At 64.4% G+C, this 115,343-nt stretch carries 95 protein-coding genes and 1 pseudogene (1 of these 96 running past the window's edge); 42 read left to right on the top strand and 54 right to left on the bottom strand.

Going from position 1 to position 115,343, the window contains the following annotated elements; genetic code table 11:
- Window positions 1-1,090, top strand: partial view of an ABC transporter substrate-binding protein gene (locus tag VGO12_RS04900; protein ID WP_327511598.1) — the 3' portion only. Its footprint begins 14 nt before the window's first position; the window shows 1,090 of its 1,104 coding nt (coding positions 15-1,104); its start codon lies off the left edge, out of view; the stop codon is at window positions 1,088-1,090.
- A gap of 42 nt (window positions 1,091-1,132) precedes the next feature.
- On the opposite strand, the gene VGO12_RS04895 is transcribed toward VGO12_RS04900, so the two are convergent.
- From VGO12_RS04895 to VGO12_RS04880, 4 genes are all read right to left on the bottom strand, one after another.
- A complete protein-coding gene (locus VGO12_RS04895) occupies window positions 1,133-1,648 on the bottom strand; it encodes a DoxX family protein (RefSeq protein ID WP_327511597.1) in 516 nt (171 codons plus the stop codon).
- Between the two features lie 3 nt (window positions 1,649-1,651).
- Window positions 1,652-2,437: a DNA-binding domain-containing protein gene (locus VGO12_RS04890; RefSeq protein ID WP_327511604.1), complete on the bottom strand. Its 786-nt coding sequence runs from the start codon at window positions 2,435-2,437 to the stop codon at window positions 1,652-1,654.
- Window positions 2,438-2,441: 4 nt separating this feature from the next.
- Window positions 2,442-3,368, bottom strand: coding sequence for a DUF692 domain-containing protein (locus VGO12_RS04885; protein ID WP_327511596.1), 927 nt, complete (start codon window positions 3,366-3,368; stop codon window positions 2,442-2,444).
- 124 nt (window positions 3,369-3,492) lie between these two features.
- Entirely contained in the window at window positions 3,493-3,816 is a 324-nt protein-coding gene (locus VGO12_RS04880) for a DUF2282 domain-containing protein (RefSeq protein WP_327511595.1), read from the bottom strand.
- Between the two features lie 222 nt (window positions 3,817-4,038).
- Between VGO12_RS04880 and VGO12_RS04875 the strand changes: the two genes are divergently transcribed.
- Both VGO12_RS04875 and VGO12_RS04870 read left to right on the top strand, forming a co-directional pair.
- Window positions 4,039-4,575: a sigma-70 family RNA polymerase sigma factor gene (locus VGO12_RS04875; RefSeq protein WP_327511594.1), complete on the top strand. Its 537-nt coding sequence runs from the start codon at window positions 4,039-4,041 to the stop codon at window positions 4,573-4,575.
- A gap of 2 nt (window positions 4,576-4,577) precedes the next feature.
- Entirely contained in the window at window positions 4,578-5,216 is a 639-nt protein-coding gene (locus tag VGO12_RS04870; RefSeq protein ID WP_327511593.1) for an NrsF family protein, read from the top strand.
- Between the two features lie 241 nt (window positions 5,217-5,457).
- Here the strand turns inward: VGO12_RS04870 and VGO12_RS04865 are convergent, their stop codons facing one another.
- Entirely contained in the window at window positions 5,458-6,240 is a 783-nt protein-coding gene (locus tag VGO12_RS04865; protein WP_327511591.1) for a DeoR/GlpR family DNA-binding transcription regulator, read from the bottom strand.
- 246 nt (window positions 6,241-6,486) lie between these two features.
- Here VGO12_RS04865 and VGO12_RS04860 point away from each other — a divergent pair, with 246 nt between their 5' ends.
- Window positions 6,487-9,786, top strand: coding sequence for an autotransporter domain-containing protein (locus tag VGO12_RS04860; RefSeq protein WP_327511590.1), 3,300 nt, complete (start codon window positions 6,487-6,489; stop codon window positions 9,784-9,786).
- Between the two features lie 93 nt (window positions 9,787-9,879).
- Here the strand turns inward: VGO12_RS04860 and VGO12_RS04855 are convergent, their stop codons facing one another.
- The 7 genes from VGO12_RS04855 to VGO12_RS04825 form a co-directional block, all read right to left on the bottom strand.
- The gene (locus VGO12_RS04855; protein WP_327511589.1) at window positions 9,880-10,539 is read right to left on the bottom strand and encodes a histidine phosphatase family protein; all 660 of its coding nucleotides are present in this window, start codon (window positions 10,537-10,539) and stop codon (window positions 9,880-9,882) included.
- 73 nt (window positions 10,540-10,612) lie between these two features.
- Window positions 10,613-11,713 (bottom strand): ABC transporter ATP-binding protein, encoded by a 1,101-nt coding sequence (locus tag VGO12_RS04850; protein ID WP_327511588.1) that lies wholly within the window; start codon window positions 11,711-11,713, stop codon window positions 10,613-10,615.
- 14 nt (window positions 11,714-11,727) lie between these two features.
- Window positions 11,728-13,437: an iron ABC transporter permease gene (locus VGO12_RS04845; RefSeq protein WP_327511587.1), complete on the bottom strand. Its 1,710-nt coding sequence runs from the start codon at window positions 13,435-13,437 to the stop codon at window positions 11,728-11,730.
- 121 nt (window positions 13,438-13,558) lie between these two features.
- Complete coding sequence (locus VGO12_RS04840; RefSeq protein ID WP_414650675.1) at window positions 13,559-14,878, bottom strand: ABC transporter substrate-binding protein; 1,320 nt, start codon at window positions 14,876-14,878, stop codon at window positions 13,559-13,561.
- Between the two features lie 158 nt (window positions 14,879-15,036).
- The gene (locus tag VGO12_RS04835) at window positions 15,037-16,377 is read right to left on the bottom strand and encodes a sigma-54 dependent transcriptional regulator (protein ID WP_327511586.1); all 1,341 of its coding nucleotides are present in this window, start codon (window positions 16,375-16,377) and stop codon (window positions 15,037-15,039) included.
- Entirely contained in the window at window positions 16,374-18,278 is a 1,905-nt protein-coding gene (locus tag VGO12_RS04830) for an ATP-binding protein (RefSeq protein ID WP_327511585.1), read from the bottom strand. Before VGO12_RS04830 ends, VGO12_RS04835 begins: the two co-directional genes overlap by 4 nt.
- Complete coding sequence (locus tag VGO12_RS04825) at window positions 18,278-19,615, bottom strand: ABC transporter substrate-binding protein (protein ID WP_327511584.1); 1,338 nt, start codon at window positions 19,613-19,615, stop codon at window positions 18,278-18,280. The genes VGO12_RS04830 and VGO12_RS04825 overlap by 1 nt, the downstream gene beginning before the upstream one ends.
- Window positions 19,616-20,148: 533 nt before the next feature.
- Here VGO12_RS04825 and VGO12_RS04820 point away from each other — a divergent pair.
- The gene (locus VGO12_RS04820; protein WP_327511583.1) at window positions 20,149-21,963 is read left to right on the top strand and encodes an ABC transporter ATP-binding protein; all 1,815 of its coding nucleotides are present in this window, start codon (window positions 20,149-20,151) and stop codon (window positions 21,961-21,963) included.
- A gap of 64 nt (window positions 21,964-22,027) precedes the next feature.
- Here VGO12_RS04820 and VGO12_RS04815 read toward each other — a convergent pair whose 3' ends face one another.
- The 4 genes from VGO12_RS04815 to VGO12_RS04800 form a co-directional block, all read right to left on the bottom strand.
- On the bottom strand, window positions 22,028-23,236 hold the full coding sequence (locus VGO12_RS04815; protein WP_327511582.1) for a TIGR03862 family flavoprotein: 1,209 nt from the start codon (window positions 23,234-23,236) through the stop codon (window positions 22,028-22,030).
- Window positions 23,237-23,305: 69 nt separating this feature from the next.
- The gene (locus VGO12_RS04810; protein ID WP_327511581.1) at window positions 23,306-24,379 is read right to left on the bottom strand and encodes an amino acid ABC transporter permease; all 1,074 of its coding nucleotides are present in this window, start codon (window positions 24,377-24,379) and stop codon (window positions 23,306-23,308) included.
- Window positions 24,376-25,566, bottom strand: coding sequence for an ABC transporter permease subunit (locus VGO12_RS04805; RefSeq protein WP_327511580.1), 1,191 nt, complete (start codon window positions 25,564-25,566; stop codon window positions 24,376-24,378). The genes VGO12_RS04810 and VGO12_RS04805 overlap by 4 nt, the downstream gene beginning before the upstream one ends.
- A gap of 20 nt (window positions 25,567-25,586) precedes the next feature.
- Complete coding sequence (locus VGO12_RS04800) at window positions 25,587-26,630, bottom strand: amino acid ABC transporter substrate-binding protein (RefSeq protein WP_327511579.1); 1,044 nt, start codon at window positions 26,628-26,630, stop codon at window positions 25,587-25,589.
- 342 nt (window positions 26,631-26,972) lie between these two features.
- Here VGO12_RS04800 and VGO12_RS04795 point away from each other — a divergent pair, with 342 nt between their 5' ends.
- Window positions 26,973-28,118, top strand: a complete 1,146-nt coding sequence (locus VGO12_RS04795; protein ID WP_327511602.1) for a DUF930 domain-containing protein — start codon at window positions 26,973-26,975, stop codon at window positions 28,116-28,118.
- Between the two features lie 130 nt (window positions 28,119-28,248).
- Here the strand turns inward: VGO12_RS04795 and VGO12_RS04790 are convergent, their stop codons facing one another.
- Window positions 28,249-29,451, bottom strand: a complete 1,203-nt coding sequence (locus VGO12_RS04790; RefSeq protein ID WP_327511578.1) for an MFS transporter — start codon at window positions 29,449-29,451, stop codon at window positions 28,249-28,251.
- 109 nt (window positions 29,452-29,560) lie between these two features.
- Here VGO12_RS04790 and VGO12_RS04785 point away from each other — a divergent pair, with 109 nt between their 5' ends.
- Window positions 29,561-30,499 (top strand): AraC family transcriptional regulator, encoded by a 939-nt coding sequence (locus tag VGO12_RS04785; protein WP_327511577.1) that lies wholly within the window; start codon window positions 29,561-29,563, stop codon window positions 30,497-30,499.
- A gap of 19 nt (window positions 30,500-30,518) precedes the next feature.
- Here the strand turns inward: VGO12_RS04785 and VGO12_RS04780 are convergent, their stop codons facing one another.
- The 4 genes from VGO12_RS04780 to VGO12_RS04765 form a co-directional block, all read right to left on the bottom strand.
- Window positions 30,519-33,314: an autotransporter domain-containing protein gene (locus VGO12_RS04780; RefSeq protein ID WP_327511576.1), complete on the bottom strand. Its 2,796-nt coding sequence runs from the start codon at window positions 33,312-33,314 to the stop codon at window positions 30,519-30,521.
- Between the two features lie 355 nt (window positions 33,315-33,669).
- The gene (gene adiC / locus VGO12_RS04775) at window positions 33,670-35,235 is read right to left on the bottom strand and encodes an arginine/agmatine antiporter (protein ID WP_327511575.1); all 1,566 of its coding nucleotides are present in this window, start codon (window positions 35,233-35,235) and stop codon (window positions 33,670-33,672) included.
- Window positions 35,236-35,254: 19 nt separating this feature from the next.
- Window positions 35,255-37,555, bottom strand: a complete 2,301-nt coding sequence (locus VGO12_RS04770; protein ID WP_327511574.1) for an Orn/Lys/Arg decarboxylase N-terminal domain-containing protein — start codon at window positions 37,553-37,555, stop codon at window positions 35,255-35,257.
- A gap of 55 nt (window positions 37,556-37,610) precedes the next feature.
- Complete coding sequence (locus tag VGO12_RS04765; RefSeq protein ID WP_327511573.1) at window positions 37,611-38,993, bottom strand: amino acid permease; 1,383 nt, start codon at window positions 38,991-38,993, stop codon at window positions 37,611-37,613.
- Between the two features lie 289 nt (window positions 38,994-39,282).
- On the opposite strand from VGO12_RS04765, the gene VGO12_RS04760 reads away from it, so the two are divergent.
- The gene (locus tag VGO12_RS04760; RefSeq protein WP_327511572.1) at window positions 39,283-40,341 is read left to right on the top strand and encodes a P1 family peptidase; all 1,059 of its coding nucleotides are present in this window, start codon (window positions 39,283-39,285) and stop codon (window positions 40,339-40,341) included.
- Window positions 40,342-40,399: 58 nt separating this feature from the next.
- Window positions 40,400-41,266 (top strand): D-amino-acid transaminase, encoded by an 867-nt coding sequence (locus VGO12_RS04755; RefSeq protein WP_327511571.1) that lies wholly within the window; start codon window positions 40,400-40,402, stop codon window positions 41,264-41,266.
- On the opposite strand, the gene VGO12_RS04750 is transcribed toward VGO12_RS04755, so the two are convergent.
- Window positions 41,263-42,162 (bottom strand): LysR family transcriptional regulator, encoded by a 900-nt coding sequence (locus VGO12_RS04750; RefSeq protein WP_327511570.1) that lies wholly within the window; start codon window positions 42,160-42,162, stop codon window positions 41,263-41,265. The two genes, VGO12_RS04755 and VGO12_RS04750, sit on opposite strands and share 4 nt — an antisense overlap.
- An 88-nt stretch (window positions 42,163-42,250) precedes the next feature.
- Window positions 42,251-43,768, bottom strand: coding sequence for a serine hydrolase domain-containing protein (locus VGO12_RS04745; protein WP_327511569.1), 1,518 nt, complete (start codon window positions 43,766-43,768; stop codon window positions 42,251-42,253).
- A 246-nt stretch (window positions 43,769-44,014) separates the two neighbouring features.
- Here VGO12_RS04745 and VGO12_RS04740 point away from each other — a divergent pair, with 246 nt between their 5' ends.
- On the top strand, window positions 44,015-45,055 hold the full coding sequence (locus VGO12_RS04740; protein WP_327511568.1) for a dipeptidase: 1,041 nt from the start codon (window positions 44,015-44,017) through the stop codon (window positions 45,053-45,055).
- A gap of 72 nt (window positions 45,056-45,127) precedes the next feature.
- Here VGO12_RS04740 and VGO12_RS04735 read toward each other — a convergent pair whose 3' ends face one another.
- Window positions 45,128-45,997, bottom strand: a complete 870-nt coding sequence (locus VGO12_RS04735; RefSeq protein WP_327511567.1) for a LysR substrate-binding domain-containing protein — start codon at window positions 45,995-45,997, stop codon at window positions 45,128-45,130.
- A gap of 140 nt (window positions 45,998-46,137) precedes the next feature.
- Here VGO12_RS04735 and VGO12_RS04730 point away from each other — a divergent pair, with 140 nt between their 5' ends.
- Window positions 46,138-47,109 (top strand): quinone oxidoreductase, encoded by a 972-nt coding sequence (locus VGO12_RS04730; RefSeq protein ID WP_327511566.1) that lies wholly within the window; start codon window positions 46,138-46,140, stop codon window positions 47,107-47,109.
- A gap of 24 nt (window positions 47,110-47,133) precedes the next feature.
- On the opposite strand, the gene VGO12_RS04725 is transcribed toward VGO12_RS04730, so the two are convergent.
- The 9 genes and pseudogenes from VGO12_RS04725 to VGO12_RS04685 all read right to left on the bottom strand — a co-directional run bounded on the left by VGO12_RS04725 (window position 47,134) and on the right by VGO12_RS04685 (window position 55,882).
- The gene (locus tag VGO12_RS04725; protein ID WP_327511565.1) at window positions 47,134-48,201 is read right to left on the bottom strand and encodes an ABC transporter ATP-binding protein; all 1,068 of its coding nucleotides are present in this window, start codon (window positions 48,199-48,201) and stop codon (window positions 47,134-47,136) included.
- 18 nt (window positions 48,202-48,219) lie between these two features.
- Window positions 48,220-49,041, bottom strand: a complete 822-nt coding sequence (locus VGO12_RS04720) for a carbohydrate ABC transporter permease (protein WP_327511564.1) — start codon at window positions 49,039-49,041, stop codon at window positions 48,220-48,222.
- On the bottom strand, window positions 49,038-49,925 hold the full coding sequence (locus VGO12_RS04715; protein WP_327511563.1) for a sugar ABC transporter permease: 888 nt from the start codon (window positions 49,923-49,925) through the stop codon (window positions 49,038-49,040). The genes VGO12_RS04720 and VGO12_RS04715 overlap by 4 nt, the downstream gene beginning before the upstream one ends.
- A gap of 121 nt (window positions 49,926-50,046) precedes the next feature.
- Window positions 50,047-51,378: an extracellular solute-binding protein gene (locus VGO12_RS04710; RefSeq protein WP_414650674.1), complete on the bottom strand. Its 1,332-nt coding sequence runs from the start codon at window positions 51,376-51,378 to the stop codon at window positions 50,047-50,049.
- A 12-nt stretch (window positions 51,379-51,390) separates the two neighbouring features.
- Window positions 51,391-52,867: pseudogene (locus VGO12_RS04705) on the bottom strand (putative N-acetylmannosamine-6-phosphate 2-epimerase).
- Between the two features lie 138 nt (window positions 52,868-53,005).
- Window positions 53,006-53,752 carry a GntR family transcriptional regulator gene (locus VGO12_RS04700; RefSeq protein WP_327511562.1) on the bottom strand — a complete coding sequence of 249 codons (747 nt, stop codon included), beginning with the start codon at window positions 53,750-53,752 and terminating at the stop codon, window positions 53,006-53,008.
- A 114-nt stretch (window positions 53,753-53,866) separates the two neighbouring features.
- Window positions 53,867-54,559: an XRE family transcriptional regulator gene (locus tag VGO12_RS04695; protein WP_327511561.1), complete on the bottom strand. Its 693-nt coding sequence runs from the start codon at window positions 54,557-54,559 to the stop codon at window positions 53,867-53,869.
- 136 nt (window positions 54,560-54,695) lie between these two features.
- Complete coding sequence (locus tag VGO12_RS04690) at window positions 54,696-54,944, bottom strand: DUF2798 domain-containing protein (protein WP_327511560.1); 249 nt, start codon at window positions 54,942-54,944, stop codon at window positions 54,696-54,698.
- Between the two features lie 68 nt (window positions 54,945-55,012).
- Complete coding sequence (locus VGO12_RS04685) at window positions 55,013-55,882, bottom strand: NmrA family NAD(P)-binding protein (protein WP_327511559.1); 870 nt, start codon at window positions 55,880-55,882, stop codon at window positions 55,013-55,015.
- Between the two features lie 111 nt (window positions 55,883-55,993).
- On the opposite strand from VGO12_RS04685, the gene VGO12_RS04680 reads away from it, so the two are divergent.
- Window positions 55,994-56,887, top strand: coding sequence for a LysR family transcriptional regulator (locus VGO12_RS04680; protein WP_327511558.1), 894 nt, complete (start codon window positions 55,994-55,996; stop codon window positions 56,885-56,887).
- Between the two features lie 34 nt (window positions 56,888-56,921).
- Here VGO12_RS04680 and VGO12_RS04675 read toward each other — a convergent pair whose 3' ends face one another.
- Window positions 56,922-57,785, bottom strand: coding sequence for a DMT family transporter (locus VGO12_RS04675; RefSeq protein ID WP_327511557.1), 864 nt, complete (start codon window positions 57,783-57,785; stop codon window positions 56,922-56,924).
- A gap of 81 nt (window positions 57,786-57,866) precedes the next feature.
- On the opposite strand from VGO12_RS04675, the gene VGO12_RS04670 reads away from it, so the two are divergent.
- The gene (locus tag VGO12_RS04670) at window positions 57,867-59,309 is read left to right on the top strand and encodes a PLP-dependent aminotransferase family protein (RefSeq protein ID WP_327511556.1); all 1,443 of its coding nucleotides are present in this window, start codon (window positions 57,867-57,869) and stop codon (window positions 59,307-59,309) included.
- A gap of 332 nt (window positions 59,310-59,641) precedes the next feature.
- A complete protein-coding gene (locus VGO12_RS04665; protein ID WP_327511555.1) occupies window positions 59,642-60,682 on the top strand; it encodes a glutamine synthetase beta-grasp domain-containing protein in 1,041 nt (346 codons plus the stop codon).
- Between the two features lie 117 nt (window positions 60,683-60,799).
- Here VGO12_RS04665 and VGO12_RS04660 read toward each other — a convergent pair whose 3' ends face one another.
- The 9 genes from VGO12_RS04660 to VGO12_RS04620 all read right to left on the bottom strand — a co-directional run bounded on the left by VGO12_RS04660 (window position 60,800) and on the right by VGO12_RS04620 (window position 69,303).
- Window positions 60,800-61,708 carry an ABC transporter ATP-binding protein gene (locus VGO12_RS04660; RefSeq protein WP_327511554.1) on the bottom strand — a complete coding sequence of 303 codons (909 nt, stop codon included), beginning with the start codon at window positions 61,706-61,708 and terminating at the stop codon, window positions 60,800-60,802.
- Window positions 61,705-62,508: an ABC transporter ATP-binding protein gene (locus tag VGO12_RS04655; RefSeq protein ID WP_327511553.1), complete on the bottom strand. Its 804-nt coding sequence runs from the start codon at window positions 62,506-62,508 to the stop codon at window positions 61,705-61,707. The genes VGO12_RS04660 and VGO12_RS04655 overlap by 4 nt, the downstream gene beginning before the upstream one ends.
- Window positions 62,505-63,395, bottom strand: a complete 891-nt coding sequence (locus VGO12_RS04650; RefSeq protein ID WP_327511552.1) for an ABC transporter permease — start codon at window positions 63,393-63,395, stop codon at window positions 62,505-62,507. The genes VGO12_RS04655 and VGO12_RS04650 overlap by 4 nt, the downstream gene beginning before the upstream one ends.
- Window position 63,396: 1 nt before the next feature.
- Window positions 63,397-64,374, bottom strand: coding sequence for an ABC transporter permease (locus VGO12_RS04645; protein ID WP_327511551.1), 978 nt, complete (start codon window positions 64,372-64,374; stop codon window positions 63,397-63,399).
- Between the two features lie 192 nt (window positions 64,375-64,566).
- Window positions 64,567-66,216, bottom strand: a complete 1,650-nt coding sequence (locus VGO12_RS04640; protein WP_327511550.1) for an ABC transporter substrate-binding protein — start codon at window positions 66,214-66,216, stop codon at window positions 64,567-64,569.
- 39 nt (window positions 66,217-66,255) lie between these two features.
- The gene (locus VGO12_RS04635) at window positions 66,256-67,278 is read right to left on the bottom strand and encodes a glycoside hydrolase family 3 N-terminal domain-containing protein (protein WP_327511549.1); all 1,023 of its coding nucleotides are present in this window, start codon (window positions 67,276-67,278) and stop codon (window positions 66,256-66,258) included.
- A gap of 23 nt (window positions 67,279-67,301) precedes the next feature.
- Window positions 67,302-67,781 (bottom strand): GNAT family N-acetyltransferase, encoded by a 480-nt coding sequence (locus VGO12_RS04630; RefSeq protein ID WP_327511548.1) that lies wholly within the window; start codon window positions 67,779-67,781, stop codon window positions 67,302-67,304.
- A 444-nt stretch (window positions 67,782-68,225) separates the two neighbouring features.
- Window positions 68,226-68,594, bottom strand: coding sequence for a YbaN family protein (locus tag VGO12_RS04625; protein WP_327511547.1), 369 nt, complete (start codon window positions 68,592-68,594; stop codon window positions 68,226-68,228).
- A 19-nt stretch (window positions 68,595-68,613) separates the two neighbouring features.
- Window positions 68,614-69,303: a DUF2161 domain-containing phosphodiesterase gene (locus tag VGO12_RS04620; RefSeq protein ID WP_327511546.1), complete on the bottom strand. Its 690-nt coding sequence runs from the start codon at window positions 69,301-69,303 to the stop codon at window positions 68,614-68,616.
- A gap of 232 nt (window positions 69,304-69,535) precedes the next feature.
- Between VGO12_RS04620 and VGO12_RS04615 the strand changes: the two genes are divergently transcribed.
- A complete protein-coding gene (locus VGO12_RS04615) occupies window positions 69,536-70,876 on the top strand; it encodes an NfeD family protein (protein ID WP_414650676.1) in 1,341 nt (446 codons plus the stop codon).
- A 64-nt stretch (window positions 70,877-70,940) separates the two neighbouring features.
- Window positions 70,941-71,720: a slipin family protein gene (locus VGO12_RS04610; RefSeq protein WP_327511544.1), complete on the top strand. Its 780-nt coding sequence runs from the start codon at window positions 70,941-70,943 to the stop codon at window positions 71,718-71,720.
- Window positions 71,721-71,735: 15 nt separating this feature from the next.
- On the opposite strand, the gene VGO12_RS04605 is transcribed toward VGO12_RS04610, so the two are convergent.
- The 5 genes from VGO12_RS04605 to VGO12_RS04585 all read right to left on the bottom strand — a co-directional run bounded on the left by VGO12_RS04605 (window position 71,736) and on the right by VGO12_RS04585 (window position 78,194).
- Window positions 71,736-72,548: an inositol monophosphatase family protein gene (locus tag VGO12_RS04605; RefSeq protein ID WP_327511543.1), complete on the bottom strand. Its 813-nt coding sequence runs from the start codon at window positions 72,546-72,548 to the stop codon at window positions 71,736-71,738.
- A gap of 33 nt (window positions 72,549-72,581) precedes the next feature.
- Window positions 72,582-73,655, bottom strand: a complete 1,074-nt coding sequence (locus VGO12_RS04600) for an ABC transporter ATP-binding protein (protein ID WP_327511542.1) — start codon at window positions 73,653-73,655, stop codon at window positions 72,582-72,584.
- A complete protein-coding gene (locus VGO12_RS04595) occupies window positions 73,652-75,886 on the bottom strand; it encodes an iron ABC transporter permease (RefSeq protein WP_327511541.1) in 2,235 nt (744 codons plus the stop codon). Before VGO12_RS04595 ends, VGO12_RS04600 begins: the two co-directional genes overlap by 4 nt.
- Window positions 75,887-76,019: 133 nt before the next feature.
- Window positions 76,020-77,045, bottom strand: a complete 1,026-nt coding sequence (locus tag VGO12_RS04590) for an ABC transporter substrate-binding protein (protein ID WP_327511540.1) — start codon at window positions 77,043-77,045, stop codon at window positions 76,020-76,022.
- Window positions 77,046-77,171: 126 nt separating this feature from the next.
- Entirely contained in the window at window positions 77,172-78,194 is a 1,023-nt protein-coding gene (locus VGO12_RS04585) for an ABC transporter substrate-binding protein (protein WP_327511539.1), read from the bottom strand.
- A gap of 216 nt (window positions 78,195-78,410) precedes the next feature.
- Here VGO12_RS04585 and VGO12_RS04580 point away from each other — a divergent pair, with 216 nt between their 5' ends.
- Window positions 78,411-79,145 (top strand): response regulator transcription factor, encoded by a 735-nt coding sequence (locus VGO12_RS04580; protein ID WP_327511538.1) that lies wholly within the window; start codon window positions 78,411-78,413, stop codon window positions 79,143-79,145.
- A 3-nt stretch (window positions 79,146-79,148) separates the two neighbouring features.
- Window positions 79,149-81,242 (top strand): ATP-binding protein, encoded by a 2,094-nt coding sequence (locus VGO12_RS04575; protein WP_327511537.1) that lies wholly within the window; start codon window positions 79,149-79,151, stop codon window positions 81,240-81,242.
- Window positions 81,243-81,260: 18 nt separating this feature from the next.
- On the opposite strand, the gene VGO12_RS04570 is transcribed toward VGO12_RS04575, so the two are convergent.
- Window positions 81,261-81,956: a phosphatase PAP2 family protein gene (locus tag VGO12_RS04570; RefSeq protein ID WP_327511536.1), complete on the bottom strand. Its 696-nt coding sequence runs from the start codon at window positions 81,954-81,956 to the stop codon at window positions 81,261-81,263.
- A 451-nt stretch (window positions 81,957-82,407) separates the two neighbouring features.
- Here VGO12_RS04570 and VGO12_RS04565 point away from each other — a divergent pair, with 451 nt between their 5' ends.
- From VGO12_RS04565 to VGO12_RS04550, 4 genes are all read left to right on the top strand, one after another.
- On the top strand, window positions 82,408-83,103 hold the full coding sequence (locus tag VGO12_RS04565; RefSeq protein WP_327511535.1) for a response regulator: 696 nt from the start codon (window positions 82,408-82,410) through the stop codon (window positions 83,101-83,103).
- Complete coding sequence (locus VGO12_RS04560) at window positions 83,100-84,272, top strand: ATP-binding protein (RefSeq protein ID WP_327511534.1); 1,173 nt, start codon at window positions 83,100-83,102, stop codon at window positions 84,270-84,272. Before VGO12_RS04565 ends, VGO12_RS04560 begins: the two co-directional genes overlap by 4 nt.
- A gap of 185 nt (window positions 84,273-84,457) precedes the next feature.
- Window positions 84,458-85,456: a DUF535 family protein gene (locus VGO12_RS04555; RefSeq protein ID WP_327511533.1), complete on the top strand. Its 999-nt coding sequence runs from the start codon at window positions 84,458-84,460 to the stop codon at window positions 85,454-85,456.
- Window positions 85,457-85,592: 136 nt separating this feature from the next.
- Entirely contained in the window at window positions 85,593-86,006 is a 414-nt protein-coding gene (locus VGO12_RS04550) for a GFA family protein (protein WP_327511532.1), read from the top strand.
- A gap of 56 nt (window positions 86,007-86,062) precedes the next feature.
- Here the strand turns inward: VGO12_RS04550 and VGO12_RS04545 are convergent, their stop codons facing one another.
- From VGO12_RS04545 to VGO12_RS04535, 3 genes are all read right to left on the bottom strand, one after another.
- Window positions 86,063-86,689, bottom strand: coding sequence for a LysE family translocator (locus VGO12_RS04545; RefSeq protein WP_327511531.1), 627 nt, complete (start codon window positions 86,687-86,689; stop codon window positions 86,063-86,065).
- Window positions 86,690-86,785: 96 nt separating this feature from the next.
- Window positions 86,786-87,238 (bottom strand): Lrp/AsnC family transcriptional regulator, encoded by a 453-nt coding sequence (locus VGO12_RS04540; RefSeq protein WP_327511530.1) that lies wholly within the window; start codon window positions 87,236-87,238, stop codon window positions 86,786-86,788.
- An 88-nt stretch (window positions 87,239-87,326) separates the two neighbouring features.
- A complete protein-coding gene (locus VGO12_RS04535; RefSeq protein ID WP_327511529.1) occupies window positions 87,327-88,385 on the bottom strand; it encodes a LacI family DNA-binding transcriptional regulator in 1,059 nt (352 codons plus the stop codon).
- Between the two features lie 244 nt (window positions 88,386-88,629).
- On the opposite strand from VGO12_RS04535, the gene VGO12_RS04530 reads away from it, so the two are divergent.
- From VGO12_RS04530 to VGO12_RS04435, 20 genes are all read left to right on the top strand, one after another.
- Window positions 88,630-89,622, top strand: a complete 993-nt coding sequence (locus tag VGO12_RS04530; protein WP_327511528.1) for an autoinducer 2 ABC transporter substrate-binding protein — start codon at window positions 88,630-88,632, stop codon at window positions 89,620-89,622.
- A 239-nt stretch (window positions 89,623-89,861) separates the two neighbouring features.
- Window positions 89,862-91,376, top strand: a complete 1,515-nt coding sequence (locus VGO12_RS04525) for a sugar ABC transporter ATP-binding protein (RefSeq protein ID WP_327511527.1) — start codon at window positions 89,862-89,864, stop codon at window positions 91,374-91,376.
- Window positions 91,369-92,370 carry an ABC transporter permease gene (locus tag VGO12_RS04520; RefSeq protein WP_327511526.1) on the top strand — a complete coding sequence of 334 codons (1,002 nt, stop codon included), beginning with the start codon at window positions 91,369-91,371 and terminating at the stop codon, window positions 92,368-92,370. Before VGO12_RS04525 ends, VGO12_RS04520 begins: the two co-directional genes overlap by 8 nt.
- On the top strand, window positions 92,367-93,365 hold the full coding sequence (locus tag VGO12_RS04515) for an ABC transporter permease (protein ID WP_327511525.1): 999 nt from the start codon (window positions 92,367-92,369) through the stop codon (window positions 93,363-93,365). Before VGO12_RS04520 ends, VGO12_RS04515 begins: the two co-directional genes overlap by 4 nt.
- A gap of 2 nt (window positions 93,366-93,367) precedes the next feature.
- Window positions 93,368-94,216 carry a sugar phosphate isomerase/epimerase gene (locus VGO12_RS04510; RefSeq protein WP_327511600.1) on the top strand — a complete coding sequence of 283 codons (849 nt, stop codon included), beginning with the start codon at window positions 93,368-93,370 and terminating at the stop codon, window positions 94,214-94,216.
- A gap of 47 nt (window positions 94,217-94,263) precedes the next feature.
- Window positions 94,264-95,733 carry an FGGY family carbohydrate kinase gene (locus VGO12_RS04505; RefSeq protein ID WP_327511524.1) on the top strand — a complete coding sequence of 490 codons (1,470 nt, stop codon included), beginning with the start codon at window positions 94,264-94,266 and terminating at the stop codon, window positions 95,731-95,733.
- On the top strand, window positions 95,730-96,425 hold the full coding sequence (locus VGO12_RS04500) for a class II aldolase/adducin family protein (RefSeq protein ID WP_414650673.1): 696 nt from the start codon (window positions 95,730-95,732) through the stop codon (window positions 96,423-96,425). The genes VGO12_RS04505 and VGO12_RS04500 overlap by 4 nt, the downstream gene beginning before the upstream one ends.
- A gap of 131 nt (window positions 96,426-96,556) precedes the next feature.
- Window positions 96,557-97,546: a cellulose biosynthesis protein BcsN gene (gene bcsN, locus VGO12_RS04495; RefSeq protein ID WP_327511522.1), complete on the top strand. Its 990-nt coding sequence runs from the start codon at window positions 96,557-96,559 to the stop codon at window positions 97,544-97,546.
- A gap of 109 nt (window positions 97,547-97,655) precedes the next feature.
- Window positions 97,656-99,833, top strand: a complete 2,178-nt coding sequence (bcsA, locus tag VGO12_RS04490; RefSeq protein WP_327511521.1) for a UDP-forming cellulose synthase catalytic subunit — start codon at window positions 97,656-97,658, stop codon at window positions 99,831-99,833.
- Window positions 99,833-102,163, top strand: coding sequence for a cellulose biosynthesis cyclic di-GMP-binding regulatory protein BcsB (locus tag VGO12_RS04485; protein ID WP_327511520.1), 2,331 nt, complete (start codon window positions 99,833-99,835; stop codon window positions 102,161-102,163). The genes bcsA and VGO12_RS04485 overlap by 1 nt, the downstream gene beginning before the upstream one ends.
- Window positions 102,160-103,209 carry a glycosyl hydrolase family 8 gene (locus tag VGO12_RS04480; protein WP_327511519.1) on the top strand — a complete coding sequence of 350 codons (1,050 nt, stop codon included), beginning with the start codon at window positions 102,160-102,162 and terminating at the stop codon, window positions 103,207-103,209. The genes VGO12_RS04485 and VGO12_RS04480 overlap by 4 nt, the downstream gene beginning before the upstream one ends.
- Window positions 103,206-105,377 carry a cellulose synthase gene (locus VGO12_RS04475; protein WP_327511518.1) on the top strand — a complete coding sequence of 724 codons (2,172 nt, stop codon included), beginning with the start codon at window positions 103,206-103,208 and terminating at the stop codon, window positions 105,375-105,377. Before VGO12_RS04480 ends, VGO12_RS04475 begins: the two co-directional genes overlap by 4 nt.
- Window positions 105,378-105,678: 301 nt before the next feature.
- Window positions 105,679-106,842, top strand: a complete 1,164-nt coding sequence (locus VGO12_RS04470) for an isovaleryl-CoA dehydrogenase (RefSeq protein WP_327511517.1) — start codon at window positions 105,679-105,681, stop codon at window positions 106,840-106,842.
- Between the two features lie 45 nt (window positions 106,843-106,887).
- Entirely contained in the window at window positions 106,888-108,495 is a 1,608-nt protein-coding gene (locus VGO12_RS04465) for a carboxyl transferase domain-containing protein (protein ID WP_327511516.1), read from the top strand.
- Window positions 108,496-108,504: 9 nt separating this feature from the next.
- A complete protein-coding gene (locus VGO12_RS04460) occupies window positions 108,505-108,888 on the top strand; it encodes a RidA family protein (protein ID WP_327511515.1) in 384 nt (127 codons plus the stop codon).
- 14 nt (window positions 108,889-108,902) lie between these two features.
- Window positions 108,903-110,891, top strand: coding sequence for an acetyl/propionyl/methylcrotonyl-CoA carboxylase subunit alpha (locus tag VGO12_RS04455; protein WP_327511514.1), 1,989 nt, complete (start codon window positions 108,903-108,905; stop codon window positions 110,889-110,891).
- A complete protein-coding gene (locus VGO12_RS04450) occupies window positions 110,888-111,757 on the top strand; it encodes a hydroxymethylglutaryl-CoA lyase (protein WP_327511513.1) in 870 nt (289 codons plus the stop codon). The genes VGO12_RS04455 and VGO12_RS04450 overlap by 4 nt, the downstream gene beginning before the upstream one ends.
- Window positions 111,754-112,539, top strand: a complete 786-nt coding sequence (locus VGO12_RS04445) for a crotonase/enoyl-CoA hydratase family protein (protein ID WP_327511512.1) — start codon at window positions 111,754-111,756, stop codon at window positions 112,537-112,539. The genes VGO12_RS04450 and VGO12_RS04445 overlap by 4 nt, the downstream gene beginning before the upstream one ends.
- Before the next feature lie 71 nt (window positions 112,540-112,610).
- Entirely contained in the window at window positions 112,611-112,982 is a 372-nt protein-coding gene (locus VGO12_RS04440; protein ID WP_327511511.1) for an antitoxin Xre/MbcA/ParS toxin-binding domain-containing protein, read from the top strand.
- Window positions 112,982-113,491: an RES family NAD+ phosphorylase gene (locus tag VGO12_RS04435; protein ID WP_327511510.1), complete on the top strand. Its 510-nt coding sequence runs from the start codon at window positions 112,982-112,984 to the stop codon at window positions 113,489-113,491. Before VGO12_RS04440 ends, VGO12_RS04435 begins: the two co-directional genes overlap by 1 nt.
- Window positions 113,492-113,536: 45 nt before the next feature.
- Here VGO12_RS04435 and VGO12_RS04430 read toward each other — a convergent pair whose 3' ends face one another.
- Both VGO12_RS04430 and VGO12_RS04425 read right to left on the bottom strand, forming a co-directional pair.
- On the bottom strand, window positions 113,537-114,904 hold the full coding sequence (locus VGO12_RS04430; RefSeq protein ID WP_327511509.1) for an FAD-binding oxidoreductase: 1,368 nt from the start codon (window positions 114,902-114,904) through the stop codon (window positions 113,537-113,539).
- Between the two features lie 189 nt (window positions 114,905-115,093).
- Window positions 115,094-115,343: TOBE-like domain-containing protein (locus VGO12_RS04425; RefSeq protein WP_327511508.1), on the bottom strand; the 250-nt coding region annotated here is incomplete at its 5' end.

The following is a 115,343-nucleotide window of genomic DNA, read 5'->3' as shown; positions in this document are numbered from 1 at the left end:
ACTCGCGCCTCTGGTTTTTTGCGCCGTCATTGCCTGTGTCGCGCCGGCCGGTGCGGTCGAGGGGACACGCGCGTTCTTTCCGGCGCTCGAGGCGGAGCGCGGCCGGTTGGTCATCAACGGCGCGACCGATATCGAGGCGATGGAGCCGCTGATCCGCGATTTCCAGGAGACGGCGCGGGATGTGGCGATCGACTACACCGACTATGTGACCAACGACCTTTACCGCGACGCCGACATCGCCTGTCGCCTGCGTCAATCGTTCGGCGAGATCCTGCTCTCGTCCTCGGTCGACCAGCTGGTCAAGCTTGCCAATGACGGCTGCGCGCTTTCCCATGTCTCGCCGGAAACCGGTGACGTGCCGGATTGGGCGAACTGGCGCGACGAGGTCTTCGGCTTCACCTTCGAGCCCTCGGTCATGGTCTATCACAGGGACTTCGTGCCGCCCGAGGACGTGCCACACACCCATGGCGAGCTGACAGACCTGCTGCGCTTCAAGCCGGACTATTACCGCGGCCGCATCGGCACCTACGATCTCCGGCAATCCGGCATCGGCTACCTGCTCGCCTTCCTCGATGCGCAGCAGGCCTCGACCACCTATGGCCGCCTGCTGGAAAGCCTCAGCCGCGCCGAGGCCGTGCTGCGCTGCTGCAACAATGCGGTGTTGTCCGAACTCGACAGCGGCAATGTCTTCATCGGCTACAACATCCTCGGTTCCTACGCCTATGCCGCCTCGCGCCGCAACGACAAGCTCAGGATTGTGTTGCCGCGCGACTACACACTGATCCTCAGCCGTGGCGCGCTGATCCCGATGGGCGCAAAACGCCGGGATCTCGCCGGCCGCTTTCTCGATTATCTGCTGTCGGCGAGGGGGCAGGAGGTGGCACGGGCGAAAGCCTTCTTCTTTTCGCGCGATGGCGCCGTGCCTGCCGAGGTGGACGGGCCGGCCAAGCTGGTCGAATCCGGCATCGGCCGGCCGATCCGCATTGGCCCGGCGCTGCTCGCCGCGCAGGACCGGCTGCAGCGCTCCCGCTTCATCGACGACTGGACCAATCTCATCGTCAACACGCCGGTGAGGCTCCGGCCCAACTGACGTCACCGGCGCCTGCCCAGGCGGCAAGCGCCGGACGCGTCCTCACTGCGAGCGCGGCCCGCCGCTCCAGGCGCAGAGCATGCGGTCGAGCGACAGCTTGCCGGGGCCGAAGGCCATAATGCCGAGTGCCATCGCGGCCCAGGTGATGTGGATCGGCCAGCCGTCCGGCACGGTCAATTGCACGACCATGGTCATCACCAGCAGTCCTAGGGCGGCAAAGCGTGTGGCGAGGCCGAACACCAGGAGGATCGGCAGCAGGACCTCGGCCGAGCCGGCGGCAAAGGCCATGATCCCGGGCGCGGGATAGGGATAGGGGCCACCGGGCAGATGCAGCTTGAACTCCGAACTGAAAAGCAGCACGGCGACGTCGTTCAATTGCAGGAAGCCGTCCCACTTGCTCATGCCGGACCGGAAGAACGGTACGGCGAGGCCGAAACGCAGGACGAACTGGGCGAGCCAGAGCGGTGCAAGCGCGCCAACGGCCCGGTTGGCCCGGCGTGTCCAGTGCGACAGGTCTGTGGAATTGACGCTTTCTTGGGAGCTGGATGCGGACATCATGGTTTATCCTCCGTGATGGATGGCGGTGAAGGCGCCGGCGTCAAGCGCGGTCGCGATGACGGCGGCAAGGTCAAGCGTCGGGTCGGCGGCTGCAGCTGCCGTCGCCGCCATTGCCAGCGGCGCGCCAGCCAGGAGCTGTGACAGGAGAACGTCGGCTCCCGGCGAGAGCTGGCGGACGGTCACGTCCAATTGGGGGCGGGCGATCAGCGCGCTTTCGGGTGCCGATGTCTCGATGGGTCCGACAGGACCGCTCGCCCGGTTGACGGCAAAGATCGTTGCGGCGGGATAGGCGGAACGCACAATTCTGGCGGCCGGGTGACACTCGAAGACGGCGTCGCCGAGCCGCTCCGGCGGCACGGACGCGAGAGCATCGGGTGCCAGCGCCGGCGCGTCGGCCGCGTGATAGGCGTCGAGCCAGGCGCGCTCGATCCGGGCCACGTCGGCAAGCCAGGGCATGGACTGCGCATAGTCGTAGCGGGCGATGAAATCCGGAAAGTCCCGACCGTACTCGAACAAAAGCGGTGAGGTCGGCGGTGTTTCCCTGACGTGAAAACGCGCCATGGCCCGAAAGAATGTCTCGCCGGTGATGCGCATCGTTGCCGGAAAGGTCGCCGCCAGCGCCTCGATCAGGCTGACGGTGACATTGTTGCGGTAGACATTGAAGCGCTTGACGGCCGCCTTGCCGTTCGGACCGGAAACAAGTGAAGGCGTCCGGCGTTCCGGATCGAGAAGCGACGGCACGAAGCCCGCGGCATAACTGCCGGAGATGTCGATCGGCGCGGCGGGCATTTCGCTAGGCGCGTGCACGGATCTTCTCCTGCGGTGTTGCTGGCGCATGACGATCGAGGATCGCCTGAGCGGCCGTCGCCTCGCGCTTCAGCACCGGCCAGTCGGGAATGGCGCTGTCCCATTCAATCAGTGTCGGGATCGGGCCCGCACGTGCAATGACCAGCTCATAGAGCTTCCACACGGCATCGGCGACGGGCCCGTCATGGCTGTCGATCAGGAGCAGTTCGCCCTCGTCGTCCTGCTGTTCCGCATGGCCTGCAAGGTGGATCTCGCCGACATCGGCCAGAGGAAAGTCGCTGAGATAGGCGAGCGCCGAGTAGCCCTGATTGGTGGCGGAAACGAAGACGTTGTTGACGTCGAGAAGCAGCCCGCAGCCGGTGCGCTTGACCAATTCGCGGATGAACGCCGTTTCGCTCATGGTCGAAGAGGGGAACGCGACGTAGGTCGAAGGGTTTTCGAGTAGCAGCCGGCGGCCGATCGTGTCCTGGACCTCGTCGATGTGGCCGGCGACACGGGCGACCGTCGCCTCGGTGTAGGGCAGCGGCAGGAGGTCGTTGTAGAAGGTGGTTTCATGGGTCGACCAGGCGAGATGCTCGGAGACAAGCGCCGGTTCGTAGCGTTCGACCAGGCCTTTGAACCGGGCGAGATGGCTCTTGTCGAGCGGCTGGGGTCCGCCGATCGACATGCAGACGCCATGCAGCGAGACCGGAAAATCCTCGCGGATCCGGGCAAGGGCTGCGTGCGGCATGCCGCCGGCGCCCATGTAGTTTTCCGCATGCACCTCGAAGAACCCGCCGGGTGCGTCGTCGGCGAGGATGGCCGGCAGGTGCTGGTGCTTGAAGCTGGTACCGGCCAGTCCGGCGATTTCGTGTTTCGGCAGGCGAGGGTTCGCCATGGCGAGCCGGTTGTCATGTCCAGTTAAAATGCTCATCGCCAATCCCGTTCCATTCGTGTGTCCGGTGACGGGCCGGAGTATCTCTGGTCCCGCCACCGCCCGCAGGTGTGAAGGCGGAACGAGAGGTCTTTGCCCGACGTCGGTTCCGCACTATTGCCGGTTAGGACGGCATGTCGCGGGTGAGCGGCTCGGGCGAGCCCATGCGGCCGTCGGGCAGCTTCATCGTCGTGCAGGTGCCGCCGTCGACGAATTTCCAGGCGTTGCCCTGATAGTCGACGGTGGACGTGGCCTGGCACGTCGTGCCTGGGCCGGCCGCGCAATCGTTGTGGCCCTTGAGAGCGACGCCGAAGCATTTTTCCTTGCCCGCATCCATCGCGGTCTTGACCTGCGCTTCGGTGAGCGGGCCTGCAACGGCGAGCGACGACAGGGCGGCAGCCACCGCGCTTGCCAGCATTGCGCTGCTGATCGTGGACTTCATGGACATCATTCTATCTCCGTGTTGAACTGTTCCCGTGCGTCCCGTCTTGGGCGCACATCGGGTCTTTCGTCACTGAGACGGCAAGCGTTACATAACGTTGGCAACACGCTTTCGTGATGAACACGCGAGCGGTCACGACCATGCCGGCGGGCTGACAGCGGCCGCGAATTTTGGGATGAGCGGTGTAACAAACGCCTTCGAATCGGCGAATGAGGAGGAAAGGCGCGGGTGAGCGGCGCGGACGACGAACATCTCGCAGGTCTTCTCGCGCGGGCGATCGCCGGTGACGAGAAGGCCTATGGCGATTTCCTGCGTGATGCAGCCCTGATGATCCGCGGCTGGGCGCGGCGCTGGACAGTCGGCGGCGGCGTCGACGCGGAAGACATCGTGCAGGAGGCCTTGCTGGCGGTGCACGTCAAGCGCCACACCTGGCGGCACGATGCGCCCGTCGCCCCTTGGCTCCATGCGATCGCCAGGCACAAGTATGTCGACGCGGTCAGACGGCAGGCGCGCCGCCCGACGGTCGGCATCGAAGAGTTCGAAGAGACGCTCGCAAGCGCCGAGACCGAAACGGTCCGCGATTGGGAGATTGGCCGGGCGCTGGAAGGGCTGGCGCCTGGGCAACGATCGGTCGTCAACGCCATCTCGATCGACGGCTGCTCGGTGGCCGAGACGGCAAAGAGACTGGATATGAACGAGACGGCAGTCCGCGTGGCGCTTCACCGCGGTCTTGCGGCAATCGCACGCCGGTTTGGACGAGACTGAAGATGGATACAAACGATCTGATCAAGGCACTTGCTGCAGACAACCGGCGACCCGGATTGTCGATGAATGCGGCCTGGAAGGGCGCAGCGGCCGGGGCGATCCTGCTTGCCGGTGCTGTCTTCTTCGCGATGCTCGGGCCGCGGCCTGACTTCGCGACGGCGGTCGAGACCGTGCGTTTCCTGTTCAAGTTCGTGGTCACCATCGCTCTGGCTCTGACCGCATTTGCCGCCATGCGCGTCGCCTCCTGGCCAGAGGGCGAGCTGCGCCGGTTGCTGCCCTATCTCTGCATAGCGCCTTTGCTGGTGCTTGCCGGCGTCATTCTGGAGTTGATTGTTCTGCCGTCCGGGACGTGGGAGGCCAGACTGATCGGGACAAACAGCGTGCTTTGCCTCACCTTCATCCCGCTGATCGGTCTTTCGCCGCTTGGGCTCTTCCTGCTGGCGCTGCGCCACGGCGCGCCATCGCGGCCCGCATTGTCCGGCGCGCTCGCGGGTCTTGCCGCCGGCGGCATCGCTGCGACCTTCTATGCGGCGCATTGCCCCGACGATTCACCGCTGTTTATCGCGACCTGGTACACGATTGCGATACTCGGCCTGTCGCTCATCGGTTCCGTCGCTGGCCGATGGGTGGCCCGCTGGTAGAACCAAGGGCGAGTCTGCCGGCCAAAACGGCGTGAAAAACAAAAAAGGCCGGCGATGCCGACCTTTTCCCGTTCGCTGCGTCACGCTGCCAGTACATCCGTGGTCAGGGTTTCGCGCGAGCCGTGCCCGGAGCCTTCGGTTATCCCTTTGGCTCCACGGGCAATCCGTTGATGTCTATGTGTGGTGTCGCGTGGCGGGTTTCAAGGCCCGTCTCCCAAATCCTGCCGACCTTGCCCGGATTTCAGCAATGAATGCTGACGCCATGTTGGTGGAGCAGGCCGACGAGGTGTTCGTCCGGCAATTCGTCGGTGACCAGCGCATCGATGTCGGCGAGAGAGGCAAGGCGCACGAGGGCGCGCCGGCCGAACTTGCTGCTGTCAACCGCGAGGATCACCCGTTCGGCCTGCTGCATGGCGGCCGAGACGGCTGCGACTTCGGCATGGTCGTCGTCACCGACGTCGCCATCCTGGTCGATGCCGCTGACGGAAATGATGGCGACGTCGAACTTGAACTTGCGGATATAGTCGGCGGTCTCCTCGCGGAACACGCCGCCATCCACCTGCCGCACGAAGCCACCTGGCACGGCAACGGCGAAATTGCTGCTTTCGCTGAGCGTGGTTGCGACACGCAGGCTATAGGTGACGACGCGCAGATCGCGGCGCTTCAACAGTCCGCGGGCGACGGCCTCGCAGGTCGTGCCGGTGTCGATGAAGACGGCAGCGCCATCGGCAACGAGGTCGGCCGTCAGTTGGCCGATGCGTTCTTTCATCGCGGCGTTGTCGACGCGCCGCTGCCGGTAGATGTTGGGGTCCACCGGACTTGCGATCGTCGCTCCGCCATGCAGGCGGCGCACCTTGCCGTCCTGCTCGAGCGCCATGATGTCGCGGCGCGCCGTCTGCGTCGTCACGCCGAAGAGCTCGGTGATCTCTTCGATCGAGATATAGTGGTTCTTTTCGAGATGGCTGAGCAGCTGTGCCTGTCGGCGCGTCTTCTTGTCACCACCTTCAATTTCCCGGTCGTTCATCACCCTCATCCCGCTCCCCAGCGCACGCCTTGGTATCATAGGGCCCGCGCCGATCTCCAAGAAAATCGCCAGAGCCACTGACGCCGCGAGTATTTTTTCGGCGCCCGACAAAATGTTGTAAAACTGACATTTGACTCGCTTAATGTCTGTAATCGTACATTTTATCGAACTCTTCCGCCCATCAACACCATCGCGATGAAGGTCTTGTGACGGAGTGTGTTCGCATCGCGACATTGGAGCAACATCATGAGACTACGTGGACACAGCTTCCGCGGGGTGCGGACATTTGCGCGCCTCACGCAACCGCTTCGGCTGGCAACGGCGATCCTTCTCTGCGGCACGAGCCTGACGCTTTCGGCAGCCGAGGCGCGGGCTGCCGACGACAGCATGAAGATCCTGACGCTCAACACCTGGCTCGACCGGTTCAAGGCCAATCCGAGCGTGATGTCGGACTTCTTCATCAAGGGGAACTACGACATCCTGACCTTCCAGGAGTTCCGCGCCAATAGCACCTACGCCCGTGACATCCCGGGCATCCTGAAGAATGCGGGCCTTGGAACCTACTTGACGCGCCAGGACAGCGATACCGGGGTGTTTTCGCGCCTGCCCGGCACCTTCGGCGCCAGCACGCTCGGCGACACCGTGACCTACACGGTGGTCGATCCGACGGTCAGCAAGCCGCAGGTGGTCGTCGGCACCACCCACCTCAACTATTACGACCCGCCGACGACCCGCATCAGCGAGGCCAAAGGCATCAATCAGTGGGCGAAATCCGAGACTCGGCCGATCATCCTCACCGGCGACTTCAATGCCGGTGACGTCTCCGAGCGTGGGCTGCATTCGGTCAGCCAGCAGGAACTGCTGCTGAAGACCTACGTCAAGAGCCCGAGCAACAGCTTCTACATGAGCCTCTTGCGCGACTACGCCAAGGACCAGCAGAAGCTCGATGCCTATATCGCCGAGTGGAAGGGCAAGAGTTCAGCTGCGATCAACGCTTCGACGGTGCCCTCGGGCCTCTTTGCCGACGAGATGTATCCGGTTGCCGGCAACCTGCCGCAAACGATGAACATCCTGAAGAAGCAGTTCCAGCTCTTGCAGCTTCCGAACGAGCGCGAGCAGTTTTCGCCCCATGCCTTGAACGACGGCAGCGTCACCTGGCCGTCGCACGGCGAAGACGCAACCAATACCTGGGCAAGCTGGCACCGGGTCAAGATCGATCATTTCCTGGCGTCCCGCCCCTTCGGCAAGTGGTGGTCGCTAAATGACGATCCGAAGGATCCATATTCCGGTGTCATCACCGACGCCAGCTACGTGACCAACCCGGACGGATCGAAGACGCCGCTTTCGGACCACGAGCCGGTGGCGCACACGGTGCGCTGGGTCGGCCCGGTGCTGCAGAGCTACACCGATCCTGCGACGTCTGCGGCCAAGACCCGGATCGTCTGGGGCGACGATGCCTCGACATTTGCCGAGAAGGGCGGGGTGTTCAACCTCAGCCGCAACAACATGCGCAACGACGTCTATCTCGGCCAGATCTCCGACGAGAACGGCCTGCCGATCCTTGCCGGTCTTACGGATCAGGAAAAGAAGACGCTGCTTGACTGCAAGAGCAGCGACCCGCGCTTCCAGCAGGCGATACGCGATTACTGCATCGACGATCACTCCTTCATCGGCGAGACGCTGGTGACCGACAACGGCACCGTGGTCGTCGAGGAGGACGCGGCCCTTGGCAATGCTGCCGCGAAGCTCAGGCTCGATGGCGGCGCTCTCAGGATCGCCGGCCGTGACATGCATCAGATCAACCGCGACATCGTGCTCGAGACGGGCGGCGGTTCGCTCGACGTGGCCGATGCGGCAAACGTCGTCGCCGTCAACAAGGCGATCAGCGGCAACGGCGGGCTGACGAAGCTCGGTGCCGGCGCGCTCGTGCTCAACGGCGAGAACACCTATACCGGCGCGACCGCGGTCAAATCCGGTCTGCTCTCTGTCCAGGGCTCGATCGCCTCGTCCTCGGGCCTGACCGTCGAAAAGGGCGGCGCGATCGGTGGCATCGGCAAGTTCGGCAGTGTGACGGTTGCCGACGGCGGCGTGATTGCGCCCGGCAATTCGATCGGCACGCTCAACGTCGCCGGCGACATCACCTTCGCCAAGGGCTCGACCTATCAGGTCGAGGCCAATGCCAAGGGCGAGAGCGACAAGATCGTCGCGTCAGGCAAGGCAACGCTCAACGGCGGCTCGGTTCTTGCGCTTGCAGCCAACGGCAGCTACGCGCCGCAGACCCGCTACATGATCCTGACGGCCACAGGCGGCGTGACCGGAACCTTTGCCGACGTCGCATCGAGCCTGGTCTTCCTCGACCCGACGCTCGGCTACGACGCCAACAGCGTGACCCTGACGCTCAGCCGAAACGATATCCGCTTTGCGGATGTCGCAACGACCGCCAACCAGCGGGCGGCGGCAACCGGCGCTGAAAGCCTCGGCTTCTCCAATGCCGCCTATACGGCGCTCACCAATCTCGACCGCAGCCAGGCAAGCTTTGCCTTCGACCAGCTTTCGGGCGAAATCCACGCCTCGACCAAGGGCATGCTCATCCAGGATGGTCTGCTCCTGAACGCTGCGGTGACGAACCGCATTCGCGCCGCCTTCGGCGACGATAGCGGCAAGGCGGTGCCGGTGCTCGCCTATGGCGAGGGCGGCATCGAAAGCGTTAAGGCCGATACCGATCGCTTCGCCTTCTGGAGCCAGGCCTTCGGCACCTGGGGCGATACGGACGGCGATGGCAATGCGGCGGGCTTCCAGCGCAATGTCGGCGGTTTCCTTGTCGGCGGCGACGGCCTCGTCAGCGACAACTGGCGCGCCGGTCTCTTCGGCGGCTACAGCCGCTCGTCCTTCGACGTTGTCGACCGGCGCTCGTCCGGTGAGAGCGACAACTACCATGTCGGCGGCTATGCGGGCGGCGACTTCGGCGTGCTGTCGCTGACGGCGGGCGCGACGTACAGCTGGTCTCGCATCGAGACCACGCGTGGCGTTTCGTTCCCGGGTTTCGAAGACAGCCTGTCGGCGGCCTATGGTGCCCGCACCGCCCAGATCTTCGGCGAGGCGAGCTATGGCGCGAGCGCCGGCCGCTTCAACTTCGAGGGCTTCGCCAACCTCGCCTATCTCAACCTCGACACCGACGGTTTCCGCGAGAAAGGCGGGGCGGCGGCGCTCTCCGGTCGCTCTGACAACACCGACACGACGTTTACGACGATCGGCGTGCGCACCTCGACCGACGTTTCCTTCGGCGAAACGGCGGCGGTCCTGAGCGGCACCGTCGGCTGGCGCCATGCCTTTGGCGACGTCGTGCCGACCTCGACGCTCGCCTTTGCCGGCGGTCCGGGTTTTGCCGTTGGCGGCGCGCCGATTGCCCGGGATGCGGCACTTGTCGAAGCAGGCATCGACTTCAAGATCGCGCCCACGGCGACCTTCGGCGTCAACTACACCGGCCAGGTCGCCTCTGGCGTCTCCGACCACGGCGTCAACGCCAAGCTCAAGGTGAGCTTCTAAGACTTTCGAGCATCGGCGCAAACGCCCGTGCCCGATGATCGAGCGCCGCGCGTGAATTTCACGCGCGGCGTTTTCCGCTTCGTGTTCGTTTCGTCAGATCCAGACCGTGCGGCCTGCGCCGTCGCAGCCAAGCGCCCGTAAAACGTTGACGGGAATGTCGAGCATGGTCTCACCGCCCGGCGTCATCAGGAACGAGGCGGTTTGCGGTTCGCGGTAGGCGAGGATTTCGTCGCGCGAGGCTGCGGTATAGATGCCACGCAGCGCCCTCAAGCAACCGCTGTGGGTGACGACCACATGGGTCCGGTCGTGATCGAGCGTGTCCAGCCAATCCTGCAGTCGGGCGGCGACCGTCGTCCTGCTTTCGCCGCCGGGCATCGAATAGTCGAAAGGATCCGTGCTGTGCGCATGATACTGATCGGCCAGATCGCGTTCGATCTCGTCATGGGCAAGGCCCTCCCAGGCGCCATAGGACCGTTCCGCAAGAGGTGCCGCCTCCACAAAGCGATCAAACGGGATCGACCAGGTGTCGGCGAGAATCGAGGCGGTCTGGCGGGCGCGGCCCAAGGGGCTGACCCAGAAATTCAAGGTTTCCTCTTGCCCGATGCGCTCGGCAAGGCGCAAGCCGACAGCGAGCGCCTGGCGCACGCCATTGGCGGTGAGCGGTGTGTCCCTGCGGCCCTGCAGGCGGCCGGCGACGTTCCATTGGGTTTCGCCGTGGCGGATGAGGATGAGGCTCGGAAGGTTTTTCGTCATTCGGAACTCGGGAGACAGTTTGATGGGGAGATGGTGTCCGCCGGCCAGAACCGGCGGACGCTCATTTGGACTTTCAGTGGGCGAGCCACTGTGCCGACGATGGCTTGAGACCAAGTGTCGTCGCCGCCCCGGGCTCGAGCAATGCGTCGCCGGAGTGGAAGGGCGCGTCGATCAGCACCGTCGCCGCCCCGATCCGGACACCGTAGCGCACCGTTGCGCCGAGGAACTCGCGGTGCGCGATGATCCCCTCGAGCGCGACGGCGCCGGGCTCGAGGCTGCCGATCGTCGCATATTGCGGACGGAAGACGAGCTTGGCGCCGGCCGGCACTTCGGTTCCCGCCGGGATCGGGATCGAGCCGCCGCCCACCACCTCGAAGCTGCGGGACGCGCCGGAACCTGCCACCTTGCCGTCGAGAATGTTGGCGGTGCCGAGGAAGTTGGCGACAAACAGGTTGGCCGGCTTCTCGTAGAGCCCCATCGGCGTTCCCACCTGCTGGATGCTGCCCTCGTTGAAGACGGCGATGCGGTCGCAGACGGTGTTTGCCTCTTCCTGGTCGTGGGTGACGAAGATCGTCGTCAGCTGCAGCCGCTGCTGCAGCTCGCGCAGTTCACGCCGGACTTCGACGCGCATCTTGGCGTCGAGGTTGGAGAGCGGCTCGTCGAGCAACAGCACCTTGGGCTCGATGGCGATGGTGCGGGCGAGTGCGACGCGCTGCTGCTGGCCGCCCGAGAGCTGCGACGGCCGGCGGTCGGCGAGGTGCTTGAGGCCGACAAGCTCCAGCGCCGCCTTGACGCGGCGATCGACCTCGGCGCGCGGCAGGCGCCGCTCCTCGAGGCCAAAGGCGACGTTGGCGGCGACCGTCATGTGCGGCCAGAGCGCATAGGACTGGAAGACCATGCCGATGTCGCGTTTCCACGGCGGCATGTCGAGCACGTCCTGGCCGCCGATGACGACCTTGCCCTGGCGGGCATTGTTGAAGCCGGCGATTAGCCGCAGCAACGTGGTCTTGCCACAGCCGGACGGGCCGAGGAAGGCGAAGAATTCGCCCGGCTGGATCTCGAGGTTGATGTTCTTCAGCACATGCAGCGCGCCGTAGTAGAGATTGACGTCGCTGATGCTGATCGCCTTGGCGGGGCCTGCGGCGAGTGCGGCGCTGTTGATGTTCACTGTCATTGTTTCCTCCCGAATTATTTGGCCGTCCCAAGCGCCTTCTGGCGGCGCTCGATGACGTAATGGGACAGGAGCGTGCAGAGCGCGACCATGATCACGGCGATGACGCCGAGGGCTGCACCCGGACCGCGACCGGCCGGCGATTGCATGAAGACATAGAGGCCATAGGCAATCGGTGCGTCCGAATTGCTCTGGATCAGCATCAGCGTCGCCGAGAGTTCGACGGCGGCGGTCGAGAAGCTGGTGACGAAGCCGGCGAGCAGGCCGCCTGTCATCAGCGGCAGGACGATGCGGCGGATGGTCCGCTGCTTGGTCGCGCCGAGGTTTTCGGCGGCCTCTTCGAGTGATTCCGATACCTGCTGCAGGGCCGCGTAGCAGGCCCTGAGCGCATAGGGCAGGCGGCGGATGGCAAGCGCCAGAACCACCATGACCCAGAGGGTCGCAAGCGGCGTACCGTCGGGCAGCGTGATGCCGTAGAAGGTTCTGAGATAGCCGATCCCGAGCACGACGCCGGGGATGGCGAGCGCTGCTGTGGCCGCCCAGTCGAGCCAGCGGCGGCCGATGACCTTGGTGCGCAGCACCAGATAGGCGATGGCGCCGCCAATGACCACGTCGATCAGGCCGGCAAGGCTCGCATAGATCAGCGTGTTCTTGATGTAGAGCGAGCTTTCGCCGAAGACCCGACCGTAATGGGCGACGGTATAGGCGTCCGGCAGCGGGCTGAACGACCAGACGGTGGCGAAGGACAGCAGCAGGAGGCCGATATGCGGCGACAGCACCAGCAGCAGGATCAGCGCGACGACGCCATAGGCGATCACGCTTTCGCCACGGCTGAGCTTGCGACGGGAGAGACCACCGCCGCCGCGCTGCACCGTCGAATAGTCCTTGCCGCGCATGGCGACGGCCGACAGCCACATGGCGAAGATCGAGACGACGATCAGGATGACCGAGATGACGTAGCCCATCGGATCGGTCAGCCCGACCGAGGTGACGCGCAGATAGGCCTGCGGCGCCAGCATGTCCTTGACGTTGAGGAGCAGCGGCGTCGCCAGATCGTCGAAAACCTTGACGAAGACCAGCGAGGCGCCGGCGAGATAGCCGGGCATGGCAAGCGGAAAGACGATGCGGCGGAACAGGCGAAAACCGGAGGAGCCGAGGTTCTGGGCGGCCTCTTCCATCGACCGGTCGATGTTGCGCAGGCTGGTCGACAGGTTGATCAGAATGAAGGGGAAATAGTGCAGCGACTGCACGAAGATGACGCCGTTCAGTCCCTCCATGAAGGGGATGCGGATACCGAACCAATCGTTGAGAAGCAGGTTCACCGTGCCGTTGCGGCCAAAGAGAAGCTGCATCGCAACCGCGCCGACGAAGGGCGGCATGATCAGCGGCACGAAGCCGAGCGTCTGGATGATGAGCGAGCCGCGGAAATCGAAGCGGGTAGTCAGCACCGCGAGCGGCAGCGCGATGGCGCTCGCCCAGACGACCGACATGCCGGAAACATAGACCGAGTTGAAGAAGGACCGGCGGAAGAGGTCTGTGTTGAAGAAGTCGATGAAATTGACGAAGGTCAGGGCGCCGGTGCCCTTCTCGGTAAAGGCGGTATAGATCACCGTGCCGGCGGGGATGACCAGGAAGATCCCCAGGAACAGGGCGATCACCGAGACCGCCAGGATCTGGCCTGGTTTGGCCGCAAAGGGCCTGATTGGAACGGAAGCGACGAGCGCCATGGGGCAGACTCCGGAATGAGTTCGTCCAGCCCGACGCGTCGAGACGCGCCAGGGTCGGCGAAGCTATGATGTTTAGGGAGCATGACCGCCCGCTGCTTGGGCGGGCGGTCGCTGTCGCCAGTTAGTCGACGAGGTTCAGGGCTTCCTCAGCCTTGGACTTGGCGGCGGCATATTTCTCCGTCGCGAAGGCGGCCCACTTCTGTTCCAGTTCCGCCTGGCGAGCGGTCTTGTCCTCGCCACCGGTAAAGGCGTCGCGGGTTTCCTTGCTCGCTGCTTCGTCCGCGGTGATCGGCATGGCGGCGATCAGGGCCTTGGCTTCGTCGAGAAGCGCGCGGGCGGCCGGCTGTTCGTTGGCGGCGAGCGCCTTTTCGGCCGCATGGATCGCCTGGGTGGCGCCCTTGAGGTTTTCGAGCTGGAAGGAAATCAGCTGGTCGAACAGCGTGTCGACAACGTCGGTGCGCTTCTTCGAGGCGTCGCTGTCAAAGGTGATCATCGACTGGAAGCGCGGATCCTTGAAGGGGTTCGGGAAGCCCTCGGGCGCCTTGGCATAGAGGGCCGGGTTGATCGGCAGGCGACGGATCGCCGGCTCGAGCAGGACTTCCTGGCCTTTTTCCGACAGGATGTAATTGACGAAGGCCTCGGCACCCGCCTGGTTCGGGGCATTGGCAACGATGCCGATATTGGCCGGCACGACCGTCGTGACCGACGGATAGGCGAAGCTGACAGGGAAGCCGCTCGCCTGGGCCGAGAAGGCAAAGAAGTCGATGACGATGCCAATGCCGGTCTGGCCGGAGTTGACGGCATCCGGAACGCCGAAGGAGCGTTCGGTTACCTGCTGCAGGTTGCCGCCGATGCCCTTGAGCGTGCCCCAACCCTTGTCCCAGCCTTCACCCTGCAGGATCGTCTCGATCGTCAGATGCGTGGTACCGGAACGCGACGGCGCGGCGATCGCGACGTGGTCGAAGTATTCGGGCTTGGCGAGGTCACCCCACTCGGCCGGCTTCGGCACGTTGTTGGCTTCCAGATAGCGGTCATTCGACATGATGCCGTAACCCGACGCGGCAAAGCCGAAATAGAAGCCGTCCGGATCGTTGACCGGATAGGAGCCGACCTTTTCCGGCAGGCCCGTCACCGACGGCGTGAATTTTGCGAGCAGCTCCTTGCTCTTCAGGCTGTCGAAGGCGTCCGGTGCCGACGCCCAGAACAGATCGACCTGGTTGTTGACCTTGGTCTCGTCGATATACTTCACGCCCGAGCTTGTGCTCTTGTTCTGGACGTCGAGGGTGAAGCCGGGATTGGCGGCCTCGAAGCCCGCCTTGAACGGATCGGTCACGTCCTTGGAGAACGAGGTGACGATCGTCACCTTGCCGCCGTCCTGGGCATGGGCCGTCACGATGAACGCAGCCGACATCAGCATCGCTGTCGCGATGGTTTTCAACATAGGTATCTCCTCCCAATAGGCCGCCGGTTTTTGGCGGCTGACCTCTTGAGAGCAAGGCCCGTGCCAGATTGAAAAACCTGCAGAACCGGGCGTTCTCGCGCCGGTATGGGAAAGAAAGGTAACATCTTGGCCGGTGAGACGGGGTCAAAAGGGTAACATCACCCCTCGTCGCCATCGCTCCGGGCGTCGATGTCGAACTTGCGCATTTTCAGATAAAGCGTTTTGCGGGAGATGCCGAGGGTATCCGCCGTTGCGCCGACGCGGCCGTCGTTTCTGGCGAGGCTGTTGATCAGAATGGTTCGCTCCAGCCGGTCCATCTGCGCTTCCAGTGTTTCGTAGCTCGCAGTCGCTGCGTTGGCCCCGGCGCGCTCCTCCAGGCCGAGCACGAAGCGCTCGGCAACATTGCGCAGCTCGCGAACGTTTCCGGGCCAAGGGCGGGCGTTGAGGTCGGCGAGGTGATCCGCGCTGACCGATGGCGGGGTGCGTCCCTGTCGCTTGGCGGCGAGGCCGAGGAAGTGCTGGAACAACAGGCCGACGTCGCCCTTGCGGCGCGCGAGCGGCGGCAGTTCGACCCGGGCGATATCGAGGCGATAGGCAAGGTCCTCGCGAAATTCCCCGCGTCGCGCGGCGTCGTGCAGATCGGCCTTGGTCGCCGCCACCACGCAGATGTTGACGGGCAGTTCGACATTCGAGCCGAGGCGCTCGATGACACGCTCCTGCAGCACGCGCAGCAGCCGCACCTGGGCCGCGACCGGCATGGACTCGATCTCGTCGAGAAACAGCGTGCCGCCATCGGCATATTCGATCTTGCCGATGCGCTTTTCGCGCGCGCCGGTAAAGGCGCCGGCCTCGTGGCCGAAAAGCTCGGATTCGAGCATGGTCTCGGGGATGGCGCCGCAGTTGACGGCGACGAAGCGACCCTTGCGGCCGCTGAAATCGTGCAGCGCCCTTGCCGTGACCTCCTTGCCGGTGCCGGTGTCGCCGATGATCAGCACGTCGGCTGAGGCGGCCGCGATGCGCTGCAGCTTGTCGCGCAGCGCCACCATCGGCGCCGAATGCCCGATCAGCCGCGTCTCCCAGCCGTCCGTGTCGACGGAGAGCCGCAGCCGCCGGTTTTCGAGCAGCAGCCGCCGGTGTTCGCGGGCGCGGCGCACTGTTTCGATCAGATGCACGGGGTCAGCCGGCTTTTCGAGGAAGTCCCAGGCGCCTTCGCGCATCGCCCGCAGCGCCATCGGGATGTCGCCGTGCCCGGACATGAGGATGATCGGGATATCCGGGTCGATCTTGCGCACGGCGGCGACCAGATCGAAGCCGTCATGGTCGGGCATGCGCACGTCCGAAACGATCACGGTCTGGCTGTCGGCGCGAAGACCGGCAAGGGCTGCGGCGACGGAGCCGTGCGGGGCGACGCTGAAGTCCTCGAGTTCGAGCACCTGGCAGCAGGCCTCCAGCACGCTCGCGTCGTCGTCGATCAGGATGATGTCCGCTTCCGGTCTCATTCCGGTCCTTTCAGGGATACGAGGAAACGTGTGCCGGCAGGGCCGGTGTCGAGGACCGCGATGTCGCCGCCGAAATCCTTGACGATGTTGTAGGAGATCGACAGGCCGAGGCCGAGACCCGAGCCTACGGGTTTGGTGGTGAAGAACGGATCGAACACGGTCCTGATATCCGCCGGCGCAATGCCGTGACCGGTGTCGGCGACAACAAGCCGGGCGCTTCCGGCCGACGCTTCGACCGCAACACTGACGCGCCGCGTCGGTTGGCTGGAGACGGCATCAAGTGCATTGCCGATGAGATTGACGGCGACCTGTTCAAGGCGCACCGGCTCGGCCATGACCAACACGGGATCGTTCTCGGCAATGGCGAGTTCGAGCTCGACCGCCTCCTCCTCGAAACGGTGTTCGAGCAGGCTCAGCGCATCGCGGACCGCGGCACCCAGATCGACCGGCCGCAGCTGCGCATCCGGACGCCGGGCGAACCGCCGGATGTGGCTGATCTGGTCGGCCATGCGCGCCGTCAGCCCTTTCATCTTGTCGAGATTGTTGACCGCCTGATCGCCCTTGCCGCGGCCAATCAGGGTTCCGGCGCTATGAATGTGCGCGCGAAGTGCCGCCAGCGGCTGATTGAGTTCGTGGCCGATGCCGGCTGCCATCTGTCCGAGTGCCGCGAGCTTGGCCGACTGGATCAGCTCATCCCGGGTCTGGCGGAACAACGTCAGCGCGCGGGAGAGATCGCCGAGTTCGTCAGCCTCGGGAGGGGGGATCGGGGCGGCCGGACGGCCACCGCTGATCGCGCCCGCGGCGGCGGCCAGCAGTCGAATGCGGGCAATGAGGTTGCGGTGGACATAGAAGTAGCCGATCGCGGTTGCGACGATCACCGCAAGCGCGGCGATTGCCACCAGCAGGCTGCGGCCAGTTTCGATCGCGGCGGCCGCGCGCCTTGCAGCGTCGGCCGCACTCGCTTCGATCGCGACCACTTCGGTCTCGATCTTTCGCCCCAGCGCGTCCACCAGCCGGCTGTTTTCGGCGGCAAGCTCGCCAAGGGTCGCTGCCTGCCGCATTTCCGAACGCTTGCGGTTGGGGATGCCGGTCGAAGCGTTCGACTGGTCGAGGATGCGTCGCGCCAGCTGCCGCACGGTGATGCTGTCAGGCCATCCGTCGAGCGAGCTGATGCGGCTCGCTAGCTCGTCGGCGCTGTCGCCGAGGAAGGCGTTGGTTTCCTGCATCTCCTCATTGGTGGTGGCATTGACGAGGCGACCGATCAGACCCGTGGCGAGGTTGGCCTGGGAGACGACGGTCAGTAGCGCCTCGCTTTTCTGCTGTTCCGCAAGGGCTGCCGCCCCTTCGCCCTTGCGTGTTTCCGTCTCGATGTTGAAGCGGATATCGTCGACGAGCGGGTCGGCTTCCTCGAGCAGGTCGGTCTGAACCCAGCGCAATTCGTCGATGTCGGAGCGCATGGCTTCGCGTAGGGTGAAGCGCTTGCCGGCGGCAAGGTCTATTTTGTTCAGGTTCGCCGCGATCGCTTCGGCAAGCGGCATCAAGGCAGCGGTGCTGGACTGGGCCGCATTTTCCTCAAGCAGGGCGCGCAGGGCGGCAAGGCGGCTGGTATAGGTGCTGCGGATTTCGTTGTATTCGGCGCGGCTTTCGGCGCCGGCCAGCACTGATGTCACCGAGCCGATATCGGCGCCGGCCTTCGACAGCCGCGACGCGAAGGCGAGCTGCGGCATCTGCTCGTCCGTCATGCGCGACAGTTCGCCCGACAGCCGCTCATAGGAAAGCCAGCCGACGATGCAGGCAACGACGGCAAAGCCAACGATCGCGACGAAGGCGAGCGCGAGACGGGCGCCGATGCCGAAGCGCCATCGCGCCTGCGGTGCAGAGGTTTCGACCGTCGCCGCCATCACTGCCGCCATGGGTGGAGGTTGATATTGCCGACGGGCTGGGCGGTCGACGAAAGCAGCCCTTCAGCTTCCGCAAGGTTCCGTTCGATTTTTGCGCGCAGACTGCTCGCCAGTGCCGCATGGGCAGGCGAACGCGCGACGCCGCGCGGCCATTCCCCCTGCAGTGCCGGAGCGACGGTTTCGACCTCTCTTGCCGAAATCGGCGGGGTCGACAACAGGCGTTTCGCCCTTGCCAGCATACTCAGCCGTTGTGCGTCCTTGATCTCCATCGCCTCCAGGTCCGAGACCCTCTTCCAAAGGCGGGCAAGCGTCGCCCGGCGGCGCACGATATAGTCGTCGAAGATCAGATTGACGAGCCCGTATCTGCGCGCCGACAAGGCGGCGTCGAAGCCGCTCGTTTTCAGCAGGCTTGCGCCGTCGTGATCAGGCAGAAGGCCATCGTTGAGCGTCGGATTGACGGGGATGCGGGCGATCGCCGGCGAGAGCAGGAGCTTCTGTCCGGCCTCTGACAGGACGAAGTCGACGAACCGCTCGGCGGCCGCAACATTGCGGGAGCGGGCGAGAATGGCGATGCTCGCGGGGACGAAGACGGTATCAGGCGGCAGAACGAAGATGTTGCCGGCGCGGGTGAATTCGGGTGTGCTCGCCAGGAAATCGATGGTGATGCCGATGCTGAAGCGGCGCTGCGCCACGCCGGACGCGACGCCGAAACTGCGGGCGGTGACCGTCGAGAGGTTGCCGCCAAGCCGGGACAGCATCGCCCAACCTTCCTCCCACCCATAGGTTTGCAGGAGCGCTTCGACGATCAGATGCGTCGTGCCCGAACGCGACGGCGTGGTGATGCCGATCTGGCCGGAATAGATCGGATTGAGCAGGTCTTGCCAATGCGTCGGAGCAGGCAGCCTGTTCTGGGCGAGATGGGAGGGATTGTAGACGAAGCCGTAACCCGACAGCGCGAAGCCGAGGTAGTAGCCTTCCGGGTCGTTGACCGGGTAGCCGAACACCCTTTCAGGCGCCCCGGTGTCGCGCGGAGCGATCGGCCGCAGGCTGCCGTTGCGCTTCAGAAGCTCGAAAGCGTCGGCGGCCGAGGCCCAGAAGACATCCGCCTGGACGTCCGCCTTCTCGATGACGAAACGGCTGGCGCTCGCGGTGTTGCGCTGGACGATCGAGACCCGGATGTCGGGATTGGCCGTTTCGAACGCGGCGCGGAACGGTTCGAAAAAGGACGGCGGATAGGATGTGACGACCACGAGAGCCTGCTTTTCGGCGGCGCGCGCGCCCGCTGCCGCCGCACCGAGGACAAGCAGGATCAGCGGCAGCGTGGCCGCGGCAATCAAGAACCGGACTCTTGTCAAATCACTCCCACCGCACTTGTCCGGCCGATCGTTGTCGGTTCGGCTTTCCCGCGGCTCCTCCCAAAATCGTCGCCGTTTCGCGGCATGCCGCGGTCGGTGATCGTGGCCGCACTTTCCACGAAGAGGGCGCCGCCGTAAACCCCACTGGCACGTCTGGCGACTGTTGCAAACAGGTCGCAGCCGCGACGATTGCCACGACTGCAAGATTTCTGCACTTGGCGGTTGCGCGCGGATCGCCTATAGGTCGTCTTCCGGCAACCAATCAGGGAGGTTTCAAAAGATGCCAGCTTTTTCTTTCTCCCTACGGGGCGGCGTACAGTTCTGAACTGGTCCGGGAAGGGCATTTTCGCCTTTCCGTCTTTTCCAGGTCGGAGTCCTTCTCGCTGACCTTGGCCCGTCCTCCTTGCAGGATGCTGCCAGATCCATGATGCCGCATCGGAAGCTGGGTTCCTTTTTTCGGCATAATCCGTTCTGAAATCGTTTTGAGGCCGATGCACGCGCATCGGGCAGATATTATGGCTTTTACTCGTATCGACCTGCGCGGCGGGGCTTTCCGCAGCGTTCTCGGTTTCACCTGGTCCCACTGGAAAGCGCAGCCGGTCAGGATCAGCATCATCCTCGGCATGGTTCTCGTGTCGACGCTCGCCGACGTCCTGACGCCGCTCTATTCGGGCCGGCTGGTCGACGCCGTCGTTTCAGGTGCTGCCGCCGATCAGATTGCCTGGGACGCGGCGATCGCCGCCTTCTGGATGCTGATGGCGCTCTCGCTCGGCGCGATCATTCTCAGGCACTTCACGTTCCTGGGGGTCACCGATCTGACGCTGAAAATGATGGCTGACATCGCGTCGGCCGCGTTTTATCGCATCCAGCGCTTCTCGACCGACTGGCACGCCAACAGCTTTGCCGGGTCGACCGTGCGCAAGGTGACGCGCGGCATGTGGGCGCTCGATCTCCTGAACGACACACTGCTTGTGGCGCTGTTCCCGTCGGTCGTCATGCTCGTCGGCTCCACCGTGCTGATGGCGCTCTACTGGCCGATGATGGGTGTCATCATCGGTATCGGTTCGATCGTCTTCATCGTGGTGACGATCCTGCTGTCGCTCGGATATGTCGCGCCGATGGCGAGCCTTGCCAACCGCTGGGACACCAAGCTCGGCGGTGCGCTTGCCGATGCGGTGAGCTGCAATATCGTGGTCAAGGGCTTCGGAGCGGAGAGCCGCGAAGATGCGCGGCTTGCCAAGGTGCTCGCCAAGTGGCGCGACCGCACGCGTCGCACCTGGATCCGCGGCACGACCAACGGCACTACGCAGGGGGCGATGCTGCTCGTCTTGCGCGCGGCGGTGATCGGCTTTGCGCTCCTGTTGTGGTCGCGCGGGCAGGCGACGGCGGGTGACATCACCTTCGTGCTCACCTCGTTCTTCATCCTGCAGGGTTACCTGCGCGAAGTCGGGCAGCACATTCGCAATTTGCAGCGTTCGATCAACGACATGGAAGAGCTCGTCGACATCCATGGCCAGTCGCTCGGCATCGAGGACAAGGCGGACGCCAAGCCGATCCGGATCACCGACGGCCGCATCGAGTTCCGGGATGTGACGTTCCACTACGGTGCGCACCGCAAGCCGCTCTACGACCGGTTCTCGGTGACGATCCGCGAGGGTGAACGTGTCGGCCTCGTCGGCCATTCCGGTTCGGGCAAGACGACCTTCGTCAAGCTGATCCAGCGCCTGCACGACCTGAAGGCCGGCGAGATCCGGATCGACGGGCAGGACATTGCATCGGTGGGGCAAACGTCGTTGCGCCAGCAGATCGCGATCGTTCAGCAGGAGCCTATCCTGTTCCATCGTTCGCTCTCGGAAAACATCGCCTATGCGCGGCCGGATGCCACGCAGAGCGAGATCGAGAAGGCGGCAAAGCTTGCGAGCGCCCACGACTTCATCACGGCGCTGCCGAAGGGCTACGGCACGCTGGTCGGCGAACGCGGTGTCAAGCTTTCGGGTGGCGAGCGCCAGCGCATCGCGATTGCCCGCGCCTTCCTTGCGGATGCGCCGATCCTGATCCTCGACGAGGCGACATCGAGCCTCGATTCGGAATCGGAGGTACTGATCCAGCAGGCGATGGAGCGGCTGATGCTCGGGCGCACGACGCTGGTCATCGCGCACCGGCTGTCGACCGTCCGCGCGCTCGACCGGCTGCTGGTCTTCGATCACGGCCGGATCGCCGAGGAAGGCACGCACGATGCGCTGATCCGGCTTGACGGCGGGATCTACCGCGGCCTGTTCGAGCGCCAGGCGCTCGAACTGACCAAGGGACTGGTGCTGAACGACCAGTAAGAAGTGCCGCCTGCGCATTTAAGAACCATCGCCGCGCCTGAAGAAGGTGCGGCGATTTCTCGTTCTACCGACGAAGCCAGCGGTCGATGCCGCGCGCGGCGGCGCGGCCGGTGGCAAAGCAGGCGGTCAAGAGATAACCGCCCGTCGGCGCCTCCCAGTCGATCATCTCGCCGGCGACGAAGGTGCCGGGCAAGGCCTTCAGCATGAAGTCGTCATCGATCGCGTTCCACGTCACGCCGCCCGCCGACGAAATCGCTTCGGCGATCGGGCGCGGGCGCAGGAGCGGGATCGGCAAAGCCTTGATCAATGCGGCGAGATCGGGCGGCGGCAAACGCGGGGCATCCGGCGAAAGCTCGCGAAGTAGGGCCGCTTTCACACCTTCGAGCCCGGCGCCCTTGCGCAGGCGATTGGAAAAGCTGGTCTTGCTGTCGAAGCGCCCGAGATCCTTGTCCAGTTTTTCCACGGGTCGCGCCGGCGCGAGGTCGATCACCAGTTCGGCCGGTGCGCCGCGCAAAATCCGGTCCCTGAGCGCGCTCGTGTGGGCGTAAACCAGGCTGCCTTCGATACCACTTCCGCTGACGACGAATTCGCCCGGGACGGTGCCGGCTTCCGATGTTGCAGTCACGGCCTTCAGCGCCGCGCCGGCGAAACGCGCGCGGAAGGTTTCGCTCCAGTCGACGTCGAAGCCGCAATTGGCGGGCTTGAGGTCGGCGACGGCGACGTCCCTGTCGCCCAGCCAGGAAACCCAGGCGGCGTCGGATCCGAGACGAGGATAGCTCGCCCCTCCGAGCGCGAGCAGCGTGGCGTCGGCGCTGATCAGCTTTTTGCCATCGGGCGTATTGAATGCGAGCTCGTCGCCCTCAAATCCGCTCCAGCGATGGCGGTTCAGGATGCGAATGCCGCGGCCTTCCAGCAATTTCAACCAGGCGCGCAGCAGCGGCGACGCCTTCATCACCTCGGGGAAGACACGGCCCGACGTGCCGACGAAGGTTTCCGTGCCGAGGGCGCTTGCCCATTGCCTGACATCCCTGGGGGTGAAGGCGTCGAGTGCTGCGCGCAGTCGGGGCGACGCGCTGCCGAAGCGATCGGCGAAGGTCGCGTAGTCTTCGGAATGGGTGATGTTGAGCCCGGATTTTCCGGCAAGCAGGAACTTGCGCGCGACCGTCGGCATGCTGTCGTAGACGGTGACGGCGTGGCCGGATCCCGACAGCACCTCGGCGGCCATCAGTCCGCTTGGCCCGCCGCCGATGATGGCGATGTTCTTTTGTCGCATGCGCTTGCCCGGTCACAGTTGTCACGTCGCCGCACTCTTGGCCCGGCGCGACGTGGCACGCAACCCCACTCAACGGTGACCGGTACTGTTGAGCTTGCGCTCCAGCCAGAGGCTGTAGCGCGAACCGGTGAAGCAGATGGCGAAATAGACCATGGCTGCGAAGATATAGGCCTCGCTGTAGAAGCCGAGCCAGTTCGGGTCGGTCGCCGAAGTCTTTGCGGCATTCAAGAGATCGTAGATGCCGATGACGGCAAGCAGCGAGGTGTTGAGCACGATGCCGATCGACAGGTTGACGATCGCCGGGATGACGGCCCGCAGCGCCTGCGGCAGCACCACCAGCCTCAACATCTGGACGCGGCTAAGACCGAGGGACAGCGCCGCCTCCGTCTGCCCCGCCGGGATCACCTGCAGGCCGGCGCGGATGACTTCGGCCAGATAGGCGGAAAAGAACAAGGTGACGCCGATCTCGGCGCGCAGCAGTTTGTCGATCGCAGCCCCGCTCGGCAGCGCCATCGGCACGATCAGCATCGCCACGTAGAGAACGGCGATCATCGGCACGCCGCGCAGCACTTCGATGAAGGCGATGGCGAGCGAACGCACAATGCCCATATCCGATTGACGGGCGAGCGCGAGGAGGAGGGCCAAGGGAAAGGCGAAGGCGAGGCTGGCGATCGAGACCGCAAGCGTGATCGGCAGGCCGCCCCAATGGTTGGTCGAAACCGTGGTCATGCCGGGCGCCCCTGACATCAGCACCCAGCTTCCCACGAGCACGGCCAGCCACAATGGTACCAGTCTGAAACTCCAGAATCGGGGAAGGGCCGAGAGGGTCAGCGATGCCAAAATGGCGATGACAACCAGCGCCGGGCGCCACTGCTCGCCGGGAGGAAAAAAGGCGAAGAGCATGAAACGGAGCTTGGCGCCGACGAAGGCCCAGCAGGCGCCGGCGTTTTCCACGGCGCAATCGGCCGCGGTCCCGTACCAGACCGCATCGATCACGGACCAGCGGATGAGGGGAAGCGAGAGCCACAGGATCAAGGCAAGGCTTGCGAGCGTGACGAGCCCGTTGGTCCAGCCGCTGAAAAGCCCCTGACGCCAGCGGTGCCAGTCCGGCACTGCCGGCGGCGCAAGTTCGATCTGGCTCATGGTCTTGCCTCCCCGCGCAGCACCACGCGTCGATTGTAGAGGTTCATGATCGTCGAGACCGCAAGGCTGATCGTCAGGTAGACGGCGGCGATGATGATGATGGCTTCGAGCGCCTGGCCCGTGGTGTTGGCCGTCGTGTTGGCGACGCTGACAAGGTCGGGATAGCCGATGGCGACGGCAAGGCTCGAGTTCTTCGTAAGGTCGAGGAAGCTGGAGATCATCAGCGGCGTGATGACGCGCAGTGCCTGCGGCAGCACGACGAGGCGCATGATCTGCGCAGGCTTCAGCCCCAGCGCCCGGGCCGCCTCCCATTGGCCTGATGTCACCGACTGGATGCCGCTGCGCACGATCTCGGAGATCGACGCGGAAGCGTTGACCACGAGACCGACCAAGAGAGCCGCGAATTCCGGTGTCAGCGACAGGCCGCCACGGATGTTGAAGCCGCCTTTGGCAGGCACTTCGACCGAGGCGGTGAAGCCGAGCGAAACGAGTACGAGGTAGGAGAGCGCAAGCGCGCCGAGCACGCTGCCGACGGTCTTCGGCAGGTAGGACGATGAGCCGGCAAGCAGGCGCCGCGCGAAGATGTGGGTGACGAACACGACCAGCAGCACCGCCGGCAGCCAGAGCGCCGCCGGCAGGCCGTCGATCGACACTGAGGGCAGATAGACGCCGCGATTGCTGAGATAGATGCTGTCGAGAAACGCATAGGCGCCGCGTGGCGGCGGCAGGGCATGGACGATGGCGCTCCAGAGAAACAGCTGCAACAGCAGCGGCGTGTTGCGGAGCAGTTCGACGTAGCCATGGACGAGGGTTGCCAGCACGAAGTTGCCGGAGAGCCTGGCAATGCCCAGTGCGACGCCAAGCACCGTTGCGAAGAGGCAGCCGAAGACGGCGACCTTCACGGTGTTGGCAATGCCGGCGGAAAGCGCGCGGGCGTAGCTGTCGCCGGCGGAATAGGACAACAGGCTCTCGCCGATCTCGAAATTCGCCTGATGGGAAAGAAAGGCGAAGCCTGGCGTGAGGCCCGTCCGGTGCATGCTGTCGGCCGTGTTGACGCCGAGAAAGGCAAAGAGCGCGAGGACGCCGATGAATAGCAGGATCTGCTGCAGCGGCAGCGGTCCGATCCACGAGCGCAGGCGCGAGATGGGTCCGGGCCCCGAAGGGCCCGGTTTGAGATGGCGGTTCATGCGAGGTTCCTGGAACCGGCTCAGCGGAACGGCGGCGAATAGAGCAGGCCGCCTGCGGTCCAGGGCTGGTTGTAGCCGCGCTCGAAGTTGAGGGCCGTGCCCTTGCCGACGTTGCGCTCGAAGATTTCGCCGTAGTTACCGACGGTCTTGACGATGTTGTAGGCGAACTTCGGATCAAGCCCGATGGCTTCACCGAGCGACGGATCGACGCCGAGGAAGCGCTTGATCGCCGGGTCCTCGCTCTTCAGGAACGTGTCGACATTGTCCTTGGTGATGCCGAACTCTTCGGCCTGGATCGTCGCGTAGACGGTCCAGTTGACGATTTCGAGCCACTGGTCGTCACCGGCGCGGATCGCCGGCGCCAGGGGCTCCTTCGACAGGCGCTCCGGCAGAAGCACGTAATCGTCGGGCTTGGACAGCTGGGTGCGCTTGGCGGCAAGATCGGTCGCGTCCTGGGTGAGCGCATCGACGCGGCCACTGTCGAGCGCCTTCAGGAACTCACCGGTCTCCTCGATCGTCACAGGCGTGAAGGCCTTGCCGGTCTTGCGGAAGAAGTCGGCAATGTTGAGCTCGCCGGTCGTGCCGCTCTGAACCCCGATCGTCGCGCCGTCGAGCTCCTCGCCCTTGCTGACGCCGAGATCCTTGCGCACCAGCAGGCCCTGGCCGTCGTAGAAGACCACGGGGCCGAAGTGGAAGCCGAGCTTGAAGGCGCGGCTCACCGTTTGGGTGACGCCCGAAAGCAGGATGTCGAACTCGCCCGATTGCAGCGCCGGCAGGCGCTGCTGCGGCGAGGAGTTGGTGAACTCGACCTTTTCGGAGTCGTTGAAGACGGTGATGGCGATGGCGCGGCCGAAATCGACGAAGAAGCCCTGCCAGCGGCCGCTGCTATCGGGCGAGAAGAAGCCGGGGGTGGTGCCGACGCCGACCTTGATGACGCCGCGCGCCTTGATCTTGTCGAGCGTTTCACCGGCAAGCGCCGAGGTGGCGAAAAGGCCGGCCGCCAGCGCTGCCGTCGCGGCAAGAGTTTTCGTGAAAAGTTTTCGGTGATTGAATTTTCGCTGCATGTTGGTCCCCAAAACCAGAAAGAATGTCACTGCGCATCCGCGGCGGAGCCGTTCGAGGCGTGCTATAAAAATTAAATCTATAGAAATTATATAATAGGCATGATTGTGCGTAATTCACCCGTGACACGGAACAGATTTCGCCGCCTCGATTTTGCCGGGAACGTTTTTGACAAACAGCCTGACGGTTGAAGGCGGGACGACCCCACAGGCGGTCGGTTGCCGTAGCCCTCGTCGATAACCGCAGCGGTGCCTGGCAGGTCGGTCGCCCTTGCAGGCTTGCCTCTTGTTGAGATCGGCGGAAGTTCCTAGGTTCCGCCCGTCGATTGGTTTATCTCCTTGGCGATGCAGATCTTTGCGGGAAAATGGCGGGAACGGTTAGGATGGGGTGCGCCGGTCTCGGTCGCCCTGCACCTCGTCGTCGCCTTCTTCCTTTTGTTCGACCTGCCGCTGGAACTGCCGCAACCGCCGAAGGAACAGACGGTCAACGTCGAGCTCGTTCCTCCTCCGCCAGAGGCGAAGGAGGAAAAGAAGGCCGAGCAGAAACAGCCCGAGCAGAAGAAGGCGGGACCGAAAAAGGGCGAAGAGAAGAAGGCCGAGCAGCCCAAGCCGCAGCCAAAACCCAAGCCTGAGCCCAAACCGGAGCCAAAGCCAAAGCCGGAGCCGAAGGCAGATCCGAAGCCGCAACCCAAGCCCGCGCCGCAGCTGCCGGAGTCCTTTGCCTCGGCGATGGCCAAGACCGAGCAGGACAACAAGGAAACCGAATTGCCGCCGGCCGCCCGGGACTCTGAGAAAAAAGCCGAGCCTTCGGTGCCGGCCAAGACCGTGGACGACAAGATAAAGCCGAAGGACGAGGCGGCAAAGGCGCCGCCGGTCGAAACTGAGGAGCCGGTCAAGGAGCCGAAACCTTTGTCGACGCTGGCTGTGCCGGCGAAATCGCCCGAAAACGCCACGGCGAAGGCTGATGAGAAGCCGGCGGCGGTAGTGCCCGAGGTCAAGCCGGCGCAGAAGCAAGGTCCTGGAGCTGAATTGCCGAAGGACAAGGCTGAACAGCAGAGGGTAAAGGTGAAACCGGATGAGGCTGCGGCAAAGGTCGAACTCAAGCCGGTTCCAACCAAGATGACCGAGGCCAAGCAGCTCTATTCGGCAAAGTCGATCGCCGATCCACGGGTGAGACAGTCACTGATCAATCTGCCGGTCAAGCGGCGGATCCTGCAACTGTGCAACCTCGAAGCGTTGGAACAGATCCGCAGTCAACGGCCGGATATCCCGCCCGAGGGCCTCGTACCGTTCGGCCCGAAGGGCGGCTTCATCTCGAAAAACCGTCTGGATGCCAGCGGTGGCGCCTATCAGAACAAGTCGAGCTGGTACGACGTCGATTTCCAATGCGTCGTCAACGACGAGGCGACGGAAGTGACCTCCTTCAGCATCGCGATCGGTGGCGAAGTGCCGAAGACGGCTTGGCGGGAACGGCGGCTTCCGGGGAATTGATTGATCTGACCAAGGACGCCCATTGTTCCGGCAGGAAGGCAGCGGTCGCTGCCGAATTTTGCCTGCCGGGCCTGTTTAAGCCCGGCAGGCGCAGATGCGGGTTGCCACTCCCGCACCGATCTTTCGTAATCTACTCCGCCGCTTGCAATGCGCGCTCACGGTAGACGGAGACCAGCGAGGTGCCGAGCATCGCTGCGATGGCGGCGAAGAGGAAGACGCCGGCCGGCCCCTGGAGTTCGACGAGAAGGCCGCCAAGCACTGCGCCGGTCGAGATCGCGATCTGGAAAGTGGTGAGCGTTGCGGCACCTGCGCCTTCGGCCTCATCGCCGGCGGCACGGCTCAGGAACGATTGAACGCTGACGGGCAGCGCACCAAAGGCGAAGCCCCAGGCCGCCGTGGCAACGATGGCGACGGCCGGCAACACACCTGCAAGCGCCAGGGTCAGGGTGGTGATCGCGACACCGGCTGCGGCCGACATCATCGCCAGACGCGTGCTGCGTTCGGCAAGGAAACCGCCGGCAATGTTGCCGAAGAAGCCGCCGATACCGAAGGCAAGCAGGATGGCGGTTATGCCTTCGACGCCGAATTGCGGCACCTGTTCAAGGAAAGGGCGAATATAGGTGAAGCCGGCAAAGTGGCCCGTGACCACGAGCAGGATGGTCGCAAGGCCGAGCCGGATGGCCGGCCGCTTCAGGACGTTGAGGATCGTGTCGAGGCCGGTCGTGCCAACGGGCGGCAGCCGCGGAACCGTCAGCGCCTGGACGATGAACGTGACGATGCCGACGGCGGCGGCGAGCAGGAAGGCATAACGCCAGCCGAGTGTCGCGCCGATCCAGGCGCCGACAGGCGCTGCGCAGACCGTGGCGATCGACACGCCCGACATGATGATCGCCATCGCCCGCGGCATCAATCGGCCAGGGACGAGCCGCATGGCAAGAGCGAGAGACAGCGCCCAGAAACCGCCAAGGCCGATGCCGAGCAGGAACCGTGCGGCAAGCAGCATCGGCAGGCTGGTCGCAAAGCCAGCGATCAGGCTCGAAATGACCAGAAGTGCAGTCAGAGTGAGAAGGACGTTCCGCCGGTCGAACCGTCCGGTGTAGACAACGATCGCCGGGCCGGCGATGGCCGCGACCACGGCCGTCGTGGTGACCGACTGACCGGCTGCGCCGACGGTCACGCCCAAATCGGCGGACATCGGCGTTAGCAGACTTGCCGGCAGAAACTCCGCCGTAACCAGGCCGAAAACCCCGAGCGACAGGGAAACGACAGCTGCCCAAAGCGGCTTGTCCCGTTCATCCGCCTGTCCCGTGGGCTTGGCGACAATACCATCCATGATTTTTCATCTCCATTGCATGTGGTGATGAAAATATGCATGGCCCTTTGGAGTTTCTATGCTAGAAAATCCAAAACATTGTGCCGTTTGTCCAAAGGTGAGATGTAAGATGAGCGATGCGCTGACCGAGATCCTGCGCGGCCTCAGGCTCGACGGAGTTGAATATGGGCGCTGCCAGCCCTGTGCGCCATGGGCAACCTCCTATCCTGAGCAGGAACCGGCGCGATTCCACTTTCTCGCCTCCGGCTCTGCCCATCTGCAATCGCCTGACGGCTCGTGGATGGAGTTGACGCCGGGGGATGCCGTGCTGTTGCCGCGGGGCGACGCGCATGTGCTTGCGAGCAAGCCCGGCCTGCCGGCGATCTCGATCCGCGACCTGCCAAAGCGGCAGTTGTGCGATGGCATCGTCGACGTGCAATGCCCCAACTCGGACAGCCAGAACCTTTTGTTTTTCGCGGTCATGCAGTTCAACGTCGACCGCCTGCATCCGCTCTTGCAGCTGATGCCGTCGGTCATGCGCACCAGCGATCTTGCCAAGAGCGAGCCATCGATCCCGTCGTTACTCGATACCATGACGCGGGAAGCGGCGATGCAGCGCGTCGGTGCGGGCGGTATCCTGGCACGGCTTGCCGACGTGTTGACGGCCACGATCATCCGCGCCTGGGTGGAGCATGGCTGCGGCACGTCGACCGGCTGGCTGGCGGCCGTGCGTCACCCGGAGGTCGGTCGCGTGCTTGCCGCCATTCACCTCGATCCGACCAAGGACTGGACGGTGCCGGAACTGGCAAAGCTCATGGGGGCATCGCGCTCCGGTTTCGCCCAGCGCTTCGCCGATACAGTCGGCGAGACGCCGGCCCGCTATGTGGCGCGCATGCGCATGCACCAGGCGCATCAGTGGCTGCGCGAGGGCAAACGCGTCGCCCATGTCGCCAACCGCCTCGGCTACGATTCCGAGGCGTCGTTCAGCCGCGCCTTTCGCAAGATCATGGGCGCGCCGCCAAGCCATTCGCGCAGCCTGACGCCGGCTGCGGATCAACTGGCATCTTGATCCGCTTTCGGCCGAAGGCTCAGAACCTGATGTTGAGATCGGCCCGGACGCCGTGCTCCCGGGCCGTCGAGGCGATCTGTCCCTGGTAGAAGACACCGAGCGTTGAAGCCCGCGTCAGCGAAAAATCGATACCGGCCTCGAGGATGGCGCTATCGCGCGCGATCGGCGCGCCGGCGACCGGGAAGGCCGCGCCGCCGGAAAATGCCTCCGCAAGCGATGGGGTCACGTCGCCATAGGCATGCCGCCAGCCGATGATGCCGCGCGCCGTGGCCTTTGCGGCGCCGAGCTCGAAATCCGTCGACGCGCGAAGTCCCGATGTGGTGAACGCCATGTCGCTCGAGCCGCCATGAACGGAAAGCGCTGCCGCGCCGCCCTTCTCTTTGAACCCATTGGTGTGAACGCTGACATAGGCGAGGTTGGCGAAGGGCTCGAAAGCGATATCGCCAGCGCTCAGATCATATCCCAATTCGCCAAACACCTGCGTGGTGCCGGCGCGGTAACCCGCGGTCAAGCTGTCGATGAGCGCTGGCGAAACGACCTGTCGGCTGCTGTCGATCTCGCTGAAGGTGTAGGCGAGGCCCGAACGGAACGACAACGCGCCCCACGCCGTGCCGCCATAGACGCCGAGATGATAGTTGTCGCTCGACGCCGACGATCGGCGGTCGTCGACTTTGAAGCTGGAATGGCTGTAGCCGCCGAGGACGCCGAGCCGCCAGTCGCTGCCGATGTCGCCATCGAGACCGGCGACGAAACCGCCTGTGGACCGCGACAGGTCCGCCGTATTGCCGTCGCCGTCGTTATCCCCCCAGGACCCGAAGGCCGAGCCCCAGGCGCCCATGGTTTCGGCCGGCGAAATCGATGCCGTGGTAATCTCGTTGGTCGCCACGATCGGCCGGGCCCTGGCGCCGACGGTTTCAAAGGCCGCACGCAGCCGGTCGTTCATCTGGTTGCCGATGAGCTGGCTGTTTTCGATGAGACCGGTCACCGTGGAGCTGTGAACCTCGCCCGGCAGCTGTCCGAAGAGTCCGGCTGCGCTGTAGCCGTCGAGGGTGACGGCGAGGTCATGGAGGTGATTGCCGATGCCGAGACGCTCGATTGCCGAGGCTGCCGCAATGCCGTTGCGGGTCTCGGCAAAGTCCGCAAAGGCCACCGCGTTGCGGGCGACGTCGAGATAGACCGCGTTCGGATCGTAGGAGAGCGTGAGATCGAGGAAGGCGTAGCAGCCGCAGTCGTCCTCGAAGCGCCCTGTCACTCCGCCAGGGGCGGAAAGGATCGTGTGGCGACCATCGCCCTTGTAGGTGTCGGGCGTGATCGCTACGTCCACGGCGCCAGCGATATCCGCTGTGCCGGTGACGTCGAGCCGGCTGGTGCCGTCGGGCGCGTCGAGATTGACGAGGAACCAGGCATCGGCCGATTGGCGATAGTTGCCGTCTATAGTGAGTGTGCCTCCCTTGCGGCCCCAGCCGGCATTGACGGCGCCTTGGTTTTCGATATCGCCACGGATCGTGCCATTGCCCGAAAGCATGCCGTCGCCATGGACAAACGTGTCAGAGGCAATGCTGCCACCGATCGCCAGAACGCTGCCGTCGACGCGCGTGCGACCTTGGTAGGTGCTGTTTCCGGTCAGCATCAATACGCCGTTGCCCGACTTGATCAGGCCGCCGGCGCCGGTGATGTCGTTCGACCACGTGCTTTCGCCATCCGGGATCGTGACATGGAAATCGCCCCAGTCGAATTTCCCGGGACCGCGCACCGCCCGGCCGGCGCTGACAAGGCCATAGCCGAAGATCGGGTCGACGCCGGGAGCCCCGATATCGGTGGCGGTGCCAAGCAGCACCTGCCGGACTTGCTGCATCGTCATGTAAGGAAAGGCCTGCGCCACCAGCGCTGCGCTTCCGGCGACGAACGGGGCTGAGAGAGACGTGCCGACTTCCTTGGCGTACCCGCCGCCCGGAACGGCGACCATGATGTTGTCCTGCGGATTGGCCCATACCCATTCGCCCTTTTCCGCGTCCCAGTGTTCGGTGTCATCACCGCCCGGTGCCGCAAGACACCAGTTCATGGCGACGCCGCATCGGTTCGACCAGGCTGGCATGTGCGTGGGGCTCGTTGCCACGACCGCAAGCCAACCTTGTTCCAGTTCCGGAAAGAGGTAAGGAAGGCCGGCGTCAATGGAAGGCTGGAGGCGGCCGTCATTGCCAGCAGCAAAGACATTCAGAACATCGCGCTCTCGCGCGTATCGGTGGGTGGCAAGTGCCCCTGGTACTAAGGCCTCGAACTGCTCGGCTGTGATATCGGTGACCGCGCCAAAGCCATAGCTATGGTTGATGATCCGAACGCCCTGGTCGGCGAGCTTGCGAATGCCGTAGTTCACGGCGTCGCTGCTGAAGAATTCGCCGTCCTCCATTGCCTCCGCCGGAACGATCGTCGCGCCAGGCGCGATACCGTGCATGCCGATCCCGTCGCGATTGGCGGCAATGACTGAGGCAACGGACGTCCCGTGGCCAATTGGGTCTAGGTGCCATGGCTTTGCCGGATCGTAGGTAATGCCCTCCGCATAGCGCCCGGCAAATTCCGGATGGCCGATGTCGAGGCCGCTGTCGACCACGCCGACCTTGATGCCGCTGCCGTCGTAGCCGAGCATATAAGCGTATTCGGCATGGATTTGCGCGAGCCCCCACTGAGCGTTGAATTCCGCCGTTCGCCAAGTTGCGGGATCGCTTGGATCGCCACTGCCGGCGGCAAGCGCGATAGAGGACAAGGCGGTCGACAGCATCAGCGCTGCGAGGTGGACGACGGTGCGGCTCTTGATCAAATCACTTCCCCAGCGCCCGGTATCGCGGCGCGTCCGTGGCGCAGGGTATTGAAGGGAAACGGAAATTCGCGACGTGGGCGGCCGGACGCTAGCTCAGGGGCCTGCCTTGGAAAATACGGCAGGTGCCGTATTTCGTCATCCGGATATGGCGCCTGGATGCTGTTCGTCCGCCGCAACGTCGTTCATCTGCACGACAACCTTCGGGACGATGATCGCCATCTGGAGCTTGTTTTTCTTGATCGAGGGCATCGGGCTGTCCACTGGAATGCGAACAGATCCGGAGGGATCGATCGGCGGACGTTGGCAAAAGCTTCGACGAGGGGCGAGGGATGGGATCCATCGCCCCTCGTCTTTATTACTGGGCCGGTTGGGGCTCTGCCGGTAGCACGGCGGCCGGCGATCCGGCCGCCGGCTGGACGGTGCTTTCGACCGGCGGAACCGGCGAGCGGGTGCGCAGGCTCTCGGCGCGGTGACGGCCGACCGAGACCCAGAAGAGCGCGACCAGCGCCGCGACCGTTACGGTGACGGTGACATAGCGGATCCAGGTGGGGGCGTGGCCGCCGGGATCGATGTGCTTTTCGTCGATCTCGCGCTTGCGGGTGATCGCCGCCGAGTAGAACACGATCGTCGAGATCACGAAGATCAGCGACCAGCGCGTCTGTTCGCCATCCGAGCCGATGAGGGCGACCAGGCTGTAGATCGCCGCCGCCAGGCCGATGACCACATACCAGTTGTAGGTGCTTGCCGGCATCTTCTTGTAGCCAAGCACCTTGATGGAGATCGCCGAGTAGATATAGGGCAACAGCGTCATGATCACCGCGATCGAGGCGATCTTGCCGAACTGCTCGCTGGCGGTCGGCGACATCGTGGCGAAGACCTGAACGGTCATGATCACGGCAACGATCGCCAGCCCGGCCGAGGGCACGCCCTTGGAGTTGACCTTGGCGAAGATCGAGCCGAAGAGGCCGTCGTCGGCCGCGGCTTTCGCCGTCTGCCCGACGAGCAGCGTCCAGCCGGCAAGCGAGCCGAGGCAGCCGAGTGCGGCGCAGATGGCGACGACGGCACCGGCCGTATCGCCGAGAGCCAGGCGCGCGGCGTCTGCGAAGGGTGCCGAAGACGCGATCAGTTCCTTGTTCGGGATCATGCCCATGATCACAGTCGAGGACAGGATGTAGGCGACGGCGGCAAGGATGACGCCGCCGACCGTGGCGATCGGGACGTTGCGCTGCGGGTCGCGCACGACGCCCGCCGACACCGAGGCGCTTTCGACCCCGATGAAGGCCCAGAGCGTGAAGTTGAGCGTCGCCATGATCGCTGCCCAGCTGTCCTTGCCCGAGACGTTCCAGCCTTCGGAGAAGGTCGCCGGCGAGAACCAGAACCAGCCGAAGATCGCCATGCCGAGGATCGGCACCAGTGCGAAGGAGGTGGTGAAGGACTGCAGCTTGCCGACGACGTTCGGCCCGAGGATGTTGGCGTAGGTGAAGAACCAGATCAGCGCCACTTGCGCCAGCGCCGAGACCAGCGGATCGCGCAGCATCGGGAAGAAGGCGGTGAGGTAGCCGAGACCGGCGACCGCAAGGCCGACATTGCCCACGACGTTTGCCAGCCAGTAGATGAGGTTGGTCTGGTAGCCCATGTAGTCGCCGAAGGCCTTGCGCGTGTAGGCGTAAGGCCCGCCGGCGGCGGGATCGATCGCCGCCAGCTTGGCAAAGGTCAGGGCCAGCGCGATCGCGCCGGCAATGGTGATCAGCCATCCGAAGACGGCGATGGACCCAACCGCGGCAAGGTTTGCCGGCAGCATGAAGACGCCCGAGCCCATCATGTTGCCCGCGACCATCAAGGTCGCGGGAACAAGCCCGATCTTGGCGGAGTCCGCCACACCCGAGGATGTGGCTTTGGATGCAGTATCGACAGCAGCCATGTTCGGTGCTCCCAAGGGTTCAACGGGTCAAGACATAGACACGGTAAAGGCCATCCTCGACCTCCACCCCGTGCGTGTCATGGGTAAAGCCCGGGAACCGGAGATCGTAGGCCTCCAGCGCCTTCAGATAGCCGAGGAGCGGGCCGTTGGCAGGGCCGGCGTTTTCGCCCGGCATCAACAGCGGAATGCCCGGCGGGTAGGGCACGACACCGGTTGCGACCGTGCGGCCGGCCAGTTCGTCGAGCGTGACCTGCTCCACCTCGCCGCGCACCAGCCGTTCATAGGCGCGCACCGGGCTCAGGTCCGGATGCGGCAGCACCGAGAAACCCTCGGCCATGCTGGCTGTTGTCTTCAGCTGGTCCATCGCCTGGAACATCGTGTCGGCGAGGTCCTTCAGACCCATGCCGGCGTAACGCTCCGGATGGTCCTCGATGAGCGACGGGATCGCCACTTCGAGCGTCAGATTGGCGTCGTAGTCGCGCTTGAAGTCGCAGAGCGCGCTGACGAGCGAGCCCCATTTGCCCTTGGTGATGCCGAGGGAGAACAGGAAGAGAATGGTGAAGTCGGTGGTCTTTTCGACGACGATGCCGCGCGCATCCAGATAGGCGGTCACGAGGCTTGCGGGAATGCCGACCGGCATCAGCCCGCCGCCCGGTGCAACACCGGGCGTGACGATCGAGACCTTGATCGGATCGAGCATGCAATAGCCGTCCTCGATCTCGCCGAAACCGTGCCACGCCGCACCGGGCTTCAGCACCCAGCAGGATGGATCGGTCGCAAGCGCTTCCGGCGAAGCCTCATGGAAGGCGCTTGTGCGGCCGGTCTTCGGGTCGCGCACGGTATCGGGCTGCCAGCAATCGAAGAACCAGTCGCCGCGCTCGGCGGCGTCGTTTGCGAGCCGCGACATCATCAGGCGGAAGGCGACGGCTTCCTCGATGGATTCGTTGGTGAGGGCGGCACCGCCGGGTCCGTCCATCATCGCCGCCGAAACGTCGTTCGACGCGATGATCGCGTAGTTCGGCGAGGTCGAGGCGTGCATCATGAACGTCTCGTTGAAGATGCCGTGCGGGATCGGCTTGCGGCCGTCGCGCACATGGATGAAGGAGGCCTGCGAGAGAGCGGCCAGCAGCTTGTGGGTCGACTGGGTGGCAAAGACCGTCGGCTTGTTGGCCGTATGCGCTTTCGGGTCGCCATGCATGGCGTGGCGTTCGCGGTAGATCGGATTGAAGCGGGCGTAGCCATACCAGGCTTCGTCGAAATGCAACCGGTCGACGCTGGCGCCCAGCAGCTCCTCGACGCGGGTGACGTTGTAGCAAAGCCCGTCATAGGTCGAGTTGGTGATGATCGCGTGTTTCGGTTCGCGATCTGCAAGATCGGCGGCAAGCGGATTGTCGTCGATCGTCTTGCGGATGGCGGCCGCCGTCAGCCGCTCCGGCGGGATCGGACCGATGATGCCGTAGTGGTTTCGGGTCGGCACCAGATAGGTTGGCACCGCACCCGACATGGTCATCGCGTGTTCGGCCGACTTGTGGCAATTGCGGTCGCAAAGTGCGATCTGGTCGCGGCTGACGCTTGCCATCAGGATGACGCGGTTGGACGTCGAGGAGCCGTTGGTGACGTGGTAGCTGCGATGCGAGCCGAAGACGCGCGCGGCGTATTTTTCACTGGCACCGATTGGCCCGGAGTGATCGAGCAGCGATCCGAGTTCGCCGACCGAGATCGACAGGTCCGAGCGCAGCAGCGGCTCGCCGAAGAATTCGAAAAAGGCGCGGCCGGGCGGCGACTTCAGGAAACCGGTGCCGCCGGTGTGTCCCGGCGTGTGCCAGGAGTATTCGTGCACCTGCGAGAACTGCGCGAGCGCCTTGAACATCGGCGGCAGCACGGTTGAGCGATAGCGCTCGATTGCCGCCTGGATGCGTCCGCCGACGAAATCCATGGTGTCTTCGAGCATCCAGACGAAATCGTCGACCTTCGCCATGATCTCGGCGGGCACCGTCGAGGCGACGCTGCGATCGGCAAGCAAGAGGAGCGGCACGGTGCCGTTGCGCTTGCGCAGCGCCTCGACGACCTCGATGGACTGCTCGTGGCCTTCGGGGCCGAGGTCCCAGTCGATGAGGACGCACTGGAGCGCCGGGTCGGAACGGATCACCGCGATGCCGTCATCGGCGCTTTCTGCGGTGACCACCTCGATCTGGCGGCGCTCGAGTTCGGCGATCAGCGACCGCACGGCACGGCCGGCAGCGCTTTCTTCGCTGATCTCGTCATCCAGAACGAGTGCTTTCATGCCGAGATGGCGGTGACCCCTGTTCAACGTGCTCATATCCAATCCTCTCTCTAGTTTGGTGCTAGGTGCAGGCGGGGGTAGTGTTCTGACGTCAGTCCCTGGATGGCTCCTTCCTTTCGACTGACAGGTAGACGGGCAGTGCGACGAGCAGCAGAAGCAGGCACCAGAGGCCCGCCTGAGGTCCGCTGCCGTAGACTGTCCAAAGGGAAAAGATGAAGGCGACCAGCGCATAGGGCCTATAGGGGCCAAGGCGGATGCCGCCCCATTCCTCGTCGCGCGGACGTGTCAACGCCACGAAAAGCGCGCCTTCGACCAGGCTGCAGAAAACGTAAGGCACCATGGCTGCCGCGGTCGATAGGTCGACGGCGAACCGGTAGACGGCCATCAGCCCGGAGACGCCCGAGGTCTGCAGCACGAGAAGGGCGGAGGCGAGCGTCATCGACACGGCAATGCCCCATTGCGGCACCCCGCGACGCGAAAGGCGGCCGAAGACCGGCGGGAACAGCCCGTCGCGGGCCGCCGCCATCGGCACTTGCGCCATCAGCAGTGTCCAGCCGTTGAGCGCGCCGATCGAAGACAGTACCACAGCGGCCGCCAGCACCGTGCTTCCCCACCAGCCCCACATCATGAAGGCTGCATCGGAGAAGGGTGCGGCGGAGCGGGCGAGCGTTTCGCGCGGCACGGTGCCCATTACCACGAGCGTGCCCAGAATGAAGACCAGGCCGCAGCACAGTGTGCCGAGGATGGTTGCCCGCGGGATCGTGCGCTTCGGATCGTCGACGTCGCCGGCCGGAACGGTTGCCGATTCGATGCCGAGGAAGGCAAACATCGTCAAAGGCGCTGTCGCCGATATGAGGCCAAGCACGGAAAGTCCGCTCGGATTGACGGGCGCAAGGTTCTGCGGCTCGATCCAGAAGAGGCCAAGAAGCGCGATGGCGATGAACGGCACGAGCTTCAGGGCGACGGTCACCACCTGGAAGCGGCCGGCGCTCCTGACCCCGAACATGTTGACGGCGGCGACAAGCCACATGGCCGCCAGCGACACCGCGGTGAAGCCACCGGGCACCTGATGAAGGTTCGGAAAGAAGACCCCGAGATAGCCGGCAAAGGCCATGGCGATCGCCGGCAGCGACGCCCAGACCGAGATCCAGTAGGCCCAGGCGACGAGAAAGCCGGCGAAGTTGCCGAAGGCCATGCGGGTATAGGCATAGGGACCGCCGGTCGCGGGCCGGACGCTTGCAAGTCTGGCAAAGACGAGGCCAAGGCACATGGCGGCAATCGCCATGCCGATCCAGCCGACAAGGGCCGCTGCGCCGTAGGGCGCGAGGGCTGCGGGAGACAGATAAAAGCCGGAGCCGATGATGTTGCCGACGACGAGCGCCGAGCAGGTCCAGATGCCGAGACTTGGCCGCGCCGTCACCTCGGGCGGGGTCTTCTCGCTTCTTCCTGTGGTTGCATCAATCAGCTTCGTCATGGATGGGGTTGCTCCCTTGCCAAGAACGTCGCGAACTTATGAACTGTTTCTTATGGTTGCAACTGCTTTATTTCGCTCCACTATCGGTCGCCGCCCGCAGCAGCCTGACGATCGGCTATGATCGACCGGGAAGCTCAGCGCGCCGATCAGGCGCGATCGCCCGCGTTGCAGGCTTCTCATGAAACTATTCCATTTTTGCGATGCCGTTTTGTCGCCAACAGGGGTAGGGTCACCTGCGACGAAATGACTGCTTCGCGGTCGGGTCCTGCGTGTGGATTGAAGGCAAAAAATGACAAATATCAAGCGTTTACGGGTTCGCGATCTCGGTTTTCATCCCGGTGTCTACGCGCCCGGCCCCCTGAACGCGATCACCGATGTCGAAGGCGTGGCGGTCGGTCATGCAACCATCATCGAGGGCGATCGCATCCGCACCGGTGCAACCGCGATCCTGCCGCATGGCGGCAATCTCTTCCAGGACAAGGTGCCGGCGGCGCTCGCCGTCTTCAACGGCTTCGGCAAACTCACCGGATCCACCCAGATCGAGGAGCTTGGCGAGCTCGAGACAGCGGTTGTCCTCACCAATACGCTGGCGACAGGCCGCGCGATCGAGGCGGTCAACCATTGGACCCTGATGCAACCTGGGAACGAGAAGGTGGTGTCGCTGAATGCCGTTGTCGGCGAGACCAACGATTCGCGTCTCAACGATATCCGCGCGTGTCGGCCAACGGTCGAGGAGATCGGAGCAGCACTCGCCGCCGCAACGGGCGGACCGGTTGCCGAGGGAGGCGTCGGCGCCGGAACCGGCACGGTTGCCTTCGGTCACAAGGGCGGCATCGGTACCAGCTCGCGGCGGTTGGAGACGGCGGGCGAGATTCTCACGCTTGGGATCTTGGTTCAGTCCAACTACGGCGGTCGGCTCACGGTCTGTGGGCGGGCCTACGAGGCACCGGCGGCGCACGACAAGGACGGTTCGATCGTCATTGTCATCGCAACCGATGCGCCGTTGTCGGCCCGCAACTTGAAGCGTCTTGCCGCGCGGGCCTTCGGCGGCCTCGCGCGCACAGGTGCAGCGCTCAGCAACGGCTCCGGCGACTACGCGCTCGCCTTCTCGACGGCGCCGTCCGTGCGCCGCACCAAGGTACGGCGCGCCAAGATCGCCGAGTATCCCGATCTGCCCAACGACCTGATGTCGCCGCTCTTCGAAGCGACGATCGAGGCGACGGAGGAGGCGATCCTGAATTCTCTGACGATGGCGCACACCGTTGAAGGCTTCAATGCGGCGAGCGGCAAGCCAAGTCTCGTCGAAGCGATTTCGCTCGAACGGCTTCGGGCGCTTGGCAAGCCCTGACACTGCGTCGGGCCGCGACGTTCCCAACCCCTATCCAACGCAATCTCCTGGAGTTTCCATGTCCCAGTCTCCCATCCGCACCGTCTATCTCAACGGCGCGTTTCTGCCGGAACACGAGGCGCAGATTTCGATCTTCGACCGCGGCTTCCTCTTCGGCGACGGCATCTACGAGGTGACCGCCGTGCTCGACGGCAAGCTCATCGACAGTGCGCCGCACATGGCGCGGCTGGAACGCTCGGCGCGCGAAATCGATGTGCCGCTGCCGGTTTCGACCGAGGAAATCGTCGCGATCGAAAAGCGGCTGGTCAAGGAAAACGGCCTTGCCGAAGGCGTCGTCTATCTTCAGCTCACCCGCGGTGCGGAGGACCGGAACTTCCTGTTTTCGGCGGACCTCCAGCCGACCCTGCTGCTGTTCACCCAGGAGAAGACACTGGTGAATGTCGCGGCGGCGGACAAGGGGCTTTCGATCAAGTCCGTTCCCGACCAGCGTTGGGCGCGGCGCGACATCAAGAGCGTGTGCCTGCTGCCGCAGGTGATCGCCAAGCGCATCGCCAAGGCCGAAGGCTGCGACGAGGCCTGGATGATCGAGGACGGTTTCGTCACCGAAGGCGCGTCTTCAACCGCCTACATCATCACGGCAGACAACCGTATCGTCACCCGTGGCAACAGCCAGGTTACCTTGCCCGGCTGCACCCGGCTCGCCGCCCTGGCGCTCGCGGCCGAGCAGGGGCTGACGCTCGAAGAGCGGCCATTCAGCCTCGAGGAGGCGCTGAACGCCCGTGAAGCCTGCCTGACGAGTGCCTCGAATTTCGTCGCCCCGATCACCCGCATCGACGGCAAGCCGGTCGGCTCGGGCACACCGGGTCCGATTGTCCGGCGCCTGCGCGAACTCTATCTGGAGCATGCGCGGCGGACAGCGATCTAGGCGGTGGTTTCCAGGCTCTGCCAGACCCGTGCGATGACCGGGCGTCGGTTCTCCCTGGCGCGATAGAGCCGGATCTCGACGCTGATGTCCCAGCGCGGGTCGGCGGCGCGCACCAGCGAACCCGCCGCCAGTTCGGCTGCCATCAGGCTCTCGGGCACCCAGGCGATCCCCCAGCCGGCTTCCGCCATGGCCTTCAGCCCGACCGACATGCTGCCCTCGTGCACCCTTTGCGAGGGCGGCAGGTCTGCACCGATCAGGTCGAGCAGGAGCTGGCCGAAGAAGGACGACTTTTCGTAGCTCAGATGCGGGAAAGGTGCTGCGCCATTTTCCAGTGAGTGCCGGGGTGCGCCGGCCCCGTCCGCCGCGGACACCGGGAGGATGCGCTCGTGCCCGAGCACGCGGTGCTCGAATGCTTGCGGATCGAGAAGGTGGGGGACTTGCGTATGCGCATAGGTGAGCAGGAAATCGCATTCTCCGTCGACCAGCGAGTTGAGGTTCTCCTCCATGCTGCCGGAGTCTGGGCGGAGCCGCGAGTAGAGTGGCCCCGCCTTGGCGTTCATGCTCGTCATCCATCGCGGGAAGAAGGTGAAGGAAAGCGTGTGCAGCGCCGTCAGCCGGATCGTGCGCGCATCCGTGCCTTCCTCCTCCTTGAGGTCGCGGCGCGACTGGTAAAGCTGCTTCAGCGTCGCCTGCGCCACGGGCACGAATTTTGCACCGGCTTCGGTCAGGCGTGACGGATAGCTCGCCCGATCGACAAGCGTCGCGCCGAGCCAGGCTTCAAGTTGCCGGATGCGGCGGCTGAAGGCCGATTGGGTGACATGGCGCTCGTCCGCCGCCTTGGAAAAGTTCAGCGTGCTGGCAAGCGCCAGAAAATCCTCAAGCCATTTGATTTCCAAGGGGACACACTCCAGAAGCCCGCTTCGCCCAGCCATTCGCGAGGGATGGGACTTCTTTGCGGCAGCGTCTCGGTCTCATCAACAAAAATCAGCTGCGGCGGTACTCGATCATGCGGGCGCGGCTCGTCACCAGTTCGAGGTGATCGGGTCCAAGGAGATTAAGGCAGATGCGCTTGACCCACGGGCCGTCGCGCAATGTGAACAGGAAGCGGCCGTTGCCGAGCGCTTCAAGCGCCGTGGTCTGGCGCACCGGGCCGATGCCGATCGAGAGCAGGCCGTCGGCGATCGTGAGTTCCGCGCCTTCGTCCGAGCGCCACACGCCGGAGAGAGAAGCAGGAACCGGCTCGCCGATCCTTGCCGGCAGGAAGCGTCTACCCGCATGGCCGACCTCGCCGACAAGGGCGGAACCTTCACGCCGAAGGCGCAGCGGTGAAGAGGCCGAGCGCGAGGAGACCCAGCCGTCGCCGTCATCATAGAGCGTCTCGTCGGCCTCGAGATAGGTGCAGGTGCTTCCCTTGATCGCAATCCACCAGGGCCCGCTTTCGGTAACATAGAGGCCGTCACCGAGGTCGGAAACCGGAACCGGGAGCGCGAGGGCGTTGAGCGCGGCCATGCCTTCGAGCGCGATCTTGTAACCGTTGGTGTCCTCGCGATTGGAAACGACGACGAGGCCGGACCGGGTCGCGGGGTCGAGCAGGAAATAGGTCTTGTAGCCGGGGTGCGAACCGCCGTGACCGACGAATTCGCGTTCGCCCAGCCAGGACTTGCGCAGGCCGAGGCCATAGCCGGTCGGCCGCCCGGCGGCGAGAATGCGTGTCGCCTGCAGCCTGTCGAAAAGACCGGCGAAACGACCGCCTTCGGCAAGGAGAGCCTGCAGCCAGCTGACGAGCGCGGCCGCGCTGCCAGTCAGGCTGCCCGAGGCGGAGATGTGCAGACCGGCGGCAGAAAGCTGCCAGCGTTCGCCCGAGTGCCAGTAGCCGGGAACGAGGTCCTTCACCGGGTCGTTCCAGACGTCCGGTGCCTTCAATGCGACACCGAGCGGTGCTGCAATCTCTCGCTGGACGAAATCGTCGAAGCGGAAGCCCCGGCGTTCCAGCGCCGCTTCGACGAGGCGATAGCCGGTGTTCGAATAGGAGACCTCGGTGCCGGCCGCAAAGTTCAGCCGCTCCAAGCGCGAAATGTAATCGAGCAGGGCCTCGGCCCTGGTTTCGGTGTAGACGGACAGGCCGAGCAGGGACAGGCATTCGCGCGTGTCCGGCAGGCCACCGCTCATGTCGAGCGCCTGTCCCACCGTCACTGCGGCAAGCGGTGAACGCAATTCCGGAAGGTGTTGGCCGAGCGGATCGTCAAGACCGATGATGTCGGCATGGGCGAGCACCATCGCCGAAAAGACGTGTTTGGTCAGCGAGGCATAGCGCACGACGCTGTCGATCGTGAACGGCGCAAACGTGGAGAGGCTCTCGACGCCTGCCGCATGAGAAAAGCGAATGCCGGAAGCATCGAAACCGATGACGGCGCCGCCCGGAGCATGCGGCGACCATTGGGCGGTCAGGCGTCTCGCCGTAGCTTCCGCGGCTTGCCAATCGAGCGCTGCCGGCTTCGTCATATCCAATCTCCGTCCTGATCGCGGGAAGGGTTGCCCGCGTGCAGACCTGACTAAGCACAAGAGCGCCCTGTGCGGCCAATTCCGATTCCGGCTGGTTCCATGCACGGTTTGCATTTGCCCGACATGTCTTCATTGGGTTAGGCCGGCAGGGAAAAAGGGTGCGGCTCGCGTGCCCAATGTCTATGGTCTGTCCGCGACTGTTGTTTGAGTCGCGCGCAGGATATCAGTTGAAAAGGCGGTTCAGAATTGGCGACGCAAGCGAAAATCCCGGTCTTTGACGGACACAACGATGTGCTGTCGCGGCTCTGGCGTTCGCCGGGCGGCGCGCCGGAACGCCGCTTTCTCGACGGCGTCGACACCGGGCATATCGATCTCGACAAGGCGGAGACGGGCGGTTTGGCCGGCGGCCTCTGCGCCGTTTACGTGGCATCGCCCGGTCTCGCCAAGGACGGTAGCGGCGAATTCGCGACGCCGGATCAGGCCAGCGCACTTGAGGCGACGCTCGGGATGGCGAGCCTTTTGATGCGCATCGAACAGCAGTCGAAGGGACGCCTGAAAATATGCCGCAGCGCGACCGACATCCGCGACGCGATGGAAAGGGGCGCTTTTGCCTCGGTACTGCACATCGAGGGCATCGAGGCTGTCGGCGCCGATCTTGACGCGCTTTACGTGCTGCATGCCGCGGGCTTGAGGACGCTGGGTCCGGTCTGGAGCCGGCCGAACATTTTTGCCTATGGCGTCCCCTTCCGTTTCCCGTCCTCGCCGGACATCGGGCCCGGTCTGTCCGAGGCGGGCAAGGATCTGGTGCGCGCCTGCAACGAGCTGAAGATCATGCTCGATCTCTCGCACATGAACGAGCAGGGGTTCTGGGACACCGCCGCCTTGTCTAAGGCGCCGCTGGTGGCCTCGCATTCCAACGCCCACGCGCTCAGCCCGCACAGCCGCAACCTCACCGACCGCCAGCTCGACGCGATCCGCGACACCGGTGGTCTGGCCGGCATCAACTTCGGCGTCCTGTTCCTGCGCGCCGATGGCACCCGAAACACCGATACGCCGCTCTCGCTGCTGGTCGATCACATCGACTACATGGTCGAGCGCATCGGCATCGACCATGTGGCGCTCGGCTCGGATTTCGACGGTACGGCGATCCCGGCGGCGATGCGCAGCGCCGCCGATCTGCCCTTGCTCGTCGACGAAATGCGGACCCGCGGCTATGACGATGCCGCACTCGCCAAGATCTGCCACGGCAACTGGATCCGGGTGCTGGAAACGACCTGGGGCGAATGAGCCGCGGACATTCGAGCGGACGCCCCAGCACGCCTGTGACCCGATAAGCGTCATCGCCTGGAGCCAGATAACCTAGGTGCGAGGCGCAACAGGCAGCCCTTCGAGCAGGACGCCGATCGCGGCATCGACGACGGGCGCCCGCCGATCCCTTGCGTAAAGTCCGTATTGCACGGGAAGCGGTTTCGGCACGCCGCTCGCCGCGCCGAGCACACGCATGGCCGCCGGTCGGACCGATTCGGGCGGCAGCAAACCGATGCCGAGACCGTTTTCGATCGCCGCCTGCAGGGCGGTGACGCTCTGGCTGGTGAAGGTGATCCTGTGTTCGCGCCCGGCTGTCGCCAGCGTGTCGATCATGCGCCGGCGCCACAGGCAGGGGGCGGCGAAGGCGACGAGATCGAGCGGCCGCTCCGGCTCCGGGACGTAATCGAGCCCGCAAGCCCATTGCAGCTCGACATTCCAGGTGGTGACGGCATCCGCGACGACGGCGGATGTCGGTACGATCATGATGTCGAGTTCGCCTTCGAGCCAGAGCCTGCCGAGAGCAAGGCTCTGTTCGACGACGACATCGAGCCGGATTTCCGAGTAGCCGCGCCGCAGACGCCCGAGCGCCTCGGGCAGCGCCGTCGTCGCGACCTCCTCTGCAAGACCCACCCGGACGCCGCCGCTTAAATCTGCCTGCCGCAGGCGGGCGGCCGCTTCGTCGCCGAGCGCCAGCATCCGGGTCGCGTAGCCGAGAAACAACTCGCCCTCGGCTGTCGGTACGACCCCACGGCCGGTGCGTTGAAACAGCTGTCGGCCAAGCAGGGTCTCGAGCCGCCGCATCTGCATGCTGAGCGCGGACTGGGTGCGGCCGCTCTGGGTGGCGACCCGGTTGAGACTGCCCTGCCGGCAGACGGCGACATAGGTGCGCAGGAGGTCGATGCCGATCTGGTCAGGTATCACAATCTTTGAACTCTGTTGTCATCGATATCAATCTACAACGGGAGCGCCGGTGTGGCTATCTACCAACTGTGAAACCAGAGGAGCGCCGGGCACCAAACATGTGAGGTCGCCAGCCACCCCCAATTCAAGGAACGGATCCCATGAAAGCAATCCGCGTGCGTCAGCACGGCGGGCCCGATGTGCTCGCCTATGAAAACGTCGAGGTCGTAGCGCCGGGACCCGGCGAGGTCCGCGTTCGCAACCGGGCGATCGGCGTCAACTACATCGACGTCTATCTGCGAAGCGGCGCCTATCGGCCGCCACATCTGCCCTTCATTCCCGGCAAGGAGGGAGCCGGCGAGGTGATCTCGGTCGGCCCTGACGTCCAGGGCTTCAAGCCCGGCGATCGGGTGGCTTATGTCGAGGCGCTCGGAGCCTACGCCGAAGAGAACAACGTGCCGGCGCATTATCTCGTGCACCTGCCTGCCGACATCGATTTCGAGACCGGTGCTGCGATGATGCTGAAGGGCCTGACCGCGCAGTACCTCCTGCGTCGCACAGTCCGCATCGAGCCGGGACACACAATCCTCGTCCATGCCGCCGCCGGCGGCGTCGGCCTGACCCTGACGCAATGGGCGAGGCATCTGGGCGCCACGGTGATCGGCACGGTCGGTTCGGCAGAAAAGGCAGAATTGGCGCGCGCCAACGGCGCCCATCATGTGATCGACTACGTCAAGGAAGATTTTGCCGACCGCGTACGCGAAATCACCGGGGGCAAGGGCGTCGACGTCGTTTATGACGGCATTGGCCAGAGGACGTTCGAAGGGTCGCTCGACAGCCTGCGCCCCCTCGGACATTTCGTCAGCTTCGGTTCCGCCTCCGGTGCGATTGCGCCGTTTGACATCACCACGCTGGCGGCGAAAGGATCGCTCTACGCCACCTGGCCGCTGTTGCCGACCCATCTCGCGCGACGGCAGGACGTGCTTGAGATGACACAGGATCTCTTCGACGTCGTCGCCAGTGGGGCGGTCAAGATCCCGGTTCATGCCCGTCTGCCGCTCACGGAAGCGGCAGAGGCGCATCGCCGGCTTGAGGGACGACAGACAACGGGTGCTATGGTGCTCTTGCCCTAAGGATTGCGGACAACACCACCCCTGCTATTGACGGGCGCCGATGGCGGCGCCCAAACTGTCGAAGAGCGACGCGCGGGCTGGATCGATATGAACGCCCACCGCCTCACCCACCCGGAAAGGCGTGTCGGCGGGAGCGCTGACATTGATCAGCCCCAGCCTCCCGGCGCGCACGAAGACGCTCATGTTGCCGCCGAGATACTCGCTCGCCTCGATGACGCCACGGCAATGGCCCGCCTCCGGAGCGACCAGTGAGAGGTGTTCGGGCCGCGCCCCCACTTGTTCGGGCGCGGCCGCTCCCGGCATTGAAAGCGCCAGGTTGCCTTCGCCGCTGAGGTCTAGTTGCTCACCATCGCGACGACGGCAGGCAAGAAGGTTCATCTTCGGGCTGCCGATGAACTGCGCGACGAAAAGGTTCGCGGGCTTCTCGTAGAGGTCCCTGGGGCTGCCCTGTTGCATGATCCGCCCGTCCTTCATGACGACGATCCTGTCAGCCAGCGTCATTGCCTCGACCTGGTCGTGGGTCACGTAGATCATCGTCGCGCCGAGGGTGCGATGCAGTTTGGCGATTTCGAGCCGCATGTCGACGCGCAGCGCCGCGTCGAGGTTCGACAGCGGTTCGTCAAAGAGAAACCCGACCGGTTCGCGCACGATCGCCCGACCGATGGCGACGCGTTGACGCTGGCCGCCGGAGAGTTCCTTCGGATAGCGGTCAAGCAGCGGCGTCAGTTTCAGGGTGGCTGCGGCGGCTTCGATCTTGGCCCTGGCGGTTGCTGCCGGCACCTTGGCAAGCTTCAGGCCGAACCCCATGTTCTCGCGCACCGTCATGTGCGGATAGAGGGCATAGGACTGGAACACCATGGCGAGCTGGCGGTCGACGGGCGAAGCGGCGGTGACGTCGCGGCCGTCGATGGCGATCTGACCGGAGGTGGTTTCCTCAAGGCCGGCGATCATTCGCAAAAGCGTTGACTTGCCGCAGCCGGAAGGCCCGACGATGACGACGAATTCGCCGTCGGCGATCTCAAGGTCGAGGTCCCTGATGATCTCCACGGCGCCATAGCGCTTGCCGGCCTTGTTGAGCGAAATCGTTCCCATGCATCTCTCCCGGAAATATCAACCCTTGACGGCGCCTGCGGTCATGGAGCCGCTGATCTGGCGGTACATGACGAGGCCGAGCAGCATCGGCGGCAAGGCGCCGACCATCATCACGGCGGAAGCCACGCCCCACTGAACTCCGCCGCCGCTTGCGGCGAAGAAGAACGACGCGCCGACCGTGACCGGCACCGCCTTGGACGTCGTCAGCATCAGCCCGAACAGGAACTCGTTCCAGGCGGTGATGAAGCCGAAGATCAGGCTGGTGACGATCGCCGGCCGGCAAAGAGGCGCCACGACCTTTAAGAGGATCTGGGTCCGGCTCGCACCATCCATCAATGCCGCTTCTTCGAGTTCTGCGGGCAGGTCGCGGATGGCGTTGACGAGAATGACCAGCGCCAGCGGCAGATTGACGATCGCCAGGATCAGCCCCAGTCCGAGGCGGGTGTCGAGCAGCGCCAGCCATTGGAACATCATGTAGAGCGGGATCGCAAAGATGATCAGCGGCACTGCGCGCAGATTGACGATCAGAGGCAGCAGCGTGCGCTCGCCGAACTTGCCGCGGGCAATCGCATAGGCTGCCGGTAGCGCCAGCACCACGGCGAGAACCGTTCCCAAGGTGGCGACCGCGAGACTGTTGAAGAGATAGAGGAAGATGTTCAGCCGGTCCGAGACGTGAAAGACGGTCATGTAGTTTTCAAGCGTCGGCGCGTTCACCCAGAGGCCGGGATTGCCCGAGAGTTCGCGGGCGCTCTTGAACGAGGTCGAAAGCGTCACGAGGACCGGAAAATTAAGCGCGATCGCGGCAAGCGCGAAGACGAACCAGCGCAGCGCAGCGATCATCGCTTGGCTCCTTTTTTTCGGCCAGCAAGGGCGTTGAGGCCGTAAAGGACCATAAACGACGCGACGAAGAGGATGACCGAGGCGGCGACCGCCTTGCCGATCGCCCCCTGCTTGAAGAAGGCCTCGTAGATGTAGATCGACAGCGACGCCGTCGACCCGCCGGGTCCGCTGCCGGTCAGCACATAGACGTTGTCGAAGACGCGGAAGCCGTCGATGAAGCGGATGAGCAGGGCGGCCGCGATCGTCGGGCCCATCATCGGCAGTTCGATGAACCACAGCCGCTGCAGGCCACGCGCCCCGTCCATGGCGGAGGCTTCGGTGACTTCGGACGGGATTGCCTGATAGGCCATGTAGAAGAGCAGCAATGTGAACGGCGTCCATTGCAGCGTCTCGACGACGACCAGCGTCCAGAAGGCCGAGCCGGGGCCGAGAAACGAGACGCTGGCGCCGAGATAGGCCCAGAGATAATAGGGCACGGGGCCGACGAATTCGTGCAGGACAAGCCGGTACATCAGACCGACCAGCGCCGGCGCCACCATCAAGGGCAACATCAGGATCGCCAGCAGCCAGCTGCGTCTTTCGATGAGCGGCGACAGGAAGATCGCCAGAAAGAGGCCGAGCAGACATTCGAGCACAGCGGTCAAAAGCCCGAACCGCAGCGAGAACCAACTTGCCTGCCAGAAGGCGGCATCGTTCCAGACGGAGGCGAAGTTCTTGAGACCCGCATAGGCCGGCTGGCGCAGCGTCTCGAACGATACGTCCGAAACCGAGTAGACCAGGTTGACGACGGCCGGGAAGCCGAGGAAGACGAGCAGGAAGAGGATCAGCGGCATGGCGAGCAGCCGGAACTCAGGCGCATTGGAGTGTGGTCTGGCTATCGTCATGGCACCGATCTGTGTTGTCGGGACGTGGGGAAAGCGGACAAGGTATGTGGCTGCCGGTCGCGTGGCGGCCACTCCGGTGGTCGAGTTGCGGCACCTCTGAAGGCGCCGCAACCGGCACAGGCTATTTCAACAGATCCGCCATGCCATTTTCGGTATTGGCAAGCGCATCGTCGATCGACTGCTGGCCCGACCAGTAGCCGGTGAACTCCTTGGCCTGCAGTTCGTAGACCGAGAGCGCCTTGGCCGAGGTTCCGCCGTTCATGACGTAACCGTATTTGCCGGCGAATTGGCCGAGCTTGACCAGATCCGGCCTGCTCTCGGCCACTTCCTTGACGACATCCGGCGTCAGCGCCGGTGCGCCGTTGTTCCTGGCATAGATCAGCGCCGCTTCCTTGGAGGACAGCCACTTCAGGAACTTCGTGGCGCCTTCCTTGTTTTCGGCATTCTTATTCAGACCGAAGCCAAGGCCGTGGATGTGGGTGAAGCGCCCCTTGGGCCCTGCGGGCGGCGCCACCGCTTCGGTTACTTCGGCAACAGCAGGGGACTTTTCCTTATTGGTCAGGTCGCTCGCCGCTGCGTTCCATTGCAGCATGGCGGCCACCTGCCCGGAGGTATAGGCGGCGTTGGCCTCGGCGAACTCGTAGGACAGCGAATCCTTCGGCGTCGCGCCGTTGTCGTAGAGCAGCTTGTAGATCTCTAGACCCTTGCGATAGGCGTCGGAGTTGACGGTGATCTTGCCGCTGTCGTCCATCCAGTCGGCGCCATAGGCACGCGGCACCGACTGCCAGACCATGATGTTGAACAGAAGGTTCTTCAACTGCAGCACCGTGCCGTAGCGCGTCGGGCTGTCCGAGTTGACGGCCTGCGAGAAGTAGAGCGCCGTAGCGGCATAATCGTCCCAGGTCCATTCGTCCGGGATCTTCGGTTCGAGCTTCTTGCCGAGATATTTCTCGGCAATTTCTGCGTACTTCGCCTTGCCCGCCTCATCATTCAAGAGAGCGTCGATCAGATCCTTGCGGGCGTACATGAAGTGCAGCGACAGGTCGGTCGGCACGCCGTATTGCTTGCCCTGGTATTGCATCGTCGACAGCACGGCGTCGCCGTAGACCGCCTTCGCCTCGCCGGAAAGTTCGACCGGTTCCATGAACGGCGCATAGCGGCCGATCGAATAGGTGGCCAGCAGATTGAGGTCGAAGGCCTTCGAGCCGGCGGCGAGATCGGCCTGCAGCTTGTCCCAGAAGCCGTCGCGGTTGAAAAACAGCAGCTCGACCTTGTCGCCTTCGGCAACGTCAGCCTTGGCATTGTAGGCATCGGCGGCGGCGCGTAGCGCCACTTCCTCCGGACCGCCCGGCCAGCCGAGCACGGTCACCTCGGCAAGGGCCGGGCTCGCCATCAGGCCGCTGACGCACACGGCCGTGAGCAGCGCCTTCTTCCGTATCGTCGCAAATGTCATTTTGGTTCTCCCTCAGGTTTTGTGTTGACGCTCTGCAAGATCAGCGATGCCGACGACCCCTGCATTCTCCCCAAGGGCGGCGGCGGTGATTGACGGCCGCAGCCGCAAGGGCACGGCTTTGAGGCTTTCTTCGACGGCGGCGAGATAGCCTTCTGCAAGACCGATGCTGCCGCCAACGACGATGCGCTTGGGGTCGAGGGCCAGCTGGATGTTGCGGCACAAAAGGGCGGTGCGCTCGGCTGACTGCCGGATGATGTGCCCCGCCCATCCGTGCCCTTCATGGGCAGCGGCAAAAGTTTCGCGCGCAGTCGCTCCCGGTTGGTGCGAGGCGGCCTCCCGGGCGATCCAGTGGCCGGATATGCGATCCTCGAGCACCTCGTCGGGCCATTCGGCGCTGCGCGACTGGCCGAAATGGCCGGACAAGCCCGTCAGCAGGCGGCCGTTCAGCACGATGCCGCCGCCAATGCCGGTGGAAATCGTCAGGAAGACCATGTCGTCGCCTCCGCCGGCGCCGAAGGCATATTCGCCCCAGGCGGCCGCCTGGGCGTCGTTGGCGGCGAGGACCGGGACGCCGGCGAGCCGCTCGATCGTGTCTGCCAGTGGGAACCGGTCGGGAATGTCGAGGGTCTTGCGGTTGAGCGCCGACCAGCAACCCTCGTCGACGATGCCGGTAACGGCGATGCCGACGCAGTCATAACGGCCGCGCCAGGATCGGATGGCGCTGAACAGCGCGTCCAGCCATCGCGCCGGATCGCCGTCGCGCGGCGTCGGCATCCGCACCGTGTCGAGCACCTCAGGCCCCCTGACGAGGGCAGCCAGCATCTTCGTGCCGCCGAGGTCGATCGCAAGGACGGTCCGGGCGTGGCTCAAGTCAGGCCTCGCTTGTGTTGAGCGCATCGTCGAGCGCATCTTTGAACCAGGACGTCACATGCTCGGGGCGGGTGATCGCCGATCCGACCACCACCGTGAAGGCGCCGGCCTCAAGCGCGCGCGCCGCCTGTTCGGGCGTGCGCACGCAACCTTCGGCGACGACACGCGGGGTGAGCCTGCGCATTGCGGCGATGAGGGCGAAGTCCGGCTCGGTCGGTTCCGTCGGCCCGGTGTAGCCGGCAAGCGTCGAGCCGACGATATCGGCACCCTCCGAGAGCGCCCGTTCCGCGTCGGCGATGACCGAGCAATCGGCCATCGCGATCTTGCCTGCCGCATGGATGCGCTCGATGAGCGCCCGGGTCGTCACCGGCCTTTCGCGCGCCGTCGCGTCATAGGCGATGATGTCGGCGCCGGCGGCCGAAAGCGCGTCGACGTCCTCGATCAGGGGGGTGATGCGGACCGGCGAGGTCTCAAGGTCGCGCTTGACGAGGCCGATGATCGGCCGGTCGGTCGCTTGGCGGACGGCATGGACATAGGCTGAAGATTCGATCCTGAGCCCTTGAGCGCCGCCATCGATTGCCGCCAGGGCAAAGCCGACGACCATCGCCGCATTGTCCATGACCCCGCCCTTTACCGGCTGGCAGGAAACGATCAAACCGTGCTTGAGGCGTTGAATGTCGAAGGTCACGCAGGCTCTCCCAATGGAGGCTCAACGGTATCAACGTAAGACCAGATTGCAACAGGAATTATACTGGTATTATCGCATCAGCTCGATGACGAAATCGTAGACGTCGCCGCGATACTTGGTCTGGGTGAACTCGACGATCTGGCCGTCGGCGAGGAAGCAGCGGCGTTCCATGATCAGCAAGCTGGTGCCGTCGGGCGTTGCCAGAAGCCGACGTTCCTCTTCGCTTGCCGGTTTTGCCTGCATGCGCTGTAACGCCCGCACGGGAAGGGCGCCGTGGTCGGCGAGATAGGCGTAGAGCGACGCGCCGATTGCCTCCGGGTCGGGGATGAAGCGGGCCGGAAGCGACGCGGTCTCGATGGCGATCGGGGTGTCGTTGGCGGTTCTGAGGCGGCGCAGGCGGACGATTTTTTCTCCAGCCGGGATGCCGAGCGCCATCATTTCCGCGGGCGACGGCCGGCTGATTTCTCGTGAAATCCAGATACAGCCGGGCTCAAGGCCGCGCGACCGCATATCCTCGGAAAAGCTTGTCATCGTCGCCAACGACTTCTCGACACGCGAGGAAACCACTGTCTTGGCGCCTTGGCGGCGATCGAGAAGGCCGTTGGCAACCAGCCCTTCGATCGCCTTTCTGACCGTCACGCGCGAGATCGACAGGCTCTCGCTCAGGTCCCGCTCACTGGGAATGACCGCGCCAGGGCGCAATGTGGACGCGTTGATCGCCTGTTTGATCGCCTCTTCCAGCCGACGATAGAGCGGCTCGCCGCTGTCGCCCGCCATGGCGCGCGCAAGAAAGTCGAGAGTTGCCTGATCGCTCATAGGGATCACCTTTCCAAGATGAGTCCTTATGCAAAATTTTTTTCAGGTTTTAAACTGGTATTATCGAAGGGCGGCCGTGATGGCGGCTCATGGAAGGCTGACGAGGGCTCGCGGTCAGTTCTGTCGCTTGTCCCCGTCCGGCGCGGCGACGGTCCGGCGTTCTTCGGCCCGCGTCACCGCCAGACTGTCGAGCGGGCTTCCGGCTTGAGCGTCGTCGCCAAAGACGTCCATGGTGCAGGTGTGAAGAATGGTGGTCGGTTCGCGCGTATGGTTCCACATCGTGTGGGTCCGCACGGATGGAAAGTGAGCGGAATCGCCTGCTTCAAGCACCATGGGCTCACCGTCGATTTCGAGCGTCAATGCCCCCTGCAGAATGAAGAAGATCTCTTCGCCCTCATGCGACATCGGTTCGCTGCGGTGGCCCGGCGGTTCGTGGATGATGGTGCTGCGCAGCACGTTGCCGGGAAAGGACGCCGACAACCGCTCGTAGGAAATGGCGCCTTCGCCGCCGAGGCCATAGACCGGCCGAAGCTCGCGTCGGGTGAAGGGCGTTGCGACCGTTGGCGGGTTGAGGAAGCTGCCGGCCTCGACCTTCAGCGTCCGGCAGACGGCAATCAACGATGTCAGCGAGGGGATCGTAATGCCGCGCTCGATCTGCGAGATGAAACCGACAGAGAATCCGGCTTCGTCAGCCACCTCCTGAAGCGTCATCTTCAACGCCTTGCGCCGCTGACGCAGGCGATCACCGAGCGGCGATGCGGCCTCCTTGCCATCGGCGATCGCATCCCTAGCCTTTCCGGTCGTCACTGTGCCGTCCCCCGTTTCTGTCTCATCAAGCTAGGGGGCGGCGCATTTTTCTGTCAATCGATTTTAGCTGACCTAAAAATCGCAGGCGTGGCGGTCGACATATTCCTGTGAAGCAGGTGCGGATAGGTGCGCGCCGTCAGCGGCTTCCGCCCGGCTGTTCGACGGTCGCCGCAACGATCCGGCGCACGATCGGCAGTATCAGCAGCAGGCTTGGAAAAGCGACGACCCAGGAGAAGGCCCAGGCCTTCAGCCACAACGCAGGCAAGTCAGGCTGGAAGCCGTTGCCGCTCAGCGTGGCGACGAAGGAGACGATCGCCGACATCAGGATCGACAGGACCAGTGGCATGGCGACCGCTTGATAGCGGTGGGGAAGCTTCTTTGGCATTGGACATGCTCCAGGAGAGTGAGGGAACGGTGGCGGAGCGGCGACCCGCGCGCCACGGACAGGGTCGTTCAGTTGCGCGCGAGTTCTTGGATGAAGGTTGCGAGCGTTTGGGGTTCGCGTCGAAGGGCGGCGCGCAGCGCCAGGCTGTTTGCGCCAAGCCCGACCTCGCCGTAGTGCTTATGGACCTTGGCGAGCAGCTCAAGCTGATGATCGCTGAACGTCCCGCGCAACGGTCTTGCCCAGTCGTGAAAGCCGATATCCGCAGCGACGATCGGCCGCCCGAGGCCTTCGGTCATCATCTGGGCGACCTCTTCGCGGTTGTGGCGGCCTTCGGCGGCAAGCTCGAGCGTCGCAAAGGCAAGGCGGTCCTCGGTGAGCGCGATCGCCGCCACTTCGGCAACGTCGCGGTAATCGACGCGGGCGATGCGCGCCGTCCTGGAAAAGGGCTCGGCGAATGTGCCGGTCGCCTTTACCCCAGGCCATGCGGAAAGGAGGTTCTGCATGAAATTTGCCGGATGGAGCACGGTGAATTCGAGCGGCGAGGAATAGAGCGCGTCCTCCACCGGGATCTTGGCCGCATGGTTCTTCAGCCGCGTATGGGTCGGCTGGATGACCGACGAGAAGACGAATTTTCGGACGCCGGCGCGCACGGACGCTTCGACCATTGACACGCCCATGGCCGCTTCGTCCGGCGCGAAGGCCGGCCCGATATGGAAGACGCCGGCGACACCGGCAAGCGCCTGATTGAGGCTAACACGATCGCGCAGGTCGCCGATCGCGATCTCTGATGCTCCCATGGTTTTCGCCAGATCAGACTGCGCGCTGTTGCGGATCAGCGCACGGACCCTTGCGCCACGGCGCGCCAGTTCCGGCACGACGAGGCCGGCGAAACGACCGGTGGCCCCGACGACAAGCACCGTGTTCGAACTCTGGTTCATGGGGTCTGCCTTTCAAGCCATCGAAGAGGATGACTTCAAGCTAGTGAGGCAAGAAGTTGCGGACAATCAGCGTGAAATGTGATTTATTATCCCGGAAAACGGGATTGTTGCATGAGCCGTATCGAAGACCTCGAGACCTTTCTGGCGATTGTCGAACAGGGCAGCCTGACGGCGGCGGCAAAACGCCTGGGACGGCCGTTGCAGACGGTCAGCCGGTCGCTGGCGGCGCTCGAGGCGGACATCGGCGTCGAGCTTGTTCACCGCACGACACGGCGATCGACGGCAAGCGAGGCGGGCGAGAGTTTCTACCGCCGCATCAAGCCTGCGGTTGAGGAGATCAACGAAGCGCGCGAAGAGGCCGTGCAGCGCCGTTCGCTACCGTCAGGCGTGCTGCGTCTCGGTGCGCCCATCCTGTTTGCGCCACGCTTTCTCATGCCGGTCATCGCCGAATACATGGCGACCTATCCCGCGGTCGAAGTCGACCTCGATCTCTCGGATGCCTTCGTCGATCTTGCCGGAAATGGTCTCGACATGGTGATCAGGATCGGTGATCTCGCGGATTCAGGGCTTACCGGCAAACGTCTCGGGGCGCTTCGCCGCGTCGTCTTTGGTGCGCCGTCCTATTTCGCACGCTTTGGTCGGCCGGCGCATCCCCTGGAGCTAACGGGGCATGCCTGCATCAACCGGACGGTGGACGAGCGGCCGGGCAGCTGGATGTTCACGATCGACGGCAGGCCGCGTGCGGTGAAAGTGAATGGCACATTTCGCGCCAACTCGATGAATGCGATCTATTCGGCGGTCGACGAGGGCCTCGGTCTCGGCTACTCGCCGCTCTGGCAGATCAAGCATCTGATCGATGCGGGCAAGGTGGAGATTGTTCTTGAGGACTTCGAGCCTGCGCCGGTGCCGATTCACGCGCTGTGGCTCGAAGGGCGCTCGCCATCGGCCAAGATCCGCCGATTTCTCGATCTGCTGGGCGAACGCCTGAAGCTTGACGGCCTGTGATGCCGCGTACCGGCCGAGGCTAGCCGTCACTTGTCTATTTCGCGAACTTCTTCGCACCGGCAACGCAAAGGACGATGGCGCCGGTGGTCGCGAGCATCGCCGAGCTGACCGGTTCGCCAAGCAGTGTCGCTGCGAGCGCCAGGCCGAAGAAGGGCTGCAGCAGCTGCAGTTGCCCGACGCCGGCGACGCCGCCGAGCGCGAGGCCCCGATACCAGAAGACGAAGCCGATCAGCATGCTGAAGATCGACACGTAGGCGAGCCCGGTCCAGGCGGCGCGGTCCACCGCGGCAAAGCTTGCGGGCATGGTCAAGAGCGCCAGCGCCAGCATGACCGGCAGCGACAGGACCAGCGCCCAGCAGATGACCTGCCAGCCGCCGAGCTTGCGCGAAAGACTGGCGCCTTCGGCATAGCCGAGGCCGCAGACGATGATGGCGCCGAGCATCAGGAGGTCACCGACCGGATTTGAAGCAAAGCCCTGCAGCATCGCGAAGCCAACGACCGCCGCACTTCCCAGCGAAGAGAAGAACCAGAAGGCCGGACGCGGCCGCTCGCCGGCGCGCAGGACCCCGAAAATCGCGGTCGCGAGCGGCAGAAGCCCGACGAAGACGATCAGATGCGCCGAGGTCACGTATTGCAGCGCCAGGGCCGTCAGCAGCGGAAAGCCGAGGACGACGCCGAAGGCGACGATCGTCAGCGACACCAGATCGGCGCGCGATGGCCGGGGCTGCCGGAAGACGAGAAGCAAGGCGAGCCCGAGCAGGCCGGCGATCGCCGCGCGCGCCACCGTCAGGAACACCGGGTCGAAATCCATGACTGCGACCCTCGTCGCAGGCAGCGATCCGCTGAAGATCAGCACCCCGAGAAAACCGCTCACCCAACCGTCTGTCGTCCTGTCCATGCGATGCTCCTTTTTCGTCTGTATCGGCCGGGAGAGGGTGGTCTTGCCAGAGACAATGCGATACAGTTTCTCAAAACTGTAATGGATGTTCGGGCAGTACGGATGACGGTGCAGGCGCTTGGGATCGGCAGCGAAACGCTGCTCGAAGGTGTAATGGCGACGATCCGGCAGCGGATCTCGGGGCGTGTTCTCACGCCCGGCGCCAAGCTTCCGTCCATCCGTGCCTTCGCCAAGACGATGCGGGTTTCAAAATCAACCGTCGTCGAAGCCTATGAGCGGCTGGTAGCCGAAGGCGTCATCCGTTCGAAACCCGGCGCCGGCTTCTTTGTCGCCGCGCCGCTTGCGCCCCTGTCGCTGGCCGAGATCGGCCCGCGGCTCGACCGGGCCGTCGATCCGCTCTGGGTGTCGCGCCAGGCGCTGGAAACGGGCGACACCGTGCTGAAGCCGGGCTGTGGCTGGTTGCCCGCGGACTGGATGCCGGAAACGGCAATCCGCCGCGCGCTCAAGGCTGCGACCAAGCTGGAGGCGAACGGGCTGACGGACTACGGAACGCCGCTCGGCCATCGGCCGCTGCGTCAGCTTTTGTCGCGACGTCTCGGCGAGCATGGCGTCGAGGCGACGCCCGATCAGATCATCCTGACGGATTCGGGAACGCAGGCGATCGACCTTCTGTGCCGCTTCCTGCTCGAACCTGGCGATACGGTCGTGGTCGACGATCCCTGCTATTTCAACTTCCATGCACTGCTGCGCGCCCATAGGGCCGACGTGGTGAGCGTGCCCTACACCTCGTCAGGGCCCGATCTCGAGAAATTCGCCGAGGTTCTGGCGACGCATCGGCCGCGGCTCTACATCACCAATTCCGCGGTCCACAATCCGACCGGCGCCACGCTTTCGCCCGTCGTTGCCCATCGGTTGCTCAAACTAACCGAGCAGGCCGGGCTGACGATTGTCGAGGACGATATCTTCGCCGATTTCGAGCATGCGCCGGCGCCGCGGCTCGCTGCCTTCGACGGGCTCGACCGTGTCGTGCAGATCGGCAGCTTCTCAAAGACCCTTTCGGCATCGATGCGCTGCGGCTTCATTGCTGCGCCTAAGGATTGGGTCGAAGGGCTTGTCGACCTGAAGATCGCCACGACCTTCGGCGGGCCAGGCCTTGCGGCGGAACTGGTCTTCGCGATGCTCAAGGATGGCAGCTATCGCAAGCATGTGGAGGCGTTGCGCCAGCGTCTGGCGCGCGCCGTGAGCGAGAAGGCGGCACGGCTCGGCGATATCGGCATCAGGCCGTGGATCGAGCCGCAGGCTGGGATGTTTCTCTGGTGCCGCTTGCCCGAGGGTGTCGATGCGGCCGACGTGGCGCAAAGGGCGCTCCAGCAGGAGATCGTTCTGGCGCCCGGCAACGTGTTCTCCCATGCCGGCACCGCCAACGGCTTCATGCGCTTCAACGTCTCCCAATGCGAGGATGAGCGTCTCTTCAAGGTTCTGCCGCAGATCATGCGCCAATGCGCAGCGGCGCGATCGGACTGAACAGGCGGCGTACCGCATGCGATGCTCGTTTTACAGGCAGTCTCGGCCGATCGCCGGGGAGGGGCCCTCGATCGCAGCCCTGCCAATTCGTTTTGCCGCGCAGCGAGGCAGGTTTTGCCTGTTTTTTATGCAGACCGCTTCTTCCTTGCGCTGCCGGCTCGTTCTCCGGGGCTCTTAAATGCTGCCAAAGGCAATTTTCTCGGGAATCTGGCGCTGAATCCGACTTGGCACGATTAATGCTTGTTAACAGGCAACGGTCGTCGGGCACGCCGCTCTGGTTTGCCCAGCCGCTTCGGAACCATGCCATTCCTGGCGTCAAGTGAGAGAACGAAATGACAAAGTTTAAGCTCGAATACATCTGGCTCGACGGTTACAAGCCCACCCCGAACCTGCGCGGCAAGACCCTGGTCAAGGAATTCGAGGCTTTCCCGACGCTCGAGCAGCTGCCGTTCTGGGGCTTTGACGGTTCCTCGACGCTGCAGGCCGAAGGCAGCAGCTCCGACTGTGTGCTGAAGCCTGTTGCCGCCTATCCGGATCCGGAGCGCAAGAACGGCGTGCTCGTGCTTTGCGAAGTCATGATGCCGGACGCCAAGACGCCGCATCCGTCGAACACCCGCGCTTCGATCCTCGAAGACGACGGCGCCTGGTTCGGCTTCGAGCAGGAGTACTTCTTCTATCAGAACGGCCGCCCGCTCGGTTTCCCGGATGCCGGCTACCCGGCACCGCAGGGCCCGTATTACTGCGGCGTCGGCTTCAGCAATGTCGGCGACGTGGCTCGCAAGATCGTCGAAGAGCACCTCGATATCTGCCTGGCTGCCGGCATCAACCATGAAGGCATCAACGCCGAGGTTGCCAAGGGCCAGTGGGAATTCCAGGTCTTCGGCAAGGGTTCGCGCAAGGCCGCCGACGAAATCTGGCTCGCCCGCTACCTCCTGCAGCGCCTGACGGAAAAATACGGCATCGACGTTGAATACCACTGCAAGCCGCTCGGCGACACCGACTGGAACGGTTCGGGCATGCACGCCAACTTCTCGACCGCCTACATGCGCGAAGTCGGCGGCAAGGCATACTTCGAAGACCTGATGGCGGCTTTCGCCGAAGCCCGCGCCGATCACATCGCCGTCTATGGCCCTGACAACCACATGCGCCTGACCGGCAAGCACGAAACCGCTTCGATCCACCAGTTCAGCTACGGTGTTGCTGACCGCGGCGCCTCGATTCGCGTTCCGCACAGCTTCGTCAACAACGACTACAAGGGTTACCTCGAAGATCGCCGCCCGAACTCCAAGGGCGACCCCTACCAGATCGCTTCCCAGATCCTGAAGACGATCTCGACGGTCCCGACCGACGTCGAAAAGCGCGAAGCCGCCTGATTTTCTGGCCCGGCGTTCACGAGGGCGCCGGGCCGAAATCGACGGGGTTGCGCTTTTCGCGCCCAACAAAAAACGCCCCGCGGCTTGCGGGGCGTTTTTTGTTGTCGGAAGACCTGCTCAGGCAGTGCGTACGAAGTGATCGGGCTCGATCTCGCGGATCGTCGCCTGATCCGCGGCCGAACGGCGGCGCGTTTCGTCGGCTTCCGTGGCGCTGACCTGGGCGTTCGGATCGTCGAAGCGGATGTCCGGGTCGGGCACGGCCGACAGCAGCAGCCTGGTGTAGGGGTGGGCGGGGTTGTCGATGACCTTGCCGGTGTTGCCCCATTCGACAATCTGGCCGGCATACATCACGGCGATATCCTCGGCCACGTAGCGGGCGGTCGCGATATCGTGGGTGATGTAGAGGAGGCCGAGGTTCATCTCCTGCTTCATTTCGCTCAAGAGATTGAGCACGCCGAGCCGGACGGAGACGTCGAGCATCGACGTCGGTTCGTCGGCGACGATGACTTCGGGCTTGGCCGCGAGCGCCCGGGCAATGTTGACGCGCTGGCGCTGGCCACCCGAAAGCTCATGCGGATATCTCGGCGCGATCATGTCGGGATCGAGCTTCACCTGTCGCAGCAGCGCCTTGATCTCCTCGGCGACGGCGGCACCCTTCAGTTCCGGGCGATGCAGCATCAGCGGACGCTTCAGGTGGTAGGCGATCGTGTGGGCCGGGTTGAGTGAGGCGAAGGGATCCTGGAAGATCATCTGCACCGAACGGCGATAATCGGCGATCTCTTTTGCTCCCGCCTTATCGACGGGCTTGCCCTTGTAGAGCAGCCGCCCTTCGCTCGGCTCGTATTCGCGCATGGCGATGCGGGCGCAGGTGGTCTTGCCGCTGCCGGATTCGCCGACGACCGCCAGTGCCCGTCCGGCATGGAGCGAGAAGGAGATGGCGCGCGCCGCGCGCACGGCGCCCGGACCATTGCCGAAGGTCTTGCTGACCTTGTCCAGGGTCAGAATGGGTGCGGATGTGCTGGTCATCGAAGGACGCCTCCATGCAGCGAGGGGAAGGAGGCCCAGAGCTTCTTGGTATAGTCGTGCTCGGGTGTCCGGTAGATGGCGTCGGCGCTGCCCTGTTCGACCAGCTTGCCGCCGAGCATGATACCGATGCGGTCGCAGAACTGCACCATCAGCCCGAGGTCATGGGTGATGAAGAGCACGGCGAAGCCGAGCTTGCGCCGAAGTTCGTTGATCCGCTGCAGGATTTCGCGCTGAACGACGACGTCGAGCGCGGTCGTCGGCTCGTCCATGACGATCAGGCGCGGATCGAGCGCCAGGCAGATGGCGATGACGATACGCTGGCGCATGCCGCCGGAGAACTGGTGCGGATAGTCGCGCATGCGGTCCGGCGAAATGTCGACGAGCCTGAGCATTTCGGCAGTCCGGTCGCGCGCCGCTGCCCTTCTCATGCCCTTGTGCGTCTTGAGCACGTCGTAGAACTGCTGCTCGATGCGCAGCACAGGATTGAGCGAGTTCATCGCGCTCTGGAAGACCATCGCCACTTCGCGCCAACGGAAGTCGGCAAGGCCCTTCTGGTCGAGGTCGAGCACGTTGCGGCCATCGAGCAGGATGGCGCTTTCCTTGCGGATCAGTGCCGGCGGCTTGTGCAGCCGACTGATGGCAAAGGCGATGGTGCTCTTGCCGCAGCCGCTCTCGCCGGCAAGGCCGAAGACTTCGCCGGGAGCAACATCGAAGCTGACATTGTCGACGGCGCGGAAGTCGTCGGTTTCGCCGATATAGTCGATCGTGAGGTTCTTGACGGAAAGCAGAGGCGCGGTCACAGGCGGCCCTCCCCGGAACGGATGAGAGACTGCCAGCGGCCGAGCCGGTTGCCGGTGCGCAGCCGCGGATTGGCGATTTCGTCAACGGCGAAGTTGAGCAGCGACAGGCCGATGCCGAGGAAGGCGAGCGCGAAGCACGGCGTCAGGATGTCCCACCAGGCGCCGACCGAAAGCGCGGACGCCTTTTGCGCACCATAGAGCATGGTGCCCCAGGAGACGACCTTGGGATCACCGAGGCCGAGGAACTCGAGCGTTGCCTGGGTGATGATCGCGAAGATCACGCTGCCGATGAAGTTGATGCCGACGATCGAGATCAGATTGGGGAAAATCTCGAAGGTCATGATCCGCCAGCGTGGCTCGCCCATCATCTCGGCCGATTTCACATAGTCCTTCTGCTTCACCGACAGCGTCTCGGCGCGGGTGACGCGGGCGCCCCAGGCCCAGGAGGTGCAGCCGAGAATGAGCGCGATGACCCACGGGCTTGCCTGGCCGATGAAGGCGGCGAGCACGAGCAGCAGCGGCAGGTTCGGCACGACGAGCACCATGTTGGTGAAGAAGCTGATGACCTCGTCGATCTTGCCGCCGCGATAGCCGGCGATGATGCCGAGCGCCGTGCCGACAATGGTGATCAGAAGCCCGGCGCCGAAGCCGACGGCCAGCGACGTGCGGGCGCCGTAGACGAGGCGTGCGAAGACGTCCTGGCCGATACGGGTGGTACCGAGCCAGTGTTCGAGTGACGGCGACTGATGCGGCCGTCCGACGCGGGCGCCCGGGTCATAGGAGGTTAGCAGAGGGGCTGCGATCGCGACAGCCAAGATGAAGGCGACGATCAGTGCGCCGACCATGGCCTTGCGGTTGTGGATGAGCGGGAAGGAGGAGGTCTTCATATCACGCCCTCTTCAGTCGTGGGTCGAGCAGCACGTAGCTGACGTCGACGATGAAGTTGGCAATGAGCATGGTGGCGGTCATGATCAAGAGCTGTCCCTGGATGACGGGGTAATCGCGGGCGAGGATCGCCTGGTAGAGGATGTTGCCGAGGCCGGGATAATTGAACACCACCTCGGTCACCAGCGAGCCGCCAAGCACCGTGCCGATGGCGATCGCAAGGCTCGACACAGTCGGCAGCAGGGCGTTGCGCGCCGCATACCAGATCATCACGCGGGTGTCGGAGAGCCCCTTGGCGCGGGCCATGACGATGTAGTCCTCGCCGAGCAGGTTGATCATGTTGTTGCGCATGGTCACGGCGAAGCCGCCGGTCAGAACGGCGCAGAGCGTCAGCATCGGCAGGATGCCGTGGTAGAGGACGCTGCCGATATATTCGAACGTGAAGGCAGGATCGAGCGCCGGATCGGCGGCATAGCCGGTCGGAAACCAGCCAAGCGTGAAGCCGAAGGTGAAGACGACGATCAGCGAAGTGACGACGGCCGGTACCGAGGTCGCGAAGATCGCGCCGACGGAAACGATGACGTCGAACAAGCTGCCACGGCGCCAGGCCGCGAGAATGCCGAGGAAGGTGCCGAGGGCGAAGCTGACGATGGTGGCGGTTCCCATCAGGCCGACGGTCCAGACGAGTGCGTTGCCGAGAACGGTGGTCACCGGCAGTGGGAAATACTTGATGGAACGGCCGAGGTCGCCGCTGAAGATGCTGCCGAGATAGGTGAGGTACTGCTGCCAGAGCGGCCCGTCGACGAAGCCGAAGGTGAGTTTCAGGGCCTGCAGGCTTTCGGGCGGCAGCTCCGCGCCGGCGCTCGAAAACATGATCTGCACCGGATCACCGGGCATCAGCCGCGGCAGGAAAAAGTTGATCGTCGCCGCCGCGACGAAGGCCGCCAGGTAGAAACACAGGCGGCGTAGCAGAAAGGCCATAGGGAACTCCATCGACTGCGGCCGCCGCGTGTGGCGTCAGGCGGCAGGGCTGTCTTCGTGGCAGATCGTCCTTAGGGGCAAGCTCCGGGACGACCGTGTGGCGGACGAAGGCCGCCCGCCACTATGGGCCGGATCGAGATGAGGCGCCCCCGAGGAACATCGTCCGTGAGAGCGCCGCGATCTCAGATCGGCTTACTTCACCGGCTCAAGCGCCAAGAGGTGCAAGAGACGCGCCGGGTTGTTGCGGGTGATCGACGGGTTGACGAAGGGGTTTTCCGCCGTCGCCCAGCCCTTGAAGCGCTTGGTGTTGTACTGGTACCAGTTCGGGTTGTTGAACACCGGCATCATGGGCATGTTCTCGGCGACGATGCGCTGGGCCTTGTTCATAGCTTCCTTCTGCTTGGCCGGGTCAGCCGTCTGGGTGAACTCCGTCAACAGAGCCTCGACGTCCGGGTTGAACCAGCGCTGCGAGGTGAAGCGGGTCTTGCCCTTGTCGCTCGAGCTGAAGGCGCGCTTGTAGGGGTAGTAGGGCGAGGCCGACGCCGGCAGGCTGTTGATCGCCGCGTCAAAGGTGCCGTTGATCAGGTTTCCGGTCCAGACAGCCTCTTCCGGCGTCTCGATCTTGGCATCGAGGCCGACGGCCTGCAGGCCCTCGACCGCGATCGTCACGGTGTCGATCCAGTCGGTCCAGGAGCTCGGGACGATGATCGAAAACGCAATCTTGGTGCCATCGGGGTTGTCGCGGAAGCCGTCGCCGTCCTTGTCGGCATAGCCTGCCTCGTCGAGCAGCGCCTTGGCGGCATCGGCATCGAATTTGCCGTATTTGCCGAAATCGGCGGCAACCGACGGATCGGCCCAGCTCTTGTAGAGCTCGCCCATGCCGGCGGGGTCCTCGTTGAGCGTCGGGTAGCCGTAGCCGGCGACGTCGACCATGGTGCCGCGATCGAGCGCCATTGAGGCGGCGCGGCGGAACTTCACGTCGTTGAAGGCCTTGCGGTTGTTTTCGTTGGCGGTTTCCTGGTTGAACAGGAAGGCGACCATGCTGCTTGGCGAGTACCAGAAGTGGAAGTGCTCCGGGTCCTTGGCGACATAGACGTTCTCGATATCCGGGATGAAGGAGACGCCCCAGTCAAGGGTGCCCGACGCCGTTGCCGTCAGGATCTGGTTGTTGTCGGCAAGCTGCGGGAAGCGCACGCAGTCGACCTTCAGCGTCGCGGCATCCCAGTAATGGGGGTTGCGGCACTGGTCATAGGTCTGGCCGGTGAAACGCGGAATTTCGGTCAGCGGACCGCTGCCGACGGGCGTCTCGTTGGCGAAGGTCACCGGCTCGGCGATGTCCTTCCAGACGTGCTCGGGCACGATCGGCAGCTGCGCCAGCTGTTCGCCGGCAAGCGAGCTGGGGTTGGCGAGCGTGAAGCGGACGGTCTGGGCATCAACGGCTTCGACGCCGGTGATGAAGGTCCAGATGCTGACGAAGTCGAGTGCCGGGAACTTCTTCAGGTAGTCATAGGTGAACTTGACGTCTTCAGCCGTCAGCGGCTTGCCGTCCGACCACTTCAGGTTCGGGCGAAGCTTGAACTCGATCGACTTCAGGTCGTCCGCAAGCTTGAAGCTTTCGGCAAGCCGGAAGGCCGGCTTGTTGCCGTCGAAGCGGTTGAAGACGACCAGCGGCTCGTAGATGAAATCGAGGGTGCTCTGGCGCGCCGAGGTCTGGTTGAACGGGTTGAAGTTGCGCACCCAGGTGGTCGCCGGCTCGATATTGGCCGTCAGCACGGTCTGTGCCGCGGCCGGGCCGGCGATGAGGGCGAGCGCGGTGGCTGCGCCCAGAATGGATTTCTTCACGGTAGTTCCCCTTTTTTGATCGTAGGATTTCTTGCGGGATCAGGCGACGAGGGCGCTGTTGAAAATGTCCTCGACTTCGGCATGGGCTTGGCGGACGTCGACCTTCAGCGTGCCGAGGCGCGCCTTGCCGGCCGCGATGCGCTTCAGTGCGGCTTCGGTCAGCGGCCTTGCCGCCTTGGCGGCCGCTTCACTTTCCGCGAGCGTGCCGTGGCTGTGGAGCGCAATGTCGGAACCGGCATCGAGCACCTGGCGGACGCGTTCCGGCAGGGTGCCGCGCAGCGATTCCATGAAGATGCAGTCGGAGACGAGCACGCCGTCATAACCCATGTTGTTGCGGATCACGTCGTGCATGACCGGCGAGATCGACGCCGGCAGCTCCTTGTCGAACGCCGAGTAGACGACGTGCGCGACCATGGCCCAGGGCGTGTCGCGCAGCGCCACGAACGGCTTGAAGTCCGTGGATGTCAGCAGTTCGCGCGAGGCGTCGACCACCGGTCGCTCCTTGTGCGAATCGAGCGTGGCGCGGCCATGGCCCGGAATGTGTTTCATGACAGGCATGTTGCCGGTCTCAAGCAGGCCATCGACCACTTCACGGCCAAGGGCGGCGATGAAATCCGGGTCAGCGCCGAAGGAGCGCGCGCCGATCACAGAGCTGGTGGTCGAAAAGACGAGGTCGAGCACCGGCGAGCAGCCGCTCGTCAGGCCGAGCTCGCTCATCATCGTGCCCATGGCCTGGCTGGACAGACGCAGCGCCTTCTTGCCGAGCGCAAAGTCGTGGCGCGCGAGTTCGGCGAATTCGCCGAAGGAGCGGAAGAGCGGCCACGGGCCGGCATCCAGATGCTGGACGCGGCCACCTTCCTGGTCGGTGAAGACGGGCGCGTCCTCACGGCCGACGGCTTCGCGGAAGCGTTCGATCAGCACCCTTGTCTGTTCGGGCTCGCGTTGGTTGCGGCGGCCGACGAACAGGCCGAACGGATTGGTCTCGCGGAAGAGCGCGAACTCGTCGTCGGAAAGCGTAGGATTGGGAATGCCGACAAAGAGGGCAAGCGGGGTCGAGGACATTGGGAGGCTCCGATATCTTGGAATTATTTGGAAGGGCGACGCAGCATGCCCTGGTAGATCCCCTTGTCAGGGGCAGGGATGGCGACAGCGCCGACGGTCTTTGCGTAGAAATCGACCGGGCCGGCATCGCCGATGAAGGCATAGGCGTGGCCAAGCGTCTTCATCGTGTCGAGGCAGCCGGATAGCAGGGCAACGCCGATGCCCTTGCCGCGGCTGGCGTTGTCGACGCCGGTCGGACCAAAGAAGCCCGGTGCGGTCGTGTCATAGCAGGCAAAGCCGACGAGTTTGCCATCGTCGACGGCGATCAGGCAGGCGACCGGCCGACGCGTAAACGCAACGGTCACCTCGCTTGCCCAGTTCTCGCTGAAATTCTCCCGCACCCAATCAACGACCAGGCCCATTTCCGGCGGCAAGGCGGGCCGTATGCTCACCTTGTCGGTTTCGGTTCTACGCTTGAGTTCGCCGAGGATCGGCGCGTACAAGCTCACCAGCATGTCAGGCATATGCTCCTCCACATATTCCTTTATTAAGGAATTGCTGCCTTTGTAATGCAATAGATGGAGCCATCCTGCGCCTCTTGTCAATCGACAAATGTCGGAAAGCCGACGCGTCCCCCGTGTTTCATGTCGCAGCTGTCGTGCGATGAAACGTTCCAACAAGAGCTGCCGGCCTGGCGCTGGATCGGTATCGTCTCGCGCGATGCGCGTCATCAAAAGGCTTGTGCAATTATTTCGATGCGGCGATTGCGCTTTTGTACAAATCTGTTCTTGAGTTGTTCGGTGCGTATTTGAGTTTACAAAAGTATGAAGTGTTAAAATTCTTCGGCGACCGAGTGGGGGCTTGGCAATATTCAATTATACTGAAAAACGACATTGCGGCCCCTGGCCGGAATGTCGTGAATGCCCGGTGCAAACCGGGCATGAGGTTGCCGACAACGGCGTCGACGGCTACTCGGCCGGTCGGGTCAGGATGAACAGGGCAGGAAGAACCATCGCGATGGCCACGCTTGCAGCGAGCAACGGGCTGGGGCTGCCGAAATAACAAAACAATGCGAAGCTTGCGGCCATCAGGCTCACCGCCGTGGTCTTGGCGCGCCTGGAAATCGCGCCTTTTTCGCGCCAGAGCCGGAGCGAAGCCCCGAAAACGCGGTGATTGAGCAACCATTGCTCCAGCCTGGGCGATGCCCGGGCGAAAAGCCCGGCCGCGAGCAGCAGAAAGGGGGTCGTCGGAAGGATCGGAAGGAAAGCGCCGACCACGCCGAGGCCGACCATCAGCCAGGCAAGGCCGAGGTAGAGGAGGCGAAGAGCTGGGTTCATGCGGGGCCTCCCTGCCAGCTCATGCTTCGGATGTTTCGCCGACCGGTGCCGGTTCGGGAACGCTCGGCGGCCAGCGACGGAGTGCCTCCAGCCCAGCCTCTGTCAGGGCATAGACGCCTCGATCGATCCGCTCGAACCAGCCGTAGACATTGCTCTGCAGGATTTTTGGGGCATCCGGCGCGGCAGCGCGCAGATCGCGCGGGCGTTGTTGGCCGCCCTGCAAGGCTGCCGCGCAGGCGAGCGCCTGCTGGCGGTAGGCGGTCATGATCGGCGAGCGCGTGGCGCCGCCCTTCGTCGGGTCGCCCTTGCGGCGGCGGTGTTCGTTGATCAGCCGCGCCCGTTTCTTGTTGTTCTTGCGCGGCATCACCGCAGACGCGGCGAGAATGACGTCGACCGTGCCGTTGTCGGCAACCGAAAGCATGCCGAAACCGAGCCGGCGACAGAGGTCGCGGAACCGGCGGTCGCTTTCGCGGCCCTTGCCCTTGGCCGAGACCCGGGCGGCGATCCAGACTTCGTCGCCCGACGCCGCGCGCTCTACGGCCTGAAGCACGAGTTCGAGGTTGAAGCTGAGCTTCAGCTCACAGATGACGACGAGCGGTGGCTCGTCATCGCTGAGCGCGACGATGTCGCAACCGCCGATCTCGCCCTTGACGTTGTAGCCGCGGGTTTCGAGGAACTGCTTGATCGGCTGGTAAAGGGTCGTCTCCAAACCCGGGAATCCTGCTCTGGTCGAAAATAGGGGAGTGCAGACTAGCAGATAGCCTCGATTGTCGGACTTGTCATCACGCCAGCGGGGGCGGGCAGAGGACGGGCGCGAAGACCGAACGATAGCAGCTACGCTTCGCCCTAACCTTGTGACGTGCTATCATAATTGCAAAAGGCGTCTTCCCTGAGGGCGTCTGCGTGCGAGGTTTTGACGACGGATGTTGCGTTACCTCACGATGTTGATCGCTCTGATCTTCCCATTCGCGTTTCCCGCTGCGCCGCAGGCCGAAAACGATCGGTTTGCGTTGGTTCTCCATGTGGATGGCGCTATCGGTCCGGCGACGGCCGAATATGTGCTGCGCGGTCTGGAACGAGCGGCCGTGCGGCGGCTGCCGCTGGTCGTGCTTCAGATCGATACGCCCGGCGGTCTCGACAGTTCGATGCGCGAGATCATTCGCGCCGTTCTCGCCTCACCGGTGCCTGTTGCAAGCTATGTCGCGCCGGCCGGCGCGCGGGCGGCGAGCGCCGGCACCTATATCCTCTATGCCAGTCACATCGCCGCCATGGCGCCGGGCACCAATCTCGGGGCCGCGACGCCGATCGCCATCGGCGGCGATCTGTTCGGGCAGGGAAAGGATGCTGGCAGCGGCAAGGACAGCGAACCGCCCGGCGCCAAGCAGGCCCAGCCGCAGGACACCGCCGAAGCAAAACTGGTCAATGATGCCGTTGCCTATATCCGCGGACTTGCCGAACTCAGGGGGCGCAATGCCGACTGGGCCGAGCGCGCGGTGCGCGAGGCCGCAAGCCTTTCGGCAGAGGCGGCCGTGCGCGAGAAGGTCGTCGATTTTATCGCCACCGGCATCGACGATCTCCTGAAACAGGCAAACGGCAGGACGGTGCGGGTGGGACAGACGCAGACTGTACTTGATACGACCGGGCTCGCTGTCGAAGCGTTCCTGCCGGACTGGCGGACACGGCTGCTGTCGGTGATCACCGATCCCAATATTGCAGTGATCCTGATGATGGTCGGCATCTACGGGATCATCTTCGAGTTTCTGTCGCCCGGATCGGTCGCGCCCGGGACCATTGGCGGCATCAGCCTGCTGCTTGGGCTCTACGCGCTTTCGGTGCTGCCGGTAAGCTTCGCCGGCGCTGGGCTGATCCTGCTCGGCATTGGCCTCATGGTGGCCGAAGCGCATTCCCCGTCGTTCGGCGTGCTGGGCGCCGGCGGTAGTGTCGCGCTGGTGCTGGGTGCCGCGATCCTCTTCGACACCGGTACGCCGGGTCTCCAGGTTTCCTGGGCAGTGCTGACGGTCCTCGGCCTTGCCAGCCTCGCCTTCAGCCTGCTTGTCGCGCGGCTTGCCGTCCTCTCGCGCCGGCACACGGTGGTGACAGGGAGCGAGCAGATGATCGGCATCGCCGGCAAGGTCGAAAGTTGGACGGGATCGGACGGTTACGTCATCGCGCACGGCGAGCGCTGGCAGGCGGTCAGCGGCGAGCCGCTGTCGAACGGCGAGGATGTCAGGGTGGTCGGGCGCACCGGGCTGACGCTCGAAGTGGTGCGCAGCAGGCCGTGAACGCCTGGCGCGCCGCAGGGTCTCTCAGGGCACGCGTGTCTGTGCCCGGAATGGAGGAAGGGTCATGGACATGTTCGGGAGCCTCGCTCCCCTTGCCGCGTTGCTGGTGCTGGCCGTTCTCGTCATCGCCTATTCGATCCGGATCCTGCGCGAATACGAGCGCGGCGTCGTCTTCACGCTCGGTCGCTTCACCGGCGTCAAGGGGCCGGGGCTGATCCTGCTGGTGCCCTATGTGCAGCAGATGGTGCGGGTCGATCTCAGGACCCGGGTCCTGGATGTGCCGAGCCAGGACGTCATTTCCCACGACAACGTTTCGGTGCGGGTCAGCGCCGTCATCTATTTCCGGGTGATCGACGCCGAGAAATCGACCATCCAGGTGGAAGACTTCATGATGGCGACCAGCCAGCTGGCGCAAACGACGTTGCGCTCCGTGCTCGGCAAACACGACCTCGACGAGATGCTGGCGGAGCGCGACCGGCTGAACGAGGACATCCAGAGGATCCTCGACAGCCAGACGGATGCTTGGGGCATCAAGGTGGCGACGGTCGAGATCAAGCATGTCGACATCAACGAGAGCATGGTGCGCGCCATTGCCCGCCAGGCGGAGGCCGAGCGCGAACGCCGCGCCAAGGTGATCAATGCCGAGGGCGAGCAGCAGGCGGCCGCCAAACTGCTCGAGGCCGCCGAAATCCTGTCCCGGCAGCCTCAGGCGATGCAGTTGCGCTACTTGAGCACGCTCAACGTCATTGCCGGCGAGAAGAACTCGACCATCGTCTTCCCGTTCCCGATGGAGCTTGGCGGGCTCCTGGGTTTCAAGGCCGACAAGCCCACGGGGCAACCGTGAGCATGCGGGCTTCGATCAGGCTGCCGCCTTCTGCAGTTCGGCGACCTTCAGCAGGTCGTCGACCGCGCCGGGGGCTGCAGCGACCACGGGCGCCCAATCGGTGAGCGCATCGCCGCGGGCCGGGAAGGGCAGCGTCCAGCCGCCGGCCTCGGTCACAAGGCAATAGCCGCCGAGGCAATCCCAGGCATGCATGTAGGGCTCATAGTAGCCGACGAGGCGTCCGGCCGCGACATAGGCGATCATCAGCGCGCCGGAACCATTGCGCATGAAGTTGCCGCCCGCTGCCAGCAAGCGCTCGACGATGGCGCCCATTTCTGCGGGCTTCACCTGGTCGTTGGAGCCGAGCCCTGTGACGGCATTGCGGATCGTGCGCGACCCGTCGAGGCGAAGCGGCTGGCCGTTGAGCGTCGCGCCCCGGCCCTCTGCGGCGGCGTAGGTTTCTTGGTGGCACGGCGCGTGGATGACGCCGATCACGGGCCTTTCGGCATATACGGCCGCGATGGAGACGCACCAGTTCGGCATGCCGTTGACGAAAGGCGTGGTGCCGTCGATCGGATCGAGCACCCATGTAAAGCCCGATGTTCCCGCGACAAGACCATGCTCTTCGCCGAGCACGCCATCGTCAGGGAACGCAGCCGCGATCCTGTCGCGGATCAGGGTCTCGACGTTTCTGTCGGCGATCGAGACCACGTCGTGGGCGTCGCGCTTGGTTTCGATAACAAGCGTTTCCCTCTTCAGGAAGTAATCATAGGCGAGCTGTCCGGCCTCCTCGGCCATGGACTTGGCAAGCGCGAACCGGGCGTCGAGACCGGGAACTTCAGAAGTCATGCAACAGTCCTTCTTTCAATCCAGATTGAAAATTCACGCGTCAATCAAAGCAAGGCCGCGGTTGCGAAAACCGATCGCGACCTCGGTTGCCGGAGATAGCATGTTGTCGACCGCCTGATCGACGACAAACAGCAGGCCCGCCGGCGTCTCGACCTCATATTCAACATGGCCACCAAGATAGGCGGCGCTGCTGATGGTCCCGGCAAGGGCTGCACCCTTGGCAGGCGTCAGGGTGACGGCGTTCGGCCGCACCGCGAGCTTGGCCGGGCCGGGGCGGGTGTTGCCCGACGCCAGGCGGTGCTCGAGCCCGCCGATGCGGATGGTGGCCTGACCGGCCTCGGCTGCCGTGACCTCGCAGGGCAGCACATTGGCCTCGCCCATGAAGTCGGCGATGAAGGTGGATGCGGGCGTCTCGTAGAGCTCGCGCGGTGCACCTTCCTGGGCGATCACGCCATCCTTCATCACGATGATCCGGTCGGACACCGCAAGCGCCTCGTCCTGGTCGTGGGTGACATAGACGGCGGTAAAACCGAGCCGCTGCTGCAACTCGCGGATTTCGGTGCGCACCTTGCGGCGCAGGCGCGCGTCGAGGTTCGACAGCGGTTCGTCCAGCAGCAGCACCTGCGGCTCGAGAACAAGCGCGCGGGCAACCGCGACCCGTTGCTGCTGGCCGCCGGAAAGCTCTGCCGGCAGACGCTGGCCGAGGCCGCCAAGGCCGACAAGCTGCAGTCCCTCCTCGGCGCGCTCGCGCGCTTCCTTCTTCCTGATGCCCGAGGATTCCAGGCCATAGGCGACATTGTCGAGCGCCGACATGTGCGGGAACAGCGCATAGGACTGGAAGACCATCGACACGTCGCGCTCGTTGGCCGGCAGCATCGTCACGTCCTTGCCGCCGATCAGGATCCGGCCGGATGACGGGTGCTCGAGCCCGGCCAGCATGCGCAGGGTCGTGGTCTTGCCGCAGCCGGAAGGCCCGAGCAGCGTGACCAGCGTGCCCGGTTCGATGGTGAGCGACAGGTCGTGGATCGCGGTGAAGGCGCCGAACTGCTTGCGCACGTTCTGGAAAACGACCGAGCCGGTGCGCGGGGTGCTCTTGGGGGTGCTCATGCGGTTTTCTCCTGGGAAAGGGTGGCGGCCGGGCGGGCGGGTGCGGCGCTAAGGACGCGGTTCTCCCGCCTCAGCTTGCGTTCGCCGACAAGGAGTTGCAGGCCGGTGATGACGGTGATCATCACGAGGATGAGGGCGGAAGAGTAGGCAATTGCCACCCCGAATTCGCCGTTCTCGACAAGGCCGACGATGTAGGCGGTGGCCATGTTGTATTCGGCGCTGACGAGGAAGACGACGGCGCTGATCGAGGTGATTGCCCGCACGAACGAGTAGACGAGTGCTGCGACGATCGCCGGCCGCAGCAAGGGCAGGATGACCTTGCGCAACGTACGGAAGCTGGTCGCCCGAAGCGTCAGCGACGCCTCGTCGAGGCTCTTGTCGAGCTGGCTCATCGCCGCGATGCCGCCGCGCACTCCGACCGGCATGTTGCGGAACACGAAGCAGGCGATCAGGATCAGCGCCGTACCGGTCATTTCGAGCGGCGGCAGGTTGAAGGCGATGATGTAGCTGATGCCGATGACCGTGCCGGGAATGGCGAAGCTCAGCATCAGCGCGAACTCGAAGACGTCGCGGCCGGCAAAGCGCTGGCGCACGATCAGATAGGCCGTCAGCAGCCCGACAAGCGCTGTCAGCGGTGCGGCGATGAGCGAGATCTCCATGGTCGTCCAGAAGGAATTCCAGGCAACGCCGGTCCAGGCGATCGCGCCGTCGACGACCGAGATCGAGAATGCCTTGGCATAGTGCTCGAGCGTCAGCGAGTGGTCGAGGCCCCAGGTCTTCACGAAGCCGCCGAAGACGATCATGCCGTAGACGACGACGGTGAAGATCATCCAGGGGATGACCACAGCGTGGACGCCGATCGATACCGAGCGTGGCAAGGCGCTGTGCGCGCCGCTGTCGCCCTTGCCGGTCACAGTCGAATAGTTCTTGCCGGCAAGCCAGTAGCGCTGGGCAAGGAAGGCCGTGAGCGTGAAGCAGAGCAGGATGATGGCGAGAACGGCCGCGCGGGACGGGTCGTTCTGGGCGCCGACGACGGCAAAGAAGATTTCGGTCGAGAGCACGCCATGGCTGCCGCCGAGCACCAGCGGGTTGCCGAAATCGGCCATGCTTTCGATGAAGCCGATCAGGAAGGCGTTGGCGAGGCCGGGCTTCATCAGCGGCAGCGAAACGGTCCAGAAGGTGCGCCAGCGATCGGCCCGGAGCGTCTGCGACGCCTCTTCCATCGAGGGGCTGACGCCCTCGACGACGCCGATCAGCACGAGGAACGAAATCGGTGTGAAGGAAAGGACCTGGGCGATCCAGATGCCGGTGAGACCATAGAGCCAGCGTCCCGGCTCGATGCCGAAGGTATCTGCAAGAAACTCGGTGACGACGCCGGCGCGGCCGAAGAGCAGCGTCAGCGCAAGACCGATGACGAAGGGGGGCGTGATGATCGGCAGGATGGTTAGCAGACGCATGCCCTTCTTGAAGGGAAAGCGCGTGCGGGTGGCGACGAGCGCAAACGCGAGCCCAAGAAGCGTCGAGCCGGTTGCGGTCATCAACGCCAGCCACAGGGTTCGCCAGGCGACGCCGCAGCGGCCTTCGCCGACCACGCAGCTCAAACTCCAGATCGAGCCGTCCTGGATGTTGCGGATGAAGCCATCAGGCTTGAACGAGCCGTCGAAATCCTGGACGGAAGCGGCAAACATGCTGCCGACCGGATAGAAGACGAAGACGATGACGAGGCAGACGAGCAGGGAAATCGCCGCGACGATGAAGGCGTCACCCTTGAGCACGCCACGTTCGGCAAGCCCGAAGGCGAAGAGCAACACGAAGGTGAGGCCCGCAAGCACGGCGCCGGCGCCCATTGACGGTTGCCCGTCTGAAAGCGGGCCGAACAGGGTCTCGCTGATCGTCCAGGTCCAGCCGGAAAAACCGATGGCCAGTCCCTGAAACGCGAGGAACATGACGCCGGTCGCACCGGCTATCGCGAGCACCAGGCCGCGGCGATCCGCGTCGCGAACAAAACGTGCTGCCGTTGCGGTGGCCAGGAGGAAAAGCGCCACGCCAAGCCAGATGCGGCCATGGGCGAAGATCTGTGCCAGCCCGGGGGCCACGGCCGGGTCAGATGGGAAATCGGCGAGCCAGCCGAGGCTGAAGAAGCCACCTTCGATGCGATACCAGGGGACCAGCAGGAAAGCGGCCAGTCCGAGCCCGAGCGTCAGGTCGAGCCTGCGATTGCGATGTTCCATGATGGTCCTCGCGTGAATTGAAATGAAAACGATGGGACGTGAAGTCGCGCTGGCCTCTGGCCGGGGGCGACAGTCGGACGTCGATATCGGGTACGGCCGGCCGGATCACGTGTCCGGCCGGCGCGCTCCTCGATCAGTTGGCGGCGGTGCCGACTTCGCGGTCCCAGCGCTCCAGCAGCGACTTGCGCTTCTCGGCATCACCGAAGGTGGCGAAATCGTAGTCGATCAGCTTGATGTCCTCGAAGCGCGGCGCTTCCTTCGGCACTTCGGCAGACTTGTTGGAGGGAAGCTGGAACGACTTGGCGTCCTTCATGCGCGACTGCACCTCCGGCTTCAGCGCCCAGTCGTACCAGGTCTTGGCGCTGTCGATGTTCTTGGCGCCGCGCACGATCGACATCGAGCCGATCTCGTAGCCGGTGCCTTCGCAAGGGGCGATCGCCTTGATCGGGAAGCCTTCGGCGGTCTGCGAGACTGCGTCATGCATGAAGACGATGCCGAGGCCGGCTTCGCCACGGGCGGCGGCCTTCACCGGTGCGGAGCCAGACTTGGTATACTGGGAAATGTTGCCGTTGAGCTTCTTCAGGTAGTCGAAGGCCTGATCCTCGCCCATGATCTGCACCAGCGAGGCGAGCGCGGTGTAGGCGGTGCCGGACGAATTCGGGTTGGCCATCTGCAATTCGCCCTTGAGCGATGCGTCGAGCAGGTCGGCCCAGCACTTCGGTTCCTTGAGCCCCTTTTTCGAGAAGATCTCGGTGTTGTAGCCCCAGCCGAGCGCGCCGGCATAGATGCCGACGGTGCGATAACCCGAGCCCTCGGCCTGTTTCTTCGCCCAATCCTGCAACTGGTCGAGCATCGGCGACTTGTATTCGAGCGTCAGGCCGTCCGACGCTGCCTGCAGATGCGGGTCGCCGGTGCCGCCCCACCACATGTCGGTTTTCGGATTGCGCGCCTCGGCGCGGATCTTGGCGTAGGTCTCGCCGGAGGACAGCCGCACCATGTTGACCTTGATGCCGGTCTCCTTCTGGAAGTCGCCGGTCATCTGCTCGCAGATCACGACGTCGGCCGAGCAGATGAGATTGAGGCTGCCGGCAGCCTGGGCGGGCAGGGCGGCGAGCGCCGTTCCTGCAAAAAGCATGAGGGAAAGGGTCGTTGTCTTCATCGGTGGCATCCTCCTGTTGCCTTGGTTTAATCAGGCGCGAACGAGACACGGCGCGGCCATCGGCCTGCCCGCCGGGCAGCACGTTCACGTGTTCGAATTTTCGGTCTTATCGCCGGGACGAAGCGATCAGTTCGTTGCGGAGATCTCCGCATCGAACCTTTCGAGCAGCCGACTTCGCTCCTCCGGCGAGCCGAAGGTGGCAAAATCGAAGTCAACCATCTTGATCATTGATATGTCCGGCGCGCCAAGCGGCAGCTCCGACCGTGCATTGGAAGGAACCTGGTTCTGGCCGGACGCAGCCCCCGTGCCCTGGCCTTCAGGGCTCAGGGCGAAATCGACGAAGCTCCTGGCAGCCTCAAGATGACGCGCGCCCTTGACGATGCTGACGGCGCCGATTTCATAGCCGGTCCCCTCGCAGGGCGCGACGATGACGAGCGGGAATCCCGCCTGTTTCTGGGTAACGGCGTCATGCATGAACGAGATGCCGATCAGTGTCTCGCCGCGCGCCGCCGCCTTGACCGGCGCCGAGCCCGCGGTCGTGTATTGATCGATGTTGCGATTGAGCCCCGCCATGAAACGGAAGGCCTCGTCCTCGCCGAAGAGCTGGACGAGGGTTGCAAGCGTGGTGAAGGCGGTGCCGGACGAATTCGGATTGCCGCTGCGGACGCGACCGCGATAGGCGCTGTCGGCAAGGTCCTTCCAGCAGGTCGGCGCCGGCAGTTTCAGTTTTGCCAGCAGTTCGGCGTTATAGGCAAAGCCGAGCGCGCCGGCATAGATGCCGGCCGAACGGCCGCCGGAAATGGCGAAGAAATTCTGCGCCCAGGGCAGCATGTCGCGCTCATGTCCCGGCCGGTAGGGTTCGAGCAGGTTTTCGGAACCGGCCTGAAGGTGTGTGTCCCCGGTGCCGCCCCACCAGACGTCGACGGTCGGCGACGCCTTCTCGGCGCGCAGCTGGGTGAGGATGTCACCGTTGCTCTTGCGCGTGACGGCGATCTCGATTCCGGATTTCGCCTCGAAAGCGGCCTTCATCGTGGCGCACCACGCCTCGTCGACACCGCACAGCACGGTGAGCTGCGGCGCTGTTGCGCCGGATGTGGCGGCGCATAGCCACAGGGCCACGCCCGCGCCGATCGCGGTGATGCCTCTCACAATGTCCTCCCATTGGAACGCTGCCGTCCCATTCTCCGCAGTCAGGATCGCACATTCGCCGTTCGTCGCAACCCTGGGAATGGTTACTGTTCTTACAGTGCCGGCCGTTGCTGCCTGTATCAAAGTTACAAAGATTACAAATATGACAACGGGAATAACGCGAGCTGCTTTGATCATTGCGAGACGCCCGCCTATGATGGGGGCGGGAGGACGTGCATGCTGAGTGAGAGGATACGGATTCTGATCGTCGAAGACGATCCGGACATGGCGGAGCTTATCTCCGACCTGGTGGAAGCAGAGGGTTGGCTACCGCTGACGGCGCCGTCGGCCGAGGCCGCAGCTGTCGTTCTCGAGCGCGAACAGGTGCACCTCGTGCTCGTCGACCACAATCTGCCGGGTGCGTCCGGCCGCACCTTTGCGCAGCGGCTGCGGGCGCGCACCAATATCGGCATCGTCATGGTGACGGCGGCCGGAAGCGCTGCGGATCGCGTACTCGGTCTGGAAACGGCGGCCGACGACTATGTCGTCAAGCCGTTCGAGCCCATCGAGCTTTCCGCCCGCATCAAGGCTGTGCTCAGGCGAACCTACCCGTCCTTCAAGCCGGAGCGCGAAGTCGAGCGCGAGCCGGAGCCGGCCGCGCTGAAGCTTGGCGATTGGTCGATCGACCTTCAAAGCCGCCGCGCCGTCTGTCTCGCCGACCCTACGCGGTCGCTCACCAGTGCCGAGTTCGCGCTTCTCGAAATTCTCGCGCAGACGCCGAATGCGCCCGTCAGTCGCGCCCATATTCTCGACCGTCTCGGGGCCGAAAGCGACCGCTACATCGACCGCAACGTCGATGTGCTGGTGCTGAGACTTCGGCGCAAGATCGAGCGCAATCCCGACCTGCCACGCCACATCAAGACCCGGCGCGGCAAAGGCTATGTGCTCGACACCGATGACGGCGAGTTCTAGCCCTTGATCAGCCGCCCGTTTCTCTCTTCGATCGCGTTTCGGTTGCCCTTTGCAATCGCGTTCATCTGTTTCCTCGTCTTCAGCCTGGCGACCGTCGCTGTCTTCGGCCTGCAGCGTGCGCGCGACGAGATGGCGGCCTATGGCCTGCAGGCGTTTTCAAGCCTTGCCCGGGCGTCCCTTGTGTCGCGGCAGGTGTCCGACCTGGTGTCGAGCGCGCCGTTTCTCATGAACGCGACCTCGCCCTATCGGGTTTCGAGCGAAAGCCGCTCGGTGGTCGCACAGGTCGACGCGCTGCTGCGGGCCATGGCGCCGGAAGCAGGTGCGCCGACGGCGAAGGGTTTTGCCAGCGCCGATATCGTTGACCTGCTGGAGGCAATCCGGGCGCAGACCATGATGCTTGCGGGCGACGCGGATTCCGCCCAGCAGCACAAGGCCGCCGCCGCTGCGGCCCTTGGCGAGATCGCGACCGGAGGCGGAATAGCCGACGCCGATTTCCGCCGGAGCCTCAACGCAATCGTGCAATCGGCTTCCAACTCCGACAGCCTGTTCCAGCTCGGCGAGTTGCGCCGACGTTATGTCGCCGAGACCACGCCGCGGCTGGAACGGGCGTCCCCCGATGCCCGGATCTCGGCCGTGGAGCTTGCGCCCTACGAAAGGGTTTTCGAGGCGCAGACGCACTATCTGCTCGAAATGTTTGCGATCCGCGCCGCCGTGGCGCAACTGCACACGGTCTCGCGAGACCTTTCGCATGCGACGGAAACCCAGAGCGAGGCCGTCGCCCGTGGCCTCAACGAGGATCTCGTTTCGACGTCCGATGCTCTGAGCCGCCTGCTCGTCATCGTCGCCGTCGCCTCGTTGCTGGTGCTTGTGATGGCAGTGTTTTCGATCCGCTCGGTCATGCGGGTTTCCCGCGGGATCGTGTCGTTGTCTGAGGGAATGAATGCCCTCGCGGAGGGGCGCCGGGACGTCGCCACCCCGACCTACAAGGGATCGGAAACGGAATTCGTCCGGCTGCTCGAAGCGTTCAGCGCCTTTCGCGAGAGTGTCGAGCGCGTTTCGAGGCTCCGGCGCACGGCGGAGGCCGCGGCGCGCACCATCCGCTCGACGTTTCGCAACATGAACGAGGGGATCGCGCTGTTTGATGCCATCGGCAGGCCGATCACCATGAACCGGCGTGTGATGGAGCTTGTCGGCTGGCCCGGATCGGCGCGGAAACTTCCCTTGCGCCGTTTCGTGGGGCCGATGCCTGAAATCGATCCGGCGGTATTGCCGACGGACGACGAGCCCGGGACCTTCGACGACCGGCTGGTGCTCAGGCATCGCTCCGACGCTGGCCGGGTGACCGAGGTGTCGCTGTCGCGGCAGCCGGATCGCGGTATCGTGCTCCTGGCACGCGATGTCACCGACATCGATCGCCAGGAGGCCGAGGCAGCCAAGGCACAGCGCCTCGACGGCATCATGCGCATGACGCATCAGGTGAGCCACGAGGTCGGCAACATGATCGGCGTCATCACCGGCAGCCTGGGTCTGCTGGAGCGCGAGGCGGGCTTCAACGATCGACAGAAGCGTCACATCGCCCGCATTCGCAAGGCGGCCGATCGCGGGCGCTCGTTGGCCTCGAGCATGCTGTCGGTCGGCAGCCAGCATCCGATCCACCCCGATACGCTGGAGATCGGCGCCGTGCTGCGCGGCATGGCCGATGTGCTGGAAATCGCAGTCGGCGAACGATGCCGCCTCGTCTTCGACATCGACGAGGACCTGCCGCGGGCGCATCTCGATGCCGCCCTCTTCGAACAGGCGATCCTCAATCTCTGCCTCAATGCGGCGGCCGCGATGCCGCGGGGCGGAACGATCCTGATCCGAGCCGCCCGCGCGGAAAGCGAAATCGTCGTCGCTGTCAGCGACGAGGGCATCGGCATGTCGCCCGAGGCGGTGGACAAGGCGTTTGAGCCCTACTTCACTACGCGAGACGAGGAAGGCGGAGCCGGCCTTGGCCTTGCGGTCGTCTACGGTTTCGTCAGGCAAAGCGGTGGCGACGCCCGTATCGTCTCGCAGCCGGGCAAGGGAACGATCGTCGAGCTGGCGTTCCCGTCCTGAGCCGAAGGGCCGGGTCCGTTACCCGCGTCGTGCGAGGCGCCGGACGGCGGCATCGATGCGGTCGCCATTGCGGGTGAAAACCGCCCAGAGCCAGGCCATGAGCCACAGCATCAGGACCCAGGCGAGCACGACGTCGGACAGGAAATGCGCGCCGAAGACGATGCGGTTGAGCGAGAAGACGGCAATCACAGGGATGAACGCGATCACCGCGGTTCGCCGCCAGTGGGCCGGCAACAGCAGAGCAAGGGCGACGAGCGCGATCGCGGTCGCCGATTCACCCGATGCAAACGAACAACTGCGCGAACAGGCGCCGGACACCTGCCATGCCGGCGTAAACGGCAGGCTGCCCCCGAAGTCGACGATTTCATTGGGGCGCGCGCGTCCGATCAACCGCTTCAAAAGCTGGATGAGCAGGCCCGGTCCCAAGGCAAAGAAGGTCAGGAAAAACAGGGCCTTGTGCGGGCGGGGCAACCCTGGTCGCGGTGCGATCGCCTGGACGATCAGCAATGCCAGGATGCATGGCAGAATGATGGTGGGAAGCACCCGGTTGAAATCGCGAACCGCGCGCAGCACCGGCTCCCTTGAGAGCGGAAAGTCGCCGGTCGTCGAAGCGGCAAAGCGCGATACGGCAAGATCGATGCCCGGAAAGGCCATGAAGAAAAAGGCAGCCGCAATCGTGAATGCGCCGGCGGCTGTGATCGGCTGGTGCTCCACATGCGCTCGGGCTTGGCCTGGCCAGCGGCGCGGACTGGCCCTCCACCATCTGGCGTTGTTCGGGGATGATGTGGTGGAGGCAGACAAAATGGACATGCTGGTCGCTCGCAAATCGTAACAGGGTGCGGGCGGACACTTGCGCTCGCCTGTCAAGGCAAGGTGGAGGGACCGGGGGCGCTTGATGCGCAAAACGGGGCGACCACGTAACGCGCCATTGACGGTCATCTTCAACCTTGACGGGATTCGAATTCATGATGATGCGATCGGCGGAGCCTTGTTGCAGCGCCTGCATGGTCGATGTTCCGGCCGTCGCGGTGCCGTTTGTCAAGAAATGGCGGAGATTTGTCGGGAGCTCTATCCGGAAGGTGCCGGAACGGCTCGGATCAATTGCAAGCCGGATTTTTTCGTCCCATAAGCAGCCGATCACAACATCGGGCCAGGGAGTTTGCTTATGGTCGACAAGGGTCTCATCCTTCTGGCGGAGGACGAGCCGGAGATTGCGCAGATTCTCGATGCCTATCTCGTGCGCGACGGCTTCAGAACGGTCAGGGCGGCCGACGGCGAAACCGCATTGACGCATCATGCCGTCCTGTCGCCCGACCTCGTCCTGCTCGATGTGCGCATGCCGAAGCTTGACGGGTTCGAGGTGCTGACCCGCCTTCGCCGCGAGGGCAACACGCCCGTCATCATGGTGACGGCGCTTGCCGAGGATCTCGATCGCCTGACCGGGCTGAGGCTCGGGGCTGACGACTATGTGATGAAGCCGTTCAACCCGCAGGAGGTGGTGGCGCGCGTCAATGCGGTGCTGCGCCGGACCCGCAATGGCGCCGGTGCTGCGGTGCTTCGCTTCGAGAATGTCGAGGTCGATCTCGACGCCCACGTCGCCTTTGTCGAACGATCGGGCAAACGCCAGTCGGTTCCGCTGACGCTCAGCGAGTTCCGCATTCTGGCGCACATGATCCGTCGCCCGACCCATGCCTTCGATCGCGCCGACATCCTTGATGCCTGCCTGCCCGACAGCGATGCACTCGCCCGCACCGTCGACACCCACATCGCCAATCTCAGGCGCAAGCTCGAGGACCTGGGTGCGAGCGGCTTCTTCAGCGCCGTCCGCGGCGTCGGTTATCGTTTCGTGGAGCCGAGATGAGGATCAGTCTCTCACGTCTGCCGCTCGGCGTCCTGACCGCGGGGATCATGGTCATCCTGCTGATCTTGAGCGTCGTCATCGTCTATGGCGGTGTCACCTACATGGAGCCTCAGCTGGAGGCGCGGATTCTGGAGAGGCTGACGCCGGAGGCAGCCGAGGCCTATCGGGATATCAACGCCGGAAAGGCCCCGAGGCAGGAAGCGCTGCAATCGCTGCTCGCCAGCTCGCCGGAACTTGAGGAATGGGCGAGCTGGGAAGTCGACAAGACCATTCTTTTTTTCGGAGGGGTCGCCATCTTGCTGTGCGGCCTTGTCGGCTACTGGATGGCGCGCAAGATCAGTCGTCCGCTCGAGGCGCTGGCGAAGGCGACGCAGGATCTGCGTGCAGGCGATTTCGCGGTGCGCGTCGGATCGATCCGCAAGGGTGCCAAGGAGGTGGCTACTCTCGTGAAAACATTTGATGAACTGGCGGCCGAACTGGAGAGCATGGAGAGCCGGCTGCGCTTCAACACGATGGCGGTCGCGCACGAACTGCGCACGCCGCTGACGATCCTGCAGGGCAATCTCCAGGGCATGGCCGATGGCGTTTTCCCGCTCGAACAGGAACGGGTGCGCCAGCTGCTCCTGCAGGTGGAGGGCCTCTCGGCGCTGGTGGAGGACCTGCGCACCCTGTCGCTCGCGGCCGGGCAAAAACTGGTCACGCAGCGGCAGAGCGTCGATCTTGCCGCAGAAGCGACGCAGGTGCTCGGCGCATCCCGCACGTTGCTCGGTTCCGTCGGCATGTCGGTGGAGCTGGCGCTCGAACCTGTCCGGGTTTCCGGCGACAGCCAGCGCTTGCGCCAGGCGCTGCTGGCCCTGGTCGAGAATGCCACCCGCTATGCCGCAACTGGCGGCGTGCTTCGCTGCGAGACGGGACGGCGCGGGGCAGACGAAGCCTACGTCCGCGTGCTCGATCGTGGGCCCGGGCTTCCGGACGATGTCTCGACCCATTCGATCGATCTCTTCTGGCGGGGTGACGCGTCGCGGTCGCGGGCAACCGGTGGCACCGGCCTTGGCCTTTCCGTGGTGCAGGCCATTGCCAACGCGCATGGCGGCCGGCTGGAATTCGCCGCGCGTGCCGGTGGCGGCGCCGTTATCACGATCAGCCTGCCGCGCGAGATCGCTGCCTGATGATCAGGCTTGAGACCGCGGGCCTCCACGCCATTTCGTGACGAGGATGCATCGCTGTTTCCTGCCTTGCGACGGCGCCTATCGCGCTCATTTGCCCACCGCATCTTCGCAATTCCTTGACAGTGGGCGGGCACACCAAGCGTGCCGGACGTCCCGGCCAGCAGCGTTTGCTCAAGGATTGCACCATGCCCCTGGAACTCAGGCAGGAATACAGCGCGGATCTGCGGTTGCCCGCTCACGACGGCGAGACCCCTGGCGGTCGTCCCCATCCGGTTTCAGAACGCCCTTCCTCCGGCGCGACCGCCCGAGAGCGGACGCGAAACAGGACAGCGATTGTCGGCCATGTGCTGAAGCTGGGGCTGAGGGTCAGCCTGAAGCGCGCCGTCGTCTTTTCGATGCGCTTTGCGCGTCATCCCCTGCTGACGGCGCGCTGGATCGGCTTTCTCGACGAGTTTGGCGAGCGCTACCGGCTTGGCATGCCGCATGACGATTTGCTGCGCAAATCGATCCCGACCTTCTTCCTGCATGGTGCCACGTCGTCAGCGCGGCTTGAACTGCTTGTCAAACATTTCGATGTCGCAAGCGAGGTGCTGTCACGCCGCTCGCTGACGGCGCTTTGGCAGGGCGGCATCCTTGAGATGGGCACGGTCTCCGGTCGCAGCGAAAATTACTGCATCCAGCTGCAACTGGCCGACCATTGCGGCGCCCGTCATGAAGGCGCGTTCGCGATCCGGATCAGGCGCCAGAGCGATGATTATGTACTTTGTACCGTCGGCTTCGTCTTCGTGCGTTGCGGGCATGAGGCCTACACGCTTGCCATTGGCGGCATGCAGGGGCCGCGGGGCCACGATGCCAAGCGCGCTTTGATTACCGCCACCCGCGATCTCGGAGGCCTCCGGCCGAAGGATGCGGCGCTGCTTGTCCTCCACGGTCTGGTGTCGGAGGGGCAGGCGACCGGGCTATATGCGGTGTCGAACGAACGGCACGTCATCAACCGTCGTCGCCTCAAGCGCCGCCGGATGATGGTGGCCGATCTCGACACCTACTGGCGCGACCGGGGCGGCGAACCGGCCGATGACTTCGGCTTCATCCTTCCCCTTGCCGACAGCAGCGCCGTTCCGGACGGCAATCGCCGCGATCAGAGCAAGCGCGCCTTTCGCGACGTCGGCGCGTGGTTCTACTGAGTTGTCAGCGCCCGAGCGGGCAGGGTGGCGATGAAATGCGGGGATGCTCTCATGGGGTGTGTCCTGATGGAGATACACCGGCCGGCCGCAGACGTTTATAATGTCGCCGATTCGAAACGACAAGCGAAGGTAGCAGATGGCGCGCGCGACGACCCAGAAACCGATACCCCATTTGGGCGGGTGCCTTTGCGGAGCGATCCGTTTCGAAGCGGAAGGCAAGGCAGGAAAACCGCATACGTGTTCGTGCAAGATGTGCCAGCGCCATTCGGGCGCGCTGACGCTGTCATGGGTTGAATTTCCCGCGGATGCCGTACGCTGGACGGGGCCGGGCGGCGCGCCTTCTGTCTATCGCTCTTCGGACTATTCGAGCCGCGCCTTCTGCCCCGCTTGCGGCAGCAGCCTGGGCGCGATCGATGACGCGCCGGTAGTGGCTCTTCTGCTCGGGGCGTTCGACAAGACCGGTTCCGACGATCTGATCCCGAAGAGCCACAGCTATCGGACCGGGCGTCCCAAATGGTGGCACGTGGAGGCGGTGAAGCCGGCGACCTGAGGAGGCGCGTGCCGAAAGTGGTGGACCGAGCCGCTGTTGGACCCGGTCCGTGAGGGCTAGGCCCACACCTTGGCGGCAGCGGTGGCGATGGCGATGATGCCGAAGGCAATCAGGACCAGGCCCGAAATCCGCGACACCCAGGCGACGAAGCTGTCGGGCAGCCGAGTGCGTGCGATCGCGATGCCGCCGCTCAAGAAGAACCACCAGCCGAGCGACCCTATGAAGACGCCCGCAACGACAATGGCCGCACTCAGCCCGTCGCCGGCTTCTGCAAGGCCGAGGCCGGCGAAGATGGCGGCGAAGGAGAGGATGGTCGCCGGGCTGGTCATCGTCAGCAGAAATGTGGCGATGGTCGTGCGGACAAGATCGCGTCCCCCGACGTCGGCGGCCGCAGTCACCGGTTTCGGTCGCAATCCGCTCCAGCCGAGCCAGATCATGAACAGGCCGCCGGCGAGGCTCAGCGGGATGGTAATCATCGAAAGCACTGCCGCGAAGGCGGCAAAACCGATCGCGGCAAGTGCGGCATAGGTGGCATCGGCGGCGGCTGTGCCCAGCCCGCCGGCGACACCCGCCCAGAAGCCGCGCGCCAGTGTGCGGTTGATGCAGAGCGCCCCGATGGGGCCAAGGGGGGCTGCGACCGCGAGGCCGACGAGAAGGCTTTTTCCAAACAGCAGTGTAGACATGGCATGGGTCTCCGGCCGCGACATCGCGCACCTGTCCGCTTCAGGGACGGCGCCTGTCCGGCAAATCCAAAAAATGTTGCAGCAGCCTGTGCGCGCTCAGGCGCGCGGCGCGGTCGTCGCCAGGCTGTCCCGGACGCTCGACAGCGCGATCACCGTTTCGCTTCGCGCCAGGAACCGCCGTTGCTTCAGTTCGGCAAGGAACGGCTCAAGGTCGCCGAGCGACGGCATCCGCACCTTGACGCAATAGGACCACGCACCGGTCACATGATGGCATTCGGCAACATCAGGGTGAGTGGCCATGAAGGTGCGGAACGCCGCCTCGTCCGCGTCCGGCGAAAGGCCGACCCAGACAAAGGCAAGAACGTCGAGGCCGAGCGCGCGGTGATCGACCTCGACGGTGAAATTTCGGATCACGCCATTGGCGACGAGCCTTCGGATGCGTTCGTTGACGGCCGAAGGCGACAGCTCGACCGTCGCGCCGATATCAGTCAGCGATCGCCTCGCGTCTTCGGCGAGAATCTCCAGGATTTTTCTGTCAACAGCGTCCATTACCAATGAATACGCTGAAATTTATATAATGTACAGATGATTTTTCTGTATCTGACTGCCTGGGCCAAGGAAACGTCGGTGTGCTGCGCTATTCGATATCTCTCAAGGCGTCCAGCGGGCCTGTCAGGGCCGTTCGCGGCTGTACCAGTTCCGGCTGAATGAGATGGATGCGTGGCTGGGCCTTTGCGTCCTCGATCACGTCGAAGGCCTTGGTAATCATGCCCTCGACATCCTGGCGGATCATGATGACCGGGAAGGGCAGGAAGGATGCGAAGGGGTCGTAGTCATAACAGCCGACGACGAGGTCGGCGAAATTCTCGTGCGGGTGCCCGGCCATGAAGCGCAGCAGGCCCTCGAAGTTGATCGACGAGTTGACGAAGAGGCCGCGCGGCAGCCGGCCGTGTTTCTCGTAGAAGGCCTCGAAGGCGAGCCTTGCATTGTTCGGCGCGTAGCCGGTCGGCTGGATGCACGCGTCCGGATCCTGCCCGAGAAGCTCGCGTTTGACGGCGCGGAACCCGCGGATACGCTCGCGGCTGGCGTGGTCGTCGCGCCCGCCGAACAGATAGAGTTCGTCCGGCGCAAGCGGACGGGTTTCCTGGAAACGACGGATGATCGCCTCCGTCAGCAGCCGACCGCCCTCGTAGTTGTCGCTGATAACGGAGGGAACCTTGGTGCCCGGCAGGTCGATGTTGATGTGTTTGAGACCGGCCGCCTCGCAAACCTCGTGCACGCCGTCCGGATCGGTGGCGCCGCAGATGAAGAGTTCGTCGATCGAATAGGAAATCAGCGTCTCGGCGGTCTTGCGCTCTTCGGCCGGATCGCGGCTGGCGCTGACAACGATCGGGCATTGTCCGCGACTGCGCACATGGGCCTCGAAGGTCTGCGCCATCGACGAGAAATAGCGGTTGTCATGGATCGGCAACAACAGGCCGATCAGGCCCGAGCGCGAGCTTCTGAGGCCGCGTGCCTGGCGGTTGGCCGTGTACTGGTGCGTTTCGGCAAGGTTTCGGATCAGTTCCGCCGTGCTTTCCTTGATCCGCCGCTTCTGCCAGGTGCCGTTCAGGACGGCACTTACGGTTGAGGGGGAGCTCCCTGACAACACCGAGAGGTCGTAGATCGTCGCTTTCTTTTTGCTGCTGCTGGCCATCGCTGTCTCCCTCGATGGTTCTAGTGCCGATTTCCCCTTGACGAAAGATTAAGTCTGCACAATAGTTCTTGCACCATCGATTGTGCAAACAAGAAATATCGATTGTGCAATTTGACGGTGCCGTCTGAGGAGGCGGCTCAAAGGGAGGCGAGGACAGCTTCGCCAGTGATGGTTGGAAACTGGAGGCCGGCGCTTTTGTAGCGACCGGGCGCGTTCCCCTGGTGGGAACGAGTGGAGGAGAGAAATGTTCAGGAGAATTCTCGTCGCCGCCCTGGCGACATCGCTGGCGCTTGCCAGTTCCGCGGCCGCTTTTGCGCAGGATGCCGGCAAGGTCGGCGTGGTCGTCAAGATCGGCGGCATTCCGTGGTTCAACGCCATGGAGGCTGGCATCAAGGAGCGCGGCCAGAAGCTCGGTGTCGACGCCTTCATGATCGGCCCGACCAGCGCCGATCCGGCGCTGCAGGTCCGCGCCATCGAAGACCTCATCGCTCAAGGCGTGAAGGTGATCGGCGTGGTCCCGAACGACGCCAAGGTGCTTGAGCCGGTTCTGACCAAGGCCAAGGAAAAAGGCATCATCGTCATCACCCATGAATCGCCGGGTCAAAAAGGTGCCGACTGGGACTTCGAGCTCGCATCCTCGACCGGCTTTGGCGAAGCGCACGGCAAGTTGCTCGGCGAGAAGATGGGCGGCAAGGGTGAATACGCCGTCTTCGTCGGCTCGCTCACGGTGCCGCTGCACAATGCCTGGGCCGATGCGGCGATCGCCTACATCAAGAAGAACTATCCCGACATGACGCTGGTCGGCGACCGCTACGGCGTTGCCGAAGACGTCGACAAGAGCCGCTCGACCGCGCTCGACCTGATCTCGGCCCACCCGAACCTCAAAGGCTTCCTTGCCTTCGGCAGCCAGGGCCCGATCGGCGCCGGCCGCGCCGTCGAGGAACGTCGCAAGGTCGGCGAGATCTTCGTGCTCGGCCCGTTCTCGCCAGGGCAGGGCCAGAAGCTGGTGAAGTCCGACGCGATTTCCGGCGGCTTCATGTGGAATCCGAAGCAGGCCGGCGAGGTCTTCGTCACGCTCGCCGACAAGCTCATGAAGGGTGGTGAAATCAAGGACGGCGAGGAAATCGAGGGCCTTGGCAAGATCAAGCCGGATTTCGAAAACCGCAACATTATCGTCGACCAGCTCGTGCCGATCAACAAGGACACGGTCTCGGACCTTGCCGCCATGGGGCTCTGAAAGCCTTATCCCCGTGCGCCGGGACATGGCGCACGGGTGACCGAAACGTCTGATTTCCTGCACGGCCCGCCCTGGCGATCCATAACGATCTAGGCGGGCGTGCAATCGGGTTCTCCCGGCTGCTGGGCCGGCTCCGGCCGGCCTGGCAAGTCCCTCAACTGCTGAAGCGGGATGAGGATAAGTGTTTGCGGTTTCCGTCCGCACCCCGCTCAAAATTGACGATCTAGGACACGAGGTTCATGCACCAGCCTGCGACGGCGGGAGGAAGCGAACGTCCGCTTCTGTCCCTGCGCGACATCAACATGACGTTCGGCGGCGTGAGAGCGCTCAAGAATGTGAGCTTCGACGTTCGCCCGGGCGAGGTCCATTGTCTCGCCGGCGAAAACGGCTGCGGCAAGAGCACGCTGATCAAGATCATCACCGGCGTCTACCGCCCCGCCGATGGCGCTGCGATCGAATTCGACGGGCAATCCTATTCCCACATGTCGCCTGTCACGGCGCAGGATCGCGGCATCCAGGTGATCTGGCAGGATCTGGCGCTGTTTCCAGAAATGAGCGTCGCCGAGAACATCGCCTTCCAGACGGTGCTCGGACGCTGGCCGAAGCTCGTCGACTACGGTCGCATGCGCCAGATCGCCGAGGCAGCGCTCGCCCGGCTCGGAGTGACGCTCGACGTCGATCTGCCGCTGAAGGAATATGCAATCGCCCAGCGCCAGATCGTGGCGATTGCCCGGGCGCTCGTGGGTGAGGCTCGGATCGTCTTCATGGACGAGCCCACGGCCTCGCTCACCCAGTCGGAAACCGATCACCTGCTCGACATCGTGCGCGGCCTTTCTGCGGCCGGCGTCGCGGTCGTCTTCGTCAGCCACCGGCTCGCCGAGGTGCTGGAGATTTCGAGCCGCATCACCGTGCTTCGCGACGGTGCGCTGGTCGGTGTCTATCCGGCCGCCGGCATGACGCAGTCGCGCATCACCGAGCTGATGACCGGCAAGACCTTCGACCAGCAGGTCCGGGCGAAGTCCCGCGATGGGCAGCCGGCCGTGCTCGACGTCAAGGGGCTTTCCCGACCCGGGCAGTTCGACGACATTTCGCTCACCGTCAGGCGCGGCGAAACGCTCGGTATCTCCGGCCTGCTCGGCGCCGGGCGCACCGAACTGGCGCTCACACTCTTCGGCATGCTGAAGCCGGCGTCCGGCTCGGTTTCGATCGATGGCAAGCCGGTGCGCTTCTCGTCCAACCGCGATGCGATCGCGGCGGGTGTCGCCTATCTCTCCGAGGACCGGTTATCGCTCGGCCTGATCCAACCGCAGTCGATCGCCGACAATCTCGTCATCAGTTCGCTCGACAAGATTGTTGCGGGCGGCCTCTTGTCTAAGGAGCGCAAGCGCAGCCTCGTGTCCCGCTGGATCGCCGATCTCGGCGTCAAGATCGGCCTGCAGCAGGATGCGATCTCCACCCTTTCGGGCGGCAACCAGCAGCGCGTGGCGATCGCCAAGTGGCTGGCGACCGATCCCAAGCTGCTGATCCTCGATGCGCCGACGGTTGGCGTCGATGTCGGCGCGCGCGCCGGCATCTTCGATATCGTCGCCCGCCTCGCCGAGACCGGGCTTGCGATCATCCTGATCTCCGACGAAGTACCGGAGGTCTATTTCAACGCCGACCGCGTGCTGCACATGGCGCAGGGCCGCGTCGTCGGCAGCTACGATCCGCGGACGTCCTCGCTCTCAGAGATCGAAGGAGCCGTCTATGCGTAGCTTCGTTCGCACCCACGCGACCGAAGTGTCGCTGCTCGCCGTCATCATCGCCATCAGCGCCGTGCTTTCGGTCGCGACGGCCAACTTCTTCTCGATCAGCAACGCCTTCGACCTGCTCAACATCAGCTCGGTCAACATCATCTTTGCCGTCGGATTGCTGGTGGTCTTGATCGCCGGCGGCATCGACATCTCCTTTGCCGTCGCTGCGTCGGTCGTCCAATACGGCACGGCGATCGCACTCGGCTGGATCGGTGGCGGCGGCTGGATCTCCGGACTGCTCATCGCCGGTTCGCTCGGCATCCTGCTCGGCGCCATCAATGCCTTCCTGATCCACCGGTTCAAGGTGATCTCGATCGTGGCAACGATCTCCACCTTCAACATCTACTTCGGCTTGCTGATGTTCTTTACCAAGGGCGTGTCGATCTACGACCTGCCGGATTGGCTGACCGACCGCGTCATCCTGTTCGAGCACGAGATGCCGGACGGAACCTGGATCGAGATCACCCTGCCGGTTCTGGTGATGGTCATCTGCGTCATCGCCACCTGGGTGCTGATCACCCGCACCACCACCGGCCGCCAGCTCTACGCCTTCGGCGACAATCCAGAAGGTGCGCGCCGCTTCGGCATCAATATCGGCGCCATGCAGTTCATCGCTTTCGGCTGGCTCGGCCTGATGGCCGGGATCGGCGGCCTGATCCAGGCGCACTACGCGCAGGAGGTCGTGCCGAACGCGCTCTACGGCCGGGAGCTCGACGTGCTGGCGGCGGTCGTGCTCGGCGGCGCGCGGCTCGGCGGCGGCAAGGGCTCCGTCTTTGGCTGCGTGCTCGGCGTGCTCCTGATCTCGATCACCCAGAACGGGCTCAACCTCATGGGGGTCTCGCCCTTCGCCTTCAAGATGATCATCGGCGCGATCATCCTCGTCGCGATCACGCTTTCCAACACCGGCATCGAAAAACTGTTGCCCTTCGCCAGCCAGAAAGGGTCGGGACGATGAGCGCAATCGTCGAACGCGTGAAAGCCCTCGTCGGGCCGGAAATGGCCGGGCCCGGCCTGGCTTTCCTTGCCGTCATGCTGGTCTTCGGCGTCGCCTCGCCGCAATTCCTGAGTGCGGCGACCTTCGGTTCCGTCGCCTTTCAGCTTCCGGAACTCGGACTTCTGACGCTCGCCATGCTGCTGCCGATCCTCACCGGCGGCCTCAATCTCGCGATCACCTTCACGGCCAACATTGCCGGACTGACGCTTGCCTGGGTGCTGCAGGCCTATGGCGGGGTCGAGGCCGGCCCCGGAGCCTTCCTCATCGGCTCGGTTCTCGCCATTCTCGTCGGCACGGCGAGCGGTGTGGTCATGGGGCTGGTGATCGCCTTTACCCGCGCCCATCCGATCCTCGTCTCCCTGTCGATGATGATCTTCCTGCGCGGTCTCGGCGAGTTCCTGACGCGCGGCGGCGATGTCTCGGGCTTTCCCGCCTTCCTCGGCCCGCTCGGTCACGGTTCGCTGCTTGGCGTACCGATCCCGCTCATCGTCTTCATCCTCTGCGTCCTTGCCTGGCACGTTCTCCTGTCGCGCACCAAGCTCGGCTTCAACACCTACATGATCGGCTCCAACCTCGAGGCGACGCGCTATTCCGGCATCAACACTCGCAAGGTGATCGTGCTCGTCTATGCGCTGTCGGGCGCCATGTGCGCTGTTGCCGGCATCATCATGCTGGCGCGCTTCAACTCCGTGCGCATCGGTCACGGCGAAAGCTACCTGTTGATCACGGTGCTCGCCTGCTTCCTCGGCGGCGTCAATCCGTTCGGCGGCTTCGGCCGGGTCATTCCCGTCTTCGTCGCGCTGGTCGTGCTCCAGCTTCTCTCCTCGGGCCTCAACCTTGTCGGCGCCAACCAGCATCTGGCGACGGCCGTGTGGGGGATGCTTCTCGCCGGCGTCATGGTGCTGCGGTTCGTCGCCACCAAGTTCAAGATTTCATTTGTCAGAAAGGAAACATGACCATGCAGGGTTTTGGCGTCCATACGAGCATGTGGACCATGAATTGGGATCGGTCCGGCGCCGAGCGCGCGGTTGCCGCAGCGGTGAAATACGCCGTCGATTTCATCGAGATCCCGATGCTCAATCCGCCGGCGGTCGACACCGCCCACACGAAGGCGCTGCTTGAGAAGAACAAGCTGCGCGCGGTCTGCTCGCTCGGCCTGCCGGAGCGCGCCTGGGCGTCGGTTCGCCCGGATGCTGCGATCGAGCATCTGAAGGTGGCGATCGACAAGACCGCCGATCTCGGCGGCGAGGCCTTGTCCGGCGTCATCTATGGCGGCATCGGCGAGCGCACCGGCGTACCGCCGACCGAAGCCGAATACGACAATATCGCCCGGGTGCTTCAGGCCGCCGCCAAACACGCGAAGTCCCGCGGCATCGAACTGGGCGTCGAGGCCGTCAACCGTTACGAGAACCACCTGATCAACACCGGCTGGCAGGCTGTCGACATGATCAAGCGGGTCGGCGCCGACAACGTCTTCGTCCATCTCGACACATACCACATGAACATCGAGGAGAAGGGCATCGGCACCGGCATTCTCGATGCCCGCGACTTCATCAAATACATCCACCTGTCGGAGAGCGACCGCGGCACGCCCGGCTACGGCAACTGCGCCTGGGACGAGATCTTCGCGACGCTTTCAGCGATCGGCTTCAAGGGTGGCCTCGCGATGGAGAGCTTCATCAACATGCCGCCGGAGGTCGCCTATGGCCTCGCCGTCTGGCGGCCCGTCGCCAGGGACGAGGAGGAGGTCATGGGCAACGGCCTGCCGTTCCTGCGGAACAAGGCGAAGCAATACGGATTGATCTAGGGGAGGCGCTTCCAGCGCCTCGTGGATCAGGACGAAAGGATCGCGGGATGGCACTTGCAGCGGATGGCGATATCGGAAGGGTTGCGGTTCTCGATGTCGGCAAGACCAATGTGAAGCTGAACGCGGTCACATCAGAAGGTGTGGTCCTCGAGACGCTCACCGTCGCCAATCCGGTGCTGCCAGGGCCGCCGTGGCGCCATCACGATCTCGACGGGCTCGGCGAATGGATCTTCGCCAGCCTCGCGGACCTTGGTCGCCGCCATCCGCTCCAGAGCTTCGTTGCCGCCGGACACGGATCCGGCGGCGTGCTGGTCGGTGACGATCCGGATGACGCCGCGGGCGCGGCGTTGCCGATGATCGACTACGAGCAGCCGTTGCCCGAGGCGATCCGCCTCGGATACGCCCCGCTTTCCGGCTCGTTCTTCGACCGTGGCAGCGCGACGATGCACAGCGCCACCCACCAGGCACGCCAGCTTTACTGGATGCAGGAGCACGCGCCGGATGCGGTTGCAGGCGCGCGCTGGTATCTCGGCCTGCCGCAATACTGGGCCTGGCGGCTGACCGGCGTCGCCGCCTCCGAGGCGAGCCTGCTCGGGGCGCAGTCGCATCTCTGGAATGTCGCGGAACGGCGCTTCGCGCCGATCGTAGACGCGCGCGGATGGCGACGGCTGATGCCCGGTTTCGCCGATGCCTGGCAGGTGCTTGGTAGAGTCCGACCGGAGCTTGGCAAGCGCTTCGCATTGCCTGAGGGGCTAGACGTGCTTGCAGGCGGGCACGACAGCAGCCTCAACCACTACCGCTATCACGCGGCGGGTCTCAGCGATTTCATCGTCGTTTCCACCGGAACCTGGATCGTCGGTTTTTCCGGCCGGACGGCCCTCGACCGGCTCGTCGAGCATCGCGGCATGACGCTCAACAGCGACGTCTACGGCCGTCCGCTCGGCGGCGTGCTCACCATGGGCGGCCGGGAGTTCCAGCATCTGGCGGGACGCGAACCGCCGGATGCACCAGTGCCCGACGACGTCGTCCTTAACCTGATCGCGAAGCGGACGATGGCGCTTCCCTCCTTCGGCGACGACGACGGCCTGTTTCCGGCGAGCGCAGGGCGCGGCCGCATCAGCGGGCCGCCGCCGGAAACACCGGTCGAGCGCACGGCGCTCGCGGTCCTCTATTGCGCGCTGCTGACGGCCGAATGCGTCGAGGCGCTGGGACCGGCGCGCCTCGTCGTTCTCGATGGCAGTTTTCTGCGCGACCCTCTCTATGCCCGCCTCGTCGCCGCACTGCTGCCGAGCCGGCGTGTCCGCTACAGCCTCGATGCCAACGGCGTCGCTTCGGGTGCGGCCCTGCTTGCGCGGGAGGGGCGTCGTCTGGAACCCGCAGCGCTTTCGCTCGCCGATCCGGCAGCCGTTTCCAACTTCTCCCCGGCGGTTGCCGTCTACGCGTCGCAGTGGCGCGGACGCACCCGCACCGGAAAATCTCAAACCGCCAGTCGCGACTTCGAAAGGACATGGACATGAGCAAGACCGACATCCTGGCACTCCGCCGCGAGATGGTGAACATCTGCTGCCGGATGAATTCGAGCGGCATCAACCAGGGGACGGCCGGCAACATTTCGGTGCGCACCGACGACGGTTTCCTGGTCACGCCGTCTTCGCTCGCCTATGAGACGATGCAGCCCGAGGATCTGGTCGAGATGGATTTCGACGGCACCTATTCAGGCCTGCGCCCGTCGTCCGAATGGCGTTTCCATCGCGATATCCTGAGAGACCGTCCGGACATCAACGTCGTACTGCATTGCCATTCGATCTATGCGACGACGCTTGCCTGCCATCACAAGACGATCCCGAGCTTTCACTACATGACCGGGATCGCCGGGGGCACGACGATCCGTTGTGCGAAATATGCGACCTTCGGCACGCAGGCGCTGTCCGACAACGCGCTGGTCGCGCTGAAAGACCGCACAGCGTGCCTTCTCGGGCAACACGGCCAGATCTCGCTCGGCAAGACGCTTGAGTCGGCGCTGTGGCTGGCGATCGAGGTCGAGACGTTGTCGCGCATGTATGTCCAGGCGCTGACGCTCGGCGAGCCGCCGATCCTGCCCGATGACGAGATGGAGCGGGTGATCGCGCAGATGCGTCGCATGAGCTATGGGCAGGCGCCCGATGGCGAAGGCGTCAACGATGTCGCCCGCCCGCGCGCGGCCGTCTGAGCGCCGGTTGACGCTGTGGCAGATGTGCCCCCACCAACGCGCTTGGCCGCGACCCCTGTCGTTCGCGGGTTTGCCAAACGGGGTGAATCAACTAATGCTCAGACATGATGCAACGATATCTGAGTCGGAGATTGGGCACGTCTGACGTGACGCGGAGCCACTCTAGCGGCTGGCGCGCGCCTGTCGCTGTTGTCGTGCCGCTGGCGGCGGCGACGCTGTTGGCCGGCTGCAACACACGTCAGGACGTCGGCACGCCGACCGGCAGCGCCATGGTGCCCGTCGAGAATGCGCTCGTCCTTCCGCCGCCAGGTGGTCCCGCAGTCCTGAACGTCATTGAACGTCGTCGCACCAACGCGATCGAACAGGATATCTATCTCTACACCTCGTCGGCAACGCCTGGCCAGAATGTCCTGCGCGCCAAGTTCTTCGGGCCGATGGCGACCAATTTCGACCAGCAGAAGAGCAGCGGCTATTCCGGCTTTCACGACAACCGGATGATGCTGGAAGCGCGCCGCGCCCTTCCCGGCGTCTCGCTATCGCTCAACCCCTATCTGCTCCAGAACAATTACGGCCCCTTCGGTTACGCCTTCGGGCGTGGCCGGTCGGACGACGCCTGCATCTTTGCCTGGCAGCAGATCCGCCAGCCGGAAAACCGCAGGTCACCCCTTAAGGGCTACGGCACCATCCAGATCAGGCTGCGCTATTGCGCGACCGGGGCGAGCGAGGCTGAGCTGCTGGCGCCCGTCTATGGCTATACGATCACCGGCACGTTCGGCGATCCTGCCTGGAACCCCTACGGTGCGCCTCCGCCGCTGGAGGCCGGGTTTGGCCGCACCGGCAGCCCCGTCTACGCACGGGAACAGGCGCCGACCGAGGCCGTTGCTGTCGTGACGACCCGGCGGGTCACGCAGCCCGCGCCGCGCCGCGAGGTTCGCGCCGTGACCCCGGTCGAGACCGAAAAGACAGTAGTCGCGCCGACCGCAGGAACATTCATACCCGTGCCTCAGCCGGATGGTACGGCGAAGCTGCCGCAGCCGGAGACGAACGCGAAAACAGTCCCGAACGTGATCGTGCCTGTGCCTGCATGCGTCGGCCAGCAGACCGGGGGAGCATGCCCTTAATCGACTGCTAACCATCCTTTGTTATGGCCTTGGTATCGGTTGGGGGACTTGGTCGAATATAGATCGAGCGATACCAGTGGCATGACGCCGAACGCTGGAAGGCAAATGAATGAGCAAGGTCGGATCCGTTGCCGCTTGGGCGTTTTTCTCGCTTTGCGTCATCGCCGTCATTACGCTGCCGGTCAATCTTCAGACGCAGCTGATCGTCAGTGTTCTGATCGTCACCTTCATGGCCGTGCTCAAGCTTGCCAATGCCGGCGGGCGCTGGCGGCTGATTGCGCTGGCCTTCGGCACGGCGGTTGTTCTGCGCTATGTCTACTGGCGCACGACCAGCACCTTGCCGCCGCTCAACCAGCTTGAGAACTTCATTCCCGGCTTCCTGCTCTACCTTGCCGAAATGTACAGCGTGATGATGCTGTCGCTCAGCCTGTTCGTGGTGGCGATGCCGCTGCCGCCGCGCAAGGCGAGCTCGATCTCCGAAGGCAAATTTCCGAAGGTCGACGTCTTCGTGCCCTCGTATAACGAGGATGCGGGGCTGCTCGCCAACACGCTTGCCGCGGCCAAGGCCATGGACTACCCCGCCGACAAGCTGACGGTCTGGCTGCTCGATGACGGCGGCACGCTGCAGAAGCGCAATTCGGCCAATCTCGTCGAAGCGCAGCGCGCCTCGGCGCGCAATGCCGAGCTGCAGAAGCTCTGCGACGATCTCGGCGTGCGCTACCTCACGCGCGAGCGCAACGTGCATGCCAAGGCCGGCAACCTCAACAACGGCATGCTGCATTCCGATGGCGAACTGATTGCCGTGTTCGACGCCGACCACGCGCCGGCGCGCGACTTCCTGCTCGAGACCGTCGGCTACTTCGAAGAAGACCCGAAGCTGTTCCTGGTGCAGACGCCGCACTTCTTCCTCAACCCGGACCCGCTCGAGCGCAATCTTCGAACCTTCGAGAAGATGCCAAGCGAGAACGAGATGTTCTACGGCATCATCCAGCGCGGTCTCGACAAGTGGAACGCCGCGTTCTTCTGCGGCTCGGCCGCGGTCCTCAGGCGCAAGGCGCTCGAGGAGACCGAGGGCTTCAGCGGCATGAGCATCACCGAGGACTGCGAAACCGCACTTGCGCTTCATGGTCGCGGCTGGAACAGCATCTATGTCGACCGCCCGCTGATCGCCGGCCTGCAACCCGCGACCTTCGCGAGCTTCATTGGCCAGCGCAGCCGCTGGGCTCAAGGCATGATGCAGATCCTCATCTTCCGCTTCCCGCTGTTCAAGGGCGGCCTGTCGATCCCGCAGCGGCTCTGCTACATGTCGTCGACGCTGTTCTGGCTGTTCCCGATACCGCGCACGATCTTCCTGTTCGCGCCGCTGTTCTATCTGTTCTTCGATCTCGAGATCTTCACGGCGTCGGGCGGCGAGTTCCTCGCCTATACGCTCGCCTACATGCTCGTGAACCTGATGATGCAGAACTATCTCTACGGTTCGTTCCGCTGGCCGTGGATTTCCGAACTCTACGAGTTTGCGCAGACGGTGCATCTGCTGCCGGCCGTCATCTCGGTGCTTTTGCGACCGAGCCGGCCGACCTTCAAGGTGACGGCGAAGGATGAATCGATCCTGGAAAGCCGTTTGTCCGAAATCGGCCGGCCGTTCTTCGTCATCTTCGCGGTGCTCTTTGTCGCCCTGCTGATGACGATCTACAGGGTCTACACCGAGCCCTACAAGGCAGACGTGACGCTCGTCGTCGGCGGCTGGAACCTCTTGAACCTGGTCATGGCCGGATGCGTGCTCGGCGTGGTCTCCGAGCGCGGAGAGCGGGCGGCCTCGCGTCGCGTCAAGGTCAGCCGTCGCTGCGAGTTCGGTGTCGCGGACAAGTGGTATCCGGCAACGATCGAGGACGTTTCCGCCCATGGCGCGCGCGTCCAGGTCTATGGCATCGACCCGGCGACATTGCCGACCGACACCGAAGGCGGGATCCGTTTCGAGCCCTATAGCGGCAGCGGCGCGCCGGAAACCCTGCCGGTGGCGATCCGGAACAAGGAAATCGCCGGCGACATCACCGTTGTCGGCTGCCGCTACCTGCCGCAGGTCGCCCGCCATCATAGCCTGGTCGCCGACCTGATCTTCGCCAATTCGCGGCAGTGGAGCGAATTCCAGAGCGCGCGGCGGGGCAATCCGGGCCTTGTTCGCGGCACCGCCTGGTTCCTATGGCTTGCCGTCTACCAGACGAGCCGCGGCCTCATCTACTTCCTGCGCAGCCTGCGCTCATCCGAGACGCAGAAGGAGGGCGCGTGATGGTCAGAACGCTCGCGCTCCTCACCGCTCTTCTGGCTGCGGCCGCGACGCATGCCCTGGCGCAGTCGTCGCCGTTCGACATGTCCGGCGAACGTCCGGCGGACGCGCCTGTCGTGCAGCAGCCACCTCAGAGCGGGACCGAAGGTGCAGAGCCCGTCGAGCAAGCGGCTGCGGTCCGGCCCCCGGACGCATTCAAGCGGTTCATCATTCCCTACAGCGCGCTGTCCTTGACGGGCGAGGTCGACGAGCGGACGTGGTCGGTCTATCTGACGCCGGCGCAGGCTCAGTCTGCCGCGACCCTGAATTTCGCCTATCAGAACGCGATCGTCGTCGCCCCGGAAGCCTCGACGCTTTCGGTTTTCGTCAACGGCGAGCTTGCCGGAGAAGGCCCGATCGGATCGGCCGAAGCGGCAGAACCGCTCAGCTACGATTTGAAGCCGGGTCTGCTGCATGCCGGGTCCAACGACATCCGCTTCCGGGTCCGCCAGCGCCACCGCACCGACTGCACCGTCGAATCGACCTATGAGCTGTGGACGGAGATCGCGCCGGACAGCGCCTTCATCCGCTTCGCCGCCGGCGACAGCGCAACGCTCTCCAGCCTTGACGACGTGCGCGCCGTCGGTCTCGACGAGCACGGCCGAACCCAATTCAACCTCGTCGTTCCCGGTCTGCAGCAGCCGAGCCGCACGGCCGCACTGATGCGGCTTGCTCAAGGGCTGGCGCTGCGCGGCCAGATGCCGGGGCAGGCTTTTGCGCTCAGCGAAACCATGCCGGAGCTTGGAAAGCCCGGCCAGATCACCGCGCTTGTCGGCACCGCCGAGGAGTTGGCGCCGCTGGTCGAGCGGATGCCCGACGGTGCCTCGAGTGGCCCGGTTGCAATGTTTGTCGCAGACGCCAAATCCAAGGCATCGGTCCTGGTGATCAGCGGGCCGGACTGGCCCAAGGTCCAGGAAGCGATCGAAGGTGTCACGCAGCCAATGGATCGTCCGAGCAACATTCCTCGCGACGTCATCGCGACAGGTCGCTGGCTGTTGCCGGAAACGCCGTTGATCGTCTCGAGCGCCCGCCTCAGGTTCTCGGAACTCGGGGTCGAGACCACCGAGTTTACCGGTCGGCGCTTCCGCTCCCGTTTTTCAGTCGCCGTTCCATCGGATTTCTACGCCGACGCCTATGGCGACGCGACGCTGTTGCTTGATGCCGCCTATACCGAAGCCGTTATGCCCGGCAGCCACATCGACATCTACGTCAACGGCAACATCGCATCGACCATCCAGCTGAACTCGGTGACCGGCGATATTCTGCGCCACCTGCCGATCAAGGTGACGATGCGCCATTTCAAGCCGGGACCCAACCTGATCGAGATCGAAGCGGTGCTGGTTGCCGAGCCGGACAAGGCCTGCGCACCGGGCACACCCGCCTCCAACGATCCACGCTTTGCACTCTTCGACACCTCCGAACTGCGCATGCCGGAATTTGCGCGGATCGGCCGCCGGCCGAACCTCGCCGCGATCTCCGGGGCCGCGGCGCCCTATCGCGCCGATGCGGCTGCGGTTCCGCTCTTCCTCGATCGCGCCGACGAGGACACGTTGTCGGCGGCCGCGACGTTCCTTGCCAGGCTTGCCGTGGCCGGCGGCCGGCCGATCGCCGTGGAACTCATTACCTCTCCGCTTGCGGCCGGCAGCCGCAATGCGCTTTTCATCGGCGCCATGCCGCAGCTGCCGAAAACCGTGCTGATGCAGGTGGGCATCGATTCGACCCGGCAGATGTCCTGGGGCAATGCCGAAGACAGCGGCCAGGCCGATGAAACGCAGAAGGCGATCGACGAATGGCGAACCCGGCTCAGCGGCGGCGCCTGGCGAAACCAGGTGACGGCCTTCCAGACCTGGGTAAAGCAGGAGTTCGACATTTCGCTGAGCTCGCTGCGGATCTTTCCCGAAGCACAGGCGGAATATGCTCCGCCGGAAAGCGCCGGCCTCCTTTTGGCGCAAGGCGCCAATCCGACCGACGACGCGACCTGGACGCTTCTGACGGCGCCGACCGCCAAGCGTCTGCGCGAAGGCGCGTCGGCGATCGCCGACGTCACGCGCTGGCAGCAGCTGTCAGGCCGTGTTTCGGCATTCGAACCCGCCACGGACAAGGTGGAGGTCACGCCGGTCACGGGGTTCGATTTCGTTCAGACCCAGCCGCCGACGCTCACCAACTATCGCCTGATCCTTGCCAACTGGCTGTCGAGCAACATCATGGTCTACGCGTTGCTGCTGATCGGGCTGTCGGTGCTTCTGGGGCTGGCGACGGCATCCATGCTGACCCGGCTGGGGCGTCGCCAATGAGTTGGCGGACCGCTCTTCTTGCCGGGCTGTTCGCGCTGATCGTGCCGATCGCGGCGGGCGCGGCCGAAGGGAGCGGTTCGGTGAGCCCTGGGGATTGGGACGCATACAAGGCTCGCTTTCTCGATCCCGGCGGGCGGATCATCGACGACGGCAACGGCAATGTCAGCCACAGCGAAGGGCAGGGCTATGGCCTGCTTCTGGCCGTGCTTGCGGATAATCCGGCCGATTTCGCGCTGATCTGGTCGTTCACTCGACGCGAACTGTTGCTGCGCGACGACGGGCTTGCGGCCTGGAAATGGAGCCCGACCGAAACGCCGCACGTGATCGATATCAACAACGCCACCGATGGCGATATTCTGATCGCCTATGCGCTGACGCTTGCCGGAGAACGCTGGCAGAGAGACGACTACAGTCAGGCGGCTTCGCGCATCGCCAAGGCCATTCTCGACCACGCGGTGGTCGATCACGGCGGGCGCACGCTGCTTTTGCCGGGGGTGGCGGGTTTCGGGACGACCGACCGTCCCGACGGTCCGGTGGTCAATCCGTCCTACTGGATCTTCGAGGCCTTCCCAGCCCTTGACCGCGTGGCGCCTTCACCGCGCTGGAAAGAACTTTCCGACGACGGATTGTGGCTGCTTGGCGCGGCACAGTCGGGGCCTACAAATATGCCGGCCGATTGGGTGAGCCTGCGCACCACACCGAAACCGGCCCAGGGCTTTCCGGCGGAATTCGGTTATAACGCTATCCGGATACCGCTTTACCTGGCGCGTGCGGAGATGGGCGACCGTGTTTTGATGGCGAGATTGCAAAAAGGAATGGTCGGCAATGGCGATGCGCTGGCGCTCAGCGACGTGACGACCGGCGCCGTTCAATCGAGCCTGATGGACCCCGGTTATCGTTTTGTTAACCATATTCTGGCCTGTGTCTTGGACCGGGTTAAGATACCCGACAGCGTCAGGGTGTTCAGCCCGACGCAATATTATCCTTCCACGCTGCACCTCCTGGGGCTGTCTTACGTGAAGGAGAAACGTCCGGAGTGTCTATGAAATCCTCAATCGTTGCCATTGCTGCTGTGATGACTACGGCGATCGGGGTTGCCGGACTGACCGATGGCGGGTTCCTGCGCACGGATCGGAACAATTTCAAGAACTTGCAGCAACCGGAATCGGCAACGCTCGTCTCCGGCTCGATCGGGCAGGGCACCCCGGGCCCAGCGCCGCAGTTCACCGAAGTGGCCCAGGCGGAGAAGCCTGCGGACGACGCGGCGAACGACAAGGCCAAGCCCGTCGTCGACGAATCGGCGCTCCGCTACTTCGCCGCCAAGGGCGATACGGCCCGGTTGCAGGCGGAAATTTCGCGGCTGCGATCCCTTTATCCTGATTGGGTTCCTCCCTCCGATCCGCTGGCGGTGCCGCGCAACAACGACGTCGCGCTTGAGACCATGTGGCGGCTCTATTCGGAAGGGCGCTACGCCGAAGTCCGCAAGGCGATCGCCGAGCGGCAGTCGAAGGAGGCCGCCTGGCAGCCGCCATCGGACCTGCTTGAGCGCCTCAATGTCGCCGAGGCGAGGGCCCGGCTGGTCAACGCTTCCGAGCTCAAGCAGTACGAGACCGTCATCTCGGTTGCCGCAAGCACGCCGAGCCTGCTGACCTGCTCTGAGGTGGACGTGCTCTGGCATGTCGCCAACGCCTTTGCCGAGACCAAGCGACCGGAGCGCGCCCGCGACGCCTACCTCTACGTGCTGAAGAATTGCGAGAACGCACCGGAACGGCTTGCAACCGTACAGAAGGCATCGTCGGTCCTGCCCTATGCCACGCTCCAGGATCTGCTTGCCTACGAGCGCACGACGCCGGAAGGCGTGCCGGAGTTCGAGAGCATTCGCGACGATCTGGCGCGCCGCTTCGTTGCCGAAGGCGACGCGGACAAGGCACTTGCCGTCGATCCCAAATATGTTCAACGGGTCGAGAAGCTGGCCGAAACGGGGGGCACCGCGAGCGACGCTCTGCTGCTTGGCTGGTATCAGCTGCGCCGTGACAACATGAGCGCTGCCGAGCAATGGTTCCGGCGGGCCCATGACAAGGAGGATTCCGCCTCCGCCTCGCAGGGGCTGGCGCTGACGTTGATCGCACGCAAGGCGCCGCTCGAGGCCGAGGCCGTTCTCTATCCGTGGCGCGACAGTTCGCCCGATGCGCTCGCCACCTATTTCGCGGCGACTGCCAACCTTCTGGCGATCGATCCGCCGGTGGCTCTCGATGCAGCGGTGCTCACACGCATCGCCGGGGAGACGATGAAGGGCCGTGATCCGGCCACGGCCCAGCAGTTCGGCTGGTATGCCCGCGCGCTCAATCAGCCGGCGACCGCCGCGCAATGGTTTACCACGGCGCTCAACTGGAAGCCCGACGACGAACCATCCGCTTACGGTCTCGCGCTCAGCCGCGACCAGCTGGGGGACAAGGACGGCGTGGTTGCAATCCAGCGCCTGTGGTCGGGTCGGTCCGAACGCATCGCCCGCCTGGGCGAGGTCAAGGAGAAGCTCGAGGAGGTCGATCGCGATCGGGTTCCCACAGTCGAGGCGTTGCCGTTCCAGCCGCAGACGCCCACCCGCACAACGGTGGTGACGGAGATGGTTGAACAACCGGTCGCCCAGAGGCCGCGCACGGGCGGCGTCGCTCAAAAGGCCGTGCGCAGCGGGACGGGTTGCCGCACGACGATCAATCCTGCCAGCCTTGCGCCGCAGGCTGCGTTGGCCCGCGGCTGGTGCCTGATGGACCTCAATCGCCCGCTTGAAGCGGCCGAGGCGTTCGAGGTTGCCCTGCAAGCCCCAGCGTCCCAGATGCGCGAAGACGCTGCCTACGGCCAAAGCCTTGCGTATCTGCGTGCCGGCCTCACCAACAAGGCCGCCGTTTCGGCCACCAGGTCGAAGCAGAACCGCGGCAGGACGGAAGAACTGCAGACCGCGATCCTGGCTGACCGAGCCATTGCCGCCTTCGATGCCAAGCGCTATCGCGAAACCATCCTGTTCCTCGACCAGCTCGGCCAGACGTCCAACCGTCGCCAGGACCTGATGGTTCTGCGCGGCTACGCCTACATGAACCTCAAATATTTCGACGAGGCGCGCCGGATCTTCGAGGCGCTGGCGGCGACCGGTAACCGCGATGCCATGAAAGGGCTGAGCGCCGTTACCAAAACCCAGGAAATCTGGCCTAACAAGTAAACCGCAGCCGACGCTCAAACGTGCGTCCGCCTGCCGATGAACGGAACGATTGGTCTTGCCGCGGCGCCTGTCCGTCGGGCGCCTCGCGCACAGGATGCAATCGATAGCCGCTCGCGTATTTTCATATCGTGCTTGGCTTCCCCGCTCTTTGGAAGGAAATTAGCGAAACGCGGTGCTATCGTCCGAAGGACCGCGGGCGTTGATATCATTGCATTCACGACGATCCGCGTAGAGGATGGAACGATATCGTCCGGCCTGTGTGGGAGGAGACCGCGCAGCCCGGAACGAGGGAGGACAGCACATGTTTCAGGGCGGCTTGAGCTTCGCGCTCGGTGAGGACATCGAGGCATTGCGCGAGACGGTGCGGCGGTTTGCGGCCGAGCGGATCGCGCCACTGGCGGACGAGACCGATCGCAACAATGCGTTCCCGATGCCGCTCTGGCGCGAGATGGGCGATCTCGGCCTGCTCGGAATTACCGCCGGCGAAGCCTATGGCGGTGCCGAGATGGGCTATCTTGCCCACTGCGTGGCGATGGAGGAGATCAGCCGCGCCTCGGCTTCGGTCGGCCTCAGCTACGGAGCGCACTCCAACCTTTGCGTCAACCAGATCAACCGCAACGGCAACGACGACCAGAAGGCCCGCTATCTGCCGAAGCTGATCTCCGGCGAACATGTGGGCGCCCTGGCGATGTCCGAGCCGGGCTCAGGCTCGGATGTCGTGTCGATGACGCTCAGGGCTGACAAGCGCGGCGATCGCTATGTCCTCAACGGCAACAAGATGTGGATCACCAACGGGCCGGATGCAGACGTTCTCGTCGTCTACGCCAAGACCGATCCGACGGCCGGACCGCGCGGCATCACCGCGTTTCTCGTCGAGAAGGGCTTCGCCGGCTTTTCGACGGGGCAGAAGCTCGACAAGCTCGGCATGCGCGGCTCCAACACCTGCGAGCTGATCTTCGAGAATTGCGAGGTCCCGGAGGAAAACGTTCTCGGTACCGTCGGCGGCGGCGTCCGGGTACTGATGTCCGGTCTCGATTATGAGCGCGTCGTGCTTTCCGCGGGGCCGCTCGGCATCATGGCGGCCTGCCTCGATGTCGTCGTCCCCTATCTGCACGAGCGCAAGCAGTTCGGCCAGGCGATCGGTGAATTCCAGCTGATGCAGGGCAAGCTCGCGGACATGTATGTGACCGCGAATGCGGCGCGCGCCTATGTCTATGCGGTGGCGGCTGCCGCAGACCGCGGCGAGACGACGCGCAAGGATGCGGCCGGCTGCATCCTTTATGCGGCCGAGAAGGCGACGGCGCTGGCGCTCGAGGCGATCCAGGCGCTCGGCGGCAACGGCTACACCAACGACTATCCGGCGGGGCGGTTGCTGCGCGACGCCAAGCTCTATGAGATCGGCGCGGGCACCAGCGAGATCCGTCGCATGCTGATCGGGCGCGAGCTGTTTACCGAGACGCGCTAGCCAGACTGAGACGAAAGCGGCCGAATTCGATCCAATGAGGACTTCATGACCGTTCTGAAATCTCACATCACCCCGTCCTCCGATACCTTCAAGGCCAACCAGTCGGCGATGGCCGAGGCGATCGCGACGATCGAGGACGCCGTGAAACTGGCGGCAGCCGGTGGCGGAGACGTGGCACGCGAACGCCATGTCAGCCGCGGCAAGCTTCTGCCGCGCGACCGGGTGGCGGGCCTGATCGATCCGGCGACGCCCTTCCTCGAAGTGGGGATGACCGCAGCACATGGCATGTACAACGGCGATGCGCCGGCAGCTGGCCTCATCACCGGCGTCGGCCGGGTTTCGGGTCGGGAATGCATGATCGTCTGCAACGATCCGACCGTCAAAGGCGGCACCTACTATCCGCTGACGGTGAAGAAGCATTTGCGCGCGCAGGAAATCGCGGCCGAGAACCGGCTGCCGTGCATCTACCTGGTCGATTCCGGCGGCGCCAATCTGCCGAACCAGGACGAGGTCTTTCCTGACCGGGACCACTTCGGCCGGATCTTCTACAACCAGGCCAACATGTCGGCCGCCGGCATTCCGCAGATCGCCGTCGTCATGGGCTCGTGCACGGCCGGCGGCGCCTATGTGCCGGCGATGTCCGACGAGACCATCATCGTCGAAGGGCAGGGCACGATCTTCCTTGCCGGTCCGCCGCTCGTCCGGGCGGCGACCGGGGAAGTCGTCTCGGCCGAGGATCTCGGCGGTGCCGACGTGCACACCCGCCTCTCGGGCGTGGCCGATCATCTGGCGCGCGACGACGCTCACGCGCTGGCGCTCGCCCGCCGAGCCGTCGCGGCACTCAACCGCCACAAGCCGCGCACGGTCGAACTGGCCACACCGGAGCCACCGCTTTACGATCCGCAAGAGATCGCCGGCATCGTGCCCTCCGACCTGCGCACGCCCTACGATATCCGCGAGGTCATCGCCCGCGTCGTCGACGGATCCCGCTTCGACGAGTTCAAGGCGCGTTACGGCACGACCCTCGTCTGCGGTTTTGCCCATTTGCACGGCATCCCGGTCGGCATCGTCGCCAACAACGGCGTGCTGTTTTCGGAATCCGCCGTGAAAGGCGCGCATTTCGTCGAGCTTTGCGCCCAGCGCAAGATCCCGCTCGTCTTCCTGCAGAACATTACCGGCTTCATGGTCGGGCGGAAATACGAGACCGAAGGCATTGCCAAGCACGGCGCCAAGCTGGTGACGGCGGTGGCGACGGCGCAGGTTCCGAAGGTGACGATGCTGGTCGGCGGCTCGTTCGGCGCCGGCAACTACGGCATGTGCGGCCGCGCGTTCTCGCCGCGGTTCCTGTGGACCTGGCCGAACAGCCGCATCTCCGTGATGGGCGGCGAGCAGGCGGCTGGCGTCCTGACGACGGTGCGCAGCGAGGCGCTGAAGCGGGCCGGGACACCCTGGAACGACGAGGACGAGGCGCGTTTCCGCCAGCCGATCCTCGATCTCTTCGAACGCCAGAGCCATCCGCTCTATGCCTCGGCACGGCTCTGGGACGATGGCGTGGTCGATCCGCGCAAGACGCGCGACGTGCTCGGCCTTTCGCTCTCGGCGGCGCTGAATGCGCCGATCGAGGATACGCGCTTCGGCCTTTTCAGAATGTAGGGATAGCGGATGAAGCGCGAGAACATCAACGCCAGGAATGCACCCCAACCCCGCGGCGGTTATTCGCAAGCCGTGCGCCTTGAAGGGTTCGATCGCCTGGTCTTTGTCAGCGGCCAGGTGCCGCTCACGGCGGAAGATGTGGTGCCGGAAGGGTTCCAAGCGCAGGCGCGCCAGGTCTGGGCGAATGTCGACGCGCAATTGACGGTGGCCGGCATGACGAAGGCCGATATCGTCAAGGTGACGGTCCTGCTTGCCGACCGGGAGCACGCAATGGCGAACCGCGCGGCACGCGCGGAGTATCTGGGCGCGCTCGCACCCGCCATGACAGTCGCGATCGCCGGAATCTTCGATGCCGGCTGGTTGCTCGAAATCGATGTGATCGCGGCTCAGTAGGTCCGGAGATGCCGATGTTTTCCAAACTCCTGATTGCCAATCGCGGTGAAATCGCCTGCCGGGTAATGCGCACCGCCAGGCGCATGGGCATCCGCACGGTCGCGGTCTATTCCGATGCCGACGTCGGCGCCCTGCACGTGGCGCTTGCCGACGAGGCGGTCCGCATCGGCCCGCCGGCAGCACTCGAAAGCTACCTCTCGATCGAGCGTATCATCGCGGCCGCCAAGTCAGTTGGAGCGGATGCCGTTCATCCGGGTTACGGCTTCCTGTCGGAGAACGCCGATTTTGCCGATGCCGTCGAGGCGGCCGGCATGACCTTCATCGGTCCCTCGGCGCGGGCGATCCGGGCCATGGGACTGAAGGATGCCGCCAAGGCGCTGATGGAGCAATCCGGCGTGCCCGTCGTTCCCGGCTATCACGGCGAACGGCAGGATGTCGATTTTCTCGCCGGCGAGGCCGCTGACATCGGATATCCGGTGCTGATCAAGGCGCGGGCAGGCGGTGGCGGCAAGGGCATGCGGCGGGTCGACGATGCCGCCGAATTTGCAGCCGCGCTCGAGGCGGCGCGGCGCGAAGCCGAAGCCGCCTTCGGCGACGGCTCGGTGCTGATCGAAAAGTACCTGACGAAGCCGCGGCACATCGAGGTTCAGGTGTTCGGCGACCGCCACGGCAACATCCTGCATCTTTACGAGCGCGACTGCTCGCTGCAGCGTCGCCACCAGAAGGTGATCGAGGAGGCGCCGGCCCCGGGCATGACCGCGGAGGTGCGCCGCGCGATGGGCGAAGCGGCGGTGAGAGCCGCGCAGGCGATCGGTTATGTCGGTGCGGGCACCGTCGAGTTCATCGCCGACGTCACCAACGGGCTCTGGCCCGACCAGTTCTATTTCATGGAGATGAACACCCGGCTGCAGGTCGAACATCCGGTTACCGAAGCGATCACCGGCATCGATCTCGTCGAATGGCAGTTGCGCGCCGCCGCCGGCGAGGCGCTGCCCAAGCGCCAGAGCGAAATCGCCATCGATGGCTGGGCTTTCGAGGCGCGGATCTATGCCGAGGATCCGTCCCGCGGCTTCCTGCCGGCGACGGGCCGGCTGACGACCTTGAGTTTTCCGGCCGAGGGCGTGCGCGTCGATGCCGGCGTCAGAGAGGGCGACCGGATCACGCCTTTCTACGACCCGCTGATCGCCAAGCTCATCGTTCATGGACCGAACCGCTCGACAGCGCTGGCAAAGCTCGAAGACGCCCTTAGGGCCTGCCGCATCGGCGGCACGATCACCAACCTCGACTTTCTGGCGCGTCTCTCGGCGGAGCCGGACTTCCGCGCCGGTCGCCCGGATACCGGCCTGATCGATCGCGCGATCGGTGAACTGACAGCGCCACGCGTCCCTGGCGACGCGGCTCTGGCGCTGGCGGCGATCATTGCGATGGACGCCTTGCAGCGGCAAGTCTCCGACGATCCGTGGTTGACGCTTGGTCACTGGCAGATCTGGGGCGATGCTGCCCGGAGCGTTACGATCACGCACGCGGGCGGGCAGGCGACGGTGGCGCTTGCGGCCCGCGGCTACGACCAGTTCGCAGTGCATACGGGAAGTGCTGCGTTGCCGGTCGTCATCCTCGAACGCTTCAAGGATGGCGCTCGCGCCGAGATTTCAGGCACGCAGCACGTGTTCCGCTTCCTGCGCGACGGGCAACAGATCACCCTGTTTTTCGATGGCGAAACCCATGTCCTTGGTTTGCACGACGCCCTTGCCGGCGGTCCTTCCAGCGAGGTTGCCGACGACGATGTGACGGCGCCGATGCCCGGCATCGTCAAGCTCATTCAGGTCCGCCCCGGCGACAGCGTGTCCAAGGGGCAATCCCTGGCGGTGATGGAGGCGATGAAAATGGAGATCACGCTGTCGGCTCCGCGCGCTGGGGTCATCGAAGCGGTGCACGTCGCCGAAGGCAACCAGGTCAGCGCCGGGACCGTGCTGATGATGCTGCAGCCGGAGAGCGCGCAATGAGCGCAACGATGCGCGGGCATGTGACGATCGTCGAGATGGCGCCGCGCGACGGGCTGCAGAACGAAAGCCGTCTTGTCGGGACGCCCGACAAGATACGTCTTGTCGACCTGCTTTCCGACTGCGGTTACGAGCGCATCGAGGTGACAAGCTTCGTCAGTGCGAAATGGGTGCCGCAGATGGCCGACGCGGCAGACGTCATGGCCGGCATCCGCCGTCGCCCGGGCACGCGCTATGCAGTGCTGACGCCCAATCTGCGTGGTCTCGAGGCAGCCATCGAAGCCGGTGCCGACGAGGTGGCGATCTTCGCCTCCGCATCCGAGACCTTCTCGCAAAAGAACATCAATTGCTCGATCGCCGAAAGCATCGAGCGCTTCCGGCCGGTCGCCGACATCTGCCGGGAACGGGGGCTGTTGCTGCGCGGCTATGTGAGCTGCGTCGTCGAGTGTCCCTATGAGGGCGCGATCGCGCCGGCAAGCACGGCCTATGTGGCAGGCCTGCTCAATGCGCTCGGCTGCTACGAGATCAGCCTCGGCGACACGATCGGGCGGGGCACGCCTGAAGCGGTGGATGCGATGCTTGCGCGGGTGCTTGAGGACGTTTCGCCGGAGAATCTCGCGGGGCATTTTCACGACACGTCCGGACGGGCGCTCGACAACATCGCGGTTTCGCTCGATCGGGGCTTGAGGGTCTTCGATGCCTCCGCCGGTGGTCTCGGCGGCTGCCCCTATGCACCGGGTGCTGCCGGCAATGTCGATACGCTTGCCGTCAACGCCTTCGTCGCGGCCAAGGGTTTTTCGACGGGCCTGGATCCGGCGAAGCTGGAACAGGCGGCGGCCTTCGCGCGGAGTTTGAGGAGCGGGCAATGACTTTTGAGACGATTCGGGTTGCGACCGACGCCCGCGGCGTTGTGCGGCTGACGCTGGCGCTGCCGCAAAAGCACAACGCACTGTCCGCGCAGATGATCGGCGAGTTGACGGATGCGGCCGAGACCTTGTCGTCCGATCGCGCCGTCCGGGTCGTCGTCCTTGAGGGCGAGGGCCGCAGCTTCTGCGCCGGCGGCGATCTCGGCTGGATGCGCGAACAGTTCGATGCGGATCGGGCAACCCGCATTGCCGAGGCAACCCGCCTGGCGATGATGTTCAAGGCGCTGAACGATATCGCCAAGCCGGTGATCGGGCGCGTGCACGGCAACGCCTTTGGTGGCGGCGTCGGTCTGATGAGCGTCTGCGATGCGGCGATCGCGTCCCTCGACGCCAGGTTCGGACTGACCGAAACCCGTCTCGGGCTGATCCCGGCCACCATCAGCCCCTATGTCGTTGCGCGCATCGGCGAGGGCAGGGCGCGGCCGCTGTTCATGTCGGCCCGGCTGTTTGGCGCCGAAGAAGCGCGCAGCTTAGGTTTGGTTACCGCCGCGGTTGCGGCCGACGCGCTCGACGTCGCGGTTGAAGCGGAGATCGAGCCCTATCTCGCTGTTGCGCCCGAGGCCGCCGGCCGGGCCAAGCGCCTTGCCCGTTCTCTGGGCGCTCCGATAACGGCAGCAACGATTGCAGCGACGATCGAGCAGCTTGCAGACTGCTGGGAGACCGACGAGGCCAGGGAGGGCGTCGGCGCCTTCTTCGACAAGCGGGAACCCGCATGGCGGCAGTAGCCTTCCTTGATTTGAGCGAGTTTTGATCCTACTTTGAATGCATGGTGATCAAAATAAGATCGGATCGTGCCATGACTGCCGTCAGTTTCAACATTTCCGCCGCCGATTACGGCGAGAGCCGATCGTCGTTCCTGTCTGCCCGGGTGGTTTCGGAGCGGCTTGGCGTAACGCTGGCCGAACTCGCAAAGCTCATTGGCGTGGCCCGCAACACGCTGACGGCAAAGTCGAGCGCCCGCAAGGTCGATGCGGCCCTGAGCGGCGTCGTGCGCATCCTTGCCATGGCCGGCGAGATGGCGGGAGACGACAGTCGCGCGGTCATCTGGTTCAAGCACCAGCCGATCCCGGGCTGGGCCGGCAAGACGGCCTATGACCTCGTCGGCGAAGGCAAGGCCGACAAGGTTCTTGCCTATCTCGAAGCGGTGCGTTCCGGCGTCTACGCCTGATGGCGGACAGTGCGGCGGTGCTGCTGTGGCGCGCCTATGTCCCGCGTTGGGCGCATGCGCCGCTCTCCGGTGAGGGGGCGGCGCGGTTCGGCGGGCGTTGGAACCCCGTGGGCGGGCAGACGATCTATGCGGCCCGTGAACTGTCCACCGCCTGGGCCGAATACAATCAAGGTTTCGTCCAGCATCCGGCGCTGATCGCCCAGCTTGAACTGCGTTATGCGCGGCTCGCCGATCTGACGAAGCCGGAGACGCTGGCCGCCTTTGGCGTCACCGCGGAGATCCACCGTTGCGAATGGCGTGACGCGCTCGACCGCGGCCTTGTGCCGGAGACGCATCGCCTTCAAGCAGAGCTCGCCGCAAGAGGATTCGACGGCCTCGTCTGTCCGTCGTTCATGTCGCCGGGCGGGACCTGCGTTGCGCTCTGGTGCTGGAATGCGGGCGAGGGCGCCGAATTGAAGGTCGTCGATCCCGAGGGCCGCCTGCCGAAGACGCCGGCGTCCTGGCTCTGATACCCCGAGGAGCCTGAAAAACGAACGGGATCCTTTCGGGGCTGCCTAAAGCACCTTGCCCGGATTGAGGATGCCGTTCGGATCGAGCGCGTGCTTGATCCGCCGCATGAGGTCGAGTTCGGCGGGGCTGCGCGAATGGTCGAGGAAATCCCGTTTCAGCGTGCCGATGCCGTGTTCGGCCGAGATCGAGCCGCGATAGCGGCGCACGATCTCGTAGACGATGCCGTCCACGATATGCGGCGTCTCGGCATCGTCGCCGGTATCGGAAAAGGCGATATGCAGGTTGCTGTCGGCGACATGGCCGAAGAAGGAGACATGGGCGACCGGGAAACGCGCAGACAGCGCCTCGCCGCATTCGTCGGCGAAGCGGCCGATATCGCCGATCGGCAGGCTGACGTCGAGATTGACGAGCGCCGGCAACTGGCTGTCCATCGCGTGGCCTTCGCGCACGCTCCAGAACGCCCGGCTCTCCTTCTCCGACTGGGCGATCAGGGCGTCGCTGATAATCTCGTCTTCGAGGGCCGCGCCAAGGAAGGCTTCGAAGGCTTCGCGCACGGCGCTGCCGTTCTCCATGACGTCTTGCTCGACGATCACCGCGAAGGGCGGGACCTCGCTGAAAAGCCGCTGTTTCTCCGCCTCGGCGTTGAAGCGGAAATAGGTCTCCCACATCGCTTCGAAAGCAGAAAGGCCGGGCAATCCGCGCTGGCATCGAGAAAGGAAGGAAACGACCTTTTCATAGCTGTCGAGCGCGCAAAGTGCCGTCAACCGGCCGGCCGGCAGCGGCCGCAGACGAAGCACGGCGCGGGTGATCACGCCAAGCGTTCCCTCGGAGCCGACGAAATACTGCCGGAGATCGTAGCCGGTGTTGTTCTTGATCATCTTGTTCAGCGACGAGACGATCGTGCCGTCGGCGAGCACGACTTCGAGGCCGAGCACGTTGTCGCGGGCGACGCCGTGGCGAAGCACGCGGATGCCGCCGGCATTGGTGGCGATATTGCCGCCGATCTGGCAGGAGCCGCGGGCGCCGAGATCGATCGGCAGCAGGAAGCCGGCGTCTTCGGCCGCGCGCTGGGCGACTTCGAGCGGCGTGCCGGCGCGCACGGTCATCGTTCCCGCCTGCGCGTCGATCTCTTCAATGCCCGTGAAACGTTCGAGCGAAATTGCGATCGCGTCGCCTCCGGCGTTGGCGCCGCCGGCAAGGCCGGTCATGCCGCCCTGTGCAACGACCGCCTGGCCGCGGTCGTTGCACAGGCGAAGGCCTGTGGCGATCTCTTCACTGCTTGTCGGACGAATGACGGCTTTCGGCAGCGCGCGGCCGGTGAGGCTGGCGTCACTGCGGTACCGCTCGCCGATGTCGGCGCCGGTCAGCACGATCTCGCCGAGGGCTTGCTTGAGGTCGTCGACGATGGTCATGGAACGCGTCTCCCGTCGCCGCAGGACCGAACATCGGCCGCGGGCGGTTCTGCTTAACGCATCTTCCGCCAATCCGATATCCGGACGGCGACGTGGTGGCCATTCTTTGCCGGCATGTCGCGGGAGTAGAATATGCTCTGGCGCGTCCGAAGGTTCATGGCGCGTCGGACGCACCGCGTCGAGCGTGGATCAGGTTCCCGTGCGTGCGAGCTCGAAAGGCTCGGCTGCCGCGTTCTCGACATTGCTCGCCACGTCCCGCCGCACCGGGGTCGTTGCTGTCGCGTGGTCCCTGAACAGTTTCCACTTTGTCGGCCTGAAGGCGATGCGGCTGTGTTCTCCGGCATTGGCGCGTTCTGGCGGCAGTTCGATCTCGACATGGGGATGGTTGCGGCCGAGCTCGAGCTCGAGATGGCGGGTGCCGGCGACGCGGCGGCTGGCG

Origin of the sequence: Ensifer sp., from assembly GCF_035999135.1 — a bacterium.
GTDB lineage: Bacteria > Pseudomonadota > Alphaproteobacteria > Rhizobiales > Rhizobiaceae > Ensifer.
The sequence above is the reverse complement of the archived record's forward strand: the minus strand, read 5'-3'. Positions and strand labels throughout refer to the sequence as shown.

Excerpts from the sequence above, each read along its gene's own strand:
- VGO12_RS04895 (WP_327511597.1), bottom strand. The coding sequence starts at position 1,648 with ATGATGTCCGCATCCAGCTCCCAAGAAAGCGTCAATTCCACAGACCTG.
- VGO12_RS04890 (WP_327511604.1), bottom strand. The coding sequence starts at position 2,437 with ATGCCCGCCGCGCCGATCGACATCTCCGGCAGTTATGCCGCGGGCTTC.
- VGO12_RS04885 (WP_327511596.1), bottom strand. The coding sequence starts at position 3,368 with ATGAGCATTTTAACTGGACATGACAACCGGCTCGCCATGGCGAACCCT.
- VGO12_RS04880 (WP_327511595.1), bottom strand. The coding sequence starts at position 3,816 with ATGTCCATGAAGTCCACGATCAGCAGCGCAATGCTGGCAAGCGCGGTG.
- VGO12_RS04870 (WP_327511593.1), top strand. The coding sequence starts at position 4,578 with ATGGATACAAACGATCTGATCAAGGCACTTGCTGCAGACAACCGGCGA.
- VGO12_RS04865 (WP_327511591.1), bottom strand. The coding sequence starts at position 6,240 with ATGAACGACCGGGAAATTGAAGGTGGTGACAAGAAGACGCGCCGACAG.
- VGO12_RS04860 (WP_327511590.1), top strand. The coding sequence starts at position 6,487 with ATGAGACTACGTGGACACAGCTTCCGCGGGGTGCGGACATTTGCGCGC.
- VGO12_RS04855 (WP_327511589.1), bottom strand. The coding sequence starts at position 10,539 with ATGACGAAAAACCTTCCGAGCCTCATCCTCATCCGCCACGGCGAAACC.
- VGO12_RS04850 (WP_327511588.1), bottom strand. The coding sequence starts at position 11,713 with ATGACAGTGAACATCAACAGCGCCGCACTCGCCGCAGGCCCCGCCAAG.
- VGO12_RS04845 (WP_327511587.1), bottom strand. The coding sequence starts at position 13,437 with ATGGCGCTCGTCGCTTCCGTTCCAATCAGGCCCTTTGCGGCCAAACCA.
- VGO12_RS04840 (WP_414650675.1), bottom strand. The coding sequence starts at position 14,878 with ATGTTGAAAACCATCGCGACAGCGATGCTGATGTCGGCTGCGTTCATC.
- VGO12_RS04835 (WP_327511586.1), bottom strand. The coding sequence starts at position 16,377 with ATGAGACCGGAAGCGGACATCATCCTGATCGACGACGACGCGAGCGTG.
- VGO12_RS04830 (WP_327511585.1), bottom strand. The coding sequence starts at position 18,278 with ATGGCGGCGACGGTCGAAACCTCTGCACCGCAGGCGCGATGGCGCTTC.
- VGO12_RS04820 (WP_327511583.1), top strand. The coding sequence starts at position 20,149 with ATGGCTTTTACTCGTATCGACCTGCGCGGCGGGGCTTTCCGCAGCGTT.
- VGO12_RS04815 (WP_327511582.1), bottom strand. The coding sequence starts at position 23,236 with ATGCGACAAAAGAACATCGCCATCATCGGCGGCGGGCCAAGCGGACTG.
- VGO12_RS04810 (WP_327511581.1), bottom strand. The coding sequence starts at position 24,379 with ATGAGCCAGATCGAACTTGCGCCGCCGGCAGTGCCGGACTGGCACCGC.
- VGO12_RS04805 (WP_327511580.1), bottom strand. The coding sequence starts at position 25,566 with ATGAACCGCCATCTCAAACCGGGCCCTTCGGGGCCCGGACCCATCTCG.
- VGO12_RS04800 (WP_327511579.1), bottom strand. The coding sequence starts at position 26,630 with ATGCAGCGAAAATTCAATCACCGAAAACTTTTCACGAAAACTCTTGCC.
- VGO12_RS04795 (WP_327511602.1), top strand. The coding sequence starts at position 26,973 with ATGCAGATCTTTGCGGGAAAATGGCGGGAACGGTTAGGATGGGGTGCG.
- VGO12_RS04790 (WP_327511578.1), bottom strand. The coding sequence starts at position 29,451 with ATGGATGGTATTGTCGCCAAGCCCACGGGACAGGCGGATGAACGGGAC.
- VGO12_RS04785 (WP_327511577.1), top strand. The coding sequence starts at position 29,561 with ATGAGCGATGCGCTGACCGAGATCCTGCGCGGCCTCAGGCTCGACGGA.
- adiC (WP_327511575.1), bottom strand. The coding sequence starts at position 35,235 with ATGGCTGCTGTCGATACTGCATCCAAAGCCACATCCTCGGGTGTGGCG.
- VGO12_RS04770 (WP_327511574.1), bottom strand. The coding sequence starts at position 37,555 with ATGAGCACGTTGAACAGGGGTCACCGCCATCTCGGCATGAAAGCACTC.
- VGO12_RS04765 (WP_327511573.1), bottom strand. The coding sequence starts at position 38,993 with ATGACGAAGCTGATTGATGCAACCACAGGAAGAAGCGAGAAGACCCCG.
- VGO12_RS04760 (WP_327511572.1), top strand. The coding sequence starts at position 39,283 with ATGACAAATATCAAGCGTTTACGGGTTCGCGATCTCGGTTTTCATCCC.
- VGO12_RS04755 (WP_327511571.1), top strand. The coding sequence starts at position 40,400 with ATGTCCCAGTCTCCCATCCGCACCGTCTATCTCAACGGCGCGTTTCTG.
- VGO12_RS04745 (WP_327511569.1), bottom strand. The coding sequence starts at position 43,768 with ATGACGAAGCCGGCAGCGCTCGATTGGCAAGCCGCGGAAGCTACGGCG.
- VGO12_RS04730 (WP_327511566.1), top strand. The coding sequence starts at position 46,138 with ATGAAAGCAATCCGCGTGCGTCAGCACGGCGGGCCCGATGTGCTCGCC.
- VGO12_RS04725 (WP_327511565.1), bottom strand. The coding sequence starts at position 48,201 with ATGGGAACGATTTCGCTCAACAAGGCCGGCAAGCGCTATGGCGCCGTG.
- VGO12_RS04720 (WP_327511564.1), bottom strand. The coding sequence starts at position 49,041 with ATGATCGCTGCGCTGCGCTGGTTCGTCTTCGCGCTTGCCGCGATCGCG.
- VGO12_RS04715 (WP_327511563.1), bottom strand. The coding sequence starts at position 49,925 with ATGACGATAGCCAGACCACACTCCAATGCGCCTGAGTTCCGGCTGCTC.
- VGO12_RS04710 (WP_414650674.1), bottom strand. The coding sequence starts at position 51,378 with ATGACATTTGCGACGATACGGAAGAAGGCGCTGCTCACGGCCGTGTGC.
- VGO12_RS04700 (WP_327511562.1), bottom strand. The coding sequence starts at position 53,752 with ATGAGCGATCAGGCAACTCTCGACTTTCTTGCGCGCGCCATGGCGGGC.
- VGO12_RS04690 (WP_327511560.1), bottom strand. The coding sequence starts at position 54,944 with ATGCCAAAGAAGCTTCCCCACCGCTATCAAGCGGTCGCCATGCCACTG.
- VGO12_RS04685 (WP_327511559.1), bottom strand. The coding sequence starts at position 55,882 with ATGAACCAGAGTTCGAACACGGTGCTTGTCGTCGGGGCCACCGGTCGT.
- VGO12_RS04680 (WP_327511558.1), top strand. The coding sequence starts at position 55,994 with ATGAGCCGTATCGAAGACCTCGAGACCTTTCTGGCGATTGTCGAACAG.
- VGO12_RS04675 (WP_327511557.1), bottom strand. The coding sequence starts at position 57,785 with ATGGACAGGACGACAGACGGTTGGGTGAGCGGTTTTCTCGGGGTGCTG.
- VGO12_RS04670 (WP_327511556.1), top strand. The coding sequence starts at position 57,867 with ATGGATGTTCGGGCAGTACGGATGACGGTGCAGGCGCTTGGGATCGGC.
- VGO12_RS04665 (WP_327511555.1), top strand. The coding sequence starts at position 59,642 with ATGACAAAGTTTAAGCTCGAATACATCTGGCTCGACGGTTACAAGCCC.
- VGO12_RS04660 (WP_327511554.1), bottom strand. The coding sequence starts at position 61,708 with ATGACCAGCACATCCGCACCCATTCTGACCCTGGACAAGGTCAGCAAG.
- VGO12_RS04650 (WP_327511552.1), bottom strand. The coding sequence starts at position 63,395 with ATGAAGACCTCCTCCTTCCCGCTCATCCACAACCGCAAGGCCATGGTC.
- VGO12_RS04645 (WP_327511551.1), bottom strand. The coding sequence starts at position 64,374 with ATGGCCTTTCTGCTACGCCGCCTGTGTTTCTACCTGGCGGCCTTCGTC.
- VGO12_RS04635 (WP_327511549.1), bottom strand. The coding sequence starts at position 67,278 with ATGTCCTCGACCCCGCTTGCCCTCTTTGTCGGCATTCCCAATCCTACG.
- VGO12_RS04630 (WP_327511548.1), bottom strand. The coding sequence starts at position 67,781 with ATGCCTGACATGCTGGTGAGCTTGTACGCGCCGATCCTCGGCGAACTC.
- VGO12_RS04625 (WP_327511547.1), bottom strand. The coding sequence starts at position 68,594 with ATGAACCCAGCTCTTCGCCTCCTCTACCTCGGCCTTGCCTGGCTGATG.
- VGO12_RS04615 (WP_414650676.1), top strand. The coding sequence starts at position 69,536 with ATGTTGATCGCTCTGATCTTCCCATTCGCGTTTCCCGCTGCGCCGCAG.
- VGO12_RS04610 (WP_327511544.1), top strand. The coding sequence starts at position 70,941 with ATGGACATGTTCGGGAGCCTCGCTCCCCTTGCCGCGTTGCTGGTGCTG.
- VGO12_RS04605 (WP_327511543.1), bottom strand. The coding sequence starts at position 72,548 with ATGACTTCTGAAGTTCCCGGTCTCGACGCCCGGTTCGCGCTTGCCAAG.
- VGO12_RS04600 (WP_327511542.1), bottom strand. The coding sequence starts at position 73,655 with ATGAGCACCCCCAAGAGCACCCCGCGCACCGGCTCGGTCGTTTTCCAG.
- VGO12_RS04595 (WP_327511541.1), bottom strand. The coding sequence starts at position 75,886 with ATGGAACATCGCAATCGCAGGCTCGACCTGACGCTCGGGCTCGGACTG.
- VGO12_RS04590 (WP_327511540.1), bottom strand. The coding sequence starts at position 77,045 with ATGAAGACAACGACCCTTTCCCTCATGCTTTTTGCAGGAACGGCGCTC.
- VGO12_RS04580 (WP_327511538.1), top strand. The coding sequence starts at position 78,411 with ATGCTGAGTGAGAGGATACGGATTCTGATCGTCGAAGACGATCCGGAC.
- VGO12_RS04565 (WP_327511535.1), top strand. The coding sequence starts at position 82,408 with ATGGTCGACAAGGGTCTCATCCTTCTGGCGGAGGACGAGCCGGAGATT.
- VGO12_RS04560 (WP_327511534.1), top strand. The coding sequence starts at position 83,100 with ATGAGGATCAGTCTCTCACGTCTGCCGCTCGGCGTCCTGACCGCGGGG.
- VGO12_RS04555 (WP_327511533.1), top strand. The coding sequence starts at position 84,458 with ATGCCCCTGGAACTCAGGCAGGAATACAGCGCGGATCTGCGGTTGCCC.
- VGO12_RS04550 (WP_327511532.1), top strand. The coding sequence starts at position 85,593 with ATGGCGCGCGCGACGACCCAGAAACCGATACCCCATTTGGGCGGGTGC.
- VGO12_RS04545 (WP_327511531.1), bottom strand. The coding sequence starts at position 86,689 with ATGTCTACACTGCTGTTTGGAAAAAGCCTTCTCGTCGGCCTCGCGGTC.
- VGO12_RS04540 (WP_327511530.1), bottom strand. The coding sequence starts at position 87,238 with ATGGACGCTGTTGACAGAAAAATCCTGGAGATTCTCGCCGAAGACGCG.
- VGO12_RS04535 (WP_327511529.1), bottom strand. The coding sequence starts at position 88,385 with ATGGCCAGCAGCAGCAAAAAGAAAGCGACGATCTACGACCTCTCGGTG.
- VGO12_RS04530 (WP_327511528.1), top strand. The coding sequence starts at position 88,630 with ATGTTCAGGAGAATTCTCGTCGCCGCCCTGGCGACATCGCTGGCGCTT.
- VGO12_RS04525 (WP_327511527.1), top strand. The coding sequence starts at position 89,862 with ATGCACCAGCCTGCGACGGCGGGAGGAAGCGAACGTCCGCTTCTGTCC.
- VGO12_RS04520 (WP_327511526.1), top strand. The coding sequence starts at position 91,369 with ATGCGTAGCTTCGTTCGCACCCACGCGACCGAAGTGTCGCTGCTCGCC.
- VGO12_RS04515 (WP_327511525.1), top strand. The coding sequence starts at position 92,367 with ATGAGCGCAATCGTCGAACGCGTGAAAGCCCTCGTCGGGCCGGAAATG.
- VGO12_RS04510 (WP_327511600.1), top strand. The coding sequence starts at position 93,368 with ATGCAGGGTTTTGGCGTCCATACGAGCATGTGGACCATGAATTGGGAT.
- VGO12_RS04505 (WP_327511524.1), top strand. The coding sequence starts at position 94,264 with ATGGCACTTGCAGCGGATGGCGATATCGGAAGGGTTGCGGTTCTCGAT.
- VGO12_RS04500 (WP_414650673.1), top strand. The coding sequence starts at position 95,730 with ATGAGCAAGACCGACATCCTGGCACTCCGCCGCGAGATGGTGAACATC.
- bcsA (WP_327511521.1), top strand. The coding sequence starts at position 97,656 with ATGAGCAAGGTCGGATCCGTTGCCGCTTGGGCGTTTTTCTCGCTTTGC.
- VGO12_RS04485 (WP_327511520.1), top strand. The coding sequence starts at position 99,833 with ATGGTCAGAACGCTCGCGCTCCTCACCGCTCTTCTGGCTGCGGCCGCG.
- VGO12_RS04480 (WP_327511519.1), top strand. The coding sequence starts at position 102,160 with ATGAGTTGGCGGACCGCTCTTCTTGCCGGGCTGTTCGCGCTGATCGTG.
- VGO12_RS04475 (WP_327511518.1), top strand. The coding sequence starts at position 103,206 with ATGAAATCCTCAATCGTTGCCATTGCTGCTGTGATGACTACGGCGATC.
- VGO12_RS04470 (WP_327511517.1), top strand. The coding sequence starts at position 105,679 with ATGTTTCAGGGCGGCTTGAGCTTCGCGCTCGGTGAGGACATCGAGGCA.
- VGO12_RS04465 (WP_327511516.1), top strand. The coding sequence starts at position 106,888 with ATGACCGTTCTGAAATCTCACATCACCCCGTCCTCCGATACCTTCAAG.
- VGO12_RS04460 (WP_327511515.1), top strand. The coding sequence starts at position 108,505 with ATGAAGCGCGAGAACATCAACGCCAGGAATGCACCCCAACCCCGCGGC.
- VGO12_RS04455 (WP_327511514.1), top strand. The coding sequence starts at position 108,903 with ATGTTTTCCAAACTCCTGATTGCCAATCGCGGTGAAATCGCCTGCCGG.
- VGO12_RS04450 (WP_327511513.1), top strand. The coding sequence starts at position 110,888 with ATGAGCGCAACGATGCGCGGGCATGTGACGATCGTCGAGATGGCGCCG.
- VGO12_RS04445 (WP_327511512.1), top strand. The coding sequence starts at position 111,754 with ATGACTTTTGAGACGATTCGGGTTGCGACCGACGCCCGCGGCGTTGTG.
- VGO12_RS04440 (WP_327511511.1), top strand. The coding sequence starts at position 112,611 with ATGACTGCCGTCAGTTTCAACATTTCCGCCGCCGATTACGGCGAGAGC.
- VGO12_RS04435 (WP_327511510.1), top strand. The coding sequence starts at position 112,982 with ATGGCGGACAGTGCGGCGGTGCTGCTGTGGCGCGCCTATGTCCCGCGT.
- VGO12_RS04430 (WP_327511509.1), bottom strand. The coding sequence starts at position 114,904 with ATGACCATCGTCGACGACCTCAAGCAAGCCCTCGGCGAGATCGTGCTG.